We start from the raw sequence: 113532 nt of genomic DNA on the forward strand, positions 1-113532 counted from the left end.
GCCGCGATAGCGGCGCCGGATGCGAGGCGTAGGGCGTGCTTTCTCTTGGGTACTTCTCTTTGCACGAGCAAAGAGAAGTACCTCGGGCGCCGAAGGGCGCACGAAACCAAGGCCTGATCAGGATATAAATCCAAGCAACAACAGCAAAAGCCCTGGCGGCTTACGGCGCTTGCGCGCCTAACACGCCCTACGAAGCTGCGCCGCCAACCTGCGCGACGAAGCAACGAAGCTGCAACGCGCGCTCAAGCCAGCGACTGCGCCAGCTCACCAATCGCCTGCTGATACTCGCGCCGTAGGCGCGCCACCAGATCCGCCACCGCGGGCACGTCGTGAATCGTGCCGGTACCCTGGCCTGCCGACCAGACGTGCTTCCAGGCCAGGCGATGATGGCTCAGGCTCTGGCCGATATCGGCTTCGCCGGGTTCGGCGATCTCGCGCAGGTCCAGGCCGTTGGCGGCGATGCTGGCCTTGAGAAAATTGGCCGGCACGCCGGAAATCTTCGAGGTGTAGACCACATCGGCGGCGCGGCTGCTCAGCAGCATGTCCTTGTAGGCCAGGGTCGCCCGACTCTCCTGCGTGGCGATGAAGCGCGTGCCCATGCCGGCCAGGCTCGCGCCGGCGGCGCGCGCGGCGGCGATGTGGCGGCCGCTGCTCATCGCGCCGCTGAGCACGATGGGCTTGTCGCTGAGTTCGCGCAGCTCGCCGAGCAGGGCGAAGGGATTGAGCGTGCCGCCCTGGCCGCCGGCGCCGACCCCGACCGCAATCAGCATATCCACGCCCGCCGCCAGCGCCTTCTCGGCATGACGGGTGTTGATCACATCGTGCGCCACCAGTCCGCCGTAGCCGTGCACCGCCTGCACCAGCTCGGTGGAAATGCCCATGGAGCCGATCACCAGCGGCACCCGGTGGCGCACGGCGATGTCCAGATCGGCGGCGAAGCGCTGGTTGCCGGGATGCACCACCAGGCTCAAGGCATAAGGCGCGACGCGGGCGCTGCCGGGCAGCGGCCCTTGCGCAAGCGCGGCGGCTATCCGCTGCAGCCATTGCTCCAGCTCGGCACTGCTGGCGGGATTGAGCGCGGGAAAACTGCCGATGATGCCGCTGCGGCAGCAGGCGATCACCAGCTCCGGTCCGGAGATCAGGAACATCGGCGCCGCCAGCAGCGGCAAGGTCAGCTCGCGCAGGAGCGGCGGCAATGCGGCTTGAGGCGAAGCGAGGCACTCGTTCATGCGAACTCCGGAAGAAGGCGAGGCTATGGTCGGTAGCCGCCGTCCTGGCTTAGCCAAACTATGGGTTGGGTGAGCGCCTGGCCGTGCACGGGATCATCACGCTCGCACCGCGCCCAGCATGCGGCCGCCGGGGGAGAACACCATGACCGACTACTTCAAATACCTGCTGTCGCCGCTGATTCTGGCCGCGCATGGCTACGGCCTCTATCTGGGCGGCGTCTATGCCTGGACCGGCCTGGCGCTGCTGCTCGGCGTGCTGCTGTTCGACGCCTTCCTGCCGCGCGACTACACGATGCGCGATCAGCGCTATGTGCGCATCTACGATGTGATCTGCGCGGTCACGGTGCTGTGCAGCTTCGCCAACATCTTCTTCTATGCCTATCTGGTGGGCCACGGCCACTTCAGCGGCACGAGTCAGCTCGGCGCCTTCCTGAGCATGATGTTCGTGGGCTTCGTGATCGGCGCGCCGCCGGTGCACGAGCTGTTTCACCGCGAGGAGTTCGTGCTGCGCTGGCTGGGCCGCATCGGCCAGTGCCTGATCTTCGATCCCTGGCGCGAGATCACGCACGTGGTCACCCACCACATGCGCGTGGCCACGCCCGATGATCCGGATTACGCGCGGCGCGGCGACACCGTCTACGGCCACATCCTGCGCACCTTTCCGGGACAGTGGAAGGAGTCCTATCACCTGGAAAAGATGATGTGGACCAAGCGCGGTCGCCGCTGGTACGACCTGCGCAATGCCTGGGTGTACAAGGCCGCCACCCTGCTGAGCTTCACGGCGCTGCTCTGCGCACTGGGCGGCGCGTATGGCGCGCTGCTGGCCATCGCCAGCCTGCTGCTGGGGCCGCGCATGATGCTGGAGGTTTTCAACTACGTGAATCACTACGGCCTGGTCTCGGCCACGCCGGGCCGCTTCGAAAAGCGCCACACCTGGAATCACATCACCCCGCTGACGCGCATCCTGGCGCTGGAGATCACCAATCACGCCGGGCATCACGAAGACAGCTACAAGCCCTTCTACAAGCTGGAGCCGGATCGCAACGGGCCGGTGCAGCCGCAGTTCCTGCTGGTGGTGCTGCTGGCCCTGGTGCCGCCGCTGTTCTTCATGATGATCAAGCCCCTGCTCAAGCACTGGGACATGCATTACGCCTCACCGCAGGAGCGCGAGATCGCGCGCCGCGAGAACGAGCGCGCCGGCTGGCTGGAGCTCAATCGCCCGGACCCGCAGCGCGATCTGCCGGCCGGCATCTGGTCGGCGGCCTGAACAAGGAACACATTCCGTCATGCTGTCTCCCGAGATGAACGCGCCAGAGGCGCGCCACGAGCGCTGCCGCATCACCGTGCGCGGCCGTGATGGCGAAGAGCAGAGTTTCGAGATCGGCCGCAACGAGCTGCTGCTCAAGGCCGCCATCGAGCAAGGCATAGACTATCCGCACAACTGCCGCGTCGGTGTCTGCGGCGCCTGCAAGACGCGCCTGCTGTCCGGACGCGTCAGTCCCATGGTGGATCTGGCGCTGTCGCCGCTGAGCAATGCGCAGATCGAAGACGGTTTCGTGCTCGCCTGCCAGGCCAAGGTGCGCAGCGACCTGCTGGTGGAAGCGCAGCTCGGCAGGCAGGCGCTGCTGCCGGTGTGCACGGTGTCCTCGCGCGTGACGCGCTGGCGCCGGCTGCCGGGCGAGGTCATCGATCTGCGCCTGAAGCTCGACACGCCGCTTCGTTATCACGCCGGGCAGTACGCCACGCTCGCCGAATCCGGCTCCTTCACGCGGCGCAGCTTTTCCTTCTACGACCCGCCGGGCGATCAGCCGGCGCAGGAAGTGGGCTTCCTGATCAAGCGCCTGCCGGGCGGCCGGTTTTCCGAATGGCTGTTCGAGCGTGATCGCAGCGGCATCAAGATCTGGCTGGAAGGCCCCTTCGGCGTGATGGGCGTGGACGATCCGGATCGCGACGCCCTGTGCGTGGCGGGCGGCACCGGCATCGCGCCGATTCTGTCCATCATCGGCGAGCGCCTGAAACGCAGCGCCCGTGCGCGCTTCACGCTCGTGTTCGGCGTGCGCACGCAGCAGGATCTGTTTGCCGCGGAGTATCTGCAGGCGCTGCAGGCGCAGGCCGGCGAACGCCTGCGCGTGATCGACATCCTGTCGCACGAGCCGGCGCAATCCGGCTGGCGCGGCGCGCGCGGTCTGGTCACCGATGCGCTCGATGACCGCCTGGGCCTGGATTTTTCCGCGCAGGCGGCTTTCATCTGCGGCAACTACGGCATGGTCGAGGCCGTGGAGAAGAAGCTGCTGGCGCTGGGCGTGGCGCCGGAACGCATCCACGCCGACAAGTTCCTGCCTTCGGGCACGCCATAGCGTGAACAGGCCCTAAACACTTTCCTGTGCCGCGCGCCTGCGCGGCTTCATCTATCCAGCGGAGACTCCAGCCGTGGTGGCTTATATCTACGATCATGTGCGCACGCCGCGCGGGCGCGGCAAGGCCGATGGCAGTCTGCACGAGGTGCCGGCGGTCACGCTCGGCAGTACCGTGCTCAAGGCGCTCAAGACGCGCAACCAGCTCGACACCGAGCACGTCGATGATGTGATCTTCGGCATCGTCAGTCCGGTCGGCGAGCAGGGCCAGGTGCTGCCGCGCCTGGCGGCGCTGGCGGCGGGTTACTCGCAGCGCACCGCCGGCCTGCAGGTGAACCGCTTCTGCGGTTCGGGCCTGGAGGCGGTGAATCTGGCCGCCGGCAAGATTGCGGCCGGCGCGGCGGAGTTCGTGGTCGCGGGCGGTTGCGAGGCCATGTCGCGCGTGCCGATCCTTTCCGACGGCGGCGCCTGGTCCACGGACCCGGCCATCGCGCAGTGCTCGCATTTCATTCCGCAGGGCGTGAGCGCCGATCTGCTGGCCAGCAAATGGGGCTACACGCGCACGCAGCTGGACGAATTCGCCGCGCAGAGTCATCAGCGCGCCGGACGCGCCTGGGCCGAAGGCCGCTTCGCGCGCTCGGTGGTGCCGGTGCATGACGTGATCGGTGAGCTGCTGCTGGATCGCGACGAGACGGTGCGGCCCGGCTGCACGGCGGCGGATCTGGCGGCGCTCAAGCCGTCCTTCGCCGAGATGGGTGCCAAGTCCGGCTTCGATGCTTTGGCCCTGCTGCGTTATCCGGAAGTCGAGCGCATCGAGCATGTGCATCATGCCGGCAACTCCTCCGGCATCGTCGATGGTGCCAGCGCCATGCTGCTGGGCTCGCGCGAGGCCGGGCAGGCCGCCGGACTCAAGCCGCGCGCGCGGATCCTGGCCATGGCCGAGATCGGCTCGGAGCCCACCATCATGCTGACCGCGCCCTCGTACGCGGCGGAGAAGGCGCTCAAGCGCGCCGGCATGCAGGCCCGCGATATCGATCTGTATGAGATCAACGAGGCCTTCGCCGCCGTGGCCCTGCGTTTCATGCAGGCCCTGGAACTGGACCCGGCGCGCGTCAACGTCAACGGCGGCGCCATCGCCATGGGTCATCCCCTGGGCGCCACCGGCGCCATGATTCTGGGCACCGCTCTGGACGAACTGGAGCGCAGCGGCAAGTCCACCGCGCTGGCCACGCTCTGCATCGGCGCCGGCATGGGCGTCGCCACCATCATCGAACGCATCTGAGCCTCTGCCATGGTCAAGACCCAAATCCAGAACGGTATCGCGCATCTGTCGATCGACATGCCCGGCCGCTCCATGAACGTGCTGGAGCCGGCGGTGGCCGCCGCGCTCTCGGCCGCCTTCGAAAGCGTGCTGGCCGATGCCGGCGTGCAAGGCATCGTCATCAGCTCGGCCAAGGGCAGCTTCATCGCCGGCGCGGATCTGGCGCAGATGGAAGCCCTGGCCGCGCCCGGCGTGAGTCTGGCGCAGGCCGCCGCGCGCATCGCCTATCTCGGCGATTTCTTCCGGCGCATCGAAACCTGCGGCAAGCCGGTGGTCGCCGCGGCCAGCGGCACGGCGCTGGGCGGCGGCCTGGAGCTGATGCTGGCCTGCCATTACCGCATCGCCGCCGACCATCCCAAGGCGCAGTTCGGTCTGCCGGAAGTGAAGCTCGGCCTGCTGCCCGGCGCCGGCGGCACGCAGCGCGTGCCGCGTCTGATCGGCATCCAGGCCAGCATCGGCCTGCTCACCGGCGGCGCGCCCTTGTCGGCGCGCGAGGCGCAGAAGCTGGGCCTGCTCAATGAAGTGGTGCCAGCCGAACAGCTGCTCGCCGCCGCCGAAGCGGCGATCCGCGAAGGCCGCGTGCCGGCGCAGGCGCCCTGGGATGTGAAGGGCTACAAGCTGCCGGGCGGCGAGGCTTATGCACCGGCCAATGCCGCCGCGCTGATGAGCGCCACCAGCCGTCTGCACGCCGCCACGCGCGGCAACGAGCCGGCACCGCTGACCATCCTGCGTTGCATCCACGATGGCAGCAAGCTGCCCATCGCGCGCGCGCTGAAGCTGGAGCAGAAGTATTTCGCGACCCTGGTGCAGGGCCGTGTGGCCCAGAACCTGATCCGCACGCAGTTCTTCGCCAAGCAGGCCGCCGACAAGCTGTCGCGCCGTCCGGCCGCCGTGGCCAAGAGCAGCGTCAAACGCCTGGGCGTGCTCGGCGCCGGCTTCATGGGCCAGGGCATCGCGCAGGTGTCGCTGGCGGCCGGCATCGAGGTGGTGCTGGTGGATCGCGAGCTGGCCATCGCGCAGCGCGCGCGGGACGGCATCGCCGCCACCCTGCAGGCGGATGTGGACAAGGGCCGCCTGAAGCCCGAGGCGCGCGAGGCGCAGCTGGCGCGTCTGCATTGCGCCGCCGATCACGGCGGCTTTGCCGGCTGCGAGCTGGTGATCGAGGCGGTGCTGGAAGATTTCGCGGTGAAGGCGCAGGCCACCAGGCTCACGGAAGCGCAGCTGGCGGACAGCGCGATCTTCGCCTCCAACACCTCGGCCCTGCCCATCGACGAACTGGCAGCCGCCAGCGTGCGGCCGGCGAATTTCATCGGCCTGCATTTCTTCTCGCCGGTGCCGAAGATGGCGCTGGTGGAAATCATCATCGGCGCCAAGACCTCGGACGAGACCCTGGCGCGCGCCCTGGATTACTGCCAGCAGATCCGCAAGACGCCCATCGTGGTGCGCGATGGCTATGGCTTCTACACCACGCGCTGCGTGGATGCGTACGTGCGCGAAGGCATCCGCCTGCTCGCCGATGGCGTGGCGCCGGCGCTGATCGAAAACGCCGGTGTGGCCCTGGGCATGCCGGTGGGGCCGCTGGCGCTGGCCGATGAAGTGGGCATCGATGTGCTGCATCACATCGCGCACTTCTTCGCCTCGCGCGAGCACGGCGCCTGGGCCGAAGACCGTCATGCGGTGCCGAACGCGCAGATCGACGCGCTGTATGCGGCGGGCCGCTACGGCCGCAAGCGCGGCGCCGGTTTCTACGATTACCCGGCCGGCGGTGCCAAGCAGCTGGCGGTGTCGCTGCCGCGCAATGAGGTGCAGCCGGACATGGCGGCGGTGCGCGAGCGCCTGCTCTACGCGCAGCTGGTGGAAGCGGCGCGCTGCTGGGCCGAGAACGTGGTGGAGGATCTGCGCGAGGCCGATCTGGGCGCGACCCTGGGCTGGGCCTTCCCGCGCTACCTGGGCGGGCCGTTCGCGGCGATCGAGGACATCGGCCTTGCCAGCTTTGTGCAGAGCTGCGCGACGCTGAGCCGGACGCTGGGGCCGCGCTTCGAGCTGCCGGCGCGGCTGCGCGAGCGCGCCGCCGTCGCGCAGCACCTGACATGAGCCCGGATCTGGTGCGGCTGAGCGTGGATGCCGGCAGCGGCATCGCGCAGCTCTGCTTCAACCGTCCGGACAAGCTCAATGCCATCGATGTGCCGACCGCGCAGGCTTTCTGCGCGGCGGTGCGCGCCTTGCGCGACGATGCCCGCGTGCGCTGCGTGGTGCTGCGCGGTGAAGGGCGGGCGTTCGTGGCGGGCGGTGATGTCGCCGCTTTTGCCGCCAACTTCGAGGCCGCGCCGGCGCTGATCGATGCCCTGCTCGATGCGCTGAATCCGGCCATCGAGATCCTGCGCAGGATCGATGCGCCGGTGATTGCGGCGGTGCAGGGCTCGGTGGCCGGCGCGGGGCTGTCGCTGATGGCGGCCTGCGATCTGGTGGTGGCGGCCGAGGGCACCCGCTTTCTGATCGCCTATGACCGTCTGGGCGCGCCGCCGGACTGCGGCGGCACGTACTTCCTGCCGCGCCGCATGGGGGCACGGCGCGCCGCCGAGATGTTCTTTTTGAGCCAGACCCTGGACAGCGCGGCGGCGCTGGAGGCTGGACTACTCAATCGGGTAGTGCCGCCGGCGCAGCTGGGGGATACCGTCGCGGAGCTGGCGCGGCAGCTGGCGGCCGGGCCCACGCGCGCCTACGGACACTACAAGCGCCTGAGCCTGCACAGCACGCAGCGCGATCTGCAGGCCCAGCTGCAGGCCGAGGGCGAAGCCTTCAAGGACGCCACGCGCACGCAGGACTTCCGCAGCGGCGTACGCGCCTTTCTCGACAAGCAGACGCCGCACTTCGAAGGTCATTGAAACAGGTCGCCGCGGCGGCCTGCAGCAGGATCACAAAAAGAGGAGAGGGATGATGGCGCATCTGCAACGCTATGACCGTGGCTACACGCGGCGCAAATTCCTGGCCGACGCCGCACGCGGGGTGCTCGCCAGCGGCGTGCTGGCACCGCTGCACGAGGTGCTGGCGGCGACCGGCGAGATCAACAAGGCCTATCCCGAGGAACTGCTGTCCATCGAGGCCTATACCAAGGGCAAGATCAAGACCGGCGACACCATCAGCGCCGCCAACGTCGAGTACGTGAAGGATCTGCTGGAGCCGGTGCGCTACCAGCACATCCTCAAGAACGGTCGCAAGCTCAAGGTGGTGAAGACCACCACCGAGCTGATGCGCCTGGGGCCCTGGGAATACACCGAGGCCACGCTGCGCAATGCCGGCAAGGCCAGGTTCGATGACAAGGGCAATGTGGTGAACGGCGCCGACGGCCTGCCCTGGATCGGCGGCAATCCCTTTCCCAATCCCGGCAACGGCCTGGAGCTGTTCGCCGCGCAGACCCTGAGCTGGGGGCGGCACGATGCCTCGTTCTATGCGATCACCGCGCAGGCTGTGGCGCCGGCCGGCGATGTGCGCTTCCGCTACGAAGGTGGCTGGGCGGAACTCTCGCCGGTGGCGCGCGTGGTCATGGACCCCAAGCCCTACTGGCCCGCGCATCAGGACAAGCTGCGCTACCAGACCGTGTTCTTCACCGCGCCCACGCAGTTTGCCGGCACCTCGTATCTCAACATCTGGGATTACGACCACAGCAGGTTTCCGGACCTCTACGGCTATGTGCCGGAGTTCCGCCGCGTGCGGCAGTTCCCCACCGATCAGCGTTTCGAGCCGCTGCTGCCGGGGCTGTCCCTGTATCTCTCCGATGCCTGGGCGGCGGGCGATCCGCTGCACACCTGGGGCGATTACCAGATCGTCGGGCGCGGTCCGTTTCTGGCGGGGCTGTCCGACAACTGGAGCAGCGAGCATCCGAACTGGGAGCGCGGCGTGCACGGCGGGCCCAAGAACCAGACCTTCTGGGACGCCAGCGTGGAGCTGGTGCCGGAGGCGATCATCGTCGAGGCCAAGCCCTTGAAGTTCCCGCGCGCGCCGGTGTCCAAGAAGCGCGTCTGGTTCGACGCGCGCAATCAGGCGGTGATCGGCATGATCACCTATGACCGTCGCGGCGAGCCTTTCCGGTCCTTCGACGGCGCCTATTCGCTGTACGAGGCCGGCGCCAAGAAGGTGATGGACGGCCAGCATCCGTACTGGAGCTGGACGCATGTCACCGCCTCGGATATCCAGACCGGCGACGTCACCCGGCTGCAGCAGGTAAGACAGATTGCCGGTGGACACATGAGCGGCGCCAACGATCCTGGTATTTTTGAGCGTTACATGACCCAGAAGGCGCTGATCCGGCTCGGCGCCGTGTGATTTCCACATTTTGAACGAGACCATGTTGAACGAAGACCAGCAGCTGATTTTCGACACCGCCCGGCGCTTTTCCCGTGAGGTGCTGGCGCCCGGCGCCGCCGCGCGCGAGCAGCGCGCCGCCATCGAGCCCGAGGTGTTCAAGGGCCTGGCGGAAATGGGCCTGCTGGGCATGACCGTGTCGCCGGACTACGACGGTGCCGGTGCGGACTACGTCTCCTACGCCGCCGCGCTGATGGCGGTGGCCGAGGGCGATGGTGCGGTGTCCACGGTGATGAGCGTGCACAACGCGCCGTTCTGCGCGATTCTCGAACGCTTCGGCTCGGCGGCGCACAAGCAGGACGTGCTGATGCGTGCCGCGCGCGGCGAGTTCATCGGCGGCTTCGCGCTCACCGAAAGCCATGCGGGTTCGGACGCCAGCGCCCTGCGCACGCGCGCGGTGCGCAAGTCCGACCGCTATGTGCTCGACGGCAGCAAGCAGTTCATCACCAGCGGCAAGATCGCCGAGTACGTGGTGGCCTTCGCGGTCACCGATCCGCAGAACCCCAAGCGCGGCATCACGGCCTTTCTGGTGCCCACCGCCGCCAAGGGCTACACGGTGAGCAAGATCGAGCACAAGCTCGGCCAGCGCGCCTCGGACACCTGCAGCCTGAACTTCGACAGCCTGGAAGTGCCGCTCGAAAACCGCATCGGCGAGGAAGGCGAGGGTTACAAGATCGCACTGTCCAGCCTGGAAAGCGGCCGCATCGGCATCGCCGCGCAGAGCGTGGGCATGGCGCAGGCGGCGCTGGATGCCGCGATCCGCTACGCCGGCGAACGTCGCAGCTTCGGCAAGAGCCTGATGGAGCATCAGGCCGTGAACTTCCGTCTGGTGGACGCGCGCACGCGCCTGGAAGCCGCGCGTCAGCTGGTGTACTCGGCGGCGCGCATGAAGGATGCCGGCCTGCCCTGCCTGGATCAGGCCTGCATGGCCAAGCTGTTCGCCAGCGAGACCGCCGAGGCGGTGTGCTCGGCGGCGATCCAGACCTTCGGCGGCTACGGCTATGTGGAAGACTTTCCGGTGGAGCGCATCTACCGCGATGCCCGCGTCTGCCAGATTTACGAAGGCACTTCCGACATCCAGAAGATCATCATCGGTCGCAGCCTGCAGCCCAGCTGAACACCAGCGCCACAAAAAAAGCGGCAGACCCGATCAGGATCCGCCGCTTTCTTTTTGCGTGTGATTGTTAAAACGCGGCGCCGTACAGCAGATACAGACCCACGGCGCCGAGGCTGCCGTGCATCAGCGCCAGCGGCAGCGTGGCGCGGTCCTTGAACAGCACGCGAAACAGCACCAGGCCGCCGATCAGGCCGCTGAGAAACACCAGCAGCGCCCACCAGGCCTGTGCCGGCGTGGCTTCGCCGCCCCGCAGATTGGCGGCCAGCAGCAGCGCCAGGCAGGCCAGCGCCCCCAGGCCGTGCACCATGCCCAGCCAGGAAGGAAAGCGCAGGCGCAGCAGAATCAACAGTGTCAGTCCCAGACCGCCGGCGGCGATGGCGGCAAAGGCATAGAACGCAAGCTGCGTGAGTGTCATGGGCAAGGCTCCCCGATGTTGTTGGTGTGCGCATAGCATGAGGCAGGCGCGGCCCGCGAACCGCTAGCCGAAAGTTAGGGGGCAGTCGCGCAGGCGCCCGGCAAAATGCGATCATCGCCGCATCTTCAAAGCGTCGCCGTGTGTGCCGCGCGCATCCTGCGCACACGCCGGATACAGGATCAAAAAAAGGGGAGGCAGGATGCCGAGTCGTCATCATTGGCGCCATGGATATCGGGCGCTCGGGTTTTGTGTGCTGTGCGGTTTCGCCATGGCGGCGCAGGCCGCCACCCTGCGCACCCTGCGCAGCGGCACCGCGCATTCCGCGCTGTATGGTCTGTGCTTCGACGCCGGCTACGGCGTGGCCGTCGGCGCACAGGGCGCGCTGCTGGAAAGCAGCGATGGCGGCGAACACTGGCAGGCGGCCGCGGTGCTCACGCCGCTGGCGCTGCTGGCCGTGGACTGCCGTGCCAATCGCGCGCTGGCCGTCGGACAGAGCGGCAGCCTGCTGCGTCGCGAGGCCGGCGCCTGGAGTCTGGCACCCGCCATCAGCGCGCAGCGTCTGCTCGGTGTGAGTCTCAACAGTCGCGGTCAGGCGGCGGCGGTCGGCGAGTTCGGCACCGTGCTGTGGTCGGACGATGCCGGCCGCAGCTGGCGTGATGCGCGGCCCGACTGGGAACGCTTCGCGCCGGAAGCCGCCGAACCGCATCTGTATGCGGTGCAGGTGGAGGAGTCCGGACAACTCACGGTGGCCGGCGAGTTCGGCCTGATTCTGCGCAGCGCCGACGCCGGCCACAGCTGGCAGTCACTGCGCGCCGCCGATCCGGCGGCGCCGGCGGTGCACGCCCTGGCCCTCGATAGCCGCCCGGGTGTGCCCAGCTATGCCGCCGGCCAGAGCGGCCTGCTGCTGAAGTCGGGAGACGGTGGCCGCAGCTGGCAGACGCTGCCGGCATCGCGCGGCAACGCCCTGCTGGGACTGGCCGCCGCGGATGCGCAGACCGTGCTGCTCGCCGGGCTGCGCACGCTGCGCATCAGCCGCGATGGCGGCGCCAGCTTCAGCGAAGTGCCGCTGGGCAAGGATGCGCAGCCCTGGTACCAGAACCTGCGCGTGAGTCCGGTGAACGGGCGGTATTACGCGGTTGGCTATGCCGGCCGTCTGGTGGAGCTGTTGCCATGAAGGCTTACGGACTGCGTCTGCGCTTTGCCAGCTGGATGCTGGAACACCGGCGCGGCGCGCTGCTGGTGTTCGCCCTGATCACCCTGGCGTTCGCCTGCGGCCTGCCGCGCGTGCGCCTGCAGACCATCTTCTCGGACCTGCTGCCCAAGGATGATCCCTTCGTGCAGGTGTTCCGCGATCATCCCAACTTCGGCAATCCGCTGACGGTCATGCTGATGATCCGGCGCACGGACGGCGATCTGTATCAGGCCGACACCCTGGCCAAGATCTGGCAGCTGACCCGCGACATCGATCTGGTGCCCGGCGTGGACCACGATCAGATCCTGTCGGTGACCACCGAGAAGGCGCGCTACTACGAGGCCACGCCGGAAGGCATCGACATGCGGCCGCTGATGGGCGATCACGCGCCACGCGATGCGCAGGAGATCGCCGAGTTCCGCTCGCGCGTGGACAAGGCGCCCAACGTGCGGCAGTTCCTGATCTCCGCCGACGAGCGCTCCACGATTCTGATGGCGACCTTCATCGAGCAGCGCCTGGATTACGGCGTGGTCTTCGATGCCGTGCAGAAGCTGGCCGCCAAGGCGCGCGATGAACATCACGAGGTGTTTGTCACCGGCCAGCCGATCCTGATCGGCTGGGTGTATCAGTACGAATGGCAGATGATCGGCATCTTCGCCGTCACCCTGGGCGCGCTGATTCTGGCGCTGGCGCTGTACATGCGTAATCTGGTCGGCGTGCTCACGCCCATCATCACCAGCACGGTGGCGGCGATCTGGGCCTTCGGCCTGGTGGGCTGGCTGAACATCTCCATCGAGCCGCTGCTGATGGTGATTCCGCTGCTGCTGATGGCGCGCTCGTTTTCACACAGCGTGCAGTTCACCGAGCGCTATTACGAAATCTACGCCGGGCTGCGCGACCGCAAGAAAGCTGCGGCGGTGACCATGAGCGTGATGCTGGCACCTTCGGTGCTGGGCATTCTCACCGACGTGCTGGGCATCGCGGTGGTGATCGTGGCGCCGATTCCGGCCATGGTGCGCCACGCCATCTTCTGCGGCATGTGGGCCTGGTTCCTGATTCCCACCGGCTGCGTGCTGATCTCGCTGCTGCTGGCCAGCCTGCCGGCGCCGCGCAACATCGAACAGCTGGTGGCAGGCAAGGGCAGCGGTCTGGCCACGCGCCTGCTGGAGCGCACGCTGCGCGTGCCGGCACTGCTCACGCAGGGCCGCTGGGCGCTGCGTACTTCTCTGGTGGTGCTGATCGCGGCGGTCTGCGTGGTGGCCACCGCGCGGCAGATCAAGATCGGCAATCCGGTGGAAGGCAGCAATCTGCTCTGGGAAGACTCCGAGTTCAACGCTGCGGTGCGCGCCATCAATGCCAACTTCCCCGGCGTGAACACCCTGGAGATCGTGCTCGAAGCCAAGGACCCGGACAGCCCCGACTGGACCGCGCAGCAGCTCGACACGGTGATGACCGAGATGCGCCTGCAGCAGCTGCTGGAGGCCGATGCCTTCGCGCCGCGCGCGACGCTGTCCTTCGCCGATTACCTGATGGAGTCCAACCGTCTGTTCCACGGCGGCAATCCGCAGTGGCTGCAGCTGGACCCGCGCGAGCGCGCGGTGAGCGCGGCAGCGGTGGGCGCGATGATGGGCACCAGCGCCAAGAACTTCGGCCATGTGGTCAGCTTCGGCATGCAGCACTCCACGGTTTCGCTGTGGTATGCCGACAACAAGCAGGAGACCGTGGATGCGGCCCTGGCTTCGGCGCGGCGTGCGGTGGCCCTGGTCGGCGAGGACCATCCGAGCTTCCGTGTGCGCCTGGGCACCGGCACCATCGCCCTGCAGGAGGCGGTCAACCGCGTGATCGGCCGTTATCAGCATCTGTTGCTGCTGCTGCTCAATGTGCTGGTGTTCATCATGTGCGCGCTGGCCTATCGCTCCGTGCTGGCCGGCGTGCTGCTGCTGATTCCGGTGAACCTCGCCAACGAGGCGCTGCTCGCCGCCATGCATCTGCTCGGTGTGGGTCTGGATGTGAACTCGATGATCGTCGCCGCGGTGGGCGTGGGCGTGGGCATCGACTACGGCATCTATCTGCTCTCGCGCATCTGCGAGGAAGTGCAGGCCAGCGGTGACTGGGGCCTGGCCATCAGCCGCTCGCTGCAGACCACCGGCAAGGCGATTCTGTTCACCGCCAGCGTGATGACCCTCGGCATCCTGCCCTGGTATCTGATGTCGGGACTGAAGTTCGTGGCCGACATGGGCCTGCTGATCATGGCGATCATGGCCATCAACATGGTGCTGGCGCTGATCGTGCTGCCGCTGCTGGTGTGGTGGGTGAAGCCGCGCTTCGCGCTGCGCCAGAACACCATCGTCGGCGAAGGCGGCCATATCGACTGGGCGGGTTCGGCGCCCTGAGCCCATGACCCCGGCGCTCGTCGAGCTGAAAGTCGGCACCGCGCCACCGGGCGCGGTGGCGGCGCAGCCGCTGGGGCCTTCGTTTCTCGCCGCCTTGCTGCTGCATGCGCTGTTGCTGGGCCTGCTGCTGCTGGAACTGGACAGCCTGCTCAAGCCCGGCGGACGGCCCGCGCCGGCTTCGGCGATCACGGTGATGCTGCTCACCGCGCCGGTGGTGGCGCCGCCCAGCGCCAGTGCCGAGCCGCTGCCGGAGCCGCAGCAGCCCGTGCCGACACCCAAGCCCGGCAGCCTGGCGCCGAGCAAGCCGCCGCGCACGATGGCGGCCAGCCATCCGACGCCGGCGGCATCCGCCGCCAAGGTTGCCAGCGCGCCGACCGCACCGCCGACCAGCACCGAGGAGCCCGATACCGAGCTGGCCGATTTTCTGGGCAGCCTGCGCGGCCGCTGGCTGGAGCCGCGTGGTGTGCCCTCGCGTTTTCATTGTCAGGTGCAGATCCGCTATCAGGCCGGCGGCATGATCGAGGCGGTGAGCGTGCAGCCCGGCTGCGGTTCGCCGGAGCTGGTGGATTCCATCGAGCGCGCGGTGTGGAAAAGCCAGCCGCTGCCGCTGCGCGTGGCACGCAATCAGGCCGGCGCGCTCACCGTGGATTTCTCGCCGCGATGAAAAAACCTTCACTGCTGTTGTTGGCGCTGTGTCTGTGCTGGCTGCTGCCGGGTGCGGCGCGCGCCGCCTGCAGCACGCAGAGCCTGGGCGAGACCGAGGCGCATCTGCCCATCTTCCGCGACTGCGAGCAGGCGCCGGAGATGGTGTTGCTGCCGGCCGGTTCGTTTCTCATGGGCAATGACAGCGGCGCCGGCAATGGTTACGACCTGCCGCTGCACGAGGTGCGCGTGAATGCCTTTGCCATCGGCCGCCATGAGGTCACGCGCGGGCAATGGCAGGCCTGTGTACGCGACAAGGTCTGCGAGTCCTTGCCGGACGGCGCAGGCGATCCGCGTCTGCCGGCGGCGCAGCTGAGCTGGAAGCAGGCGCAGCGTTATCTGCAATGGCTGAGCGTGCGCAGCGATCATCATTACCGCCTGCCCAGCGAGGCGGAGTGGGAATACGCGGCGCGCGCCGGCACGCAGACGCAGTACAGCTGGGGCAATCTGAGCCGTTCCGCCTGCAGCTACGCCAACAGCTTCGACCGCAGCGGCCGCGCCGCGTATCCGGCCTGGAACTGGGACATCGATTGTGATGATGGCTATGCGCAGACCGCGCCGGTGGGCAGCTTCGCCGCCAACGCCTGGGGTCTGTACGACATGCTCGGCAATGTCTGGGAGTGGGTGCAGGACTGCTGGAACCCCGACTATCGCGGCGCACCGAGCGATGCCCGTGCCTGGCTTGCCGGGGATTGCGGCAAGCGTGTCAATCGCGGCGGCGGATGGGGCAATCATCCACGCAGTCTGAAGGTGTTCAACCGCGATGCCGATGGCGTCGACAGTTTCAGCGATGGCCTGGGTTTTCGTGTGGCGAGGGATGTGCCGGCGGCGAAGTGAAACCTTGCCACCGGGCATCCCGGCGCTCGGCCCGGTGTCCGTGTAACCGCGACACCCGTGGGTTGGGCGCGCTAACGCCGTAACCCACCGTGGCTTTGCTGCTTGTTGCTTGGTTTATTGCTCGATTGCGCCTTGGTTTCGTGCGCCTGTCGGCGCCCGAGGTACTTCTCTTTGCTCGTGCAAAGAGAAGTACCCAAGAGAAAGCACGCCCTACGCCTCGCATCCGTCGCCGCTGACGCGGCGGCGGCAGCCTGCGCTGCTCGCGTGCTCGGGGCCGTTGCAGACGCGCCATCCCTGGCGCGGCTGCAACTGAGCCGAACTTCCTGTTCGGCTCTCCCACTGCGCTCGCTACGCTGCTCGGTGCGAGGCAAAGGGGGTTAAAGGCAACAGCAAAGCACAGCGCAGCCGCGCTCATCGCGCGAAGCTGCTGTGGCTTTTGATGTTGGGGTCCCCGTCTCTGGCGCTGAGCTGTGCGGCGAGCGCAGGGGAGAGCCGCCCAGGAAGGGCGGCTCAGTTGCGGCCACGCCAGGGATGGCGCGTCTGCAACGGCCCCGAGCACGTTGCACAGCGAAGGCACCCGCGCAGCGGGCGCCAGAGCCGGGGTGTGCTTTCTTTTGGTTCCTTTTCTTTGCACAAGCAAAGAAAAGGGACTCCGCCGCCGGAGGGCGGCGGAAGAAGCCAGTAGATCGAGAAACACACGAAGCCGCCGCCGAAGGGCAGCGGAAGAAGCCAATAGATCAAGAACAAAACAAAGCAACAACCAGCGAAGCCCGGCGGGTCAAGGCGCTCACGCGCCTAAGCCGTCCTACGGTGGTTTGCCTGCGTTACGAGCTTCGCTTATTTCAGGCGCAAGGCTTGGCGATCACAGCAGGCTGCGGCGCAGGCTGGCCCGACATCAGGCGAAGCGCGCCGCGCGTTTGGCGCTGAACGCGGCTACGCCTTCCTGCAGATCGGGGCCTGCCGCTGCGGCCATCAGTTCGCGGCGCTCGGCTTCCAGTTGGGTGCCCAGCTCGCAATCGGCCGCGGCATAGGCCAGCGCCTTGGTGCGCGCCAGCGCGTGCGCGGCGCCGGCACGCAGACGCTGCACCAGGGCGCGGGTTTCTTCGGGCAGCCGCTCCGGCGGCACCACGAAGTTCACCAGCCCCAGACTCTGCGCACGCGCCGCGTCGAAAGGCTCCGCCAGCAGCATCAGCTCCAGCGCCCGGCGCTCGCCCAGCAGACGCGGCAGCAGGAAGGACGCGCCGACATCGGGCGTGACGCCGATGCGTGCATAAGCCAGCGAGAAACGCGTGTTGCTGGCGGCAATCACCAGATCGGCCATGTTCATCAGGCCCAGGCTGCCGCCGGCGACGATGCCGTGCACCGAGGCCACCACGATGGCCGGCGCGGCCCGCAGGCGCTGCATCAGCGGATTGAGCACACGCAGCGTGCGGTCCACGCGGCCCGGCGCGCCGCCATCCTGCGGATGCAGCCAGTTGAGATCGGCGCCGGTGCCGAAGGCCGGACCCTCGCCACGCAACAGAATCACCCGCACGCGGGTATCGAGCAGAATCTCATCCAGGTGCCGGCCGATGGCGTACACCGCTTCTTCATCCAGCGCGTTGTAGGCCTGAGGACGGTTCACCGTGACCGTGGCGATGCCGTCCTTGATCTCGCTGATGACCGATTCCGGACCGGCACTGTCGATGCTCATGGGAGTTTTCCGTAGTCGATGGCGCCGCGCTTCAGGACACGCGGCGGCTGTGTTGCTGCCAGAACGGCTCGCGCAGCTTGTTCTTCAGGACCTTGCCGGCGCCCGACAGCGGCAGCGCCTCGACGAACTGGAAGCTGCGCGGGCATTTGTAGTTGGCGATCAGCGTGTGGCAGTGCGCGCGCAGCTCATCCTCGCTGACGCTGGCGCCGGCCTTGAGCACCACCACCGCGTGCACCGCCTCGCCCCAGCGCGGATCGGGGATGCCGATCACCGCGCAGGTGGCCAGCGCCGGATGTCGGACCAGGGCGTTTTCCACTTCCACCGAATACACGTTCTCGCCGCCGGTGACGATCATGTCCTTCAGGCGGTCCACCACGAACACGAAGCCCTCGCTGTCCATGTAGCCCATGTCGCCGGTGTGCATCCAGCCGCCGCGCAGCGCCGCCGCGGTTTCCTTTTCCTTCTTCCAGTAGCCCTGCATGACGCTGGGACTGCACACGATGATCTCGCCGACCTCGCCACGCGGCAGTTCGCGGTCGTCTTCGGGATCGACGATGCGCACCTCGGTGCAGAAGGTGGCGCGACCGGCCGAACGCAGCTTGCCGGCCGGCCGGCCCTGCTCGCTGTGGTACCAGGGCGGCAGCACCGTGGCCACCGGCGCCAGCTCGGTCATGCCATAAGCCTGCACGAACTCCACGCCCGGCAGTCGTGCCATGGCGCGTTCGAGCAGCGCCTCGCTGATCGGCGAGGCGCCGTACATGAGGCTGCGCAGGCTGCTGAGCAGGTACTGATCGATCTGCGGCGAGTCGATCATCATCTGGATCATGGTCGGCACCAGCAGCGCGGCGCTGACCTGCTCGCGGTCGATGGTCTCCAGCGTCGCCTGCGGGGTGAAGGAGGGAATGAACACATGCCGCGAACCGCTGGCCAGCAGCGCGTTCATGAAGGCGCAGTCGGCGATGTGGAACATCGGTGCGGCATGCAGGCCCACGCAGCGGTCCTTGATCAGGCCTTCGCTCAGCAAGGTCAGCGCGTTCACGTAAAGGGCGCGCTGACTGAGCATCACGCCCTTGGGAAAGCCGGTGGTGCCGCCGGTGTAGAACACGCCGGCCAGGTCATCGCCATTGCGACGGGCGTCGGCCACCGGCGCCGACTGTTCGATCAGTGCCTCGTAGGACCGCATGCCGGCCGGTGTGGCCTCGTCGCCACAATAGATCAGCTCGCGCAGGCCCGGCGCCAGCCGGCGCAGTTCCGGCGCCATCGCTACGAAGGGATCGCCCAGCAGCAGCAGGCGGTTGTCGCTGTCCTCCAGCGAGTAGGCGATTTCCGCGGCACTCCAGCGGGTGTTGACCGGATTCACCACCGCGCCCGCCCAGTACACGGCGAGGAAATATTCCAGGTAGCGGTCGGAATTGGGCGAGAGAATGGCGACGCGGTCACCGGTCTTCACGCCCAGGCCCTGCAGTCCTCCGGCCAGACGCGCCACGCGCGAGGCCAGCTGCGCGAAGCTGTGGCGGCGCGTGCCGCAGACGGTGGCCAGGGCCTCGGGCTTCTGCTGCAGCGCGCGGTGCAGCCCTTGTGTCAGATACATCGCTTTCTCCTCGTTATGGTGCGACAGACGCCATTCTTATAGCGTGATGCCGCCACCGCAAACGATGGTCTGACCGCTGATGTAGTCCGCTTCCGGGGTGCACAGCAGATACACCGCGCCGGCGGCCTCGTCCGGCGTGCCGCTGCGGCCCAGGGGGATGTTGCGCTCCAGGGCCTTGGCCAGCTCCGGGTTCACGCCGACCTTGATGCTGCGGCCCTCGATGTTCACCGTGGCATTGCTGTCGGCGGTGGCCTCGGTGAGGCGGGTGCTGATGAAGCCGAAGGCCACGCAGTTGACGTTGACCTTCATGCGGCCCCATTCCTTGGCCAGGGTCATGGTCATGCCGACGATGCCGGCCTTGGCCGTGGAATAGTTGGCCTGCCCGGCATTGCCGCCCAGGCCCGCCACCGAGGAGATGTTGACCACCTTGCGGTGCACGATGCGCCCGGCCTCGCTCTCGGCCTTGTTCAGCGCGCGGATCACCGGCTGCGCGGCGCGCAGGATGCGAAACGGCGCGGTGAGATGCACATCGAGAATCGCGTACCACTGCTCGTCGGTCATTTTCTGGATCACGCTGTCCCAGGTGTAGCCGGCGTTGTTGATGATGATGTCCAGGCCGCGATAGCTGTCGGTGGCGGTCTTGACGAAGCGCTCGGCGAAGTCCGGCGCGGTGACGCTGCCGATGCAGGCCACCGCCTCGCCGCCGGCCGCGCGGATCTCTTCCACCACCGCCTGCGCCGGTTCGGCGTCCAGATCATTGATCACCAGCCGCGCGCCTTCGCTGGCGAGCTTGAGCGCGATGGCGCGACCGATGCCGCGCCCGGAACCTGAAACCAGTGCCACCTTGCCGTCCAGCTTTGCCATGTCCTGTCTCTGTCGTCTTTGCGGGGTTTAACAGCTTGTTGAAAAACGCCGTCCCTGGCGTTTTTCAGGTCGCTACGGAAAAGCGTGGTTTTCCTGCGCTCCCGGCCATCCAGCGCTGGCGCGCCGGATGGCCGTTGGCACCTCCCTGTGCCAAGCACAGCGTGCCGAACACTTCGTTTTTCAGCACGCCGTTAAATGGCGACCAGTGCGTCGCCGAGAATCTTGCTTTCGCCGTACTGATTGACGGCCTGCAACTCGATGCGCGCCAGGCGTTCGCCGTCACGTTCGAGGATTTCCGTCACCGTGCCGCCGCAGCGGATGCGGTGGCCCAGATGGGTGATGCCGGCGAAGCGCGCGTTGAAGGCGCGCAGCCGTGGTTGCGGCAGCCAGTTGCTGAGCAGCCGGCCCAGATAAGCCATCACCAGCATGCCGTGCGCGAAGACATCGGCCATGCCGGCCTTGCGCGCGAAGTCGATGTCGATGTGAATCGGGTTGTGATCGCCGGAAGCACCGGCGAACAGCGCCAGGGTGGTGCGCGTGATCGGCGGCAACTCCAGCGCCGGCAGCTGCAGGCCGATGTGAATCTCGGTAGCGGTCATGATGTTCTCTTTAGCTATTGCGCTGCACGATGACGCTGCGCAGATCGGCGATGTGGCGGCCATGCTGGTCGCTGACGCGGGTCTGCTTGACCACGAATTCCAGCAGGCCGTTTTTCTTGTCGTAGATGTCGGCGATCTGCGAATGGAAGCTCAGCACGTCGCCGGCACAGGCCGGTGCGTGATAAACGAAGGACTGTTCGCCGTGCAGGATGCGCGGCAGGCTCAGGCCCACCGTCCCGAACCAGGCGAAAGGCTCCGCCTGTTCGAGATCCAGGCTGAAAAGGAAGGTGGGCGGCACCGGCAGGGAACGATAGCCGGCCGCTTGCGCGGCCGACTCGTCGAGATAGATCGCCCGGGTTTCGCCGATGGCCTTGGCGAAGAAGCGCAGCCGGCCTTTCTCCACTTCCACCGTGTGCGCGGGCAGGCTCAGGCCGATATGGGCTTTGTCGAGCATGGCGCTGCGCTCAGGCCGACTGGTAGAGCGTGACCACGCAGGCGCCGCCCAGACCCAGGTTGTGCTGCAGTGCGGTGCGCGCGCCTTCCACCTGACGCTGCTCGGCGCTGCCGCGCAGCTGGTGGGTCAGCTCATAGCACTGCGCCAGGCCGGTGGCGCCGAGCGGATGGCCCTTGGACAGCAGGCCGCCGGAGGGATTGGTGACCACCTTGCCGCCGTAGGTGTTGCCGCCCTCGTCGACGAACTTCTGCGCGCCGCCTTCCGGGCACAGGCCCAGGGCTTCATACGTGATCAGCTCGTTGTGCGCGAAGCAGTCATGCAGTTCCACCACATCGAGGTCCTCGGGGCCGATGCCGGCTTCCTGGTAGACCTGCTGCGCGGCTGCCTTGGCCATGTCGTAACCCACCAGCTGCATCATGTCGTGGGCTTCGAAGGTGCTGCAAAAATCCGTGGTCATGGCCTGCGCGGCGATGTGGACCTTGGTGTTGAGGCCGCGGGCCTTGGCGAAGTCTTCGGAGACCAGCACCGCCGCTGCCGCGCCGCAGGTGGGCGGACAGGCCATCAGGCGCGTCATCACGCCCGGCCACATCACCGGCGCGTTCAGCACGTCCTCGGCACTGATCACATTGCGAAACAGCGCCAGGGGATTGTTGGCGGCGTGACGGCTGGCCTTGGCGCGGATCTTGGCGAAGGTTTCCAGCGGCGTGCCGTACTTCTTCATGTGGCTGAGACCCGCGCCACCGAAATAGCGCAGCGCCAGCGGCACCTCGGGCATGCCGACCAGGGCATCGGTCTCGCGGTCGAAATCATCGAAGGGGCTGGGGCGGTCCTTGAACACCGAACCCAGGGCCCCGGGATTCATCTGCTCGAAACCCAGCGCCAGCACGCAGTCGGCGACGCCGCTGGCGATGGCCTGACGCGCGAGAAACAGCGCGGTGGAGCCGGTCGAGCAGTTGTTGTTGACGTTGACGACCGGAATGCCGGTCATGCCGATCTGGTACACCGCCTTCTGGCCGGCGGTGGAATCGCCGTAGACATAACCCACATAAGCCTGCTGCAGATCGGCATAGGACAGACCGGCATCGGCCAGTGCCTGGCGTCCGGCGCTGGCGCCCATCTCGTGATAGGGGGCGCTGGCGCCGGGCTTGGTGAAGGGAATCATGCCGACACCGGAAACGTACACCTTGCGCGCCATTGCGAAGCTCCTTGGAAACGGGCGGAATTTGCGAAACGGGAATAGGTCATGCGACCTAGTTGTTAGGTTATCGGTCACTTGACCGGTTTGTCAACGCTGCCGATACTGCCGCGATGGACGCCATGCAGAAGCGGCAGGTCTCGGCGCGCACCCTGCGCCAGTCGCTAGCCAAGAAGAATTCCGAAACCACCGACAAAGGCCTGGAGCGAGCGCGCGCGATTCTCGATGCGGCGCGCGATATCTTCGCCAGCGAAGGCTTTGCGGCGCTGTCCATGCGCAGCGTCGCGGCGCGCGTCGGGGTCAGTCTCAGCACCGTGCAGCACTACTACCGCAGCAAGGAAGCGCTGCTGGAGGCGCTGCTGGTCTACACCCTGGAGTCGTATCAGGCGGCCATCGACCGCATCACCGGCGAGATGGCCGGCGCCTCGCGGCTGGAGCAGTTCGCGGCTGCTGTCGATGTGCTGATCGATGTGATCCGCGCGCCGCTGACGCGCGGGGTGTTCGTCGAAATCTGGGCGCTGGCCAACCGCCACGCCTATGCGGCGCGCATCGTCAAGGACATGCAGAACCGCGAGCGGCGCACGCTCTATCGCCTGATCCGTGGCCTGAACGAAGCGATCAGCGACAAGGAATACGAACAGCGCGCGGCCCTGATCGCGGCGCAGCTGGAAGGGGTGATGATGCGCGTGGCGCTGCGCGGTGTGCATCCGGCCGAGGCACAGCGTCTGGCGGCGGCGGCGCGCCAGAGTTTCATCCGCCTGGCCACAGAACCCTGAGGTCCGGCGCCGGTGGCGCCCATCCTTTAGTCCGGGGATTCGCTGATGAACTTGGGCAAGATGAAACCCAGCCGGCAGGCTGCAGGCGCCGGCTAGGTCAGGTGACCTATTATGGCCGGTTGACACGATGGACAGTCGCAGCGATTGCCATCGCGGTAACGGGCACTAGAAGGCGCATGCCAATAGCGCCGCCAATCTCTTCCAAATTTCAGGACCAAGTCTTGCCCATGACTCAGCTTGCTTATCGTTCGCCGTGGATGACGCAGGAACTCGAACTGCTGCGCGATTCGGCGCGGCGCTTCTTTGAAGCCGAAGCCGTACCGAATGAGGCGCGCTGGGCGCAGCAGAAGCATGTGGACCGCGAGTTCTGGCGCAAGGCCGGCGAGATGGGCCTGCTCTGCGCCGGCATTCCCGCCGAATACGGCGGCGGTGACGGCAGCTTCGCGCACGAGGCGGTGATTTTCGAGGAGCAGGGCCGCATCGCCTGCAGCAGCTTCGGCAATCATGTGCACAGCGGCATTGCCGCGCATTACATCGCCAGCTACGGCAATGAGGCGCAGAAGCGGCGCTGGCTGCCCAGGCTGGCCAGCGGCGAGATGATTTCCGGCATCGCCATGACCGAGCCGGGCGCCGGCTCCGATCTGCAGGGCATCAAGACCCGTGCGCTGCGCGAGGGTGATCATTACCGGGTGACGGGCGCCAAGACCTTCATCTCCAATGGCTATCTCGCCGATCTGCTGGTGCTGGTGGTGAAGACCGATCCGGCGCTGGGCGGCAAGGGCGTGTCGCTGCTGGTGGTGGAGACCGCGAACCTGCCGGGCTTTCGCCGTGGCCGGGTGCTCGACAAGGTGGGCATGCACGGGCAGGACACCTCCGAGCTGTTCTTCGACGACTCGCCGGTGCCGGTTGAAAACCTGCTCGGCAGCGAAGGCCAGGGCTTCGTGCAGCTCATGCAGCAGCTGCCGCGCGAGCGCCTGATCATCGCGCTGCAGGCGCAGGCCACCATCGAGCGCGCGGTGGCGCTGACGCAGGAATACGTGCGCGAGCGCAAGGCCTTCGGCAAGACCATCGGCGAATTCCAGAACACCCGCTTCTCGCTGGCCGAGTGTCACACCGAGGCGCGCATCGGCCGCGTGTTCGTGGATCACTGCATCACGCAGTTCCTCGCCGGCACGCTGGACAGCGCCACGGCCTCGATGGCCAAGTACTGGGTCACCGACAAGCAATGCGAGATCATCGATCGCTGCCTGCAGTTCTTCGGCGGCTACGGTTACATGAACGAGTATCCGATTGCGCGCATGTTCGCTGACGCCCGTGTGCAGAAGATCTACGGCGGCGCCAACGAAATCATGAAGGAACTGATCGCGCGCAGCATGTAAGCGCGGCGCCCGGGAGACAGGCGATGAATTTTGCAGGCAAGGTGGTGTTCGTTGCCGGCGGCACCAGCGGCATCAATTTCGGCGTCGCCGAAGCTTTCGCCCTCGCCGGCGCCAAGGTGGCGGTGCTGAGCCGTTCGCCGGAGAAGGTGGAAGCGGCGGTGGCAGCGCTGCGCCAGCACGGCGCCGAAGCCTGCGGCCATGCCGCCGATGTGCGTCAGTATGAGGCGGTGGCGGCGGCGATGGCGGACACCGCGGCGCGCTGGGGCGCGATCGACGTGCTGGTCTCGGGCGCCGCCGGCAATTTCGTGGCGCCGGCGCAGCAGCTCTCCGCCAATGGCTTCAAGACCGTGATCGACATCGATCTGCAGGGCTGCTTCAACGTGATGCGCGCGGCCTTCGCGCATCTGCGCAAGCCCGGCGCGGCGGTGGTCAACATCAGCGCTCCGCAATCCTGGCTGCCGACGCCGGGGCAGATTCACGTCTGCGCGGCCAAGGCCGGCATCGATCAGATCACGCGCACCGCCGCCATGGAATGGGGGCCGCTGGGCATCCGCGTCAACTCGATTGCGCCCGGCCCCATTGCCGATACCGAAGGCATGCGTCGCCTGGCGCCGACTCCGGAATCGGAACGCAGCTGGCGCGAGGCGGTGCCGCTGCGGCGCTGGGGCGCCAAGCAGGAGATCGCCAAGGCCGTGCAGTGGTTGTGCTCCGAGGACGCGGCTTACGTGACCGGCGTGCTGCTGCCCGTGGATGGCGGCTGGTCGCTGGGCGGGTCCAGCGCCATGGTGCAGGCACTGGGTGCCTGAAGCGTGCTGGCACGCGCCGATTCTGCCGCGGCACGGCGGCCTGCGAGCCGCCAGGCCGGGCCTCGGCGCCAGGATGCAGTCACCTGTCGCCGCTGGCGGCGGGCATCGATAAGCAGGAGGTTTTTCAGCATTTGGGGCCTGTTGACATTCACTTTGCCCGCTGCGACGGCGGCTGTTTTGGCGCAGGGCAAGGCGGCAGACGCGCCGCTTGGTGACTCCAAGCAAGCGGCTGCCAACGCCGCCCTGCGCCAAAACAGCCCCGTCCCTTCCGGGTTGCGCCAGAAATCGCGCCATGCGGCGTTGCGAAACTTGGCTTTGGAACCACCAAAGCCTGCGTTTCGCGCCTTGCCTGGCGCGATTTCTGGCAGCAACGCAGCGGACAAAGTGAGTGTCAACAGGCCCTAGGACGCGGACCCAAAAGACGTCCAATAAAACATGGAGGAAAAAACGTCATGCGCATCAAGGTGGATTATCGGCGTGGTGCGGAAGAGGCGGTGGGCGGCGGGCAGCAGAAGGTGAGGGTGCTGGGCGGCAACACGCTGGCGGCGCCGGCGCAGCCGCTGCCGCTGCCGTGGCTGCGACCGCCTTTGCTGGCGGTGCCGCCACAGCTGGACTTCGCGGTGGTGAAGACGCGTCTGATCACACAGGGCCCGGCGGCCGGCGGCGAGCCGCGCCGTCTGACCACGGTGATCGCCCCGGCCGGTTACGGCAAGACCGTGCTGCTGGCGCAGTGGTACGAGCAGGCGCTGGCGCGCGGCGAACAGGCCTGCTGGATCACGCCGGCGCAACAGGGTGCGCCGCTGGACAATCTGATCGAGGCGCTGGAGACCGCGCTGCAGGCCGACGCGGTGCAGGTTTCATCCTCGCGCGAGTGCCGTCATCTGGCGCAGCGCGTCGAGCGCTTGTGCATGCTCTTGCGCAATCGCCGTGCGGCTCTGAGCTTGTTCATTGACGGCTTCGAGCCTTGCTGCGGCCCGGAGGCCTCGGCCCTGCTGCAGCTGCTGCTCGCACAGTCGGCGAGCGTGCGCTGGGTGGTGGCCAGCCGCTACGAGCTGGCCATCGACTGCGTGGCGGCGCGCCTGGACGAGACCTTGCGCGAGCTTGGCGCGCAGGATCTGGCTTTCGATCCCGCCGAGATCCGCGCGCTGCTGGGCGAGGCGCTCTGCGCCGGGCTCGACGAGCAGCAGCTGCTCGACATCGCCGAGCTCAGCGAAGGCTGGCCGGCGGTGCTGCGTCTGCTGATGCGGCGTCTGGGCGAAGGGCAGTGTCCGTCCACCGTGCTCGAGCAGTTCGCCGCCGGCGATGAGGCGCTCGCGCAGCTGATGGGGCAGAAGGTGCTGGCGCCGCTGTCCGAGGCGCAGCATGCGCTGCTCATGGAGCTCTCGCTGCTGCCGCGGCTCAGCGGCAACCTGTCCGCGGCCATCGGCCTGCGCAGCGGCGCGCTGCAGAGTCTGGTGCATCTGCGTGCGCTGGGTTGCCCGATCATGTCGCTCGACGCCGGCGGACAGCAGTACCGCTTTCATCGCCTGTTCCAGGGCTTTCTGCAGCGACAGTCGGAGAGCGTGCTGGAGCCGGCGCGGCGGCGCGCGATTCTGCAGACCGCCGCAGGCTGGTTCGAGGCGCAGCGCCAGTGGCGCGAGGCGATCCGCGCCTATGTCGAGGCCGAGCAGCTGGGGCGCGCCGCGCAGCTGCTGGAGCGCTGCGCCGAACGTCTGGTGCGTGACCGCGGCGATCTCAAGACGGTCACCGACTGGGTGGATTTTTTCCGCGACAAGGGGCTGTCGGTCGGGCCGCTCACCGAGTTCTGGTATCTCTGGGCGCTGAGCTTCCGCCGTCGTCATGGCCTGTCGATCCATCAGAGCCGCGCCATCGAAGAGCGTCTGCGCGCCGCCTGTCGCAGCGAAGGAGCGTCGGGCGAGATTCAGGAGCTGTGCCGTTCGCTGCCGATCATCCGCGCCTGCTCGGAAATGTTCTCCGATCATCACCGTCTGGCGGTGGCCAGCGCCCAGCAATGGCTGCTGCACAATCCGGATGGCGATCCCTTCCACAATGCCACCGCCGCAGCGATTCAGAGTCTGGCGCTGGCCAACGATGGCTGTCTGGCCGAGGCGCGCGCGTCCATCCGCGCCGCACATGCGGCGGTGATGCAGACCAGCAGCTGCTATGGCAGTGCCTGGATCTGCATGATCGACGCCTACATCAAGATCCGCATGGGCGAATGCCGCGACGCGCGCGACGATGTGCGCGCCATGCTCACGACGCTGGAGCCGGAAATCGGCCTGGATGCTCCCATCGCCAGCACCCTGGCGCTGATCGGCGCCAAGGCCTCGCTGGATCTGGGTCTGGATTGCGAGGCGCGCCAGCTGCTGGCCCTGGGCATGCGCAACGCGCATGGCCACGGGCTGCTGGATCTGGTGGCCTGCGGGCTGGAAGTGGGCGTGCGACTGTCGATGGGCACGCCCGAGGAAGCGGCGCGCGCGCGGGTGCTGGACCGCATTGCCAGTGCGTATCCGGAGCGACTGTCGCTGATGCTCAGCTGCTATCGCATCCGCGCCCTGCTCAGCCTCAATCGCATCGAGGAAGCGATTCAGGAAGCCGACCGCGTGGTGCTGGATCACACCCGCGCGCCCACGCCGGGCGCCACCTACAGCCAGGCGTATCGCGCCCTGCACGCCGGCACGCAGCTGCAGCTGCGGGTGGCGCAGTGTGCTTTCGGCAAGGCGCTGCCGCTGTTCGAGGAGGAGCTGCGCGCGGCGCGTTCGGAGCTGCGCAGCGGCGATCTGGTGGAGCTGCTGCTGCAGATGACCTCGCTGAGTCTGATGCGCAACGATCGCGAAGGCGCACGACGTTATTTCCTGAAGGCGCTGCCGGTGGCGGCCAACTGCGGCCTGATCCGTCCGTTCCGCGATCAGGCGGTGGCGCTGGGCGGCCTGATCTCGGAGAGCCGGCCGCGCGACTGGACCTTCACCCGCGAAGAGGATCGCCGCTTCTTCATGGCGGTCTGCCGTGAGCTGCCGATCTCGCAGGACTGGCTCAAGGAAGAGATCGGCACGCCGGAAGGCTTGAGCGAGCCGCTGATCCAGCGCGAGATCGAGTTGCTGCGCCTGATCGAGACCGGGCAGTCGAATCATCAGCTGGCGGCGCGCCTGGATCTGTCGGTGCCGACCGTGAAGTGGCATCTGTACAACCTCTACCGCAAGCTCGGCGCCCGCAGCCGCTCGGCAGCGCTGGCGCGCGCACGCGTGCTCAATCTCCTGCGCTGAAGCCTCGCATTCGAAGGCCGAAGCCCCTGCCGCGAGGCAGGGGCTTTTTCTTTGCCCGTTTGGGGCCTGTGTGACGTTCACTTTGCCCGCTGCGCCAAAACCGCCCCGTCCCTTCGGGTTGCGCCAGAAATCGCGCCATGCGGCGTTGCGAAACTTGGCCTTGGCACCACCAAGGCCTGCGTTTCGCGCCTTGCCTGGCGCGATCTCTGGCAGCAACGCAGCGGGCAAAGTGAAGGTCAGCAGGCCCTATTGCGCCATCGGCGCGTACTGCGATTTGTCGGCGCCGCAGGCCGGACACAGCCAGTCGTCCGGCAGATCCTCCCAGCGCGTGCCGGGCGCGATGCCGTATTCCGGCAGGCCCAGCGCCTCATCGTAGATTTCGCCGCAGGCCAGGCACTGGTACTTTCGATAAGGCTGCGCGCGCATCAGTGCGCTCCCTGCGCGAGGCGGTAACGGATGGGCACCGACTTCGGCCCGCAGACGAATTCCGACTGCGCCATCTGCCCTTCACCGGCCATCTCCACCGCTTCCAGGCGTGGCAGCAGCTCTTCCCAGAGCACGCGCATTTCCAGACGCGCCAGATGCTGGCCCAGGCAGATGTGCGGGCCGTAGCCGAAACCGATGTGGCGGTTCGGCGAGCGCGTGGGATCGAAGGTGAAGGGGTCCTTGAAGACTTCTTCGTCGCGGTTGCCCGAGATGTAGGACAGATACAGCAGATCGCCTTTCCGGATCTGCTGGCCGCGCAGCACGTAGTCCTGTGTCGCGGAGCGCACGAACTGCTGCACCGGACTGGTCCAGCGGATGGTTTCCTCCACGAAGCCGGGAATCAGCGCGGGCTCGGCCTTGAGGCGACGCAGCAAGTCCGGATTTTCGGCCAGCACCCACATGCCGGTGGCGGTGGTCGCGGAGGTGGTGTCGTGGCCGGCGGTGGAGGCAATCACCAGATAGCTCACCATGTTGCGCTCGTTCATCGGGCAGCCGCCGACCTTGCCGTTGGCGATCACCGAGGCCAGATCCTCGCGCGGACACTTCTGGCGGTCGGCGATGATCGGCTCGTAGTAGTTCTTGAACTCCGAATACACGATGTCCCAGGTCTTGATGATCTCGGCCGGGTCGGTGAGGTTGGCGCCGGGGCGGCAGAGATCGGGATCGGCATAGGTGAACAGCCAGTGCGTCAGATCCAGCATCTTCTGGTGATCTTTCTGCGGCACGCCGATCAGGCTCAGCACCACCTCCGCCGGATACGGAAAGGCCAGTTCCGTGGCGAAGTCGGCGTTCTGGCCCTTGGCCAGGAAGGCCTCGATGTAGCGGCGCGCGGTCTCGCGCACCGGAGCCTCGTACTTGGCAATCGCCTGCGGATAGAAATGCTGCTGCGTCACCGCGCGATGCTCGGCGTGCTCCGGATCATCCATGTGCACCAGCGTCTTGAAGATCGTCGGCAGGCCGCCGGTGTACTGCCGCATCAGCTGCTCGGCCAGCTGTGAAGCCAGGGTCTTGGAGCGGTCGGCGCTGTGGAAGAGATGATCCTGGCGCGTGATCTCGCGGATGTCCTCGTACCGGGTGACGATCCAGTGCGGGTCATAGCCCGGCACCTCGGCGATCGCCAGCGGGTAGTCGCGGCGCAGGCGCGTGAAGATTTCATGCGCCGCGCCGCGCACGCCGAACGTGGCGGGATTGAAAACCGGCGCGACCAGCTCGGTGGGAATTCGTGGGGCACTCATTTGACTCTCCTCGGTATGAACGGCTGGGACTTGCCAGGGACGCGCCGCCCGGGGGGGCGGCGGCGTGCCGGTCCTGGGCTGCATCCCAATAATGCGTGTACTGTACACGCATTATTACGTGGATTGTCAACGTGAAAACGAGTGTCCCCGTCCCTGGCTTGCGCCGGGCTGGGAATCGGGTTGTGATTGCGCCCCCGAACGGGGGTGGCGACAGCAATCCGGAGATGCGGCAACGATGAAGATGCGGGACCTAGAGCAGCGCACGGGCGTGAATCGCGAGACCATCCGCATCTATCTCAAGCATGGCCTGATGCCGGAACCGCAGCGGCCCAAGCGCAATGTCGCCGACTACGGCGAGGAGCACGTCCGCGCCATCGAGGCGATCCGCGGCCTGCAGAAAAAAACCCGTCTGCCCCTGCATCTGATCAAGCGGGCGATGGAGGGCGACACCACGGTGATGCCGGCGGACGCCAGCGCCTTCCCGCATCTGGACAGCCTCATCGCCGCGCGCGCCGGTGTGGACGAAGCCCTGCTGCCCTTGTCCAGCCTCAGCGGGCGCTATCCGCGGGCCGAGACCGATGCGCGGGCGCTGGAGAAGGTGGGGGCGATCCGCCTCTTCCGCCGTGGCGGCAAGCTGCATCTGAGCCGCATCGATGCGCAGCTGGTCAGTCTCTGGGGTGATATGCGCAGCGCCGGCTTCACCGAGGAGCTGGGCTTTTATCCCGAGGTCTGCGAGCTGCATGTGAAGGCGGCCGAACAGCTGGCGCATGCCGAGCTGAAAATCTTTCTCCAGAACCTGCGCGGTCGCGGCTCCGAAGGCCAGGCCGCCGACATGGCGCAGGCGGCGCTGACCCTGCTGCTGAGTTTCTTCGGTCTCATCCGTACCAAGACCGTGATCGCCGATCTGCGCGGCCCGGCCGGCTGAAGAAACCCCCGCCGGCCTGCGCCGGCGCCTGCATTCCTGTCCGCGTGTTCAGCTGCGGCTCAGCCGGCGGATCGCGCCGCTCTTGATAATAGACAACACTGTTGATTACTATTGACTCAGGTCAAGGCCGGCGGGTGAATCCCCCGGCAAGCTTTCACCCAAGGCAGGCGCGAACGGCGCGCCGCCGGTGAACACCGCTACAGGAGTACATGTGCATGAACGCCTTCAATCTTCCCTATCAGGACATCCTGCTCGGCGCGCAGTTTCTGGGCGCTGTGGGTCTGATCGTGCTGGCGCTGTTCGCCGAAGCCCGCCTTGCGGCGCACGGCCGCACGCCCTGAAGGCCCCGCCCGCCGCGCGGCGCGGCGGGCCACGGCGGCTTCAGATGCCTTTGAACTGCGGCGGACGTTTTTCGGCGAAGGCCTGCGCCCCTTCCTTGAAGTCGCCGCTGAGCATGGCCACGGTCTGTACGTGGTTCTCCAGTTCCAGGGCCGCTTCCAGGCTGGGCGCGTCGAGGTTGCGCCACATCAGCTGCTTGGTGTGCTTTACCGAATAGGGGCTGTTGGCAGCAATCGCCAGCGCCGTCTGCAGGGCACTGTCCAACAGCGCGTCTTCGGCCACGCAGCGGCTGACCAGGCCGATGCTCAGCGCTTCCTCGGCCGCGACGGCGCGGCCGCTGAGCATGATTTCAAAGGCGCGACCGGCGCCGATCAGACGCGGCAGGTGATAGCTGATGCCGCATTCACCGGCCGACAGCCCGATCTTCACCGCGCCCACCAGAAAGTTCGCCGAGGCTGCGGCGATGCGCACGTCCGCCGCCAGCGCCAGACCAAAGCCGGCGCCCACTGCGGCGCCTTGCACGGCCGCGACGATGGGCTGCGGCAGACGGCGCAGTTGCGCGACGGTGCCGGCGAACAGTTCCTGCAGCGCCATCGCCTCTGTGGCATTGCGCGCGGCTTCCGCGCCGAACACCGAAGTCTTCAGGTCCAGGCCGGCGCAGAAACCGCGCCCTTGCCCGGCGAGCAGCAGCACACGGCAGTCGCGATCCTGTTCGAGCGCTTGCAGCTGCGCGCGCAGCTCGCGCACCGCCGCCAGGGTCAGGGCATTGCGCGCCTCGGGGCGATTGAGCTTGAGCAGCGCGATGCCGCTGGCGGGGCGTTCGAGTAGCACGCTGGGGTTCATGTCCTGATTCCTCGATGATCTGCAGTGCGCCAGACTGTAACCCAGGGCCGCGCGGCGGTTTGTTTCGCGTGTGGTTTCCAGATCTGCAAGAAAGCCAAGCCTGATCACCGCGACAGGCAAGCGCGGATCACGGCGCCTGCGTCCTGCCCTGCTAGAGTGCCGCGCAGATCAAAAGTGCGGAGCCCGCATGCAACTGGATGACTACCGCCTGCTGGGCCGTTCGGGTCTGCGCGTCTCGCCGCTGGCCCTGGGCACCATGAACTTCGCCGCTGCCGGCAGCTGGGCCGTGGATGAGGCGCCGGCGCGCGAGCTGCTGGCGGCGTACACCGAGGCCGGCGGCAACGCCCTGGACACCGCGAATTTCTACGGCGCCGGTGAATCCGAACGCCTGCTCGGCCGCTTGCTGGGCGCGCAGCGGCAGCGCTACGTGCTGGCCAGCAAGTATTCGCTGAGCATGAGTCCCGGCGACGCCAACGCCAGCGGCAATCAGCGCAAGAACATGCTGCGCTCGGTGGAAGACAGCCTGCGGCGCCTGAACACCGATTATCTCGATCTGTTCTATCTGCACATGTGGGATGGCTGCACGCCGGTGGAGGAAATCCTGCGTGCCTTCGATGATCTGGTGCGCGCCGGCAAGGTGCTCTACATCGGCCTGTCCGATACGCCGGCCTGGCAGGCCTCGCGCATGCAGGCCATCGCCGAGCTGCGCGGCTGGTCCAGCTTTGCGGCGCTGCAGATTCCCTACAACCTCACCGAGCGCACGGTGGAGCGCGAGCTGCTGCCGATGGCGCAGGAAATGGGGCTGGGCGTGCTGCCCTGGTCGCCGCTGGCCGGCGGCGTGCTGTCCGGCAAGTACGGCGCAAGGGATCTGAACCGTGCCAGTGCCGAATCCGGTTCACGACAGGCGATCAATCTCGCCACCGGACGGCTGAGCGAACGCAATCTGCGCATCGCCGCCGTGGTGCAGGCACGCGCCGCTGCGCTGGGCTGCACGGCCTCGCAGCTGGCGCTGGCCTGGACCCTGCACCATCCCGCCGTGGTCTCGCCGATCCTGGGTGTGCGCACTCTGGCGCAGTTGCAGGACAATCTCGCCGCGCTGCGCGTATCGCTGGACGCCGAAACCCTGAGCGCCCTGCAGGAGGTCAGCCGCATCGAGCCGGGCTTTCCGCATGAGCTGCTGGACACGGCCAGGCGCGGGCCGCTGTTCGGCAACATCAAGCTGCAGCCGCGGCGCGTGCCCTGAAGTCCGCTCAGAGCCGCCAGCCGCGCATGCGGTTGCCGGCGTCGCAGCTGATCAGCTCATTGGTGATGAAGCGCGCTTCCTCGCTGAGCAGGAACGCGGCCAGAGCCGCGATGTCGCTGGCTTCACCGTGCAGGGGCAGCAGTTGCTGGGCCTGCACGCGTGCATAGGTTTCCGCGGGCAGGCTGCCCTTTGAAGCCGGCGTGGCCATGATGCCGGGCGCGATGGCATTGACGCGGATGCCCTCGGCGGCGAATGCATTGGCCATGCCGTAATTGAGCGCGTTGAGTGTGGCCTTGCTGACGCCATAAGCCGTGGCCGGCGCATAACTGGCCATGGAGCTGATGTTGACGATCGCGCCGCGTGCACGCGCCAGTGCCGGGCGCAGCGCCTCGGCCAGCAGCAGGGGCGCGAGGCTGTTGACGGTGAGGAAGTGCTGCCACTTGGCCAGGCCCAGACCGGTGAAGCGATGCGCCACCTCCCCATAAGCCAGGCCGGCGTTGTTGATCAGGCCGTGCAGCGGCGCTGCGTCGGCGCAGACGCTGTCCGCCAAGGCGGCGATGCCGCTCTCCTGCGCCAGGTCCGCCACCACCGTGCGGCAGCAGACCTGCTGCTCCAGCAGGGTTTGCGCGCTGGCCTGCAGCCGCTCGCCGTTCACATCGCTGAGAATCAGCTCGGCGCCTTCCGAGGCCAGACGCTGCGCCATTGCCAGACCCAGCCCGCCGCCGGCGCCGGTGATGAGAATGATCTTGCCGGTGAAGCCTTGTCTCACGCTGCGGTCTCCGGATCAGAACCTGATGGCAGGGTTTCAAGAATCACGCAAAGGCGCAAGCAACGCAAAGACGCAGCCCGCCTGCCTGCCGCGAGGGCCGCGTCCCGCTTCTGGCGCGGCGATCAGCCTTCGCTTTCCACCGCGTAGCGCGACAGGTAACGCTCGAAACGTCCACGCAGGCCGTCCGGCGTCAGGCCATATTGCGCGAGCTTGTATTCGTGACGGCCGAACTTGTCCTGCGGATTGTCGTCGAGCCAGGCCTTCATGCTGGCCTCGGCCTGCGGCGTGAAGGCATCGCCCAGCGCCTGGTAGAGCTGGCGCATGGTCTCCAGCGGTCTGCGCATCAGATCTGCGTAGTGCACGTCGATGACGCGGTCCTCGCCCAGCCGCTCGCGTGCATCCATGATGCGTTCGGCGTGCAGCACGGCCTGGTACGAGCAGTTCTCGCCCAGCCACTGCGTATCGACGCGACCCATGAAGGCCTGATGCGAAAGCGAGATGAGGCTGCAGAAAGAGCCGGTGGCAGTGAGCGGATCACGATGCGTCCAGACCAGGCGCGCGTCCGGATACACCTTGAGCAGGGTTTCCAGCCACAGCGCATGCGAAGGCTGCTTCAGGTTCCACACGCCCGGCGCCTCGGCCTGCAGCAGCTGCAGGAAGCGCTTGTGGTACTGGTAGGTGGAAGTGAGATCGGCCTGGAACAGCCAGTCGCGATACTCGCGCAGCTTGCCGCGCGACTCCCAGATCAGAGCCTTGAAGTCGCTGTTGATGAAGAACATGCACTCGTTGGGATAGATCGCCGAGTTGCGGTAGTACTTGCCCATCTCCGGCCGCGCCGCGAGCATCTTGCGTTCCATCTCCAGACGCGCCAGCGCGCGCGGATCGCTGTACAGCTTGGCGCTGGTGGGCGGCGGTACCGGATCGTCGATCTCCCAGCTCAGCGGCGAGCGGCGCGCCGGATCGGCGGCCAGCAGATTGGACAGCAGCGTGGTGCCGGTGCGTGGCACACCGAACACGAACACCGGACGCGGCACCGGCCGCTGCAGCAGCTGCGGATGCTGGTCGAGATAGGCAGTGCTCTTCAGGCGGCTGGCCAGCGCCGCGACGATGCCGGACTTGATGCGCTCGGTGGCCGGCTCGGGACGTTCGTTGCGGTTGAGGTCGCGGATCAGCACCTCGAGACCTTCGCGGAAGCTGTCGCTGTCGAAGCGTGACAAACCGGTGTCGCGCTGCGCCTGTTCGATGAGTTGCGCGGCAATCAGGGGCTGGCTGCTCATGGCCTTGGATCTTGGTCTGGTCAATGCGGCGCTCATCTTCGACCGCCGTTCGCAGCCTTGGCAACGCGAATTGACGACGAGCGCCGGCCAGAGTGTTGCGGGCCGGCCCTGCGACGCTGCCTATTGCAGCGTCACGCGCAGACTCCGCTCGCGATACTGGCGCGGCGTCTGGCCGGTGGCGCGACGAAACGCATAGCAGAAGGCCGAAGGCGAGGCGAAGCCGAGTGTATAGGCGATGGCCTTGATGCTCTGCCGGCCGCTGAGCATCTGCTTGGCCTGCGCCACGCGGCTGACGGCCACGTGTTCGCCAATCGAGCAGCCCTGGCTGACGCGAAAGCCACGCGTGAGCTGGCGCACCGAGAGACCGCACAGCGCGGCCAGCTCGCCCAGGCTGGGCGCCTCGCGCGGTTCACGCAGGCGCTCCTCGATCAGGCGCAGGCGCCAGGCCGCCAGGCCGCCGCTGTCGCGATTCTCGTGGACATTGCGGCAGTAACGGCTCAGCTCGATGGCCAGTTGTGCGGTGATCAGCTCCACCATGGTGGTGCCGGCGAATCCGGGATGGCGCAGCTCCTCGGCCAGACGCAGCAGCAGCGCGCGCACATTGCTGTCGGCGATGTCGAGGCTGGCATCCAGACGCTGGCCGCGCCATTGCAGATCGCCATCGAACCACTGGCGAATCGGTTCGGGCCGCAGATGGCAGAGCAGCGAGGCCTGCGAGATGCCGCCGTCGCTGCGCGCCTGCAGCACTTCGCCGGCCGGCAGCATGAACACCTTGCCGAGCCGCTGAAAACGGTTCGGGCTCCAGTGATCGCGATAGCGTGCGCGGGCATTGTCCGGACGTGGCGTGAGGCACATGTCCAGCCAGTAGGTTTCGTCCGCACGCAGCTCGTTGTCCGCCGGCCCCACCATGTGGAACCGGACCAGTTCGACATCGGCGATGGGCACGCGCACTGCGGCGTCCACCGTCATGCTTTGTGTCGAGGGCTGATTCATCCTGCCCTTCTCCTCTCCTGCGGCGATGCGCCAATCTAAGCATCGGCTGGCGGGCCGCATACAGTGGGTATGTCCCGAAATCGTCAGTCTGGGCCGACATTCGACACTCTACAGCAGCGTCCCGGCAATCCGCGTCGGCACTGCGTCCAGAGGCAAGCCGGCTGTCGCTAGCGGCATCAGATCGACGGAGCATGTCCGCGTCCCGGCATTGCGGCCTGCCTTCGACATCCTTGGTGGTTGAGACGCATGGCGGCGCTGGCCGACACTGCCGCATCGGTTCGCCGGGACGCGTCCGGCGGCAGGCAAGGAGCGCTTCATGACACGAGGTTTGTTCGATCTGCACGGCAAGGTCACGGTGATCACCGGTGGCAACAGCGGGCTGGGGCTCGGTTTTGCGCGTGGCATCGCCAGGCAGGGCGGCGATCTGGAAATCTGGGCCCGCAATGCCGAGAGGAACGCTGCCGCGAAGAAAGAGCTGGAGGCTTACGGCGTGCGCGTGATCACGCGACAGGTGGATGTGGCGTCCGAGCCGCAGATCATCGCCGCCTATGCCGCGCTGCTGCAGGAATCCGGTCGTGTGGACTGCGTGATTGCCAATGCCGGTCTGCCGCCGCCGCGCACGCGCTCGATGCTGGAGCTGTCCACGCGGGAATATCTGGACTTCATCGACGTCAGCCTGCATGGCGCCTTCTACACCTTGCGCGAAGGCGCGCGGCTGATGGTGCAGCGTGCCGAAGCCGGCGAGCGCGGCGGTTCGCTGGTGTTCTGCGGCAGCCTGTCGATGTTCAAGGGCCTGCCGGGCAAGCCCTCGTATGCCGGCTCCAAGGGTGCGATGGGCGCCATCGTGCGCTCGATGGCCGCCGAGTTCGGCAAGTACGGCATCCGCGCCAACACCGTGGCGCCGGGCTACATCAAGACCGGCATGACCGGCGCGGGTGAGCTCAGCGATCTGGACAGGTTCATGATGGCCAAGAACGCCATTCCACGCCCCGGCTACATGGCCGACTTCGAAGGCATCGCCGCCTATCTGGCCAGCGATGCGTCCGCCTTCCATAGCGGCGACACCCTCACCATCGATGGCGGCAGCATGGTGATGATGTAGGCCGCGCGCAGCGCAAGGAGCGGAACGATGGGACATGTACTGAACATTCACGGCGTCAACGATGTGCGTCTGGACCCGTACGAGGCCCCCAAGCCCGGTGCCCGCGACGTGCTGGTGAAGGTGCGCGCCTGCGGCATCTGCGGCAGTGATCTGAGTTACATCAAGCTCGGCGGCATCCATCGCAAGCCCGATGGCGTGACGCCCATCGGCCACGAGGCCGCCGGTGAAATCGTGCAGCTGGGCGAGCAGGTGCAGGGTGTGAGCCTGGGCCAGCATGTGGTGATCAATCCGATGATGACGCCCAGCTACATCGGCAGCGGCGGCCCGGAAGGCGCGTTCACCGAAAACCTGCTGGTGCGGGACGCGCGCGTCGGCGACAGCCTGCTGCCGATTCCCGCCGATCTGCCGTTTGAGATCGGCGCGCTCACCGAGCCGCTGGCGGTGGCCCTGCACGGCGTCAATCGCGCGCAGGTGAAGGCCGGCGACAAGGTGGTGGTGTTCGGCTGCGGCCCCATCGGTCTGGGGATGGTGCTGTGGCTGGTGGATCGCGGCATCCGCGATGTGGTGGCGCTGGATCTCGCGCCCGAGCGTCTGGCGCGCGCCAAGGCCCTGGGCGCACGCGAGGCCCTGGACCCGACGAAGATCGATCTGCCCGCCAGGCTGCGCGAGCTGCACGGCAGCGCGCGCGTGTTCAGCCGCGAGGCGGTGGGCACCGATGCCTTCATCGATGCCGCCGGTGCGCCCAGCATCCTCTCCGACGTGGTGCGCATGGCCAAGTACCAGTCGCGCATGGTGGTGACCGCCGCTTACATGAAGCCGGTGCAGCTCGATCTGGGTGCGATGCTCACCACGGAGATGAGCATCACCACGGCCGTGGGCTATCCCACGGAAATGCCGGAGGTGATCGCCGCACTGCCGCGTCTGCGTGACCAGCTGGCGACGCTGATCAGTCATCGCTACGCCTTCGGCGATGTCATCGAAGCCTTGGGCGTGGCGGCCACGCCGGCTTCGGCCAAGGTGATGATCCACTTCGACGGCGCCGGCTCGTGAGCAAAAAGCCGGAAGCCGGCCAGCCGCTGCTCGCCTCGCTGGTGCAGGCCGGCAACAGCCAGACCCGGGCCGAGGCGATCAACGACTTCATCTACATGGTGAAGGACATCTCCAATGCCTATCTGCTGCAGACCGGCGATGGCGATCTGCTGGTCAACACCGGCTTCATGGACAACGCCGAGCGCAACAAGGCGCTGCTGGCAGCGCATCGCAGCGGGCCGCTGCGGCGCATCGTGCTCACGCAGGCGCATGCCGATCACTATGGTGGCGTGCCGGCCTTGCGCGAGCCAGACACACAGCTGCTGGCCGAGCGGCGCTTCGTCGAGACCTGGAACCACTTCGATCAGCTGGGGCCCTATCTGGGCCGGCGTTCGCGCAAGCTCTGGGCGGGCACCATCCAGCGCAGCGGCAATCCGCCGCCGCCACCGCGCGTGATACCGGATGTGACGGTCGACGGCCGTCTCGAATTCACGCAAGGGCAAAGGCGCTTCACGCTGATCTCCACGCCCGGCGGTGAATCGCTGTGCTCGCTGGTGGTCTGGCTGCCGGATGAGCGCATCGTGTTCACCGGCAACCTGTTCGGCCCGGTGTTTCTGGCCATGCCCAATCTGGTCACCCTGCGCGGCGACAAGCCGCGCCTGGTGGAAAACTATCTGCGCTCGCTGGACACGGTGCGGGCGCTGGGCGCCGAACTGCTGATCACCGGACACGGCGAGCCCATCCGCGGCGCCGACACCATCCGCGCTGCGCTCGACAAGATGCACGCCGCCGTGAGCCATGTGCGCGATGCGGTGATCGCCGCGATGAATGCCGGCCATGATGTGCACCGTCTCATGCGCGAGCTGCAACTGCCGCCGGAACTGCAGATCGGCGAATTCCACGGCAAGGTCTCCTGGGCGGCGCGCAGCATCTGGGAAGAACTCTCCGGCTGGTTTCATTACGACAGCACCACCTCGCTCTACGGCGAGCCGCGCAGCAGCGTGCATGCCGATCTGCTGGAGCTGGCCGGCGCCGAGGCGCTGGTGCAGCGCGCGCGGCAGAAGCTCGATGCGCGCCAGCCACTGCAGGCCCTGCATCTCACCGACATCGTGCTGGGCGTGCAGCCGGCGCAAGCGGCCGCGCTGAGCGTAAAGCGCGATGCACTGCAGGCGCTGCTCGAAGCCGGCGGCGGCACCAATCTCAGCGAGACCATGTGGCTCAAGTCGGAGATCGCCGCCAGCGAAGCGGCATTGGCAGCAGCCCGCAGCTAGCGGGGTGAGGCCAAAGCGCGGCCACGACCTTTGGCCGCTCGCTTCGAAACGACGCGGCTTTTTTTGCGCCCCCCGTCCGTGGCTGCGGAGCAGGCAAATGCCGCTACCGTCGCAGTCAATCGGCGCGGGTATGCGGGCATGCACAATCCAAGCGCTCATCAGTACAGGAGTCGGGCGGCCGCGCCAGCGCAGGCCGCTCGCCCTGATTAAAACGTCTTCTAAGGAGAGAGCGCATGAAAAAGAGAGTGCTCGCCGCGGCGATGACCTCGGTGGCGGGTTTTGGCCTGGGCGTATCGTCCGCGGCCCTGGCGCAGATCGAGCCGCAGGCGCCGGCCGCCGAGCCGGCAGCGGCCACGGACAGCGCCGCAGCCGATGAAATTCCCACGGTCGTGGTGACCGCCAACCGCCGCGCGGAAAATCTGGAAAAAGTCTCCGCCTCGATCACGGCGCTGGATGCCACGCGTCTGGCCGAGCAGGGCATCGTCTCGCAGTCGGATCTGCAGGCGGCGGTGCCGGGACTGACCGTGCGTCAGACGCAGGGCTCCAACTCGCTGACGCTGTCGATCCGTGGTCAGACCATCGATGCCTTCACCGGCTCCAAGACCGCCGTGGTGCCGTACTTCAACGAAGTGCAGCTCAACACCGGCGGCGCCTCCACGTTCTACGATCTCGAATCGGTGCAGGTGCTGAAAGGTCCGCAGGGCACGCTGTTCGGCCGCAACGCCACCGGCGGCGCCGTGCTCTATACCGCCGCCAAGCCCAAGGATGAAGTGGGCGGCTATCTCAAGATGCGCGGCGGCAGCTACAACCTGACGGAAGCGCAGGGCGCTGTGAACCTGCCGCTGTCCGGCAACACGCTCTTGATGCGTATCGCCGGCGATGTGATTCATCAGGACGGCTTCCAGGAAAACATTCACGACGGCCGCGATCTGGGCGAAGTGGCACGCCAGAGCGGCCGCATCAGCCTGCTGTGGCGTCCCAGCGAGGCGCTGGAAAACTCCACGCTGATCTCCGCCGATCACGTCGGCGGCAACAGCACGGCGACGCGGCTGAAGACGGTGAATCGTGTCAATCACACCACGTTCGCCTGCGTGAATCCGAATGTGGTGAACTGTGCCTCGGACCTGCTGTTCAGCCCCAGCGTCGATACGGTTTACGCCTATCCCACCATGTGGGCGCAGTACACCGCCGCACATCCGGAGCTCAATGCCAACGGCATCGCAGACTACCTGGACAACGATTCGCCCAGGATCGGTTTCTGGAAGGCCAACGAAGCGGCGCCGGTCACGCACAACGAGCAGGACTACTTCTTCGCCAACACCACCAGCTATCAGCTGGGCGAGGACCTGCTGCTCAAGAACATCGTCGGCGCCTCGCTGGCCAACACGCATGATCTGGGCAGTTCGGTCGGCGCGCCGTATCCGGTGTTCTACTCGGCCAACCTGGACGATCAGGAGTTCGGCAATCACGTCCGCAATCTGAGCTACTCCGAAGAACTGCAGCTGCAGGGCAAGGCGCTGAACAAGGCCCTGACCTACATCCTCGGCGCCTACTACCAGAAGGAAGACTCCAAGACCCTGTTCCCGCAGGTGTACTTCGACTTCTCGCCGGTGGTGCCGGGCACCAGCGTGGACAACCATTTCCAGATCAAGGATGAGACGCCGGCGGCGTTCGCGCAGGGCACTTACGATTTCAGTGCCATCGGCTTGAAGGGACTGAGCTTCACCGCCGGCTTCCGCTACACCTGGGAGTCGGTGGACATCTCGCAGCTGTCCAGGAGCGTGTACGCCGGTGCGCCCGATCAGAGCACGCGCTACAGCAACCCGAGCTGGAACCTGGGGCTGTCGTATCAAGTCATGGATGATCTGCTGCTGTACGTGCAGGGCCGTCGCAGCTGGCGCGCGGGTGGTTTCAACGGCACGGCGCCGCCGTCCCTGGACACCGGCAGCGGCATTCTCGAAGACGTGAACATCTTCAAGCCCGAGTTCGTGCACGATGTCGAAGTCGGCGCCAAGTTTGCGGGCAGCCTGTTCGGTCGTCCGCTGCGCGCCAACCTCGCGCTCTACAACCAGTGGATCAAGAACGTGCAGCGTGCCGAGTTCCCCGATCCGCCGGGGCCGGTCACGTCCATCGCCTACACGGTCAATGTTCCCGAGGCGCAGGTTACCGGCGCCGAGCTGGATTTCGCCTTCAAGCCCGTGAACTGGATCGAAACCGGTTTTGCCGGTGCGCTCACGCGCGCGCGTTTCACGAAAGGCAAGGACACCGCCGACGTGTTCGGTGTGACCTACACCTTCGGCCCCTACGCCGACGTGCCGCGCGCCTCCGGCTCGCTGTATGGCACGGTGTTCCTGCCGACGCCGTCCGACTGGGGCCCGATGAATGTGCGCGCCGATCTCTACGCGCAGACCGGCATGTACTTCTCCAACAACAACAACACCATCACGCCGGACACCCGCATTCCCGGCTATGGCCTGGTGAACCTGCGTTATGACTGGAGCGAGATCCGCGGCTCGAAGTATTCCTTCGCCGCCTATGTGCGCAACCTCGCCGACAAGGAGTACTACACCGGCGGCTTCGCGCTGACGGCCTCGCTGGGCGTGAACTCGGTGGCGGTGGGCACGCCGCGCATGTTCGGTGCCGAGATCCGCTACGAGTTCTGAGCGCTGAGGAAACTCAGCACGGTGCAAGGAGCGTCCTGTCATTCCCGCGCAAGCGGGAATGACAGACTGTGCAGCGCCTCGCCAGCGCCTCGCGTACTGAACCGGCCCGTGAACGCATTCTGAGAAGAATGTCGTTCACGGGCCTTTTTGCTTTTGCGTGGTGGCGCATCGGTTCTATGCTGTCGCGTGGTGCCATCAGGCCCATCACCAGGAGCGGCAATGATCGGCAATGACCCTTTGGATCTCGGCGGACAGATCGCCTTCGTCACTGGCGCGGGCCAGGGTGCGGGACGGGCCATCGCGCTGGCGCTGGCGCGGCACAACGCCGGCGGTGTCGCGGTCAACGATTTTGTCGCGGAACGTGCGGAGGCCGTGGTTGCGGAAATCCGTGCGCTGGGCGTGCCGGCGCTGGCGGTGGCGGCGGATGTGGGTGATCTGAACGCCGTGCGCGCCGCGTTCACGCAGGCCAGTGAAAACCTGGGGCCGGTGACGCTGCTGGTGAACAATGCCGGCAACGCCGGGCCCGGTGTCACCATGCGGCCCACGCCGCTGTTCTGGGAGACCGCGCCGGAGGATTGGGGACGCTATTTCCACACCAATCTGTTCGGCGTGATGAACTGCTGCCACACCGCGCTGCCGGGCATGGTGGCGCAGAACCGTGGCCGCATCGTCACCGTGGTCTCCGATGCCGGACGGGTGGGCGAGGCGCGGCTCGCGGCTTATGCCGCCGCCAAGGCCGCCGCCGCCGGTTTCGTGCGCTCGCTGGCGCGCGAGACCGGCCGCCACAACATCACCTGCAATGCCATCTCGCTGTCGACGCTGGAGCCGGCGATGGCGGAGCCGGCGCGCACACAGTTCCTGGCCAGCGAACAGGCCAAGGCGCATGTCGCGCGCTATGCGATCCGGCGTTTTGGCCAGCCCGAGGACGTGGCGGGCATGAGCTTGTTCCTGTGCTCTGAAGCCGCGTCCTGGATCACCGGCCAGACCTATCCGGTCAACGGCGGCTACAGCTTTGCGGTCTGAGCGCAACGGCGGCGCGTGGCCGCCGGTGCCGGGTCTGCCTACTTCGCGTCGAGACTGAGAATCCAGGCCACCAGCTTGCGCGTGTTGGCCTCGTTGATCGCCACCGCATTGGGCGGCATGGCCAGGCCCGTGACCTTGTTCTTCCAGTGGCTCTGATACGGATTCGAGCCCTGCAGCACGGTCTGCGTGAGTTTGTCGAGCGCGTCCTTCTGGCCGTGATACTTGCGCGCGACCTCGGCCCAGGGCGGACCGATGGGTTCCTCGCCGCCGGCCTTGGCTTCGATGCTGTGGCAGGTGAGACAGCCGGCGTGCGCGGCCAGCTGCTTCATGTCCTCGCTCTTGGCCGGTGCGGCGATGACGCCGGCGCTGCCCAGGCTGAGCAGCAGCAGGGTGAGAAGGCGGGGGATACGCATGGTCATTTCTCCGGCGGTGGCAAGGGCCGCATGGCGCGGATGCGGCGGGCGGCATGCGCAACATATCGGCGCGCCGTGCGCTTCCCTTTGACGCGCATCAAACGCCGCGGCGCCGGCTGTGTCATGGCCGCGACAGTGGTGCTCAGCTGGCCTTCCGGCGCGAGCGTCTGCCTTGCGCCTGAATTTTCTGCGCCTGCGCGCGCAGTCCCGGGCCGATCAGCGGGGTGACCTCCCGCGGTTTGACCGCCTCGCCGCAATGCGAGCAGCTCAGCACCGCATGAAACTCGTGATTGCAGCGCTGGTGCTTGAACAGCAGCGGTGGACCGTCGCCTTCATCGGCCCATTTGTCGCCCCAGGCCACCAGGGCCATCAGCACCGGATACAGCTCCATGCCTTTTTCAGTGAGACGGTATTCGTAACGCGGCGGGCGATCCTGATAGGCCTGCTTCTCCAGCACGCCCTGCGCCACCAGACGGCTGAGGCGGTCCGCGAGGCGGTGCCGGGTGAGGCCGATCTGCTTCTGAAAGTCCTCGAAGCGGCGCACGCGCAAGAACGCGCTGCGCAGGATCAGCATGGTCCAGCGATCGCCGACCACGGCCTGGGCGCGCGCCACCGAGCAGGGCAGCCGATCGACCTCGTTCCATTTCATCCGGTCACTTCCGAAAAAAAGCCAGTGGCAATGCGCCTAGTTTGACATAGTTCCAAAATGGAACTTAATCTGGCCACCACATCTTTTCGGGGGGCACGGCCATGGCCGACGCAGAGCAGTGGCACAAGACCGCCTGCATTCTGTGCAGCATCAACTGCGGTCTGGAGGTGCAGACCGGCGGCGAGGACGGCCGGCGCATCGTCAAGATCCGCGGCGACGCCGAGCATCCCGCGTCCCGGGGCTATGTCTGCGAAAAATCGCAGCGCATGGACTACTACCAGAACGGTGCGGATCGTCTGCGCTCGCCGATGCGCCGTCGTGCCGACGGCAGCTACGAGGCGATCAGCTGGGAAGTCGCCATCCGCGAGATCGCCGCCAAATTCGGCGCCATCAAGACGCAGTACGGCAAGGAGGCGGTGCTGTTCTACGGCGGTGGCGGGCAGGGCAATCATGTCGGTGGCATGTATGCCGACAGCTTTCTCAAGGCCCTGGGCAATCCTTATCGCTCCAACGCGCTGGCGCAGGAGAAGACCGGCGAGTTCTGGGTGCAGGGCAAGATGCTGGGCACCGGCGTGCATCCCGACTTCGAGCATTGCGAGGTGGCGCTGTTCGTGGGCAAGAACCCCTGGCAGTCGCATGGCTTTGCGCGTGCGCGCGTGCTGCTCAAGGAGATCGCCAAGGATCCGGCGCGCTGCCTGATCGTGATCGATCCGCGCCGCAGCGAAACCGCGGAAATGGCCGACATCCATCTCGCCATCAAGCCCGGCACCGACGCCTGGTGTCTGGCAGCGCTGATGGCGGTGCTGGTGCAGGAGGATCTGGTGGCCAGGGACTGGCTGGCTGAACACACACGCGGCTATGAGGCGGTGGCGCCCTATTTCAGCGGCATCGACATCGCCAGCTACGCGCAGGCTTGCGGGCTGGCGGAGCAGCAGATCCGCGACACCGCGCGGCGCATCGCTGGCGCGCGCAGCGTGGCGATGATGGAAGACCTGGGTCTGCAGATGAACCGCCATTCCACGCTGGGCAGTTATCTGCAGCGTCTGATCTGGCTGTCCACCGGTCATTACGCGCGGCCCGGCACCAACAACGCGCCGGTGCCCTTCCTGTCGCTGGCCAAGGCCAGCAAGGGCGAGACCAGCGCCAGGCGCGGCCCGCGCGTGGAGCGGCGCAGCCCGGTGGCCAATGCCAAGATCATCATCGGTCTGGTGCCCTGCAATGTGATTCCCGAGGAGATCCTCAGCGATCATCCCAAGCGTTATCGCGCGATGCTGATCCACAGCGGCAATCCGGTGCATTCCCTGGCCGACAGCCAGCGCATGCGTGAGGCGCTGCGCGCGCTGGAGCTGTCGGTGGTGGTGGATGTGGCGATGACCGAGACCGCACGCGAGGCGGACTACGTGCTGCCGGCAGCGAGCCAGTTCGAGAAGGCCGAGGCCACCTTCTTCAATCTCGAATTTCCCGACAATGTCTTTCACCTGCGTCAGCCGCTGTTCGAGCCGCTGCCCGGCACGCTGCCGGAAGCGGAGATCTACGCGCGTCTGGTGGAAGCCATGGGCGAGCTGGGCGAGGCCGACTACGCGCCGCTGCGTCGCGCCCTGCGTTTCGGGCGCCTGGCCTTTGCGCTGCGCTTCATGATCGGCACGCTGCGCAATCCCAAGCTCGTGAAATACGCGCCGGTGATTCTGTATCGCACCCTGGGCGAGCGGCTGCCGCAAGGCATGGCTTCGGCCGCCGCGCTCTGGGGCGCGGCCTTGCTCTATGTGCAGGCCAGTCCGGCGACGGCGCGTGCGGCCGGCTTCGGCGGTCTGCTGCCGCTGGCGGCGGACAGGCTGTTCCAGGCCATCATCAGCCAGCCCTCGGGTGTGGTGTATGCACGTGCCACGCATGCGATGAGCTGGCAGGCGGTGGGTCATCCCGAACACCGGATCAATCTCAAGCTCGATGAGCTGCTCGCCGAGCTGCCCAAGCTCGACGCCATGCCGCCGCCGGTCGATGCCGACTATCCCTTCGTGCTCTCCGCCGGCGAGCGCCGCAGCGAAACCGCCAACACCGCCGTGCGCGACAGCAGCTGGCACAAGCGCGGCGTCTACGGCAGCCTGCGCATCAATCCGCAGGATGCGCGGCGGCTGGGTTGTGCCGACGGCGAACGCCTCTTGCTGCGCACGCGGCGCGGCAGTGCCGAAGTGATTGCCGAACTCTCCGACAGCCTGCAGCCCGGGCATGTGTCGCTGCCCAACGGCCTGGGCCTGGACTATCGCGACGCCAGCGGCGCGCTGCTGCGCAAGGGCGTGGCGCCCAATGAACTCACCGATGCGCAGGCGCGCGATCCCTTCGCCGGCACGCCCTGGCACAAGCATGTGCCGGCGCGGCTGGAGCGTGTCGCGCAGGCGCTGAGTGCCTGAAGCATCGGGCCAGGGTGATGATGGCAGGCGCCGCTGCTTACCAGATCACCTGAAAATCGCCGGAGAACTGCTGCAGGAAGTGCTCGGCCTGCTCGCCCTGCAGCATCGCCAGCGTCGACAGCACGCCGGCCTCGGTGCAGCTGCTGCCGGCGACGGTCACGCTGCGCGGTCCGCCCGGTACCGGCCAGCCGGTCCTGGGATTGAGGATGTGCGGATAGCGTTGGCCGTCCTTGAGCAGGAAGCGATGCGCATCACCGCTGGTGGCCACGCCGCCCTGGCGCAGGCGGATCAGGCTGCTGCTGGCGCCCAGGCCGCTGTCGATGCCCACCCGCCAGTCCTGGCCTTGTGCGCGCGGGCCGCTGGCGGCCAGATCGCCGCCGCAGTTGACCAGCACCGCGTGTGAAGTCTGCGCCGCCAGCAGCGCGCAGGCGCGATCCACCGCGTACTCCTTGCCGATGCCGCCGAAGTCGATCTCCATGCCGGCCGGCATCTGCAGCTGCGGCGACTGCCAGTGCAGTTTCTGCCAGCCCACCAGCGGCAGCAGCGCCTCGATCTGCGATGGCGTGGGCACGCGATCCGAGCCGTCGAAGCGCCAGGCGCGGCGCAGCACGCCGGAGGTCACGTCGAACAGACCTTCGCTCAGCTCATGCAGCTGCTGCGCGTAATCGAGAAAGCGCGCCGTCTCCGCATCCACCGTGATCGCCGCGCCCTGCGCGCGATTGATGCGATCGACGATATTGCCCGGCAGATAGCGGCTCCAGTGCTGCTCGATGCGCCAGACTTCTGCAGCCGCCAGCTCGCCCAGCCGGCGCAGCTCGGTGCGATCCGCACCATCGACCAGGACCTCGCAGGGCGAGGCCATGGCCGTGAAGCGCGCGACGAAGCCATCGCCGCCGGGCTCGATGCGGACGCTGCGGGTTTCGTTCACCAGTTGAAGCGGTACCCCATGCTGAGAATCACGGCGGACATGTCCGGTGCGGTCGGCAGACCCGAGTATGCCGCAGCGGCCTGCGCGGGAATATCACTGCTCTGGCCGCGCTGCTTGTAGTACTCCAGGCGCACGTTCCAGCTGTCGCCGTTGCGCAGCTGCTGGCCGAACTGCAGGCCGCCGGTCAGGCCGGTGAAGGCGCCCAGACGCGGATCGCCGCTGGCGTAGCGCAGGCCGGCATCCTCGCCACTGAACAGGGCGAAGTGGTAGAAGTCTGCGGCGTTCTGCCGGTAGAAGCGCAGGCTCGGCTGCAGATGGAAGGCTTCGGAGAAATTCCAGCGATAGCTCAGGCTCAGGGTGTGGGCATTGATGCCCCAGCTGTCGGTGAAGAAGCGGTAGGAGAAATCCAGCACATCGCGATCAAAGGCAAAGCGCTTGTACTCGGCATAGAGCGCGTGCTTGGTGCGCTTGTCGGGGCGGCTTTCGTAGAGGTAGTAGAGCGGATTGGCATTGGCATCCACCACCGAGACCACCTTGTAGGGATCGGTCTGGTAGCCGCTGGACAGGCCCAGCGAGTAGTTCAGCTGCAGCAGGCTCTTGCTGTCCAGCACCTGCGTGACGCCCAGCAGCAGATCGACGAGGTTCTTGTTCTTGCTGCTGCCGCCCTCCTCATCGTCGCCGCCACCACCACCTGCGCCCATGTGCGACAGCGGCTGCGGCGCACCCCCCACCGGACGCACCTGATCGTATTCGAAGGACACACCGGCGCCGAGCGTGGTGTTCTTCTGGTTCAGGTCCAGGCTGTAATGCGCATTGGCACCGAAGGAGGTGAAGTCATACTCGCTGGAGCCGCGCAGGCCCAGGCCCAGCTTGCTGTCATGCGAGAGCGGAAACTGATAGCCCAGATTCGCCGCGACGCGCTGATCGTGGAAGGTATCGTCCAGCGGCGTCTTGCCGGCGGCCGTGGTGTAGGTCTGGCCGCCGCCGGAAGGCGAGGAGAAGGTCTGCGCCGTATGCGCCGGGGCGGCGCCATTGGGGCTGGCGCCGCTGAGGCTGTCGAACACCAGACCCGCCGACAGCAGACGCTCGCCGCCGAGATTGAAGCTGGCATTGAGCACCGGCTCGATGGCCTGCACGCGGCCATTGCCTTCCTTGTACAGCAGCAGCCCGGTATCGAAAGTCCAGGGCTTTTCCGGTGCGGCCGGTTCCTGCGCGGCAGCGGGTTTGACGCCGGCCACGCCGAGCAGGCTCAGCGTGGCGGCGGCCAGACGCAGGCGCTGTTGTTCGTTCAGTTGCATCCGCAGCCTCCGCCGCCAAAGCCGCGGCCGCCGCTGGCGGCTTCCTTGCTGAAGTAGATGTGATCATCCAGCTGCGCCTGCACCGGATCGGCTTCCAGCTGCATGTCGGGACGGGCCAGCGTGCCGCGCTGCCAGGGCTTCACGTTCGCGCAGGCGCTCAAGCCGGCCAGCAGCGCAAGGCTCCACAACAATCGGATCATGGCGTCTTTCCCAGCGCGGCGGTGATGGCGCTTTCGTATTGCGGAATCTCTTCTTCGCGAAAACCGGAGTGCTGATGCAGCACGCGGCCGTCGGCGCCCAGAATCAGCGCGCTGGGCATGCCGGCGATCTGGTAGTGATCGGCGAGTGCGCCCTTGGGGTCATAGGCCAGCGCGAACTGCGCCGGATGCTTTTCCAGAAAGCGCTGTGCGTCGGCCTGATGCTCATCGACATTGACCGCCAGCACCGTGAGCCGGTCACCGAAGCGCGACTTCAGGGCGTTGAGCCAGGGAAAGGACTGCGCGCAGGGCGCACACCAGGACGCCCAGAAATCCAGATAGATGATCTTGCCCTTGTAAGCGCTCAGCGCGGTGGGCAACTCGGCGGCCTGCGCCGGCAGTATCGCGCTGATCGCCAGCAGCAAAGCGGCAATCAGACCATGGGGGGCTGGCCTGCGCATGAAGTCTCCAATCCTGTTGGTACTGGAGCGCTTTGTAGCAGGGCCTGCTTAAGATTTTCTTAGAGCAGCTTTCAGCGCTTGAAAGCTGCGGCTTTTAGTCGCGCAGCCAGCGCGCCGCCAGCGGCGGCACCAGCAGCAGGCTCACCAGTGTCGAAGACACCAGGCCGCCGAGAATCACCACCGCCATCGGGCCTTCGATCTCGTGGCCGCTCTGATGCAGCTGCGCGGCCACCGGTGCCAGCGCCAGTGCGGTGAGCAGCGCGGTGAGCAGCACCGGCGTCAGACGTTCTTCGGCGCCGCGCAGCGCGGTGTCCAGATTCCACGCGCAGCCTTCCACGCGCAGCAGATGCTGGTAGTGCGAAACCAGCAGGATGGTGTTGCGCGCGGCCATGCCGAACAAGGCCACGAAGCCCACCATCGAACCCAGACTCAGCGTGCCGCCGCTGAGCGCCACTGCCACCACGCCGCCAATCAGGGTGCTGGGCAGCGCCAACAAGACCAGCAACACCTGGCGGCTGTTGCCGAAGGCCAGGGCCAGCAGCAGCACGATCAGCAGCAGCGCCGCGCCGCTGTGCAGCAGCAACTCGCGCGCCGCCGCCTGCTCGGCCTGCGCCGAGCCGCCGTAACGCAGATACACGCCGGGCGGCAGCGCGATCTGCTGCGCAATCGCCGTCTGTGCGCGCTGCGCCCAGCCGCGCTGATCGCTCACGGCGGGACTCGCGGTGACGATCTGCCGGCGCAGGCCGTCCTCATGGCTGATCAGGCTGCGCGCCGACACGGTCTGCAGCTCGGCCAGCTGCGAGAGCCGCAGCAGGCTGCCGTCGCCACCGTGAATCAGCAGCGTCTCCAGGGCCTGCGGTGAAGGCAGGAGACCGGATACCCGCAGGGTCAGCGGCAGGCTGCGGTCGGCTTCGCTGAGCTGCGTCACCACATGACCATGAAACGCGGCCTGCAGGGTCTCCAGCACCTCGGCGGCCTGCACCCCATGCAGGGACAGCTGCTCGGACTTCAGGCGCACGCTCAGCTCGCTCTGACGCGGCGGCAGCTTCACGCGCACATTGCCGGCATCCGGCAGGCTTTCCAGCAAGGCGGCGATCTGCGCCGCGACGCGATCATTGGCATCGAGATCCTGGCCGAACACGCTGACGAAGAACGGCGAGGACTCGCCGGCCAGGGTTTCGCCGATGCGCTCGGCCAGCACCGAGTAGATCTCCACCAGCTGGTTGGGAAAGTCCTCGAACACCTCGCGCACGCCTGACTCGATCTCGTGCGTGGACAGCCCCGTGCTGCGGTCGATCTGGATCTCGAACTCGCTCTTGTTGGGCAGGTCGGGGTCCTGGCCGTTTTCGGCGCGGCCGATCTGCTCGGCCACGCTCTTCACGCCGGGCAGCGCGGCCAGACGTTCGGAGATGCGCTGGCCCACGCGCGCGGTTTCGGCAATCGCCACGCCGGGCCGCAGCGAGGCGTGCGCAATCAGATAGTCCTCGCGGAATTCCGGCAGCAGACGCGCGCCCAGCAGCGGCAGCAGCACCAGGCCCAGCGCGCTGGCGCCCAGCATCAGCAGCAGCACCAGCCGCGGCCGCGCATGCAGCGCGGTGATGATGCGCCGCTGCACCCGCTTGCAGCGTTTGAGAATGGGCGCTTCCTCGCGCGGCAGATGTTCGCGCATGGCCAGCGCGCACAGCGCCGGCGTGGCACTCATGGCCACCAGCAGCGAGATGCCCACCGCCAGCAGGAAGGCCACCGACAGCGGCCGGAAGAACGCGCCCTGCAGGCCGGAGAGCATGAGAATGGGCAGGAAGGCCACGGCCACGGCCGCCGTGGCGTAGAACACCGGCTGACGCACTTCCAGCGAGGCGGCGGTGAACAGCGCGCGGATGTCGAAGTCGCCGCTGATGGCGCGGCGCCGGCGCGTGATGTTCTCGACATCGATCACCGCATCGTCCACCACCACGCCCAGCGCCACCACCAGCCCGCCCAGGCTCATGGTGTTGAGGCTGAAGCCGAAGTTGTGAAGGATCCAGATGGTGGCCAGCAGCGACAGCGGAATGGCGCTGAAGGAGATCAGTGCGCCGCGCCAGTCGCGCAGCGTCAGCAGCAGCAGAATCACCACCAGCAGCGCGCCGATCAGCAGCGAGTTGCGCAGCTTGCCGATGGCGCTTTCGATGAAGCTCGCCGGACGCAGCAGCGCCGGATGGTAGTCCACGCCCTGGCGCTTGAGCTGCGGTGCGATGGCGTTCAGGCGCTGCTCCAGCTCGCGCGTCACGTCCAGGGTGTTGGCGCCGAACTGCGTGGAAGTCTCCACCAGGATGCCGGGCTTGCCGCCGATCATGGCATCGCCGAAGCGGGGCTCGGCGCCATCGCGGATATCCGCGATCTCGCCGAGCAGGATCGGCCCGCTGTCGCGCATCGCCACCACCGCCTGCGCCAGCTGCTGCGTGGTGGCGCCGGGCCGCTGTGCCTGCAGCACCAGACGCTGCGTGGGCGTTTCCAGATAGCCGCCGCCGATCAGCGCGGTGGCGCGACGCACGGACTCGGACACTTCACTCAGGCTCAGGCCGGCGGCGGCGAGCTTGAGTGGATCGAGGTGAATCTGCCGTTCGCGCGACAGGCCGCCGAAGATCTGCGCCTGTGCCACGCCGGGCACCGCCATGATCTGCGGCTTGAGCGTCCAGCGCACCAGATCGCGCAGTTCCAGCGGCGAGAGCTTTTCGCTGGTGAAGCCGAAGTGCAGCAGATACTCCATCGAGGAACTCAGCGGCGAGAGCTGCGGCGGACTCACGCCTTCCGGCAGCAGGCCGGCGGCCTCGGCCAGGCGTTCGGTCACCACCTGCCGCTGCCGGTACGGATCGCCGCCGCGTTCGAACACCACCTGGATCGCCGACAGGCCCTGCGCGGAGTTGGAGCGCAGCGCGGCCAGGTTCTCGGTGCCGGCCAGCAGGTTCTCCAGCGGCCGCGTCACCAGCGCCTCCACCTGCTGCGCGTCCAGGCCCGGGGCCTCGGCCTGCACCAGCACATGCGGCGGCGCGAAGTCGGGAAACACATCGAAGCGCGCCTGCAGCAGCGCGCCGGCGCCGAGCAGCGCAATCAGCAGCGACAGCGCGGTGATGATGCGCGGATGCGCCAGCGAGGCGCGGACGATGGCGGCGAGCATGGGATCGGAAATTTTTAGTCGTCGTCGTCTTCGGCCTGCACGCCGGACAGGCCCTGCAGCGACCACAGCACGCCGGCGCCGCGCACCACGATGCGGTCCGTCGCCTTGAGGCCTTGCACGCGCCAGAGGCCGTCCTCGGCGCCCAGCACCCGCACCGGCACTGCGGCGTACTGTGCGCGCTGCTGCGCATCGCGCTGCGGCAGCTGCCGGTACACATAGCTGCCGCCGGCTTCAAAGATCAGCGCCTCCCCCGGCACCAGCAGCGCGGCCTCGTCCGCTTGCTGCAGCTGTACCGCGACGCGCGAGCCGGCCGCCAGGGGCAGCGGGGCGTGCTCCAGCATCAGCAGCAGGCCGGCGCCGCGCAGTGCGCTCTGTGCCTGCGGCAGATGGCCCAGCACCTGCGCCGGCAGGTTCAGGCCGTCGAGCTGCACCGAGGCGCCGCGCGGCAGGCCGCCGGGCAGGCCGCTGCCGGGCAGCTCGGCGCGGATCAGCACGCTGCGCGCGCCGAGCAGCTCCACAGCAAGCTGCGCACGCTGGGCGCTGCTGCGCGCGGCCAGCGGTCCCCAGCGCTGCGTGAAGCCCGCCAGCTGCGTCTGCGCTTCGCCGCGCGCCTGCGCCGCGGCGGCCTCGGCCTGCTGCACGGCGCGCAGGGAAGCGTCGCCTTCACTGTCATGCAGCGCGCGCAGACGGCTCAGCTCGGTCTGCGCCAGCTGCGCGCTGTTCTGCGCGGCGCTGAGCTGATTGCTGTCGGCGACGAAGGCGGCGGCGTCCAGCACCAGGCCATAGGCGGCCTGGCTGCGCCGTGACTGCGCCGCATGCGGCGTGGCCAGGTGCAGATCCACGGCCTGCTGCTGGCGCGCGCTCAGCGCGGCCGGAGGCTGCGGGCTCGGCGGGCCTGCGGCCAGCGCCGCTCTCAGGCCGCACAGACCCAGCAGCAGAAACGCGATGCGCGTCGCCATCATGTGGCGGTCTCCGGCCAGGGCACGAGCGTCTGCTCGGGACCCTGCAAGGGGCGGCGGTAAGCGGACTCCAGCTGCGCATAGGCCTGCTGCGCGGCGCGCGCGGCGGCCAGCGCCTGCAGCGTGGCCTCGTGCAGTGCCTGCTGCGCGTGCAGCAGCAGGCCGCGCTCGCTGGCACCCAGTTCCAGCGCACGCTGCGCGCGCTGTTGCTGGCGCTGCGCCAGCGCTGCGCCTTGCTCGGCGCGCTGCCATTGCTCGCGCGTCTGCTGCCAGCGGGTTTCGGCCTGCGCCATCTCGTCGAGCACGCGCGCCTGTGTGGCGAGCAGGGCCTGCGCGGCGGCCTCGCGCTCGGCCTGGGCCTGCGCGATGGCGCCTTCGTTGCGGTTCATCAGCGGCAGCGGTAGGCCCAGGCCCAGTGCGTATTCCTGTGAATCCCGGTCCCAGCCCAGCGCCGGACTCAAGCGCAGATCGGGCCAGCGCCGCGCCAGCTCATCCTGCAGCTGCAATTCGCGCAGCTCGCATTGCAGCAGGGCCTGCAGCACATCGGCGCGCGTGAGCAGGGCCTGCTGGCGCTGCGTCGACAGATTCTCGGCGGGCAGGTCCGTGATGCGCTGCCAGTCATCCCAGCGCGGCGCGATGCCCTCGAGCGCGGCCGGGGGCACGCCCAGCAGCGCCGCCAGATTCAGACGCGCCTGCTGCGCCTGCAGCTGCAGGTCCGCATGCTGCTGCTCGCGCTGCCGCAGCGCCTGTTCGGTGGCGGGCACTTCGCTGGGGGCGAGATCGCCGGCCCTCACGCGTCGCTGCGTGGCGCGCAGCAGGGTCTGCTCCGACTCCAGCAGCGCCGCCGATTCGCGCAGCGCGTCCTCGCTGTAGCGCAGCGCCAGCAGCGCCTCGCGCAGGCTGCTGCGCAGCTGCCAGACCGCGTCCATCAGCGCGCTCTGCGCGATGCGCGTGCGCAGCTGCGCCTGGGCGATGGCGCGCTGCCGCTCGCCGCGCCGTGGCAGCAGCAGGTCCAGCGCCACGCCGTACAGCCAGCCGCTGGCCTGGCCGGCCAGCTCCAGCGCGCTGCCGTGGATGTAGCCGGCGCTGAGATTGAGTTCGGGATTGGCGCGCTGCGCGGCGCTGCGTTCACCGGCGAGCGCGATGTTCACCTGGGCGCGCGTCTGCGCGATGCCGGGATTGAGGCGCAGCGCGGCCTGCAGCCACTGCGCGCGATCCCAGTCCTGCGGGGCTTCCGGCAGGCCGGGCAGATGATCGAGACGACGCTGCTGATAATCCTGCGCCAGCTGCGCGGGATCGGGCGGCGGCGTGCGCGGCGGCGCGTGGCCGCAGGACGCCAGCAGCATCGGGACCAGCACGATGATGGGCAGTCCGCGCATGGGCGGAAGATTCTCTCCTCTGGCGATGTGTGCCGCCTGGCTCTGCGTATGAATCGCCGATGCCGGGGCGCAGTTTCTTTTGCGGGCGCGTGCTGGCGAACATGCCAGGGGCCGAGGCGCTTTGTAAAGGCGCGCGGCCGGATGTCGCGCCACACATGAGGCGCGGCGTGCTTGAGGATGAGAGCGGGGGAAGGGGTGCTTGCGCTGCGTGCGGCGCGTGGGCCGGCAAAGCGCGGGTTGCTGCAGAAGCCCGGCGCAGACGCCGCGAAGGCGCCTGCGCCGGCGGTGCATCAGCTGATGTGCTTGGCAACCAGCTTGGTCATCTCGAACATGTTCACGCTGGCCTTGCCGCCGAAGATCTTCTTCAGCTTGTCGTCGGCATTGATCTGGCGCTTGTTGGTCTTGTCCTGCAGACCGTTCTTCTTGATGTAGGCCCAGAGGTTCTTGGTGATCTGACCGCGGGGCTGCGGCTTGGCGCCGACCACTTCCGCCAGCGTGGCGCTGGGCGTCATCGCCTTCATCAGAGCCGCGCTGGGCTTGCGCTTGGCCTTCACTACCTTCTTGGCAGCGGCCTTCTTCGCCGGAGCTGCCTTCTTCGGAGCCGCCTTCTTGGCGGCAGCCTTCTTCGCCGGAGCCTTCTTCGCAGCAGACTTCTTCTTCGTGGCCTTGGCCATGAATCCTTCTCCTTTACGAAATTGAAACCCAACTGGGTCGGCGTATCCTAGGGGAAGACGAAGCGTCTGTGTGGGTTTTTCGCAGTGCGCACGCAAAAAAATCGCATCGAAGCCGCCCCTAGGGGCGCCCTAGGAGGAAAAAAGTGACGCCGAGCCTCATCGAGTACGTGGCATCAGCCCTGTTTGCGGTGGCGCTGCTGCACACCTTCTCGACCAAATTCTTCGAGCGTCTGGCCCATGCCCAGCCTGCGCATGCGGGCTTCTGGCATCTGCTCGGCGAGGTGGAAGTGGTGTTCGGGCTCTGGGCCATGGTGCTGGTGGCGCTGATGTTCGTGCTGCTGGGTTCGGGCGAGGCCATCGCCTACATGGAAAGCCGCAACTTCACCGAGCCGCTGTTCGTGTTCGCGATCATGGTGGTGGCCGGCAGCCGGCCGGTGCTGGAAGCCGCCAATTCCCTGGTGACACTGATCACGCGTCTGCTGCCACTGCCGGCGGCGCTCTCGGGATATTTCTGCGCGCTGGCGGTGGTGCCCTTGCTGGGCTCCTTCATCACCGAGCCCGGTGCGATGACGCTGGCGGCACTGATGCTGCGCGAGCGTTTCCTGCGTGAAGAGCTGCCGGCCCGCGTCAAATACCTCACCGTGGGTGTGCTGTTCGTGAATGTCTCCATCGGCGGCGTGCTCACGCCCTACGCCGCGCCGCCGGTGCTGATGGTGGCCAGCACCTGGGGCTGGGACCTCGGCTTCATGCTGCAGCACTTCGGCTGGAAGGCTGCGATTGCGGTGGCCGTGAATGCCTTCGGCGCCACGCTTTTCGCACGCACGGCGCTGTTGCAGCTGCCACTGCAGGACAAGCCCAGGCGTGAAGCACCGCCCTGGCCGGTGACCCTGGTGACGCTGGGCCTGCTCAGCGGCATCGTGGTGTTTGCGCATCACCCGGCGCTGTTTCTCGGCCTGTTGCTGTTCTTCATGGGCTTCGCACAGGCCTACCGACGGCATCAGGGCCATCTGATCCTGCGTGAGTCCCTGCTGGTGGCCTTCTTCCTGGCCGGCCTGGTGGTGCTGGGCGGTTTGCAGCAATGGTGGCTGCAACCGCTGCTCACCTCGCTGAGCGAGACCGCCGTGTACTACGCCGCCACTGCGCTCACCGCCATCACCGACAATGCCGCGCTGACTTATCTGGGCTCACTGGTGCCGGGCCTGAGCCCGGAATACCAGTACGCCCTGGTGGCGGGCGCGGTGACCGGCGGCGGTCTCACGGTGATTGCCAACGCGCCCAATCCCGCCGGCTACGCGATTCTGCGCAGCCGCTTCGAGGACGAGGTGATCCATCCGGGCAAGCTGCTGCTGGCGGCGCTGGCGCCGACGCTGGTGGCGATCGTGGCGTTCCGCTTCCTGTAGGCCTGCCCGGGCTGCGGGCCCTCTTGAGCCCCCGCCTCTGCGCGCTGCAAGAGGAGAAGCAGCGGGCCCTTCAACGCGGGCGCGCGAGTATCTGTTCCACCTGCCGCCAGCCGGCTTCGGCAATCGGCCTGGTGCGGCGTCCGTTCTCCAGGCCCTGTGCGCTCGCGGCATTGCCGGACAGCGCGCGCTTGAGCACGCCCTGCAGAATCGCGGCGAGGCGGAACATGTTGAAGGCCAGATAGAAGTCCCACTCGTTCTGCGCAATCGGCGCCAGGCCGCGACGCTCGCAGTAGCGCGCCAGAAACGCTTGCTCCGAGGGAATGCCCAGGGGCGCGAGGTCTTCACCGCCGAAGCCGCGGAACTCCTGGCGGTTCAGACGCCAGGCCATCATGTAATACGCCAGATCCGCCAGCGGATGGCCGATGGTGGACAGTTCCCAGTCCAGCACCGCCAGCACGCGCGGCTCGCTGGGATGGAAGATGAGATTGTCCAGGCGCAGATCGCCGTGGGCGATGGCGCTCATCTCGCCGGCCGGAATGTTGGCCGGCAGCCAGGCGATGAGCTGCTCCATGGCTTCGATGCGCTCGGTTTCCGAGGCGCGGTACTGCTTGGTCCAGCGTCCGATCTGGCGTTCGATGTAGTGCTCGGCGCGACCGTAATCGCCCAGGCCGCAGGCCGCGTAGTCCACGCTGTGCAGGGCCGCGATCACGCGGTTGATCTGCTCGTACATCGCGGCGCGTTCGGCGGCGCTGCCCACTTCCGGCAGGCGCGGGTCCCAGAGGATGCGGCCCTCCACGAAGTCCATCACGTAGAAGGCGGTGCCGATCACCGAGTCGTCTTCGCAGTACACGCGCATGCGCGGCACCGGCACCTGACTGCCGGCCAGCGCCGACATCACCCGGTATTCACGATCCACCGCATGCGCCGAAGGCAGCAGCGCACCCGCCGGCTTCTTGCGCAGCACATAGCGCTGGCTGCCGGCGCTGAGCAGGTAAGTGGGATTGGACTGTCCGCCCTCGAAAGCCTGGATGCTCAGCGGCGACTGCAGATCGGGAATGTGCTCGCGCAGAAAGCGCGCCAGCGGCGGCAGTTCGAAAGCTGCGGTACTCATGGCGATGGTGTCCAAGGCGAAATTTTGAAGCGGCGAGCATAGACAAAGCCCGCGCGGCAGGGCAAAGCCGCTGGCGGCCTGCGCGGCGCCGGGTGTGAGGCGGCACAAACAAAAATCCCGGCGCAGCGGCGCCGGGATGCTGGGGTCGGCGCGGTGAGCGCTTCAGTCCGCTTCCTGACTCAGGTCGCCGCTCTGGCTCAGCGGCTGCAGATCGAGCAGTGCTGCGCTGAGCTGGCCGTCGGCATAGCTGCCCAGGGCCATGACACTGGCGCTGGCGTTCTGGCTGTCGGCCAGGGCCGCGAAGTACTGCGCCTGTGTGCGCTGCTGGCCGTGCACGAAATACAGCGTGCAGCTGGCATCCAGGGTCACGCGGCCCAGGGCATCGCCGCCGTGATGGCGGCTGCGGCCCTGCACCGAAGTGCATTCGCTCTGCGCCCGCACCGGCACGCTGGACACCGTGAGCGTGTAGGCGCTGCTGTTCACGGCCGCAAACGGGCCGCCCACCGCGCTGTAATCCGGTGTGTAGCGCGGCAGCGCCACCTTCAGCGCGCTGAGCGTGCCGTTCTGCACGCTCACCGCCACCTGCACCAGCGAGCCCGCCGCCAGATCGGCGAGGCTGAACATCTGATTGGCGCGGTTGGAGCGGTCCACGAACACCGTGCTGCTGTCGATCAGCACCGTGGTTCCCAGCAGGCTGATGCTGCCGGCGCCGGTATCGGGATCGGCGCTGAGCGTGCCCAGCAGATAGCCCAGCTGGCCATCGAGCGTCGTGATCTGCCGCTGCACCTGGATGCGCGTGGCCTGCAGGCTGCCGTCGCTGTTCAGCGTGCCATGCGCTTCCACGCGCGTGCCGGCGATCAGCTCGGCAGTGCTGGCCGTGCCGCGGAATTTCTCGATCACGGTGCTGGCGTCGTAATAGACCACGGTGCCGTCGATGGTGAAGGAACCGGAATTGGCGTCGGTGGCACTGGCGCTGGTGATGATGCCTTCCACCTCGCCACGGCTGCCGCCCTGTGCGCCATCCAGCACCTTGCGCACGCGGACCTTGCTGGCCAGCAGCGTGGCGCCGCTGCTGTCGCTGCTGTCCAGCGTGCCGGTCACCGCTACGCGCAGGCCGTTGGCCAGCGTGGTATCGCTGGGCTGCAGCGTCGCGGTGCTGGCGTCGATGGTTTCGCCGCCGATGCTGAAGCGGCTGCCGCTCAGGTTCGCGATGCTGCCGCTGAGACGGTAGCTGGCCGGCGTGCTGGCCAGCAGCTGCACATAACCGGCGACGATATTGCCGCTGGCGTCGCGGTCGCCGCTGACGCGCACCGAGGCGCCGCTGCTGATATCGCCCAGGCCCGTGGCGTTCACGTAAATCGTGCTGGTGTTCACCAGCACCGTCTGGCCCAGGGCCACGAAGCTGTTGGCATTGCCGTCCACCGCGGTGACCGGACCGACCACCGCCGAGTCGTAGATCACGCTGAGTGCGTGATGCCGGCCGCTGTCGTCGGTGCGGCCGGAGAGGGTCACCACCTGGCCGGCGCTCAGGCCGCTCACCGAGGTGGTGCCGTCGTCATAGCGCACGCTGGCCTCGTCGGTTTCGTAATGCACGCCGTTGATGACGATGCTGCCGAAGCCGCTGATGGTGCCGGTGGTGGTGGTGGCCGTGCCGCTGCTGCCGGATGTGCTGTCACCACCGCCGCCGCAGGCCGTCAGGGTGGCGATCAGGGACAGGGACAGCAGCATCTTGTAGCGGTGCATGGCGGGGGCTGGTCTGCGTGCGTGTCGACGAGTGTAGAAGCGCACCCGTCCTGGCCGCGCACCGCCCGGCGGTGGCTGGCCGCCGTCCATCCGCCGCCTGCGCGGGCGCCCGCCTTGCCGCTGCTTCAGCCGCCCGCGGACTCGCCTTGCATGATCAGCAGCGTGGAGCTGGCCGAGGCCAGCAGCCGGCCGCGCGCATCGTGCAGCTTGGCCTCCACGAAGGCCGCGCGCCGGCCCATGCTCAGCACCCGGCCTTCCGCCGTGACCGGCCCGGTGTCCTTGTTCATGCCGCGGTGATAAGCGACCTTGAGCTCCAGCGTGGTGTAAGCCTGTCCGGCCGACAGCCGCGAATGCACGGCGCAGCCGCAGGCCGAATCCAGCAGGGTCGCGGCATAGCCGCCGTGGACGGAACCGATGGGGTTATAGGTGGCCGGGCCGGGCACGCCGCGAAACACGGCGCGGCCTTCCTCGATCTCCACCAGATCGAAATCCAGCGTCTCGGAGATGGGCACCCGGCGCCCGGACGCGATCATCGCGCGCAGCTGCTCCAGACCGCTGAGATGTGCGTGGCTGGCGGAAATGTTCATGCTTGGCTCCAGAGGGAAAGACGGTCTTTGATCTGTTCGCGCGAGCTGCGCAGGATGCGTTTGCGACGTCTGGCGTCGGTGCTGCTGCGGGCCAGCGACAGCGCGCCCACCAGCTCCGCGAGCAGCGAGCGCGCCATGGCTTCGGCGCCGGCGCTGCGCGCGCGGCGCAGCAGCTGCGTGATGGCGGCCACCAGCTGCTCGGAGCCGGCATCGAACTGCGCGCGCGCGGCGGCGGGCAGGCGCGGCAGCTCGCTGACCAGCGCCGCCAGCGGGCAGCCCTGCGCGGGCGCCTCGCAATGCGCGGGCGCGAGATAGCCGTCCACAAACAGGCCCATGGCCTGCAGCGGCGGATGCCCCGCCGTGCGCCGCTGGAAGCGCTGCAGTGACTGCACGAACATCTGCTCGATGGCCGCGGCCACCAGCTCATCCTTGGACTTGAAGTGCGCGTAGAAGCCGCCGTGCGTGAGCCCCGCGAGCTGCATCACCTCCGCCACGCCCACGCGCGCCGCGCCCTTGCCACGGATGGCATCGGCGGCCTGCGCCAGAATCGCCTGGCGGGTCTGCGACTTGTGTTCGGCCTGATAGCGCATGGCGGATGACGGAGCCTGCTGTTTATATGACAAGCATCATATTACGGCGGGCGCATCGCGGCAAAGCCTCGGCGGCGGTCACACCGGCGTCTTCGGCGGAGTGATAATCTGCCGCATATGTCCACCATTCTTTCAATCAAGAACCTGAGCAAGACCTACGCCTCGGGTCTCACCGCGCTCAAGCCCATCAACCTCGACATCCGCCAGGGTGAGATCTTTGCGCTGCTCGGTCCCAACGGCGCCGGCAAGACCACGCTGATCAGCATCGTCTGCGGCATCGTCACGCCTTCGGGCGGCAGTGTGCTCGCCGACGGCCACGACATCGTGCGCGACTACCGCGCGGCGCGCATGAAGATCGGCCTGGTGCCGCAGGAGCTGGCCACCGACAGCTTCGAGTCGGTGCTGGCCACGGTGCGTTTCAGTCGCGGTCTGTTCGGGCGCAAGCCGGACGAGGCGCACATCGAGCGCGTGCTGCGCGATCTCTCGCTGTGGGAAAAGCGCAACGACCGCATCATGACCCTGTCGGGCGGCATGAAGCGGCGCGTGATGATCGCCAAGGCCCTGGCGCATGAACCGCGCATCCTGTTTCTGGATGAACCCACGGCCGGCGTGGACGTGGAGCTGCGCCGCGATATGTGGGCACTGGTGCGGCGCCTGCGCGAGCAGGGCGTGACCGTGATTCTCACCACGCACTACATCGAAGAGGCCGAGGAAATGGCCGACCGCGTGGGCGTGATCCGCAAGGGCGAGCTGATTGTCGTGGAGGAAAAGGACGCGCTGATGCGCAAGCTGGGCAAGAAGCAGCTCACCATCCAGCTCAAGGACGCCTTGACCGAGATTCCCGCCACGCTCGGCGCCTGGCCGCTGGAGCTGGCCAGCGCCGGCAGCGAACTGATCTACCGCTTCGACGCCAAGGCCGAGGACACCGGCATTCCGCCGCTGCTGCGCCAGCTGCATGAGCTGGGCATCGCCTACAAGGATCTCAACACCCAGGAAAGCTCGCTGGAGGACATCTTCGTGAGTCTGGTCAGCACCCGCACGGAGGCCGCCGCATGAGCGCGCTCATCGCCAACCCTTACGGACTCTGGGCCATCTACCGTTTCGAGATGGCGCGCTTCCTGCGCACCGTCTGGCAGAGCCTGCTCACGCCGGTGATCAGCACCTCGCTGTACTTCGTGGTGTTCGGCGCCGCCATCGGCTCGCGCATGAGCGAGATGCACGGCGTGCCCTACGGCGCCTTCATCGTGCCGGGCCTGATCATGCTCACCCTGTTCACCGAGAGCCTGTCCAACGCATCCTTCGGCATCTACTTCCCCAAGTTCACCGGCACCATCTACGAACTGCTCTCCGCGCCGGTCTCGCCGCTGGAAGCGGTGCTGGCCTATGTGGGCGCCGCCGCCACCAAGTCCGTGGTGCTGGGTCTGGTGATTCTGGCCACCGCCAGCGTCTTCGTGCCGCTGCACATCGCGCATCCTTTCGCGATGCTGGGCCTGCTGATCTTCACCGCCGCCACCTTCAGCCTGTTCGGCTTCATCGTCGGGGTCTGGGCCAAGGGCTTCGAACAGCTGCAGGTGATTCCGATGCTGATCATGACGCCGCTGACCTTCCTGGGCGGCGTGTTCTATTCCATCGACATGCTCTCGCCCGCGTGGCGAACCTTCAGCTTGTTCAATCCCGTGGTCTACCTGATCAGCGCCTTCCGCTGGAGCTTCTACGATCATGCCGATGTGAATCTGGCGGTGTCGCTGGGCTTTCTGCTCGGCTTCTTTGCCGTATGTGCGGCGGTGGTGACGCTGATTTTCCGCACCGGGTATCGCTTGAAGAACTGAGCGCGCAGCGGCGCAAGGCCGGCCGTCTTTCGCTGGCAACAAACGGATGTGAGACTCGGCCGGCCCGGCCCTGGCTTGCGCCGGATGCGCGCGGCACCGATGATCAGGTCCGGCACCCGCCGGCACGACGACACCGAGGAGACCCACCATGCCCAAGCTCGTTCTGACTTACTTCGATTTCGACGCCGGCCGTGGCGAGCCTGCCCGTCTTGCCTTCTACATCGGCGGCGTGAGCTTCGAGGACCGGCGCATTTCACCCAAGGACTGGGCGCAGCATCGCGATCAGATGCCGCTGCAGGCCATGCCGGTGCTGGAAGTGGACGGGATGCCCGTCACCCAGTCCAATGCCATCGTCCGCTATGCCGGCAAGCTCGCCGGCCTGTATCCCCAGGATGCGCTGCAGGCCCTGCTCTGTGATGAGCTGCTGGACGCCAGCGAGGATCTCGGCAGCCGCATCGGCGCGACGATCCAGATGAGTGATGAGGCGCAGAAGAAGAACGCGCGTCTGGCTCTGGCCGAAGGCGCGATTCCGCGTCATCTGCGCTACTTCGCGCAGCGCCTGGAAGCGGCCGGCGGAAACTGGTTCAGCGATCAGCGGCTGACCGTGGCGGACATCAAGATCTTCGGCCTGGTGAACTGGCTGCGCTCCGGCGCGCTGGATCACATCCCCAAGGATCTGGTGGACCGCGTCGCGCCGACGCTGGTGCAGCATGCCGAGCGCGTGAGGCGCGAGCCGAAGATCGCGGCCTATTATCAGGCGCGCAAGAAACCCGCCTGATCGCGGCGCGCAGGATCGGCGGGCGGGCCCGCGACCTTCCGGAATTTCCGAGCGGCTCGGGCGGCCGCTCCGGCCTGTGGTCTTCAGCGCCGCAGCCGCCGCTGTTTGCGACGAAGCCCTACACTGTGCGCCCTCAAGAGTCGGAAGAAGCACTTTGAAAGTTCGATGCGGGCGGCAGGTCTTGATCGATGATGTCGTCGGCGATGCGGTGCTGGTTCAGATCGCGGCGCTGCGGCGGCAGGCCGGGGCGCGCGAGCGCGGCCGCCTCAGGTCGGAATCCGGGTGCGCACCATGAACGACGCCACCCCCGGACTCGCATTCTCGACGCTGCCGCTGAACCCGGCGCTGCTGCAGGCCCTGGAATCCCTGCACTACGAGCGCATGACGCCGATCCAGGCGCTGAGCCTGCCGCCGATGCTCGAAGGCCGCGACGTGATCGGCCAGGCGCGCACCGGCACCGGCAAGACCGCCGCCTACGGGCTCGCGCTGCTGTCGCGCATCGACCCGACGCTGGCGCAGGTGCAGGCCCTGGTGCTGTGCCCCACGCGCGAACTGGCCGATCAGGTGGCCAAGGAAATCCGCCGGCTCGCGCGCTGCCTGCCCAACGTCAAGCTCACCGTGCTCAGCGGCGGCATCGACACGCGGCCGCAGCTGGCTTCGCTGGTGCATCCGCCGCAGGTGGTGGTGGGCATGGCCGGACGCGTGCAGGAACTGATCGAGGCCGGCGCGCTGCAGCTGGATCAGCTGCGGGTGCTGGTGCTGGACGAGGCGGATCGCATGCTCGGCGCGGACTTCGAGGCGGCCACGCGCACCATCCTCAAGCAGGCGCCCGCCACGCGGCAGACCCTGTTCTTCTCCGCGACCTTTCCCGATGCGGTACGCGCGCTCAGCCGCCAGCTGCAGAAGCAGCCGGTCGAGGCCACCGCCGATGCCACGCTCGCACCGCCGCAGATCGAGCAGACCTTCTTCGAAATCCGCGAGGAGCAGCGCATCGACGCGCTGGTGCATCTGCTCAGCGTGCATCGCCCGGCCTCCGCGCTGGTGTTCTGCCACACGCGCGGTGATGTGCAGGACGTGGAGCGGGCGCTGGCCGAACGCGGCTTCTCGGTGATCGCCCTGCATGGGCACATCGACCAGCGTGAACGCGACGAGGTCATCGTGCGCTTCGCCAACGGCAGCCGCCGCGTGCTGGTGGCCACCGACATCGCGGCGCGCGGCCTGGACATCAAGAACCTGGCGGCCGTGCTCAGCTACGAGTTGCCCAAGGAGCCCGAGGCCCATCTGCACCGCATCGGGCGCACGGGGCGCGCCGGCAGTGCCGGTGTGGCCTGGCATCTGTTCACCGAGCGGGAGCGCGAGCGCGTGAAGGCCATCGAAACGCAGATGGGCACGGCGCTCAAGCTGGAGCGCCTGCCCTCGGCACTGAGCGCCGCGCGTCCCTTGCCGGCCGAGGTCGTGACGCTGTGCGTGGACGGCGGCCGCGCCGACAAGCTGCGCCCCGGCGATCTGCTCGGCGCGCTGACCGGCGCCGGCGGGCTGGCCAAGGAGGCCATCGGCAAGATCAACACCTACGACACGCGCACCTACTTCGCGGTGGAGAAGAAGCAGGCGCAGCAGGCGCTGAAGCTGCTGCAGAACGGCAAGATCAAGGGCCGCAAATTCCGCGTGCGGCCGATCGAGTAGCGCTGCCTGCGCTCAGCCGGCGGGCTGCTGTGTGATGGTGGCGCTCAGGTTGTGGCCGTCGATGTCCAGGTACAGCTGGCCTTCGGTGCGCGACACCGCCAGTCTGGAGCGGCGCTGCAGGCGCCTGGCGGCCTCGCCGAGAAATTCGCGGCCGAAGGCATGGACCGGAATCTCCGCGGCGCGATGGATCTTCTGCCCGGCGTACTGCGCGAGCAGCTGCTGCGGATCGCGATGCGTGTACACCGCAGCGCGCCCCGCGAGCTTGCTGCCGCGATGCACGCGCGCTGCATCCGGCGCGCCCACCTCGATCCAGGCGGTGACGCGGCCGGTCAGATCGCGGACCAGCACCGCCGGCTCGTCCACCGCCGCCACGCCCTCGGTCAGCACGATGCCCTCGGTGTATTCCAGGCAGTAGGCCAGCACGCGCAGCAGCATGAACTCGGCAGTCTCCGAAGGCTGCTGGGCCACGCGCAGCTCGAAGTCCGCGTAGACCTGGCGGTCCATGTCGGCGAGCTGGATGGGAAAGGTGTACAGCGTTGCGGTCAGGGCCATGCGCGGCTTCGGTGGGGACGGGAGCAGCGGCCTTGCGCCGCCGCAGCGCCCGATTGTAAGCCGACTGCGCTACTGCGCCCTGCTCATTACGCTGCGCTCGCGACCGGCTTTGCCTGCGCGCGCGAGCCTGGCCTCAGTGCAGCTGCAACACCGCCTGCAGCAGCTGCGCGCGATCCGCACAAGGTCCGGCCAGGATCTCCACCTCGCCCGGCTCATGCACGGGCTTCAAATCCGCGCCCAGGAAGCGTAGCTCCGTCATTGGCAGGCGCAGGGTCACGCTGCCGCGCTCGCCGGGCTGCAGCGCAAGCTTTGCGTAGCCCTTCAGCTCCAGCAGCGGGCGCGCGACGCTGGCAACGCGGTCGCGCACGAACAGCAGCACGGTCTCTTCGCCCGCCTGCGCGCCGCTGTTGCGCAGGGTCACTTCCACTTCCAGCGTGTCGGTCTCGCGCAGCTCGCTCGCGCTCAAGCGCATCGACTCGTATTCGAAGCGCGCATAGCTCAGCCCATGGCCGAAGACGTAGAGCGGATCATTGGGCACGTCCCAGTACTTGCTGGTGAAGTAATCGTTCGGATCCATGGGCCTGCCGGTGGGACGCTGGCCGTAGAACACCGGCACCTGTCCCAGCGCGCGCGGCCAGCTCATCGGCGTCTTGCCGCTGGGGTTCACCGCGCCGCTGAGCACATCGGCCAGCGCGTTGCCGGCCTCGCTGCCGAGGAACCAGGCGGCGAGCACGGCGTCGGCCTGTGCGCAGAGCCAGGGCACGATCAGCGGCCTGCCGGAGAACAGCACGACGATCACCGGAATCTGCAGCGCGCGTGCCTTGTGAAAGACCGCTTCGGCAAACACACGCTGCTTGCCCGGCAGCTCGGGACAGGCGCGGCTGGCGGCTTCGCCGCTCATGCGCGCGGCCTCGCCCAGACAGAGAATCACCGCCTCGCGGTTTTCCATGCAGGCCAGCGCATCGGCGATGCCGCTTTCATCGTCCTCGCTGATGCCCACGCCCGGCGCGTGGGCCAGGGCCGGCCCGCCATAGCGCGCGCGCAGGCCCGCGAGCACGCTGATGTGCTGCCCGGGTTCATGCGCGGCCCACCAGGTGCCGCACATCTCGGGGCCGTTGTCGGCCAGCGGGCCGAGCACCGCCAGACGCGGCGTGTGGCGCAGGGGCAGGACGTCGCGCTCGTTCTTGAGCAGCACGATGGCGCGTGCGCCGACCTCGCGCGCCAGCTGTCGGCGCTGCGCGACGGTCTGCGCGCTTTCGCGCTGGCTGCCGCGCCGGTAAGGATCATCGAACAGGCCCAGCTGCTGCTTGAGCTTGAGCACGCGGCGCACGCTGGCGTCGATCTGTTCCATCTTCACCAGGCCGCGCTCCAGGGCGACGGGCAGGCCGTGGCGGTAGGCATTGGCCATCATGTCGATGTCCATGCCGGCGTTCAGGGCCAGGGCCGCGGCCTCGGGCAGATCGGCGGCCACGCCATGACGCAGCAGCTCGGCGATGGCGTTGTAGTCGCTGATCAGCACGCCCTCGAAACCCTGCTCGCGGCGCAGCCAGTCGCGCAGCAGCGGGCCGTGCGCGCTCATGGGAATGCCGTTCAGATCATGAAAGGCCGGCATGATGGACACCACGCCTTCCTGCACGGCGGCGGCGAAGGCCGGCAGATGCACCTCGTGCACGGTGCGTTCGGAAATGTCCACGCTGGCGTATTCGCGCCCGGCGTTGACGCCGCCATAGGCGCAGAAGTGCTTGGCGCAGGCGGCAAGGCTGTCGGCGCGCGACAGATCAGCGGTCTGATAACCACGCACCTTGGCGCGGGCGATGCGCGTGGCCAGACAGGCATCCTCGCCCGGACCTTCCGCCGTGCGGCCCCAGCGCGGCTCGCGCGAGACATCCAGCATCGGCGAAAAGGTCATGGCCAGACCATCGGCCGCGGCCTCGAGTGCGGCCTCGCGCGCCGTGCGCTCCCAGGCCGCGTCATCGAAGAGCCCGGCCTCGGCCAGGGGAATGGGAAACAGCGTACGATGACCGTGGATGATGTCGAAGCCGATCAGCAGCGGAATCTTCAGTCGCGACTCCTCCACCGCGAGGCGCTGCATCTCGTGCACCGGGCCGGCGCCGACCATGTTGAGCAGATTGCCGATCTCGCCGCGCTTGATCGCGGCCGTGGAGTCGCCTGCAATCACCGGACCCGTGACGGCGTAGCTGGAGGCGGTCATGGTCAGCTGCCCCAGCTTCTCCGTGAGCGTCATGCGCGCCAGCAGATCCTCGATTCCATTCATCGGTGTTTTCCTCTCGGCAGTCAGGACGCATCATAGGCACGCTGTCAAAGCCTTCAAAGCGGTTCACAATCCCCACGACGCCAGAAGGACCCGAAAGCGATATGAAGAAGAATGAATTCAGTCCCGCGCAGCTCGTCGAATTGCCCGATGAAGCGTTGATCGAGGCCGTGCAGCGGCAGACCTTCCGCTTTTTCTGGGAAGGCTCGCATCCGCAGACCGGCCTCGCGCCCGACCGCTGCAAGCGTGACAAGCGGGCTTTTCACAATCCCGGCGCCATCGGCGGCACCGGCTTTGGCGTGATGGCGCTGATCATCGCCGCCGAGCGTGGCTGGGTGGCGCGCGGCGCGGCGCTGGAACGCCTGCGCGCGATTCTGGAAGTGCTCACCCGCGCGCGTTGCTATCACGGCGCCTTTCCGCATTTCATGGACGGTGACAACGGCGCCACCGTGCCGTTCAGCCGCAAGGACGACGGCGGCGATCTGGTGGAGACCGCGCTGCTGTTACAGGGCCTGCTCTGCGCGCGCGAGTACTTCGACCGCGAGGACCGCGCCGAGCGTGGCCTGCGCGAGTGGATCACCACGCTCTGGGAAGAGGTGGAGTGGAACTGGTACACGCAGAACCGCAAGCTGCTGTACTGGCACTGGAGCCCGAACAATGGCTGGGTGCTGGATCACGAGATCCACGGCTGGAACGAATGCCTGATCACCTATGTGCTGGCAGCCGCCGCGCCGCGCTATGCGGTGGAGCCCGACGTCTATCACCGCGGTTACGCCAATGGCCGCGACTTCGTCAACGGCAAGAGCTATTACGGCATCGAGCTGCCGCTGGGCATGCCCTTCGGCGGGCCGCTGTTCTTCACGCATTACTCCTTCTGCGGTCTGGACCCGCGCGGGCTGAGCGACCGCTACGCCGACTATGGCAAGCAGAATCTCGCCCACGTCTACATCAACCATGCGCACTGCCAGGCCAATCCGCATGGTCATCCCGGTTATGGTCCCGGCTGCTGGGGACTGACCGCCAGCGATGATCCGGAAGGCTACGCCGCGCATGCGCCGGACAATGACAACGGCACCATCTCGCCCACCGCCGCGCTGTCCAGCCTGCCGTATGCGCCGGAGGAGGTGCTGCGCTGCGCGCGTCATCTGCTGCGTCATTACGGCGAGCGCGTCTGGGGCGAGTACGGTTTCGTGGACGCCTTCTGCGAGGCGCGCGACTGGTATGCGGACACCTACCTTGCCATCGATCAAGGCCCGATCATCGCGATGATGGAAAATCACCGCAGCGGCCTGCTCTGGAAACTGTTCATGCGCATCCCGGACATCCAGCGTGGTCTGCGCCGTCTGGGCTTTGCCAGCCCTTACCTCGGGGACACGGTTTGAGCCAAAGCCTGGAGGCCTGGTTGCGGCGCCAGCACGAATGCGCGGCGCGTTACCTGCGGCTGTCCATTTCACCCACGCAGCTGAGCAAGGTCCGGCCGGGCTTCGGCAGCGTGGTGCGCGGCGCACGCGGCGCGGTGGTGGCCTCGCCGGTGCTGGCCGACTACGACCCGGAGCCGGATTACTTCTACCACTGGTTTCGCGACTCGGCGCTGGTGATGGCGGCGCTGCACACCCTGCCTTCGCCGGAGTCCACGCGCGACTTCGCCGACTTCGTGGACTTCAGTCTCGCGCTGCGGCGCCTCGATGGCCGCGCGCTGTGCGCGGATGCGCGCTGGCGCGAGGCGGTGCGCGACACGCATCGCCCGTATCTGCGTGATGACGCCGAGCTGGCGCGGGTGCATGGCGAGGCGGTGGCGGCGGAGGCGCGCGTGCAGGCCGACGGCAGCCTGGATTTCTCGCGCTGGGCGCGGCCGCAGCACGACGGTCCGCCGCTGCGCCTGCTCGCGGCGCTGCGCTGGTGGCCGGATGTGGAGGCCGAGCTGCGCGGGCCGCTGGCGGAACTGATGCACGCGGATCTGGCCTTCACCCGCGCGCACGCCGCGCAGCCTTCCTACGACATCTGGGAGGAAGAACTCGGCGAGCACTATTACAACCTGCGCCTCAGCGCGGCCGCGCTGCGGCAGGCGGCGCTGTGGCTGGCGCAGCAGAACCAGGCCGGCACCGCCTCGGCCTGCGCCGCGCAGGCTGCGCAGCTGCTGCGCCGGCTCGATGATTTCTATCTGGCCGAGGCCGATGGCAGCGGCTATTGCCGATCGCGCCTGCAGGCCGACGGCAGCCTCTCCGCCAAGGCGCTGGACGTGTCGGTGATCCTCGCCGCGATTCATGCCGGTGAGTGGCGCGGCGCGCACACGCCGGCCGATCCGCGCCTGCAGCAGACCCTCGCGCGTCTGGAGCGGGTGTTTGCGCAGCTGCTGCCCATCAACCGCCATCGCGGCGCCGGCCTGCGCCCGGCGCTGGGACGTTATCCGGGCGATGTCTATTACGACGGTGGCGCCTGGTACATCGCCACGCTGGCCGCCGCCGAGTTCTGCTACCGCGCCGCGCAAGGCGAGGCGCGCGCGCTGTGGCGCGCGCAGGGCGATGAGTATCTGCAGACCGTGCGCGCCTACACGCCGGAGAGCGGCGAGCTGTCCGAGCAGATCGACCGCGACAGCGGCGCGCCGCGTTCGGCGCGGCATCTGGCCTGGAGCTACGCGGCCTTTCTCTCCTGCGTGAACGCGCGCGAAGCGCTGTGGCGCGCCGCGCCATGAATCCGCCGCCCGTGCCGGATCAGGACTTGCCGGGCCTGCACGAGCAGCTGCGGCATTTCCTGCAGGCGCTGCGCCGGCCGCCGGTGCTGCGCCGCATTCTGCTGCTGATCGGCGGTGTGCTGCTGGTGATTGCCGGCACCGCGTATTGCCAGCTGCGCCTGAATCTCTGGAACAAGCCGTTCTACGACGCGCTGTCGCGGCGCGACTTCCAGGACTTCCTGCTGCAGCTCGGGGTGTTCTTCGCCATCGCCGCCTCGCTGCTGGTGCTCAATGTCGCGCAGCGCTTTCTGGTGGAGACGCTGAAGCTCCGCCTGCGCGAAAACCTGATGCAGGATCTGGTCGGCCTCTGGCTCAGGCCGCTGCGTGCGTTCTGGCTGGCGCATGCCGGGGCCATGGGCGTGAATCCCGATCAGCGCATGCACGAGGACGCGCGCAAGCTCTGCGAGCTGTCCGCCGATCTGGGCGCCGGCCTGCTGCAGGCCACCATCCTGTTTCTCACCTTCGCCGATGTGCTCTGGCAGATGTCGGCGGGTTTCAGCTTCTACTTCGGCGGGCGCGAGCACACGGTGCCGGGCTTCATGCTGTGGGCGGCAGTGATTTACGCCGCCATCGGCTCCCTGCTCAGTTACTTCGTCGGTCGCAGCCTGATCAACCGCAATGCCGAACGCTATGCGCGCGAGGCCGATCTGCGCTTTTCGCTGGTGCGCATCAACGAGCATCTCGACGGCATCTCGCTGGCGGCGGGCGAGGGCGACGAGCAGCGCCGCGTGCAGCTGGATCTCGCGGAAGTGCTGCGCGCCACCTCGCGCGTGGTGCTGAGCCTCACCCATCTCACCTGGGTCACCGCCGGCTTCGGCTGGATCACCAATATCGCGCCGGTGCTGGTGGCGGCGCCGCTGTATTTCTCCGGCAAGATTTCCTTCGGCGGCCTGATGATGTCGGCGGCGGCGTTTACGCAGGCACAGGGTTCGCTGCGCTGGTTCGTGGACAACTTCAGCCAGATCGCCGACTGGCGCGCCACGCTCTTGCGCGTGATGGTGTTCCGCAAGGCGCTGGTGGAGCAGGAAGCGCCCAAGGACTTCGACAGCCAGATCGAGTACGTGAAGGGCGAGGCCGGCGAGCTGCGCATCGAACACCTGAGCATCGAGACCGCGCGTGGTCCGGAGGCGCTGAGCGAGACGCAGCTGCTGCTGCGGCGTGGCGAGCGGGTGCTGATCGACGGCGCGCCCGGCGCCAGCAAGACCCTGCTGTTCCATGCCCTGGCCGGACTCTGGCCCTGGGGCAGCGGCCGCGTCAGCCGGCCCCGGGACGAGGTCATCAGCTATCTGCCGCGCGGCACGCCGTATCTGCCGCATGGCAGCCTGCGTGAAATCCTCGCCTATCCGCAGGACGTCTCCGCACATACGGCCGAGGAATACGCCAACGCCCTGCAGCGCCTGGGCCTGCCCCGGCTGCTGAGCCTGCTCGATGCGCGGCGCCGCTGGGATCGCGAGCTGAGTCAGGAAGAGCAGCTCAATCTCGCCTTCGCGCGTCTGCTGCTGCAGCGTCCGCCCTGGCTGCTGATCGACGATGTGCTCGGTGGCCTCGAAGAGGATTCGCTGCAGCGGGTGCTCAGCGTGCTGGACGAGGAACTGCGCGGCACCGGGCTGATCTACATCGGCCGGCCGCTGGCCGGTTATGCGCAGCTGTTTGCGCGCAGCGTGGATCTGCTGCGCAAGACGCCGGAGGCCGCGCCATGAGCCGCTGGCGAGGCCTGCTGCTGGCGCTGGCGGTGGCTCTGCCCACGGTGCTGCCGGCGGCGCAGCAGAGTTTCGAGTTCCGGACGCCGGCCAGCGCCGAGGACCCGCGCCTGATGCAGGACATGCACGATCTGGCGCTGCGCATGCTGCCGGTCTACGAGGAGCGCGAGCCGCAGCGTTTCCTGGCCAATCTCTCCGCCCTGCAGCTGCTCGCCGGCAATGTGCCGGCGGCCTTCGACACGCGTCTGCTGCTTCTGCAGCGGCGTCTGGACGGCGTGCCGCTGCAGAACGAGGCGATGGTGGCCTTGCTCGATCTCTACACGCAGGCGCGCTCGGCGGCGAGCCATGCGCCGTTCGCGCTGGCCTTCGCGCAGGCCTGGCGCCAGCGTCTGCCCAAGCTCGGCGATGCGCAGGCGGCGCTGCTGGCGCGCTGGCTGCAGACTCCGCAAAGCTGTTTCGCCGCCTCGCTGCAGCAGCGCCTGGACGCGGCGCGCGCGCAGCCGGAGCTGGATATTGCCGGTGCCCTGGATCTGAGCTGGGCCTACCTGTCCTGGCAGATGCATCGCGAGCTGGGCGTGCAGGGCGCGCAACTGCTCGCCGAGGATGCGGCGCAGCGTTATGTGTCCGAGGAGCGGCTGCGCATCCGCAGCGCGGACGGCGCCGAGCTGTGGTTGCGGCTGGTGCGGCCCAAGGCCGCGGAAGGCGCCTTGCCGGCGGTGCTGGAACTGCGCCTGGACGATGCGCCGGGCGAGGCGCAGCTGGCAGCGGCGCATGGTTATGTCGGTGTGGTGCTGTACGCGCGCGGTCAGCGTGGTCCCGGTGCGCCGACGCCGCGCTCGCGCCTGAGGCTGTTTGCGCACGAGGGCGAGGACGCGCGCGCCGCCATCGCCTGGATCCGCCAGCAGCCCTGGAGCGACGGGCGCGTGGCGATGGTGGGCAGCGGCTACAGCGCTTACGCGGCCTGGGCGGCGGCGCGCCTGCATCCGCCGGCGCTCAAGGCCATCGCGGTGGCCAATGCCATGGCGCCGGGCATCGACTTTCCCGCGCCGGGCCGCGTCTACGACAGCGCCGCCTACCGCTATCTGGCCGAACATGCCTACTCGGGCGCGCCGCGCGAACTCGGCGGCGTGGCCTGGCAGCAGCTGGAAGCGCAGTGGGCGCGCAGCCAGCAGCCTTATTACCAGTTCGGTCTGCCCGGCGAGGCGGCCAATGCGCTGTTCCGGCTCTGGCTCGGGCATCCCACGTTTGATTCCTACTGGCGCCGGCTCACGCCGTATCGCGAAGCCTTTGCCGATATCGACATCCCGGTGCTGAGCCTGTCCGGCAGCCAGGCGCGGCATCGCGCCGCTGCGCTGTATTACTTCCAGCAGCATCTGCGCGCGCGGCCGCAGGCCGAGCATCGCCTGCTGTTCGGGCCTTACGACGACGAAGACCTGCGCGAGGCGCCGTGCGCGCGGCGCGGCGCCGAGCCGCTGGATGCGGTGGCGCGTATCGATCTGCATGAGCTGCGCTATCAATGGCTGGATCAGCAGCTGCACGAGGACGCTGCGCCGGACGTGCTGCGCGGGCGCGTCAATCTGCAGCTGGCCGGTGCCAATCGCTGGCTGCATGGTGAAGACCTGCAGGGTCTGGCGCCGCGGCGGCAGCGTTTTTATCTGACGCCCTCGGCGCGGCTCGGTGCCGCCGCCGCGCCGGCGGCCTACAGCGAGCAGAGCCTGGATTTCCAGCATCCCGGCACCAAGGGCCGGCACGGTCGCACGCTGACGTTTCGCAGCGAACCGCTGGCGCAGCCGCTGGCGGTGGCCGGAGTGCTCGATGGCGAGCTGAGCCTGATGCTCAACAAGCTGGACTTCGACTGGCAGCTGGCGCTCTACGAGCAGAAGCCCGATGGCCGCCTGCTGGCGCTGGCGCCGGCCTTCGTGCAGCGCGCCAGCTATGCGCGCGACATCACGCAGCGGCAGCTGCTGCGCGGCGCACGCCGCGAGCGTCTGCCCATCCAGGGTCCCGTGATGGCGCGCCAGCTCGCCGCCGGCAGCCGACTGCTGCTCACGCTGGAACTCGCGCCGCGTCTCGGCCGCCAGATCAATCATGGCAGCGGCAAGGATGTCAGCGAGGAAACCGCCGCCGATGCGCTGATGCCGCTGCTGGTGCGCTGGTATGGCGACAGCTACATCGAACTGCCGCTGGCGCCATGATCCGCGTGATGAGCTTCAATCTGCGCACCGCCAGCATCGATGATGGCGCCTATGCCTGGGCGCAGCGCAGGACGCGCGTGGTGCAGACGGTCAGGAACTACCGGCCCGATCTGCTGGGCCTGCAGGAATGCCGCGACGATGCGCAGGCCGCGTACCTGCGTGCGCAGCTGCCGGGCTATGTCTGGCACGGCCGGCCGCGCGGCGGCGAGGGCGACAGCGCGCTGGAGATGGCGCCGCTGCTGTGGCGCGAGTCGGCTTTCGAACTGCTCGCCAGCGCCCATTTCGCCCTGAGCCAGACGCCGGAGCGGATCGGCGGCAAGGGCTGGGATGCGGACTTCGCGCGCATCGCGAGCTGGGCGCAGCTGCGCGAGCGGCGCAGCGGCCGCGAGCTGCTGGTGCTCAACACCCACTTCGATTACCAGCCGCAGGCCCTGCTCGGCAGCGCGCAGCTGCTGCATGAGTTCCTGCGCGCGCAGGCGCTGCCGCTGATCGTCTGCGGCGATTTCAACGCGCCGCCGGACTCGGCGGTGCAGCAAGCGCTGCTGGGCGAGAACCTGCTGCGCGATGTGCAGGCCGGCGCGCCGCGCGCGCCCAGTTATCACGGCTATGGTCTGGCGCAGGATGCCGCCGCCATCGACTGGATACTGGTCTCGCCGCAATTCCACGTGACCGAGGCGCGGCTGCTGCAACCGCGCCCTTATGCCTCCGATCACGATCCGCTGCTGGCGATCCTCGACTGGCGTTAAAGCATCATGGCGCGCGTCACCGCCCAGTACGCGGCGGTCGACAAGGCGGCCAGCGCGATGGCGCGACGCAGCCAGCCCGACCAGACCCAGTGCCGGGTGTGGATGAAGAAGGGCACCAGCACCAGCACCAACCCCAGCTGCACCAGCTCGATGCCGAGATTGAAGCTCAGGGTCGCGGCCACCACTTGTCCCGCAGACAGCGAGAGCTCGCGGATCGCGGTGGAGAAGGCCAGGCCGTGAATCAGGCCGAAGCCGCCGGCGACGAAGGCTTCGCGGCGCGGATACAGCGGCCGCAGCGCATGGGCGGCGGACACGCCCACCGAAACCGCAATCAGCACTTCCACCGCCTGCCCCGAGGGCGGCAGCCAGCCCAGCGAGGCCGCGAGCAGCGAGAGCGAATGGCCCAGCGTGAATGCGCTCACCCACCACAGCGTGGCCAGCACCGCCGGCCGCAGCTGCGCGCGCGCCTGCCAGCGTCCGGCCACCGCCTGCAGCGGCACGGTGAGGATCAGCGTCACTAGAAAGGCGAGGTGATCCAGGCCTTCGAGAATGTGTCGCGCGCCCAGCAGCACCATGCTCAGCCAGGCCCGCCAGGGCTGCGCGGCGCGGCGCTCGATCAGCAGCTCGTGGTGTTCGCCGCCCAGTGAGCCGAGCAGCTGCGGCTGGCTGGGCAGCACGCCGCCGCGCCAGTCCTGCAGCAGCGAGATCACCGCATCGTGCGTGGCGATTTCACGGATCAGCACCTCATCGCGGAGCACGACCTGATCCGGCGTGGCGCCGGCCGGCGGCAGTGCTTCGAGCGTCACGCGCCACTCATCGAGCTGGCCCTGCGGCGCCTGCACAGCGGTGACGTGCTGTTCCCAGGCTGGGCCAGCGACGCTGCGCAGGCCGATGCGCGCGTTCACGTAATCGCGCACCGCCGCCGCCTGCAGCTGCGGCCGGGCATCGCTGCCGGGACCGGGATCGGGCACCAGCTGCGCCTGCACGAAGGCGGCTTCGAGACGGTCCGCCGGCAGAATCAGATGCAGCTGCCAGCGATCCGGCAGCACGCGCACCTCGACGAAGGACTTCGGCATGGGGTGCGCCGGCGCCGCCGGCGCCAGCAGGGCCAGCCACAGGGCCAAAAAAAGCAGCCTTCCCCAGCTGGGAAGGCTGCCGGCCCGGGGATGAAGCTCAGAAGGAGAAATTGCCGCCATAGTCCAGGCTCTTGTCGCGCCAGATGCTGTGGTAGTGGTTGTCGCTGAGCACGATGCCGCTCTGCACGCTGAATTCGATCCAGACGCCCGGCCCGTCGATGCGCACATAAGAGCCCTTGGTGGAGAGGTCCGAGTACGAGGCCCAGGCGATGTAGGTGCCGTTGATCGCCGAGTCGGTGGTGTAGGCATCGTACTGGCCGGTGCCGTTGGCATCGCTGGCGTAGCTGGCGATGGCCGCTTTCACCAGCGCCTTCTGACTGTCGGAGAGAGCGGACACCGCGAGACCCTGCTGCGTGCTTGGATAGTTGCCGTCCTTCTGCGGACCGACCAGCACATCATCATAGGCCTGCGAGAGCTTGGCGGAGGACAGCTGCGTGCTGCTCAGGCCATTGAGCATGGCCAGCAGGGTGTCGTGGCGGCTCAGCATGGGCTGATACGCAGTGCCGTTGTAGGTGAACTGGGCGCGCGGCTCGACACCGACGAAGTTCGGCGTCAGGCCGATGATGTCGCCATCCACCGAGGCCAGGAAGGTGTAGTGATGGCCGGTGAATTCCAGAATCCAGGGCGAGGCGCTGGGCATGGTCGAGGTGGAGCTCGACGAGGTGGAGCTGAGGAAGGAGATGTAATAGAGGTCCTGGCCGTAGCCGGAGGACTGGTATTGCGCCAGATAGCCGTCGGCGGCGCGCTCGCCGGTCATGGTGGTTTGACCCTGCGAGCTGAGCGCCGCAGCAATCAGGGCCTCGGCGGCGGTCTTGGCGGTGGCGGACAGATCCTTCAGCGCGATGCCGTGACGGGTGACCAGCGTGGTCGGCAGATTGGACCAGTAATTGGTGGCGTTCGAAGAGGTGAGCGCGTAGACCACCGAGGACTGCTGGCTGCTGCTGAGCGTGGCCAGAAAGGCATTGGCCAGGCAGGTGAGCTTGGCGCCTTCGGTGGTTTGCGAGCTGCAGTCCGAGGACGAGGAACTGTCCGAGCCGCTGCTCGAACTGCTGTCCGAGCCCGAGCTGCTGGAGCCGGAGCCGCTGCTGGAAGCACTGCTGCTGTCGCCGCCACCGCCGCCGCAGGCGGCGAGGCCGGCGAGGGCCAGGATGCAGAGCGCGGCCTTGAGCCGCAGGCTGAGTGGCGAGGTGGAGCGGGTCGTGGTCATGGTCTCGTTCCAGATGCGTGGGGGTCGGAGGATTCGCCCGGCGCAGGGGCGCAGCGGCGAGGCCACATTCTGGGTCGCAAACTTGTCCCGGGAATGGCTGCGGCATTGCAGCGGCTTGCCGCTTTGTTGCGACGCTGAAACATCTGCGCCGGCGCTTTGCGGTGCTGAAATCGCCCGCTCGCGAACGCTTGCCAAGATACGGCCATGGCCGACATCCTCCCCGTCATGAATCTCTCTACCGCCATCCTGGTCGTGGATGACGACCCCGGTATCCGGGAGACGATTGGCGACTATCTGCGCAGCCACGGTTTCGTGGTGGGCCTGGCCGGCCGTGCCCAGCAGATGCGCGAGCAGCTGGCGCAGCGCGACTGGGATCTGATCGTGCTGGACGTGATGCTGCCCGACGAGGATGGCCTGTCCCTGCTGCGCCAGCTGCAGCGCGACAACGGCCCGCCGGTGATCATGCTCTCGGCAATGGGCTCGGACACCGACCGCATCGTCGGCCTGGAGATCGGCGCCGAGGACTATCTGGCCAAGCCCTGCAATCCGCGCGAGCTGGTGGCGCGCATCCGTACCGTGCTGCGCCGTCAGGAGAAAGCGCGCTTGCGGCAGGAAGCCGCGCCGGCGCCGGGCGGCGCGCCGCTGCTGTGCTTCGCGGGCTGGACGCTCAACCGCTGGTCACGCGCGCTGCGCGATCCCGAAGACACCGTGGTGGCGCTGTCCGATGGCGAATACCGGCTGCTGCTGGCCTTTCTCGAACACCCGGGCCGCGTGCTGACGCGCGATCAGCTGCTTGAATACTCGCGCGGCGGTGACAGCGACAGCTACGACCGCGCCATCGACGTGCAGATCAGCCGGCTGCGCAAGAAGCTGCGCGGTGCCGCCGGCGAGGAGTTCGTGCGCACGGTGCGCAACGAGGGCTACATGTTCATGCCGGCCGTCGGCGTGCGTGGCGGCTGATGCGAGTGTTGCGGCCGGGTGGCGCGAGCCTGCGCTGGCAGCTGATCATGCTGGTGGTGATTTCGGTGCTGCTCAGCACCCTGGCTTTCATCGCGCTCACCCGCCTCGGGCCGCCGCCCAAGCCTGCGCCGCTGCCGCTGGGCGCCATCGCCGAGATGCTGCGCAGCGGCCGCACGGATATCACCAGCGAGTTGCGCGTCACGCTGCATCAGAGCGCCGCCGCGCCCACCGCGCCGCCAGGCCTGCACGCCGAGCCGGCGCAGCTGCAGGTGCTGGCGCGGCTGCTGCAATGCCCGCCGCAGGCGCTGCGCTTCTATCGTGACCGCGACACCGTGCCGGCGCTGGCCCCGCCGCCCGGTGCGCCGCCCGGCGCCTCGCCGGTGCCGGACGTGGTGGTAGGCCAATGGCTGGCGGCCCTGCAGCAGGGTGATCACTGGCGCATCGTGCACCGTCAGCCGCAAGCCTTCTGGACGCCCTGGCTGCGCAGCCTCTTGCTGCTGTCGGCGGTTTCGCTGTGTCTGGTGCTGCTGCCGACCATCGCCCTGGCCAGCCGCATCGCGCAGCCCTTGCAGCGGCTGGCGGAACACGCGCGCGGGCCCTGGCGCGCCGATCTGTTCACGGATGCCGCGAGCCTGCCGCGCGAGATCAAGATTCTGGCCGAAGCCCTGTCCGCCATGCAGCGGCGCCTGGAACAGAATGTGGAAGAGCGCACGCGCATGCTGGTGGCCATCGCGCACGATCTGCGCACACCGCTGACGCGCCTGGCGTTCCGTCTGGAGAGCCTCGGCCCTGCGTCGCGCGACAAGGCCGCCGCCGATCTGGCCGAAATGCGCGCGATGATCGAAAGCCTGCTGGAGTTCGTGCGCGGCAACGGCCGGCAGCTGGCGCTGGAGCGGCTGGATCTGTCGGCGCTGCTCAGCACGGTCTGCGATGGCTATCTCGATACCGGCGCCAGCCTCGCCCTGCAGATGCCGGAGCGCATCATCGTGCAGGCCGATGCCACGGCGCTGCGCCGCCTGTTTCTCAACCTCATCGACAACGCGCTGCGCTACGCCGGGCAGATCGAGATCGAAGCCTGGCAGAGCGGGGAGGCGGTGCGCATCGAATTCCGCGATCGCGGTCCCGGCGTGCCGGAAGCGGCGCTGGAACGCATCTTCGATCCCTTCTTCCGCGTCGATGAAGCGCGCGGCCGCTCCGAGGGCAATCTCGGCCTGGGCTTGGCCAATGCCCGGCTGATCGCGCGCAAGCACGGCGGCGAGCTCAGCGCGCGCAACCGGCCGGACGGCGGCCTGTGTCTGACGCTGAGCCTGCCCCGGCAGGCGCTGCCCCTGCCCGGCTTCGGGCAATAAATCAACAATAGTGTTGACTGCTTGATCCGGATCAATGCCCGGATGCGGGCCCGGTGCGAGTCTGCGCGCACCTTGTGAGCCGCTCAGGGAGGAGACCCTCATGCTCCATCAATCTTTTGCATCCTTGCTGGAGCTGGCCTTCGGCGTGCAGTTCCTGGCCGTCGCCGCCGTGCTGTTCACGCTGTTGCTGGCGGACCGTTACAAGGACCGCCTGCCGCTGCGTCAGCTGCTGGAGGCGCACTTCCGCCGCTCGCTGCTGTACGTGATGCTGGGCCGGCGCGGGCGCAACACCCAGGCGTATCTGGAACAGGTGTCCACCCGCGAACTGGAACAGCATCTGCAGACCTGCAACGGCTGTCCGCAGCGCACGCAGTGCATCGAAGTGCTGCGTGAAGGCCTGGAACCCAACTGTTACAACTTCTGCCCCAACAACGGCATGATCAAGCGCCTGGGCTCCACGCCCGGCTGAGCGCGCGAGGTTCCGGCGCCGCCTGAGGCGGCCGGCGCCGGAGACGCCCGGGCATCAGACGATGCTCAGCCGCACGTCGATGTTGTTGCGCGTGGCATTGGAATACGGGCAGACGATGTGCGCGCGTTCCACCAGGGTCTTGGCCTGCTCGCGATCCATGCCGGGCAGGCTGATCGCCAGATCCACCTCGATGCCGAAACCGGTGGGGATGGCGCCGATGCCCACCGTACCCTTCACACTGACATCCGCCGGAATCGGCAGCTTGTCGCGCGCGGCGACGAACTTCAGCGCGCCCAGAAAGCAGGCGCTGTAGCCGCTGGCGAACAGCTGCTCGGGGTTGGTGCCTTCACCGCCGGCGCCGCCCAGCTCGCGCGGTGTGGTGAGGCGCAGGTCCAGACGGCCGTCCTCGCTGAGGGCACGGCCGTCACGGCCGCCGGTGGCGGTGGCGGTGGCGCGGTACAGCACTTTTTCAATCGACATGAGCAATCTCCTGGTGAGTGGGTGTCTCTCGCGGCTTGCGGCCCCGCACGGCTTGCGAGACCGTGAAGGCGTATGCGATTTAGTCGCACACGATATATTCAGGACAAAAATCAGGCGGCGTGCTGCAGCAGCGAATCACGCAGCTGCACGATCTGTTCCCGCAACTGCCTGAGCTCGGCCGGATGCTGGTTCATGGCCTGCAGCATGCAGGCGGGAATGTCGCGGGCCTTGGCGCGCAGCCTGCGTCCGGCGGCGCTGAGCGTGACCAGCACCTGCCGCTCGTCCTCGGCGGCGCGCGTGCGCGTCAGCAGGCCGGCGGCCTCCAGGCGCTTGAGCAGGGGCGTGAGTGTGGAGGATTCCAGGAACAGCCGTGCGCCGATCTCGTTGACGGTGAGCGAATCGGCCTCCCAGAGCGTGAGCATCACCAGGTACTGCGGATAGGTCAGCTCCAGCGCCTGCAGCAGCTCGCGGTAGACCTTGTTGAGCGCGTGCATCGCCGAGTAGATGGCAAAGCACAGCTGCTCGTCCAGGGTCAGGGCGCGGTCCTGTGCGTCGCTGGCGGCGGTCTTGGGCATGGCCGGCAATTTATATCGCACGCGATTTAATTGCAAGTGACGCCGCCTGTAAAACCATCCTTTGGTTAGGGGGAAAAAACGCTCCGGCCTTTTAAGATGCAAGGATCGCGACCCTTGTGTCGCGAATCGACCGATCGAAAAAACTCAGGGGAGCTTCATGTTGCGTATCGACAAGTACCGCATCGCGGTGGCGATGCTGTTTACCGTGCCTGCGGCTCAGGCCAGTATCGGCCTGTTCGAGCACGGCTCCGGCATCAAGTCGATGGGCATGGGCGGACTCAGCTATGCAGTGGGCGAGGAAACCACCGTGCTGCCGACCAACCCGGCCTTGCTGCAGGGCATGGGCAAGCGCCTGGATCTGGGCGTGGATGTGCTGCATCCCGACGCCAATGCCACGATCCACGACAACCCGGCGGCGCCGGATCAGCGCAGCCGCACGTCCGGGCGCCACTGGTATCCGGTGCCGCAGGGAGGCTTTGCCCTGCCGCTGAGCCCGAGCCTGAGCTACGGGCTTTCCGTGTACGCCGCCGGCCTGGGACCGGACTACCGCCAGAATCCGTTTGCGCGCTTCGGCGGTGATCCGCGCGGCAGCGTCAGCTTCGCCTACATGGGCGTTGCCAATGCCCTGGCCTGGCAGCTCAGCGAGCATCACAGCCTGGGCGCCAGCATCAACCTGGGTTATCAGTCGATCAACATCAAGGGCCTGGGCTTTCTGGGCAGTCTGTCGCAGACGCCGGACAAGGTCAGCGATCAGGGCCGCGACCAGGCTTTCGGCCTGGGCTTCTCCCTGGGCTGGCGCGGGCAGCTGCTGCCGACACTGACGGCCGGCGTCGGCTATCGCAGCAAGGTGTGGACACAGAAATTCAATGACTACCGCGGCCTGATCCCCAACGGCGGAGAGTTCGATCTGCCGGCGATCTGGGGCGCGGGCCTGGCCTGGACGCCGGTGGCGCCGCTGATGCTGGGCGCGGAATTCCAGCGCTTCGAGTTCGCCCGTGAGAGCACTTTCCACAACCGCATCGATCAGCTCACGCCGAGCAAGCCGCTGGGCGCCAAGGGCAGCGCCGGCTTCGGCATGAACAGCATCAATGCCTACAAGCTGGGTGTCGCCTGGCAGGCCAGCCCCAGCGTACAGCTGCGCGGCGGCTATCTGTATTCCACGCAGGGCAATGCGCAGACGCAGACGCTGTTCGGCATTCTCGCACCCATCACCACCACCAGCGTGTACTCCGCCGGCGGCAGCTACACGCATGGCGACTGGGAGTTCAGTGGCAATGGCTATTACGGGCCGCAGACCACGGTGACCGGCCGCAATTCCATTCCCGCCGCCTTCGGCGGGGGTGAAGCGGATCTGCGTTTCCGCAACTGGGGTCTGGGCGCGTCCATCGGCCGTCGCTTCGGGCGCTGAAGAGCCGGGCGGCGCGCGGATGCCGCCCTTGATTAAAAACTGCCAAGAGAGGAGAGAGTTTCATGAGCGCTTACGCTGCCGTGCTGCTGTACATGCTTTGGATGGTGCTGCTGGTGCTGGTCTATGCCGGCCCGCGCATTCCGCAGGCGCTGATGGGCATCAAGGCCATCGACAGCTGGGAACGCAACAAGACGCCCAGTGATCCGATGTTCTTCCAGCGTGCCAAGGGCGCGCATCTGAACTGCATCGAGAATCTGCCGCTGTTCATCGGCGTGGTGGCCATCGCCGGCCTGATGAACCGCATCGAAGTCGCCAACGGCGTTGCCGCCTATGTGCTCTACGCGCGCGTCGCGCAGGGCCTGGTGCACATGCTCGGCACCTCCTTCATGCTGATCATGGCGCGCGCCACGTTCTTCCTGATTCAGATGGCGCTGATCGCCTACATCGCCGTCATGCTGCTGCTGGCTTAAAGCTTGCCCCTACGGGCCTGCGCGCCGGGGCGCCAGGCTCGTTTTTTTGTGACGACAAAAAACCGCGTCGGGAAGCTGCGCCTGATTTTGTTGACACTGTTAAGTTAATGGTGTCAACTTAACATCCATGGCCAGAAAGAAATTCCCGGACGAGGTGCGTGCGCGCAAGCGCGACGACATCCTGGATGTCGCCATGAGCGTGTTCGAGGCCGACGGCCTGGAGGCCTTGAGCTTTCGTCGTCTGGCCGACGGCATGGACCTGAGTCACTCCGCGCCGTATCGCTACTTCGCCAGCAAGGAAGAGCTGGTCAACGCGCTGCGCGCCCGCGCCTATCGCTGGATCGAGCGCGAGATGCTCGATGCCATCGACGGCATCAGCGGCCCCGAACAGCAGCTGGAAGCCGTGGCAGCCGCCTACATCCGCTCCGGCCTGGAGCGTCCGCACCGCTACGCGCTGATGTTCTTCAATCTCAATGACGTCGACACGCTGCGCGATTTTCCCGAGCTGGCGGCCGCCAAGCGCGATGCGCTGGACGTGTGCACGCGGGTGATCGCGGCCGGCCAGCAGAGCGGCGATTTCCCCAGGACCCTGGACCCGCTGACGGTCGCGCATCTGTTCTGGATCGGCGCGCACGGCGTGGTGTCGCTGCAGGTGGCCGGGCAGTTCGTGATGGGGCGCACGGTGCAGCAACTGGTGCCCACGCTGATCCACACCTTGCGCATGGGCATGGAACATTTCAAACAAACCGCAAGGCCGAAGGCGCGAGCCAAGGCCGCGGGGGCAAAGGAGAAACGTCGTGGCTGAATCCCCAACAAGCAGCGTCCGCAGCAGCCAGGTCATGCCGCTGCCCCGGCGCATTCCCTTCCAGTTTCCGGATGATCTGCAGCCCTGCTGGAAGCCGGCCGATCCGGAGTTCTGCGCCATGGTCAACGGCGCGTCGCTGAGCATGCCGTATCTGGAGCCGTTTCTGATCCGCACCGTGCGCGAGGCCATCGCCGACATCGACGACGCCTTCGTGCAGGAGTCCGGCCGCGCCTTCAACATGCAGGAGCAGCAGCACTACCAGACGCATCGCCGCTTCAACGAGCTGCTCAAGGCCAAGCGCTATCCGGAACTGGCGGTGATCGAGCAGGACATGCAGGCCTATTACGCGCGGCTGTCGCAAAAGAGCCTGCGCACGCGCATGGCCTACACCGCCGGCTTCGAGGCCATGACCCTGGGCGTGACGCGCTGGCTGGTGGAAAACCGCGTGCGCCTGTTCGGCGGCGGCGACACCCGCGTGGCGTCCTTCATCCTCTGGCATTTCGTCGAGGAGTCGGAACACAAGTGCGTGGCGCACGACGTCTATGCGGCAGCGTTCGGCGGCGGGCCGGGCGCTTACTTCGCGCGCATGCTGGGCGTGTTTCACGGCTCGCTGAGCGTGATGTGGTTTTCCATGCGCGGGTACAAGGCGATCCTGAAGAAGGACGGCCTGTGGTACAGCCTGCGTTCGCGTCTGCGTCTGGCCGCGCGCCTGGGCTCCTTCGTGCGCACCGTGGCGCCGTATCTGCTGCGCGCCACCTTGCCGGGCCACGATCCGCGCCGTGAGCCCGATCCGCAATGGGTGCAGGACTGGATCGCCGCCTATCCCTCGGCCCCGCCCGAGACGGTGCCGCTGCTCGACACCGCACATCCGGCAATGCCGGTGCCGTTCTAGGTTTTTGCCAGGCATTCCGGCGCCGGCGGGAATCCAGATGCTGCGTTTCGCTGTGCGGGGCGCAATGGATTCCCGCTGGCGCGGCACGGACAAAGAATTTCACAACAGCAACTTTCGGGGAGTATCCAGATGAGCAACCACGACGAACTCAAACCTTATCGCCAGCAGCTGGTCGGTCATGGCGCGCTGATGATTTTCTGCGCCGGCGTAATCGGTTTCGGCTTTCTGTTTTTCCTGATCGGCGAGATCAAGCTCTGGCCGATTCCCGGTACGCTGAACATCAAGCTGCCCGGCAGCTACGACGACTGGCGCATGGCGCACATGGAAGCGGTGGTCAACGGCGCAATCATGTGGATCCTGGCCGCGATTCTGCCGCTACTGCCGTTCTCGCTCGCCGGTCTGCGCCGCGCCGCCTACGGCATGATCATCGTCGCCTGGACCTTCGTGATCGCCTCGGCCATGAAGCCGCTGTTCCCCAACAGCCGCGGTCTGGCCGCCAGCGATCTGCTCAGCAACAACATCGTGTTCGGCCTGTTCTACGTGGGCGTGGTGCTGGTGATGGTGATCATGGCGCTGATCGCGTACCGCTCGCTGCGCGGCGGCAAGGCGGCCTGATGCCATGAGCCTGTCCGCGCCGCTGGCGCCGGACCCGCAGACGCGCGCCGCGGAGCGCGCGCGTCTGCGGCTGCTGATGCACGGCGCGCTGGTTGCCGTCATCGGCCTGCTCTCGGGTTTCGGCTTCGTGTTCGTGATTCTGCAGGCCCTGACGGTATGGCCCGTCAGCCTGCCGCTGGACGCGCCGTTTCCCGGCAGCGAGCGCGGCTGGCGTGTGGCGCACGTGGCCGGCGTGATGAACGGCATGCTGATCATGCTCGCCGGCTTCGCCCTGCCGCATCTGCGCGCCAGCCTGCGCGCGCAGCGCTGGATCGTGGGCGGCATGATCTACACCGGCTGGGGCAACACGGTGTTCTTCCACTGCGCCAACTTCTCCAGCAACCGCGGCCTCACGGCCGGCCCCAGCCGCTTCGGTGAAGCGGATTGGCCCGGCATCATCGGCTATCTGGTCGGCGGCAGCACCATTCCGTTCACCATCACCGCGCTGCTGCTGATCGCGCTGGCGGCGGCGCGGCGGCTGCGTGAGGTCTGATGCGCGGCGCGGCCCTGGTGGCCTGATGCCTCAGAACATGTAGAACGCGTAGGGTGGGTTAGCGCGCAGCGCGTAACCCACCATTTGTCCCGCGAGCGGTGGGTTACGCGGCTGCCGCCGCTAACCCACCCTACGAAAGCTGCGAAGACCGTGCTGCAGAAACTGCAGCGCTCACTTCACGCCGCCGCCCATCAGGCGCACCAGCGCCGGCACCTTCACCGCCTGCATGCGCTGCGCGATGTCCTGGCTCAAGCGCTGCGCCTGGCGAGCCTGCTCCGGGTCCAGGCCCTTGAGGCAGTAGTCATCGCCCACCGTCTGCACACCCTTGTCATTGGTGTTGAGCGCGCGGCACTGCGCCAGGGCCTGATAACTCTCGCGCTCGCGCGAACCGGCCTGGGCCACCGCCTCCTCGCGCACCGTCTGCAATTGCTGGGTGTAGTGCTTCAGCTGCCAGGCCATGAGGGCATAGACAGCCACGCCGGCCAGCGTCAGCACCAGCGTGGCGATACGAATCTGTGAAAGTCCTTTTTGCGGGACGAGTGACATGGCGCTCCTGCGGATTTCCTCGTTGTTGTGGGACGCATGATAAGGGCAGTGCAACCGTATCGCGGACAGCAGCGGATGCCAGCCGGCAGCCCCGGGCGTCATGTCGCCGATGCAAGGCCTTGATTCGGGGAGAGGCTGAAGGACTAGCGAATGGTGGTGGCCCCCTTACGGAAATCGAACGGACATCTACAACCCGGTAGGGATGTAGCGGAAGTCGGCGGAAGTGCAGCCGCCCCGCCAAGCCAAACCGTTGTTCCAATGTTGTTCAGATTATGCTTGACCGCCAGCATCGGCGTGCTTATGATTTGTCGTGGAACAACAACTGAACAACGAGGTGCGGCATGGAAAAACGTTTTGTGGCGACCCTGAGTCGGTCGCAGGGTCGCCGCGCATGGGCGGTGATCTTCAGCCATCCGATCCGGGTTGACCCGAACACTGGCAAGCCGGGCTTACGAGTCCGCCAGGGACTCGGAACCTCCGACGACGCGGAGGCCAATGATCTGAAGGATCAACTCAACCAGTTACTGGAAGAGGAGAGCTTTTGGAGCTTGCCGGCCAGGGCGGAGGCTGAAAAGCGGTTCCGTCGCCGGGTCGTCGAGATCTTCTATCACGGCATGGAACCTGAGCAGAGCGACTTTGGTGCGATCCGCGAGTCGATCATTCCGCTGCCGACATCGAAGGATTCCGACTATCGGCGGGCGCTGCTCCTCGGGACGACCGGTGCCGGCAAGACAACGCTGCTTCGGCAGTTGATCGGCATGGACCCGGAGATCGAGCGCTTTCCGTCGACATCGACGGCTAAGACCACGGTGCATGAGACCGAGGTCGTGCTTGCACCAAGCCCGTACACGGCTGCGGTCACCTTCTTCCCCATCGACGAAGTCCGCGAGCATTTGAACGAGTGCATCTCCGAGGCTGTGCTGTCCGCCTATCGTGGCGACGGCGACGGTGAAGTGCTGCGCAAGCTGTTGATGCATGTGAATCAACGGTTCCGCTTTAACTACGTACTTGGCAATGGGCCGCAGGCGGCAAGCACCGACGACGATGAGGATGACGAGGACGACGCTGTAGAGCCGACTGCGGAGACGGCCGCCGACGGCGCTATCGATCTCGACGCCACCAACGCGCTGCTGACGAAGACGCTGACGGCGTTGCGCACAATTGCCGCTCGCCACGGCGACCAGCTGAAGACCGAGTTGGGCGCCACCGACGAAAAGGACCAGCGGGTCGTCGATGAGCTTTTCGAGGAGGAGTTGGATCGCCGTCTTCGCGAAGACGACGAGTTCCACCGCATCAGTGACGAGCTGATAGACGAGATCGAACTTCGCTTCTCGCTTCTTACTGATGGCACGGTGCGTCGCAACAAGCAAGGCTGGCCGCAATCATGGTCGTGGGAGACCGACGACCGTGCGACCTTCATCAAGACGATCACGCGTTTCTCCAGCAACCACTCGTCACGCTTCGGGCACCTGCTGACGCCGCTGGTGAACGGAGTCCGCGTGTCCGGCGCGTTCCTGCCGACGTGGAACGGCGGCCGGCAGCCCAAGCTCGTGCTCCTCGACGGTGAAGGACTGGGCCACACGCCCAAGTCGATGGCGGCCATGTCGACCTCGCTGACACGGCGCATAGAGTCGACGGATGCCATCGTGCTCGTCGACAATGCTGTTCAACCGATGCAGGCCGCACCGGTTGCAGCCATGAAGGAGATGATCACGTCGGGCAGCGCCAGTAAGCTGCTGCTCGTGTTCACGCACTTCGACGAGGTGAAAGGCGACAACCTGCCCAACGCGGCAGCCAAGGAGCAGCACGTCCTGGCTTCCGCCGAAAACGTCCTCGCCTCCATTGGTGAGGAACTGGGTCCGTTCGCGGAACGAGCGCTTCGCGGCCGCCTGAAGGACGCCTGCTTCTTCGTCGGAGGGATCGACGGGGACCTGGACGCCACGAAGAAGACCCACAAGCGGACCATCGGACAACTGCAGGCGCTGCTCGCGGCAATCGATGCCATCGTCGAGAAGCCCGAGCCCGTGCTAGCGAAGCCGGTGTACGACCGGATGAATCTCGTCCTGGCCGTGAAGAACGCGGCCGAGAGCTTCCACGATGCGTGGTGGCCGCGCTTGGGCCTCGACTACAAGCCAGGCGTCAGCAAGGAACACTGGAAGCGCATCTGGGCATTGAGCCGACGACTCAGCACACCTGGCCTCGGCGACGAGTACGACAACCTCAAGCCGGTCGCGGATCTACGCAAGCAGCTGCAGGATCGGCTGTACGTGTTGCTGCAGAACCCGCTCCGGTGGGTCCCCGCCGAGCCGACCGACGACGAGCGCAAGCAGCAGGTCTTTGACGGGCTCGCCAACGCTCTTTCCGTCAAGACCCTGGATCTCGCCACCCGCCGCGTTCGAGCCGAGCGGATGCCGGAATGGCAGTCCGCGTTCAACCAGTCGGGCCGCGGCTCCAGCTATGCACGCGCTTCGATCATCGGCGAACGCATCTACGAGCGCGCGGCGCCGATCCCTGACGTGACCCCGTCGCCAGATCGCAATTCCTTCCTTCACGAAGTGGCGGCGGTAGTGGAGTCCGTCTGCGACGAGGTCGGGGCCAAGTTGGCGTAGTGAACGTCAATAAAACAGTCCGAGGAATAACTGTGCCCCGCGTGGTGTTGCGGAGCCCGAAAAAATAAACGTTCAGCCAATAGGGGGATAAGCGAATGGTGGCCGGGGACGGAATCGAACCGCCGACACGGGGATTTTCAAGCGGGTCCGCACAGTAATAGGGCTGTTTCGCCAGCGCCTTGCAAGCTAGTGGAATCAGCCGAAATCCTTTAGTTCCGCGCCCTCGGCGGCGTTGATTCTACAGCCTCTACAATCGAAGACACCACCGCGATGTGAAAAACCTCCACGCCAAGGGGCCGTCGCGGAACCGGCATCGGCGCCGGTCGTGTCGCCGCCTAGTTCCCGGGGCTTAAGACCTAAGGGGCCTGGGGTGTTGGCGTGATTGACGAGTTCGGTTCGGCGGCAAAGTCGGCAAAGAAACGGCTGACGGGTTAGTCCGGCTCTTGGCCTTTGACGGCTTGGACAATGTCGACCGGGACAAGGATGTCCGGGAGTGCGCGCAGAGGTTCAATTAGTGGCTTAAGCAGCGCGGAATCAGGGGCCGTCCCTGAGTAATTGCAAGCCCGCAGATAGCCCAGGAAAAGCCGTAGCACGGACATTCCATGCGCCTCGGGCAACTGCAAAAATAGCGAGCTCAACTTATCCAGCGCTTCGCGCAAGCAGTCACGCGCCGAATTGAAATCACTCAGGCAGGCATAAATCGCTGCAGTAGTGCCCAAGGAGTTCGCCAGGCTTGGCATGTAGACGTCGGCGTTCTGCTCTGCCAGTGCGCGGCGCAAGTCCGTCGCCTCCCGAGACAGCGCCAGCGCTTCGCTGCGCTGCTCAGATTCGTTTAATCGATTGGCGAGAGTGTTCAGCGAGCCTGCCAAGACCGGCGTGTACGCGTCGGCGTTTTGCTCCGCCAGCACGCGCGACTCATCCACTGCCTCCCTCGCCAACGCTAGCGCTTCACACCACTGACCCGCTTCACTCAATAGAATGGCGAGAGTGTTCAGTGTGCTTATCAGGATCGGCCTGTACACGTCGGCGTTTTGCGCCACCAACGCACGGCACAATTCCGTCGCTTCCCGCGCCGGCTCCTGCGCTTCGTCCTCCCGGTTCGCCGCACGCAATTGATTGGCGAATGTGTTCAGCGACATCGCCAGAGCTGGCGTGTAAGCATCGGCATTTTTCCCCACCAGCACGCGGCGCAACATCACCGCCTCCTGCGCCGAAGCCAGCGCTTTGAGCGGCTGGCCCACCGCACTCAAAAAGCTGGAGAGATTGTTTAGCGAGCTCGCCAGAGCCGGTCTGTAGGCGTCGGCGTTCTGCTCCGCGAGTGCACGGTGCAAGTTCGTCGCCTCCAGCGCCAGCGCCAGCGCTTCGCGCCGCTGACCCACTCCACTCAATCGATTGGCGAGATTGCTCAGCGAGCTCGCCAGTGCCGGCGCGTACGCGTCGGCGTTCTGCGTCGCGAGTGCGCGGTGCAAGCTCGTCGCCTCCCGCGCCAACGCCAGCGCTTCGCACCGTTGACCCGCCTCACTCAATCGATTGGCGAGATTGCTCAGCGAGCTCGCCAGTGCCGGCGTGTACGCGTCGGCGTTCTGCTCCGCGAGTGCACGGTGTAAGTTCGTCGCCTCCCGCGCCAGCGCCAGCGCTTCTTTCCACCGGCCAGCCTCGCTCAAAAAGCTGGCGAGATTGTCGAGCGAGCTCGCCAGTGCCGGCGTGTACGCGTCGGCGTTCTGCTCCGCCAGCGTACGATACAAGTCCGTCGCCTCTTGTGCCGGTATCAGTGCCTCGCTCTGCTGGCCCGTCTCACTCAAAAAGCCGGCGAGATTGTTCAGCGAGCTCGCCAGAGCAGGTTTGTAAGCATCCGCATTCTGCGCCACCAACGCACGGCGCAAAGTTACCGCCTCCTGCGCCGAAGCCAGCGCTTCGCGTCGTCGGCCCACCTCGCTCAGTCGGTTAGCGAGATTGTGCAGCGACATCGCTAGGGCCGGCGTGTAGGCTTCGGCATTCTGCGCCACCAAGGCACGGGACAAGTCCGTTGCCTCCTGTGCCGGTGCCAGCGCCTCGCGCCGCTGGCCCACCTCACTCAAAAAGCTGGCGAGATTGTTCAGCGAGCTCGCCAGGGTAGGTCGGTACGCATGCGCGTCCCGCGCCACCAGCTCGCGGTTCAAGATCACCGCCTTCTGCGCCGAAGCCAGCGCTTCACGCCGTAGGCCCGCTTCACTCAAAAAGCTGGCGAGATTGTTCAGCGAGCTCGCCAGGGCAGGGGTGTACGCGTTGGCGTTCTGCTCGGCCAGCGCGCGGCACAAGTCCGTAGCCTCCTGCGCGGGTGCCAGCGCTTCGCGCCGCTGGCCCAATGCATTTAAATGGACGGCGAGCCAGAACAGCTGTCCAGCCAGTTCGTAGAGCTCCGTTTCGCTACGCTCCAACGACATTTCGACACGGAGACGTTGAATATCTACGCACAGCACGGCTACTGTCTTGGCAACTGCGGAAAATTCGAGGCTGCGCTTGGGTAGCTCATACGCCAGCGTGCTCAGCAGCTGCGCATCGCCTTGCTGACAGGCGGCTTCGGCGATCTCTTTGACCCAGGCGCTAAGCGCCTTGAACGCCATGGGCACCTCAGGAAAGCTTTGAAAATTTTGGCAGGCCAGCAGAATTAGGTGCACAGCGCTGTGTTCGCGGTCGTGTACGCGCGCTAGCAGCCGGGTCGCGGTATCACCGGCTTGTTGCGGGTTGCCCAGGAACAGGACAACGAAGGCTTCGGCAACAATGTCCGGCTGCAGGGCGGCGATCTGGTTGGGGCCGCCAGTCCAGGCTTTCAGCAATGCGTCGATCAACACGCCATTGCCGCCCGGGAAATTCAGCGCGCGCGCTTCGGATTCGGCGTTGGCGATCGCCAACGCGGTATCACGATCGGCGCCGCCGCGCAGTACGACCCAGGCGGCAATAACGCTGAGCAGCGTGGAAAATGCATCGGCCTGTGCGGGATGCGCCTGGTCGATGTGCGCGAAGCGCAGCAGCCGCTCGCGCTCGCCGCGCGCCAGCGCAGCACCGAGATCGGAGCGATGCAAGCCGTGTGACGCCAGCAGGTGCCCGCGTTGCTGCGTCACTAGGGCCGCCATCATTGGTAGCAGCGGGGCGCTCCAGTCGCGATGGTTCAACAGGGCGTCGAAGTCGGGGCGCTCACCTGCCTCCGGCGTTCGCACCGAACTGTGGATCGCCGCCAGGGTGCCACTGAATAGGCGGCGGCGCAGCTCCAGATCGGTAAAAAGTGGCAGCGGCAGTGGCTCTGGCGGATCAAACAGGCTACGCGCGGCGTGGCCGCCGCGATGTACGACGCTGCCCAGTTCGTCTAGCCAGTCTTTGGTTCCTGTAAGGCGGCGTTCCAGTAGTAACAAGCGGAATTTCGGGGTGGAGCCGTTGACGGCGCGAAAGCTCAGTTCGCGAAGCAGACTGCGCAGGGCCGCATCGGAGGCGCGTGCGTAGTCCACCAGCACCAGCGTGGGTCGCTGCCACTGCCACTGGCTACCTGATTGCAGGGTGGCGAGGCGCTGCAGATCGTCATGCAGCAGTACCCCGGCTTGCCAGCGCTCGCCGTATTCACGCGCCAAGCGCCAGATCAGCTCGTAGCCAAGTCGGGTTTTGCCGGCGCCCGCATCGCCCACTAGCAGGCGCACGGCGATACTTCTATCGCTGTGCAGCCACCCCCACAGGCTGCGCATTTCTGCTTCGCGTCCGAGCAGAGGTAGCGAGCGGTATTTCGCCTGAATGATCCACAAGTCACCCTGCTCAGCACTGGCCGGCGGTGGCGGCAGAGCGGCGAAGCGATACAGCGGTAGGCCGAACAACTGTTGTTGCAGCGCGCCGAAAGCTTGGGTGACCGCGCGTACTGCGGCACTCAAGTCATCGCCCAACTGCGGCAGCGCGATCACCGCCGCAAGCAGAGTCGCCATCTGCTGCTTGAGCTCGTCCTGGCCATAGCGAATGTCGCGCAGCGTCTGCGCCTGCTGCTCTAGACGCACGAGCAGCTCGCTGTGTTGCGTGCCGATGCGTTCGAGCAGTTGATCCGCATCGGCCTGCAGGTTGCCTAGCATGTCCGCGACGAAGCTGCGAAATACCTCCGGCCGCTCCTTCAAATATTCACGCAGGCACAAGCAATAGGCCTGCTCCAGGGTGATGGTCTGGTTGCAGGCAGGGCTGGGCAGCCAGCCGCCGCGTAGCGGCTCCGCGATGAAATCGGGCAGCGTGCCGCCGCCGAGTTGCCGCGCTATCCACTGTTCCAGCGCAGGGAGAAGCACAGGGGTGAGTGAGCAACGCGCGCCAGCGATGCAGGCGATCAGATCCCGCGCCTCGTAACGGAGGTCATCGAACCACTGCTCCCACTGCGGCGATTTGACTGCCCGCTCCAGATCGCGCAGTTGATTGAGATCGGGCCGCTCCATGGCGGCGATTAATGGCTCGCGCCACAGGCGCCCTTCGCGTACGAACTGGCCGATCGCCGAAAACAGGGGCAGGCGCGGGTCGCGTTGCTGCGCGATGCGATATAGCATCGCCAGCAACGCAGTGCGTAGCGCATCGCGGCTCGCGCTGAGCAGGGGGTGATTGCGCGGCAGCTGGGTCTGGGGATCAAGTGTATCGCCAACCGTCGAGCCGATCCGCCGTGCAGCGTTCTTTACGCCATCAGTGAGAAGATTTCCGAGCGCGTTGGCGACGACGTCTTCTGCGCTAGGCATCGCATCGCCCACGGCTTTCACAACGGCACCACCCAGCAAGGTAAACGCGACAGAAACGGGGTCGATCATGGCGGGGTGAGCGGACGTCGATACGTTTTTTCAGTGGTCGTGTAAGGCTAGCGGAGGCCCGTGGCGGGCGCCACCGGAGATAATCTATTCGGGCGCTGGCGAAGAAGCTTGAGCTCGATTGGAATGAGTGCAGCGCGGGTGTCTGCTGTGGTGGTGGGCTTCGCCGCACCCCGCTTACCCATGAAAGATTGCGGAGTTACATATTTGAGGGCACAAAGCAGATAAACTTTCCTTCTGACGGTTATTTGTCTGAAGAGGAAGTATGCCAAAGCCGCCGCATTCTGAACGCGGGAAAAACAGGAAGGCCGCCAATCTTGGCGTTGATCGTGATACTTCAATGTCAGCCGTTTCACTCGGCGTCACAGGGAGCACCATTAGTTCTGATATTTCCTGCAAAACGGATTTTAGAAAATTCGACCATCCTTTGTGGGGCATCGCAGCGGTGCCATGTATGTTCTTGTGTTTTTCAACATACTCGCCGCAAGCAACACGGGAATATGCGCTTGCAGCGTGGGCAATATCGTCTGTCATCGCGTTGAAACGCAGCGAATGGGGGCGAACCACTCCAAAGCCATACCGAAAAATCTTCTTTGTGTGCTTTGTATTTTTCGGGTTTCTACTTGCGGTGATGAAGGGCTATGACTATTGGAATAGGCCCCTGCTTTTGGTGCATGCCTATGATTTTAAGCGGTGGGACATACCCATGATAGAAAACGATGATGATGATCAGCAGTTAAAAGACTATTTAAAGCAAGTATACGTGAAAGAGAACATACATCAGATTATTGCCAATCAGCATAATGAACGGATTATCAATTTAGCATTCGATAATGCAGGGCAATCGACTCTTAATCACGTATCCATTGATACCATAGCATTCGATGCGAATAGTAAGCCATTCGCCATCGTCCCGGTTACGACGGGCTGTGCCTTGGACACTTATAAAGAGATTAATGTGCAAGTTGACTGCTACCGAGAGCGAATCGAACCCTACAAAAAAACTGCCTCTGAAATGCTCATTTCAATTCGGGTGAACACAGCCGAAAAAATACAACTCATGTTGGTGACGACAGTCAACGCTGACAACGGTTTTCACAAAAGATTTGATTCATTTTGGGTTATTAACCCGTGACAAATTCAATTCTATTCACCAGATTTCCGTTTCGGAATTTTTGGACGCGATTCAGCATGCAACGGGTTTCGCACTATCTCATATTTTGATCTGCCGGTAGATAAAGTGCTTGCCATCAGCTCCACGTAGGGCTTTATCCGTGTGCCACACATCGTTGACGCCGAGTTTGATGCGGTTATCCCAGCGGAAATCAAAATCATTGGTGTAGCGCTGCAAGTGCACCTCGCCCCCTTCCTCGTAGGTGCCGTCAAAAAAGTTAGGCGGGATGGCCGTCAGGCCATCCCGCCACAACAGCGCCACGCTACCGCGCCCACTGCCCGGTCATCAAGCCGCCGCCTGCTCCGCCGCGCCAATCGCTGCACTGACCTGATCTGCTACCAGCTGCGAGGCCTTGCGCAGGGTCTCATCGGCCAGATGTGCGTAGCGCTGGGTCATCTGCGCGCTGGAGTGCCCGAGCAGGTTCTGGACTGTGAACAGCGGCACACCGGCGTTGACGGCGAGGCTGGCGAAGCTGTGCCGCAGGTCATGGATGCGCACATGCTCGGAAATCCCCGCCGCCGCCAGAACGCGCGTGAAGGCCTTGCGTGGATTGTTCAGCGGCTTGGCCGGATCGCGGCCCGGGAACACCCACACCGACGTACCGCGGCTCGCCTGCGCGCTCAGGAGCGCCTTGGCAGAGTCGTTGAGCGCTACCATGCGCACGCGGCCGTTCTTGGTGCGGGGCAGGCGCCAGCTGCTGTTGTCCAGGTCGACGTCCTCCCACTTCGCCTGCAAGGCCTCCTCGCGACGCACGCCGGTGAGCAGCAGCAGCTTCAATGCCGCCACCGCGGTGCGATTGGGCTCGCTGGCCATCGCCGCGAACAGGCGGCTGACCTCCTCCTGGCTCAGGAAGCGCGTGCGGCCCGCGTTCTCCTTGAACTGCTTGATGCCCAGGCAGGGATTGCGATCCACCACCTCCCAGTGCAGCGCCTGGCGGAAGATCGCCGAGAGCAGGGCCAGATGCCGGTTCGCCGTGGAGGGGCTGCGCAGGGTCCGGATCTCCGCGCGGTAGAGTTCGATCTCGTGGCGCGTGATGCTGTCCAGGCGACGCGACTTGAACCGCGGCAACACGTGCAAGTCGAGCTTGGAGCGATCACTGCCCACGCTCCGCTTTTCGGTGGTGGCCCAGGGCAGGTACTGCTCCTCCACGAACTCCCCGAAGGTCGGCGTGGCGCGGATGCGCTCGCGCTCGGCCTGCGGATCGATGCCGCGATCCACGTCGGCGCGCAGCGCCAGCGCCCGCTGCCGGGCCTCGGCCACCTCGATGCCGGGGAAGGTGCCAATGCGCACGTAACCAGCGCGACCGTCCCGCTTGTAGCGAAAGCCGAAGGTCTTGGTGCCGGTCTTGCCGACGACCATCTTCAGCCCGGTTACGACGGTGTCGGAATACTCGTCCGAGCGCGCCGCCGAGCTCTCCAGGCAGTTCGGCAGCGCTTTGATCGTCCGGTTGTTGAAGTTGAGTTTCTTGTTGTCACGCATGACGCCGCCTCCATCTTGTGGCGCAGAAATGGAAAGCCGCGCACCGGTGCAGCACCGGGCGCGGCCATGAGGTGGGCACGAATGCGACCCGATGAGCTGTTTCGAGGGGAGCCGCTTTTGCGAGAAAAGCCCGCCGAGGCGCAGGGACGTGAGGGGGAGGGGATCAGCGGGAAGCGGCAAAGGTCCAGGCGGCTGATGCCACCGGCGAGGTCAGCGCGGTTCTGCACAATCCCTTGAACTCGCCGGCCGGCGAGGGCGGGGCAGGCCGCGCATCACCAGCACCCACAAGCACCATGCGAAACCGGCGGCGCCGTGCGCACAAAACCGTCCGAAAGCACCGGCGTGATGCCGGCACTTTCCAGCCCGCGGTTTCGCGCCTCAGCCTGTTATGGACGGTCCCCGTCGCCGCGCCAGCCAGGCCCGCGTCAGCGCCAGCGCCCGGCGCTCGGCATCGATGCGTTGCACGCCGCCGTCGAACTCGATGATGGCGGCGCGCTCCTCGAAGTACTCCCGCGCGTCGGCGTCCAGGGCGGCGACCGCTGCCGCCACGTCCGGATCGAGGGCGGAGTTGAGCCGATAGTTCGGCATGGCTCAGTACTCCTCGGGCAGGAGCAGGGTCGTCACCGAGCGGTCCGCCTCGGTGATGATCCAGACGCGGCCAGTGCCGACCGGATAGGCGGACAGCAGGCGCGCACCGGTGTGCAGGGCGTCCTCGTTGAGGCAGGCGTCCTCGGCGCCGATCACGCCCCAGTCCCCGCGCGCGTGACGGCGGAGGAGCTGCTGCGGGGTAATGCCAGCACGGGCCAGGGCGTCCAGGGCGGCCGGCGTGCCGACCACGGCACCCAGCGCAAACCGCTCGTTATCGACCAAACGGGTCATAGGGAATCTCCAAATGAAAATGCCGCCGGGCACAGGCCCGGCGGCATCGATGGAACGGCGGTAGGGATTCGGAAGCGGCTCAGCTCTCGGCTTCAGCCTCGTCCGCTTGCTTCTTGCTGCGGCGCTTCTTGCCGGGTGCGGCGGCCGGCTCGGGCGGGGGCGTAGGCGGCTCCTCCTCGCCGCCCTCCTCTTCCTCGGGCGGCGGCAGCGGCTCGCCGGGCAGCTCCAGCATCTGCTTCATCCAGGCTGCGGGGTCGGCAGCTAGCCGATGCAGGTGCACGCGCTCCGGCTCCGCCTGCAGCACGCCTTCCGTCCGCAGGATCGCGGCCAGAAAGCCGGCGTTGTTGGTGGATCGTCCGGTGAACACGGGCCGGAACACCGGCGAGCCGAACGGCTCTTCGGTGTCGATGCCCTTGAGCAGCTTCACGACCGAGGCGAACTCAACGTCTTCCCGGCTGAAACAGCCGCCGCCGTCATTGGCGGTGACGGTGACGTAGAGGCGCTTCCGGTCCGCGTCGGTGCTCAGCTGGTAGTGGATACCGCCGGTGCCGCGCGGGCCGATCTTGCTGGCGATGCCGGTCTTGAGTCTCAGGGTGGGATGGTTGCTCATACGCCCGGCCTCCGCTGGGTGCGAAAGCGCAGCTCGATGTCGCGGCTCAGCAGGAGGTAGCCGACGATGGGCACGATCACGGCAACCGGCGATGCCACGCCGGCCGGGATCGTGGCCAGCAGCCGCCCGCCCTGCGACAGCAGGTGATTCAACATGGTGGACTCCTCGAATGGGTGAAAAGAGAAGGCCCCGTCAGCCGCTAGGGCTGACGGGGCCGAATGACCCGGGTGGATCGGAGCAATGAAATGGGCGTGAGGTGCCCGGTTGTTACGCGGCGAGGCCGGCGTGGCCGCGGCCGATCAGCGTCACGCGCGGAGCGCGGCGCTGGCAGCGCTGGGCGCTGACCAGGCCACTGCGCACGAGGATCGTCAGGGCGCGGTGCGCCTGCTTGGGCTGCAGGCCGAAGCGCGCCAGCGACTGCGGGCTCAGGTCGATGGTGTGGGTCTTGTATGTCGCGGCCAGGCTGGCGATCGCCACCGCCGTTTGCAGCGCCTTGCCCGGCAGCGTGGCGGCGCGCTGCATCCAGTCGCCGGGGATCGAGACGACGTCCGCCAGCGGCTGGCGGCGGCGCAGGCGGATTAAAGCGGCGGGATCAATGACGTGGGTCTGCATGGCAAGCGGCTCGGCGGGGAGGACGATGAGATGTTTTAGCGATGGGGGCTCAATCGCTGCCGGGCCGGGGGAAGTTGGAGGTCTGGGTTGTGCCAATAGCTGACCTTCGATGATGCGGCGCAACTGAGCGAGCATCTGGGATGCGTTTCGATTTGGCGTTTAGCTTCAAACAATCTTCATCGGCCCAAACACTGCCCGGCGGTGTTTCGACCTACCCGGCGCCGACAATACATTTACGCCTTGACGGCGGTGCTTACCGCCGGATTTTGACACTCGTCCTCCATTCTCCGCTGGCGTACTCGCCGAAGGTGATCTAGTAATTCCTCTCTTGAACACTTACTCACTTCGAAGTGGCGGCGCGCTTCCTCAAGCAGAGCGCCGATTTCAGGCCCGCGAGCGACTCCAAGATCGTCGACGATGTCTCTACCCGTGATCGGTAGAACGACGCTGTCCTCGTGCAGGAGTGTCTTCTCGATCAGGCGCAAAGCCTCGAAACTGAAATCGAAGCCATCCTCGAGCAGGTCGAGGTGCTTTCGCCATTGGTCGACGTGTCTGTTCCGGAAGGCGACAGTATTCAATGCCTCCCGAGCGAGTCGATACTTCGCGTCGTCGATCAGTGAGTCGAAGGCCGCCGCTGGCCGGTCACGGCTTAGGCGTCGGAGCCATTCGTCAACGTGTTGTTGGGCGGCGGCACCATCGGACTCGATCCGGCGGACAACCTCATCTAGGCCGCCGAGGAAGACCCGTGCGTTGCCAACGAGGCCCTGATAGCAGTCCAGCCACTGCTGATCGGTGCGAGGAAGTGCTGTCCCACACGACTTGCGTCGCCAAGACTCTGCCGCCGTTCGCGCGGCCTGATCAGAGTCGGCAAACCCTAGGTTGTGGTGGAGCTCAGTTCTCAGACATCGAACGATCTCAACGTGCTGGTCTGACTCCTCTCGATTCACAAGCGCGTAGGCTTCGCCGAGGCGTCGCAGGAAGGTGATGCTGACTCGCCCTGCCTCAAAGTAGAGGCAGTAGAGCCACGATGTCGCTCGAATGAAGGCCGGCTCAGCCCTCCCTGGATCGGGAAGTAGAACGTGCAGTTCATCAAACGCGGGCCGCCCGATGAGGCTCCGTGCCAGGGCGTTTGTACCCTGATAACTGCGGAGGACGTCCTCGAAGCTCATAGGCCAGCTCGCGCTCGCCCAGGGGGCTCAGCCACCGGTCCAATGAAGTTGAACGCGACGTAGAAGCCGCCGGTCACCCCGGCACCTCGCCGCAGGTTGACGCCTGGGAAGTCACGCTGAAGCAGCTCCACTTCTTGGCGGAGCTCATCGACCTGAACGCGCGCCCGGCCGCGTCCCCCATCGTCTGTCGTGACGCGTCCGTGGAACATTCGGGGACGGCCTCCCTCTGTCCAGACGTGATGGCGCACGACTCGCCGGGGGTCGCTAAAGGCGGTCTCCTGGCTCAGGGAACGCCAGAGGTCGCGGGCCGCATTCTCACGCTGAAGTCTCCACATGATCACCGCGCGAAGGTACTGCGTCCGCGGATCTCTGAGGGCGCCCTCGAGCCCACCAAGGGTGTCAAGAACATCAAGGATCTCCTGAAGGTCTGTCTCTCGTTCCGGAAGAGGACATCGCTCACCTCCGAACAGGAATCCGTTCGTCGCGAGCAGCCACAGCCCTCGCAGGAGATAGCGCAGGCAGCGCGCATCGTCCTTGATCTGCGCCCGATGATCCCGGAGGAACGAGATCATGCGCTCAGCTTTGGATGTGTCCTCTGAGGTCGCCTTGCCGAGACCTAACAGTGGGCCGCCTATCGCGCGGGCTCGAAGAAACACGCCTGCGGCCGATCCCATTCGGTCGAGGGACTCCAACGCTTCCTGTTCGAGGCGGTTGTCGTCAAGGGTCCGAGCGACCTTGACGCGGCGCTCTTCGAATCTCTCTTGCTGCTCGAGGTCTAGCTGGCTCGGGTCAACCCTTTCCAAGCCATCCCAGATGTCCGCGACCAACTCGGCGCGTTTCTCCGGATCCCAGTTGCCGTCGCGTAGCAAGTCGCTCGGGACCCAAACGCTCACATCGATCGCGTAGTAGGAATCCGCAGCGAATACCGCAGCGCGAAAGGAGGTCCGCGCCGCTTGGTAGAACTGCCACACCTCGTCGGGGTTTGCCCCTGACTTGAGGCGCTGCACCGCCCTGAATCCGTAGATCGCCGCGCGCTCTACTTTGAGATTAGCGCACGCGCGACGTAGGCCCTGGCCCGTTTGGACCCCGAACTCATCCAGCGCTAGGTCCACCACCTGCCGCGCTTCCTCGAGTACTGCTGCGGGATCGAGGCCTGGTATCGCAGGCGCATCCCGGAAAACACGCCGGCGAAGGGTTGCCTCTTGCAACATCAGGCTCGGGTCTGCAACGCCTCGCCTCGTCCGAATCTCCGTTAGAGCCCGCGCGATGTCGAGGTAGCTGCTTGCGTATCGCTGCCCGAATGGGCCATCCGGTCCAAGCCTGTGTACAAGATCTAGGACAAACCTGCGCTCGCAACTTCCGTATTCACTCGGGCTCGCGCTCGTGAGCAGCCGAAGTGCGACGGCCGCTTCTGCCTGAGATGTTCCGAGACGCCTCGCCGAGATCATTTCAGCTTCTACCCTGAGCCTCGGGTGCACGAATACGTCATCCTCCTCGTTTGAGCTCCATCGGAAGAGGTCGATGCCCGAGAAGAGAGCGGCGATGTCGACCATGCTCTCGCTTCCGCCAACAGCACGCATGAGGAGATTCACCGGCACGGGACAGTCGAGCTTGCCGGGGACCATCACAAGGTCGATCGCCTTCGACGCCGCGTCACTCATGCTGCCGAGGAATTCCTCGAGCTTCTGGTCCAGAAGTGCTTTCGGATCGATAAGTCCAGCGTTGACCAGGGCCTGCCCTAGCGCACCCGCTGGTCTGGCGGAGCCCTTGCTCGTTGTCGCCCCCCGGATGCGCAGATCGCCCTCGGCTACGCGCGCCTCTTGCGCCAGACCGGCTGCGAGGCGCGGACGCACGTCCGGGAGCATGCGATAGATAGCAGGGAGGAGATAAACGGACCCCGCAGCGTTCAGCACAGTCCCCGTTCGGGTTCGCACCAGCTCTGCCAGCGCTCGGACCTCGGCGATGTCGAGTTTGGCCGGCACCTCGAGGAGGTGACTAGGTGCAGACAGGCCGTCAACCGTGTTCTGGTCGACAATGCGATAAGCGCTGCCCACGACAACAACGCGACGGCCGCGACTTACGAATCCGCGCAGAAGCTCGCTGTAGCGGGACGAGGGTGCGTTGGCATCACAGACGATCAGCGTTGCGGTTGCCCCAGCCTCCTCGGCGCGTTGGCAGAACTCGTCCAGTTCCTCGATAGCGGGCATGCGCGTTGTTCGGCTCGCCAAGAGAACAGCGCACTTGTTCTCTTCGCGGATCGTGTAGGCCAGGCGCGCAAGGGCAAGGCTCTTGCCTGAACCAGACTGCCCGTGGATCAGTATGGGTTCGTGCTTTCGACCGGCATCAAGGAGCGCCTTGCGCACGCGCTCGCCGAGTTCTCGTTCGAAGGTCCTCTCGATTGCGAAGCCCCGACGTATCCCCTCGACCAGGCGGCGAGCATCCTCGACTTGGCCATGGAATCGGCGAAACTCGGCATATTCCGCGTCAGGCCCGAGCTGTGACAATGGCGCCACCCACGCGTCCTCAACGATCGCGGCGGCAGTCGAGATCTTGAGGCGGGTAGCTGGCTCAATTTCCAGAACCCGATCGTGAATGGTAACCGAGCCCTCGGTGGCAAAAGGACGGGCAGAAGAGGTGTCGATCTTGTGCGCAAGCTCGAGGGAGCGAACCGCCGCTGAGAGACGCTCTCGGACGAAGACGATTGGCCCCTTTGGACTCGCAAGGTCACGCAGAGCTGGTGAGTCGTCGGACGATTCTGGCGGCCAGCCGAACCAGTAGACTTGGCCCGGTCCGAAGGCGCTCAGGATCCCCGACAGGACGTCGGTGCCAAGCCAATCGCGCCCGCACGACAGCCCATCGATGAGCAGTACGCCAAGCGACGTCGTCGTCTCAACGATGCGCGAGAGGAGAGGCGTAGCGTGCAGCGCTGTCCGCCGTCGGAGTTCTTGCGTGCTTCTTGGTGGGGCCTCGTTTGGGTTGCGCTCGCCTGCGCGCCCGAAGAGAAACGTGAGGTGGAGGTTTCGTCGATGGCGAGGAGCGGACGGATTGTCGAGGTTGCTGAGGACCGACTCGACATCTCGTCCGTTGACACGAAGAGCCCGGGCCAGTGCTGGATCGATAGCCGAAGTAAATACAGCATTTAGAGGAAGAAGTGAGATCGTCTCCAACCAAGGCTGTTCGGGTTGGTGGATATACGAGTCCGCGAGCCAATCATAGAAGTCATCTGGCACGGACTCCGCTTTGAGGAGCGAGGAGAGGTTGGCAGAATCTGCGTCTGCAGAGAGACGCCCCAACCTCTTGAAAGCGGCCTCAAGCACTGGGTCCTGACGGTTGCCGCTCCGCCAAGCATCCTGGCCGAGCAAGAGCACCAAGGGGCGACCTTCACTAAGCGCCAGGCGAAGGCCCTCAAGATGTTCAGTCGCGCTCAACGGAGCCAGCCCTCATGGGAGGGCGTTAGGCGCCTCATGGCAATCTCGATCATTGGTCATCCCGTCGTTGGAGAGTTATGCATTCGGCAACACCCTGTGATCGCCGTCCCAAGTCAGCTCTTAGTATTTGCAGTCATCCGACATTACCGATAAAGATCGCGCCATTTGACGAGCATTTCATTATTGGTCTCGGAGCAGTACCTGAGTTAGTCACTTCCGCCACTCCAAGAACTTTGCCCCAAGGGGTTCCACTGGCGAGACTGACCTAACCCTGTCTCGCACAAGTCTAGCGACCACCGCCAGAAACATCAGCAAAGAAGGGGGACTTTCCTTCCGACCGTCCGCTTCGGGCTGACAGCAGACACCCATCGCCAGCCCTCACGCTACCAACCACCATTGACCGACTGAGACGTCAGTCAAATTTCGACGCGCCAGCGCGTACAAAAGGAAGCCCCGGCAGCTCGTGAGAGCTGCCGGGGCCTATCTGCAGCAAGGGCCGTGGCCTAGAGACTCATCGCGAGCAATGGCCTGACTATTCCTTGACTCTCTTCAAAATCTTGTAAACGCCGTAACCAACAGCGGCGGCAGCCGCTGCGGGTGCGGCCGCGGTGATCGCAGCGCCGGCAGCCATTCCACCTCCCACCGTGCCACCGATGGCAGCAAGCCCGGAGGCAATGCCCGCGGCGGACAGACCGGCCACCGAGCCTGCAGCACTCACCGCACTGCCGGCGGTTCTGGCGGCGGCGCTGACATACGTAGACTTGCGCCCAGCCAACCAGTCCTCACCTTCGTTACCTGCCAGCGCAGGAGGATCGGCGAACACCGTCTTCCCGATCAGCGAGGCCATGTCGACGCCCGAGGACGCGCCCGACTCGCCGGTGATACACCACTCGCAGAATTGCTCGCCGTTGTTGTTGAGCAGGTCGAAGTTATCCTCGCCCAATCTCGATCGCGCCCGCGACACAATTTCCTCGGGCGAAAAGCGCGCGTCGTCGTGCGCTTTCACCCAGTAGCCCGCGCCCGCTCGAAACGCATCCAGGGACGTTTCTTCCATCGACCCGGATACCACGCCATCTTCATTTCCAGAATAGTGCACGACGCGATCGTCGCCCACGTAAATGCCATGGTGCGTGTACAGCAACCGCCATGACAGAAGATGCGACCCCACCGCTATGTGCTCGCCCATGTCAGTCTCCGTGTAAAAAACTACGCCTAACCGTTCCTGTATTCCCAAATGAAGCGCAGCCCCCACTTGGCGAGGATGAAGATCACCGCCAGGATGCTGCCGAAGAAGGCGAGGCCCGGGCCGAAGCGGTAGCGCAGCAGGGCCAGGTCCGTGAGGTCGTGCGGCAGACCGTCCTTGGCGTGCTGGCCATGCAGCGTCTTCTCGATCTGCTCCAGGTCGCCTTTGTTCTTGAGCAGGGTCATCCAGTAGGCCGCCAGCCCGATCAGGGCCAGGATGCCCCAGCCCGCGCCCGAGACGGCAAAGGTCATGAGCGTGGCCAGCGGCGCGACCAGCTTGCCGATCTTCACGATCTGCGGCTGCGCATCAAACGCCCGATCCAGGCGAGGCGCGTGGTAGACGCGCGGGTGGTTGTCGGTGCCTGTCGCCAAGCTGGCGCCGGGCATGGCGCTTGACGCGGACCAGCCGGCATCCGCCGGCGTGGCGGCGACCGCCACGGGCGGGGGTGCCACCGGCAGCGGCGGCGGCTGTCCTGCAGCACGCACCTCCTTCTTGGGCGGTACCAGGCCCTCGACCGTGGCAGCCGGCACCCAGTCCGTCATGCCCTCTGCCCAGACCAGATCGGACGCGCTGACCTGACCGTCTGCCAGCTTCTGCCGCAGCTCTTCTTCCGTGTGCGGTCCGAACCGCTCACTGCCCTTGGCATGCCACCATGCGTGCTCTCCCGCCATCATCTACCCCCGTTGTGCTGGATTGACTGCCATGACTGAGCTTCACCTGACCTTGCGGTAGCGGCCTTCCGGGAAGCATTTGTTGCTGCCCTCGACATCAATGTGGGCGTGGCCGGGCCCGAAGCTGATCGCGTAGCTGCCATCCGGTGCCGAGAGCGATCCCGAAGCACCGTCGTACTTCGGCTTGAAGGTCTGGTTCGCGCACAGGCTCGAACGCAGTTCGTCGCCACCATGGGGGCCTTCGTCGTCGGTGATGGTCGTCTTGTCGTTGCTGTAGGTGCCGTACGAAGAACCCTCGTCCGCCGGCGCGGCCGGTGCCGCAGGCGGGGGCGTCGCCTTGGCGACCTTCGCATTGGACTGTGCGTAGTAGACGACGTAGTCGATGATCGGGTTGGCGGCCTGCAGGTTGACGATCACATCCTTGCCGTCGGAGGTGCGCTGCGCGTCGTACTCGATGTTCCAGGCGACGGTACTCGGCCCCGCGATCGTGGGCATGCTCTCGCGCAGCGCGGCCAGCCGCTCGGCGCGCCCGTTGCCCGTGCCGTAGATTGCGTCCAACCGACGTTCCAGCTCGATGAGCATGCCGCTGGACGCGATGTTCTTGGCGACGGTTTCCGGCTTCATCGTGGCGCCGGTGACGTTCGCGGTCAGCAGCCCCGAGCACTGCAGGGCGCCCGATTCATTGCGGCTGCGCTCCGTCGTCTGGCTCAGCGCAATGTGCCCGCCGCCGGCAAACAGCGCCAACACGGCCTCTGGCGTGGCCTGTTTGGCGGCGTTGTCCGCCACGAGCCCCTCCAGCGTTTCCGCCACGACCTTGTCGTGGCACTGGAGCTTGGAGCCGCAGCCGGCCACCGCCAGGGCGGCAGCGGCCGCTGCCAATGTTTTTAGCGTTTTCATGGGTACCTCCGAGGTGAGGAGCGATCAGGCCCGCGCCCGCTTCCAGGCCGCGTACTTCGCCAGGTCCTCACCCACCAGCCTCAGGCAGAGGCCGACCACCATCGCGTCGTCCATGTAGCCGACGACCGGGATGAAGTCGGGGATCAGGTCCACCGGGCTGAGCACGTAGGCCAAGGCACCGACGATGGCCGCGATGCTCGCCCAAGGGACCTCGCGGTAGCTGCCGTTGGCGTAGTCGCGGATCAGCGAAAACATCAGCTTCACGTCATTCAGCAGCTTGCCCAAGGGCCCGCTGCCCGACACGATCTTTTCGATCTTCGCCTGCTTGCCGAGGATCTTCTCCATGTCCTCGGGCTTCACCTTGCCCGCAGACCGCTTCAGGTGTTCCCGTGCATCGTCTTCGGTGACTTCCGTCATTGCCTTTTCCCCTTTGTGAGTTGCCGGTGGTGGCCGATCGCAGCCGGCGTCTCGCCGCTGCGCGCGCGAATTTTTTCCCCGTGCGCGGTGCCGCGCTTATCTCCCATCAGACAAGCAGGCCTACCAGACTATACCTATTAATTCACAATATATTGTGAAGACAGTCAAGCACCTCGCACCTACGGTTCCCCCTCGACCGGGAGGGCGTCAGTGCAGGGAGTGGCGGACAAGGCGTTTGGCGAGGTACTGCGCGAATTACGCCTGGAGAAAGGGCTGTCGCAGGAGCAGCTGGCCCTCGATGCCGATCTCCAGCGCAACTACGTGTCCCTGCTGGAGCGGGGCCTCAATTCCGCGACGCTGAAGACGGTCTTCAAGATTGCTCCCGTGCTCGGGATCAAAGCGTCGGCAATGCTGCAGCTCGTCGAGGAAAAGGCCGGCAAGAGCAGCAGGGGACCCGCCAAACGCCCCCGTCGCGTCACACGCAAGCCATCAACGGCTAAAGCCTGATGGCCACGCCTGGCTTTGAGGAAGTGTGCGGGCCGGCTGGCGCCGGCCCGCACACTCTGTGAGAGAGCCCCCAAGCGCGCTGCGCTTGGGGGCTCGGATAGCGTCGTCGTCGCTCACCCGTCGACGACGATGCGGCGGACATCGAAGTCGGGAAACTGCGCGCTCACCACCTGCAGGAAGCGGTGCACGTCGGCGGTGTTCGGCGCGGAGTGTTCGACGATCGATGCGCGCGAGGCATTCTTCAGCTCTACGAGCGTCGTCGGGTAGCCGGCCGCCGTCAGCCACGCCGCCACGGCGGAGTAGGGCATTGCGCGTTCGGGGTCGACCTGCTTCTGTGCGTACAGGCGCAGAAAGGTCCGGCGCGCCACGCCCACCGCGCCCTCCCGCGTCAGGTTGATGCTCGTGCTGCCGCTGCGGCGATGTCTGGACGCGACCCTGCGAAACTGCAGTACACCGGACCAGTGCGCGTAGTCGTCGAGCGTCTTGAGGCAGCGTTCCCGGCGCCAGCCATCGAACTGCGCGCGCGCCTGCTCCATCTCCTCGCGGGTGCCCCAGGGCCCGGTGTCGAACGCCAGGTGCTCGACGCCCCGGACGGCCTGCACGCCCGGTGACAGGGGCCGACGCTTCATGTCGTACTCAAGGTTGAGTCGGACCTGCAGCGTTCGGCGCACGAGGTCGAAGTCGTGCACCCACTGGTCGCGCAGCGACGCGAACGAGCTCTGCTGCGTCAGGCTATCGGGCGTGCGTCCCAGGAAGAGATCGACCATGTAGTCGTTCCGTTCGGGCTTGGGCACGGGCGGCGACACGGACGTCATGGCCAGCACGATCGGGTGCCCTTCCAAGGGTATCGACGTGGCTTGGCCGCGCGTTTTCATGGAAATGATCTGTCGGGCGCCGTGCTTGCGCTCCAGCATGGGCAGGCCCGGCGCCACCCGCTCGGACAATTCGCGGAAGCGCGACGTCGCCGCGCCGCTCGTGTCCAGCGCCTCGATCGGCGCGTCGGTGATGAAGCCGTCTGTGGTAACGCTGATCGCTTGGCGGTCCGGCCCCAGCCCGGCCAGCAGTTCGCCCATCACGGCACGCACGAAGCCGGTGGCATGCGCCGCGAAGGCGGCGTGCGTGACCGCGCTGCGGGGAACGGCGTCCGATCCCATCCGGCGCGTGTTGAAGGCCCGCTTCTCGCGCAGGCCCTGCGCCGTCTTGCCGTACAGGCTGTTGCCGACGAGCTTGAAGTAGGCCTCGCGCAGCGAGCCCTTCACCTCCGCGCGCCGCAGCCGGGCGATCCGGGAGACGAACGGCTCGAAGAACCGCCGGTCGTCGTCGGCGATCCAAGGAAAGATCACGCCATCGCGCACCTTGACCTCACAGCCCATGCTCAGCGCCAGCGCGATCTCCGGCGCGGAGCAGGCGGTCTCGCCGACGAGCGTGAAGACGAGACCGCGCTCGGTCCGGATCGGCAGGCACGGAAAGCGGGTGCCGGGCGGGAAGGCGAATGTCACCCAGGCGAAGCCCATGATGCGCCCGACGAAGTCGGACGGGTCGGTGGTCCGCCGGACCCGCGCGTAGTCGATGGGGCTCAGATCAAGCAGCGCGGTGGTGTACGCGCCGCGCAGGTCGTAGTCAAACCACTCGCGGACCGGCGTCGGGCCGAAGCAGAAGGACTCATTGCGCCCGCCGTGGTAGGCATCGACGATCAGGTTTTCGGCGTAGCGGAGTTCCTGGCGAGGCAGCGCCACGCGCTGGGTCCTCACTTTGCCTTTGCGATCGTCCCAGTACGCCCTCTTGGCGACGCCAAGCCCCCAGAGCTCCTGGAAGTCGAAGCCGGCGTCGTGGAGGGCCGACTTGAGCGTCGCAACTGCCAGCGCGCTCACGGTGGCCGGCACTTCCGATCGCTTGGTCAGCAGCTCGGCGGTCGGCTTCAGGCCCAGGTAATACTTGGCCGCGATCTCCGCGTCGCGCAGACCGTAGGCTTCGAAGGCGCCCGGATCACGATCGCGAAGCTCATGCATTCGCTCGATGCTGAAGCCTTCTGGAATTTTCAGTTTTGGCAACTGCAGCCACTCGCCGACCTGCGCCAGCGACGTGCCCGGCGCGGTGTGGCGCGCGAGATCGACCAGGCGGATGGACAGCAACCTCGACAGCTCGTTCTCCATGCCGGTGACCGCGGACACGGAGCTCTTGTAGTGCGCGACGCCGGCCTCCATCGCCACCTCGAAGTCGGCATTCCTGCCGGTGGTCGCGACGCTCCCGCCGACGCCATCGAACTTGCGTTTGAACTCGTCGATATCGCCGAAGCTGGTCAAGTCGGCGCGCGTGAAGTAGCCGCACAGCACCACCTCCCGCGGCCATTCGAGGACCACCTTGCTCTTGATCGCATCCCCGATCAGCAGGGTCAGCTCGTCGACGAGCCCGGGCCGTTGCGAGCGCTTCTCTCCGGTCGGATAGACAACACGCGATGCCTCACCACACTCACCGATCAGGTAAAACTGCACGCTCAGCACCACGTTGCGGGTCGCGTCCTTGGGGTCCGGGCGCCACTCCGAGTCGACGCCCACCACGATGCTCGGCCCCAGGCCGGGCAGCGGCCCACCGCATTCAGCATCGAGGGCCTTGATCTCGTTATCGAGGATGCGGAGCTCTCGGTCGCACTCCACCTCGACCTCGATGATGTCGTCCAAGCTGAAGTCCCACGTGCGCTTCATGGCGCCCATGCGGAAGATTCCTCTGAAATTGGTGCCAGAAAGAAAAAGGGGTGACCGACGAAGTCGGTCACTCCCAATCAAACGCTTACCTCGTAAGCCTTTGGGGGCTTACTCTGGGTCGGTCATGTCATCGAGGTCCGACCAGTCCGGCTGCTGGGCATTGTCGTAATCGAGCAGCATGTCTCGGATGCGGTCACGGACCGCAGTCGCCTGAGCTTCGTTGGAAAGCTTGATGAAGCGCTTGTTGCCTTCCAGATCGCGAAGCAACACGATCGCCCTGCCGTCGACCTTCTCGCTCGACGTGTCCGGTTTGATCGCATACAGGTTCCCGTGTGGATCGACGATTTTGAGTAATTCGCCGGGACGCCGACGCTTCGGCTTGGGGCGCTCCACGCGTTGGGCCTTGGCGCCCCCATCGCCGTTGTCGCCGCCAGCCGCGAGCAGCAAGGGCCGTTCGGAAGCGACATGCGGCGCGCTCGCGGCGGTGGTCTGCGCAATCGCAGAGGTGGCCTGTTCGTTCGCCGCAGCGGTCTGGGCGACCGCTGCGGGGGGCTGTTCGCTCGCAGCAATGCCCCGCGTAAGCGCAGCGGCGATCGCGGTCGCTTTGAAACTCTCATCCTGCATCTCAACTCCTTCACTCTTGTCGCAGCCGAAACTGACTGCGGTGCAATAATCTGCGAAGAGCTCAGGCGGAATTAGTCTTTTGTGTGGTCCTTTTTGGGGGGCTTAAATTTCGAACGCAAGTAATGTTTTCTCGCCTCAGGAAGCCAGGCCCATGACGAGAGCGAATCGTTCAGTCGCTCGCTTCTTGTGGGCATCAACGGCAACCGAAGGTCGACCACACCATTGGCTCGATCTCGCGCCATTAAAGCCGCAAGCGGCCGGTTCCACGTGAGATCACGAAACCTCGACGGTGATAGGACATGAGAGTTTGGGGGGAACAGGGGTGCTGTCAGATACAGGATGGTCTTGCGATCGCAGTGGCCAAAAATCCTTAGGCACAACTCAGCGATCTTAAAATATTGCGCATGCTCGACCTCCCATTTTGATTTTCGATCTCCATGCGTCACGACCTTTAGCAATGGATCTCCCGAGCTTTGCATTCGAAGCGCTACGCCTTCTGCCAACGCCTCAGAAGCGTCGGCCGTTTGTTCTATTCCGATTATCTCTTGATCGTTAAGGTGAAACTCGATATTGAAAAGGTCTCGAGAATGAGTCAGAAAGGTTGTGAACTTACGCAGGGTTTCTTCCACCAGCCTAAAAGAGTTTTCCAACACTGTTGAGTTGAGAGAGGCAGTCTTTGCGTGGATGTGAATACTCAATAAACCACGGAAAAACCTGATGCGCCGCTCTACCCTGCGATACTGAGCGGCCTCGTCTCCGGCTTCGTTGTCCGCCAACTTTCTTTCAAGATGGTCGATTACTGATTCGATCCCAGTTTTCCCACCTCTAGCTAGAGCCTTGGAGAGGTAGCGGTGCCTTATCGAAGGAGGTGCGGGAGTTTCAAAGTACGGTTGCAGGGATGTCACAATGTTGGGCGGGTAGGCGACGCCCGGGTGTTTAAGTCGCTCCCGTGTGATCGAGCTGATAATCTCCCGATACTTGTCGAAATCCTTGACTAAATTCGGATCAGACTCGACCTGACGCGAAGGGCTTGTCCGAGCATTTGGAGTCCGTTTCTCGGTCGCATGCTGAGCCCCCTCCGTCAGTTTCTCGGCGGTAGATCTGTCTGACCCTTCACCCTTACCCTCGGTCGGTGTAATTTTCCGCATACATTTCCCCCTGCCAACAAAGGTACACCAATCGCGAGGGTCTACATTCAATCAACCGCAAACCCGCGGGATTGGGCTTAGGGGTGGCTGTGGCGGTTTCATTTAGCCGGACGAGCACGCCCGCAGCTAAAAGCACCCGGCATTGTTACGGCGCGGGGACTAGAAACCTTCGGGCACGAAGAAAGCCCAACCTCTCGGTTGGGCTTTCTTCGTTGTCTGACAACTGCTTACTCGACTTCGAGGATGGTGGCCGGGGACGGAATCGAACCGCCGACACGGGGATTTTCAATCCCCTGCTCTACCGACTGAGCTACCCGGCCATCGCTGGAAAGTGGGCCTGTTGAACCGCTGCAAGGCCGCGCGAGGCCGCGTATTAAAGCGGCGAGGCGCGGGTGCGTCAAGCGAAAGGGCAGAACTTGCTCAACCGGGCTCTTTCGGCGGCACGTAACCGGTCTGCGCCAGCTCGCCGCCACCGAAGAAGAATTTCTCCATTTCCTCCGTCAGCTGCTTGCGCGCGGCGGCGTCGGCGAGGTTCAGGCGGTATTCGTTGATCAGGCGGGTCTGGTGCTGGATCCACTGCTGCCAGGCCTGCTTGGAGACTTGCTCGAAAACGCGCTGGCCCATGGCGCCGGGCAGCGGCGGACGGTCCAGACCTTCCGCGTCGATGCCGAGTTTCACGCAATGCACGGTGCGGCTCATGGGAGGCTCTGCTGAGGTAGGGAGTCGAGCATTTTACGGATTGGCGCGGGCAGGCCCAAGCTGCGCAGCTGCTCGGCATCCAGCCATTGCCAGCGCGATTCGCGCAGCAGCGTGCCGCGCGCCTGCGCCGCGAAGCGCAGCGGCTGCAGCTGCAGCTCGAAATGGGTGAAGCCGTGGCGCAGCGCCGGCAGCGCTTGCGCCGCGCCGACGCGCAAGTCCTGCGCGGCGAGCCAGTCTTCGGCGCTGCCTTCCCCTT

At 66.4% G+C, this 113532-nt stretch carries 100 protein-coding genes and 1 tRNA gene (1 of these 101 only partly in view); 46 read left to right on the plus strand and 55 right to left on the minus strand.

The genetic code is table 11. The annotated features are described in order from the left end of the window. Positions 1-242: 242 nt before the first annotated feature. Complete coding sequence (locus BMY12_RS09545) at positions 243-1229, minus strand: NAD(P)H-dependent flavin oxidoreductase (protein WP_093285149.1); 987 nt, start codon at positions 1227-1229, stop codon at positions 243-245. Positions 1230-1371: 142 nt separating this feature from the next. On the opposite strand from BMY12_RS09545, the gene BMY12_RS09550 reads away from it, so the two are divergent. From BMY12_RS09550 to BMY12_RS09580, 7 genes are all read left to right on the plus strand, one after another. Next, positions 1372-2496, plus strand: coding sequence for a fatty acid desaturase (locus BMY12_RS09550; RefSeq protein ID WP_177188925.1), 1125 nt, complete (start codon positions 1372-1374; stop codon positions 2494-2496). 19 nt (positions 2497-2515) lie between these two features. Next, on the plus strand, positions 2516-3586 hold the full coding sequence (locus BMY12_RS09555; protein ID WP_093285154.1) for a 2Fe-2S iron-sulfur cluster-binding protein: 1071 nt from the start codon (positions 2516-2518) through the stop codon (positions 3584-3586). A gap of 73 nt (positions 3587-3659) precedes the next feature. Beyond that, complete coding sequence (locus tag BMY12_RS09560; protein WP_093285156.1) at positions 3660-4865, plus strand: acetyl-CoA C-acetyltransferase; 1206 nt, start codon at positions 3660-3662, stop codon at positions 4863-4865. A 9-nt stretch (positions 4866-4874) separates the two neighbouring features. Then, a complete protein-coding gene (locus BMY12_RS09565) occupies positions 4875-6998 on the plus strand; it encodes a 3-hydroxyacyl-CoA dehydrogenase NAD-binding domain-containing protein (protein WP_093285158.1) in 2124 nt (707 codons plus the stop codon). Next, on the plus strand, positions 6995-7789 hold the full coding sequence (locus BMY12_RS09570) for an enoyl-CoA hydratase/isomerase family protein (protein WP_093285161.1): 795 nt from the start codon (positions 6995-6997) through the stop codon (positions 7787-7789). Before BMY12_RS09565 ends, BMY12_RS09570 begins: the two co-directional genes overlap by 4 nt. A 52-nt stretch (positions 7790-7841) precedes the next feature. Next, positions 7842-9227: a DUF1329 domain-containing protein gene (locus tag BMY12_RS09575; protein ID WP_177188926.1), complete on the plus strand. Its 1386-nt coding sequence runs from the start codon at positions 7842-7844 to the stop codon at positions 9225-9227. A gap of 22 nt (positions 9228-9249) precedes the next feature. Continuing rightward, positions 9250-10383, plus strand: a complete 1134-nt coding sequence (locus tag BMY12_RS09580) for an acyl-CoA dehydrogenase family protein (RefSeq protein ID WP_093285166.1) — start codon at positions 9250-9252, stop codon at positions 10381-10383. 67 nt (positions 10384-10450) lie between these two features. Here the strand turns inward: BMY12_RS09580 and BMY12_RS09585 are convergent, their stop codons facing one another. Further along, the gene (locus BMY12_RS09585) at positions 10451-10798 is read right to left on the minus strand and encodes a hypothetical protein (RefSeq protein ID WP_093285168.1); all 348 of its coding nucleotides are present in this window, start codon (positions 10796-10798) and stop codon (positions 10451-10453) included. A gap of 268 nt (positions 10799-11066) precedes the next feature. Here BMY12_RS09585 and BMY12_RS09590 point away from each other — a divergent pair, with 268 nt between their 5' ends. The 4 genes from BMY12_RS09590 to BMY12_RS09605 are packed head-to-tail and all read left to right on the plus strand — an operon-like array spanning position 11067 to position 15922. Beyond that, entirely contained in the window at positions 11067-11972 is a 906-nt protein-coding gene (locus tag BMY12_RS09590; protein ID WP_143068908.1) for a WD40/YVTN/BNR-like repeat-containing protein, read from the plus strand. Beyond that, entirely contained in the window at positions 11969-14383 is a 2415-nt protein-coding gene (locus BMY12_RS09595) for an efflux RND transporter permease subunit (RefSeq protein ID WP_093285173.1), read from the plus strand. The genes BMY12_RS09590 and BMY12_RS09595 overlap by 4 nt, the downstream gene beginning before the upstream one ends. 4 nt (positions 14384-14387) lie before the next feature. Continuing rightward, the gene (locus BMY12_RS09600) at positions 14388-15047 is read left to right on the plus strand and encodes a TonB C-terminal domain-containing protein (protein WP_093285176.1); all 660 of its coding nucleotides are present in this window, start codon (positions 14388-14390) and stop codon (positions 15045-15047) included. Next, positions 15044-15922: a formylglycine-generating enzyme family protein gene (locus BMY12_RS09605; protein WP_093285178.1), complete on the plus strand. Its 879-nt coding sequence runs from the start codon at positions 15044-15046 to the stop codon at positions 15920-15922. Before BMY12_RS09600 ends, BMY12_RS09605 begins: the two co-directional genes overlap by 4 nt. An 895-nt stretch (positions 15923-16817) precedes the next feature. On the opposite strand, the gene BMY12_RS09610 is transcribed toward BMY12_RS09605, so the two are convergent. The 6 genes from BMY12_RS09610 to BMY12_RS09635 form a co-directional block, all read right to left on the minus strand. Then, positions 16818-17615, minus strand: coding sequence for an enoyl-CoA hydratase/isomerase family protein (locus BMY12_RS09610; RefSeq protein ID WP_093285181.1), 798 nt, complete (start codon positions 17613-17615; stop codon positions 16818-16820). Between the two features lie 31 nt (positions 17616-17646). Further along, positions 17647-19206, minus strand: coding sequence for an acyl-CoA synthetase (locus BMY12_RS09615; RefSeq protein ID WP_093285184.1), 1560 nt, complete (start codon positions 19204-19206; stop codon positions 17647-17649). 36 nt (positions 19207-19242) lie between these two features. Continuing rightward, a complete protein-coding gene (locus BMY12_RS09620; RefSeq protein ID WP_093285186.1) occupies positions 19243-20070 on the minus strand; it encodes an SDR family NAD(P)-dependent oxidoreductase in 828 nt (275 codons plus the stop codon). A gap of 191 nt (positions 20071-20261) precedes the next feature. After that, a complete protein-coding gene (locus tag BMY12_RS09625) occupies positions 20262-20669 on the minus strand; it encodes a MaoC family dehydratase (protein WP_093285189.1) in 408 nt (135 codons plus the stop codon). A gap of 10 nt (positions 20670-20679) precedes the next feature. Next, complete coding sequence (locus BMY12_RS09630) at positions 20680-21123, minus strand: MaoC family dehydratase N-terminal domain-containing protein (RefSeq protein ID WP_093285192.1); 444 nt, start codon at positions 21121-21123, stop codon at positions 20680-20682. Between the two features lie 10 nt (positions 21124-21133). Continuing rightward, on the minus strand, positions 21134-22318 hold the full coding sequence (locus BMY12_RS09635; protein WP_093285195.1) for a lipid-transfer protein: 1185 nt from the start codon (positions 22316-22318) through the stop codon (positions 21134-21136). 113 nt (positions 22319-22431) lie between these two features. On the opposite strand from BMY12_RS09635, the gene BMY12_RS09640 reads away from it, so the two are divergent. From BMY12_RS09640 to BMY12_RS09655, 4 genes are all read left to right on the plus strand, one after another. Continuing rightward, positions 22432-23094, plus strand: coding sequence for a TetR/AcrR family transcriptional regulator (locus tag BMY12_RS09640; protein WP_218140151.1), 663 nt, complete (start codon positions 22432-22434; stop codon positions 23092-23094). 227 nt (positions 23095-23321) lie between these two features. Then, complete coding sequence (locus BMY12_RS09645; protein WP_093285198.1) at positions 23322-24473, plus strand: acyl-CoA dehydrogenase family protein; 1152 nt, start codon at positions 23322-23324, stop codon at positions 24471-24473. 23 nt (positions 24474-24496) lie between these two features. Then, complete coding sequence (locus BMY12_RS09650; RefSeq protein WP_093285200.1) at positions 24497-25279, plus strand: SDR family oxidoreductase; 783 nt, start codon at positions 24497-24499, stop codon at positions 25277-25279. A 452-nt stretch (positions 25280-25731) separates the two neighbouring features. Next, positions 25732-28542, plus strand: a complete 2811-nt coding sequence (locus BMY12_RS09655) for a LuxR C-terminal-related transcriptional regulator (protein ID WP_093285203.1) — start codon at positions 25732-25734, stop codon at positions 28540-28542. Between the two features lie 246 nt (positions 28543-28788). Here BMY12_RS09655 and BMY12_RS09660 read toward each other — a convergent pair whose 3' ends face one another. After that, positions 28789-28968: a rubredoxin gene (locus BMY12_RS09660; protein ID WP_093285206.1), complete on the minus strand. Its 180-nt coding sequence runs from the start codon at positions 28966-28968 to the stop codon at positions 28789-28791. After that, positions 28968-30263: a cytochrome P450 gene (locus BMY12_RS09665; RefSeq protein ID WP_177188927.1), complete on the minus strand. Its 1296-nt coding sequence runs from the start codon at positions 30261-30263 to the stop codon at positions 28968-28970. The genes BMY12_RS09660 and BMY12_RS09665 overlap by 1 nt, the downstream gene beginning before the upstream one ends. A gap of 235 nt (positions 30264-30498) precedes the next feature. On the opposite strand from BMY12_RS09665, the gene BMY12_RS09670 reads away from it, so the two are divergent. Further along, entirely contained in the window at positions 30499-31188 is a 690-nt protein-coding gene (locus tag BMY12_RS09670) for a MerR family transcriptional regulator (protein WP_177188928.1), read from the plus strand. A 215-nt stretch (positions 31189-31403) separates the two neighbouring features. Next, positions 31404-31529 carry a hypothetical protein gene (locus BMY12_RS20820; RefSeq protein WP_281242414.1) on the plus strand — a complete coding sequence of 42 codons (126 nt, stop codon included), beginning with the start codon at positions 31404-31406 and terminating at the stop codon, positions 31527-31529. Positions 31530-31569: 40 nt separating this feature from the next. On the opposite strand, the gene BMY12_RS09675 is transcribed toward BMY12_RS20820, so the two are convergent. Continuing rightward, positions 31570-32370: an enoyl-CoA hydratase/isomerase family protein gene (locus BMY12_RS09675; protein WP_093285215.1), complete on the minus strand. Its 801-nt coding sequence runs from the start codon at positions 32368-32370 to the stop codon at positions 31570-31572. A 187-nt stretch (positions 32371-32557) separates the two neighbouring features. Here BMY12_RS09675 and BMY12_RS09680 point away from each other — a divergent pair, with 187 nt between their 5' ends. Then, complete coding sequence (locus tag BMY12_RS09680) at positions 32558-33613, plus strand: aldo/keto reductase (protein WP_093285217.1); 1056 nt, start codon at positions 32558-32560, stop codon at positions 33611-33613. A 7-nt stretch (positions 33614-33620) separates the two neighbouring features. On the opposite strand, the gene BMY12_RS09685 is transcribed toward BMY12_RS09680, so the two are convergent. The 3 genes from BMY12_RS09685 to BMY12_RS09695 all read right to left on the minus strand — a co-directional run bounded on the left by BMY12_RS09685 (position 33621) and on the right by BMY12_RS09695 (position 36652). Continuing rightward, positions 33621-34382, minus strand: a complete 762-nt coding sequence (locus tag BMY12_RS09685) for an SDR family NAD(P)-dependent oxidoreductase (RefSeq protein WP_093285220.1) — start codon at positions 34380-34382, stop codon at positions 33621-33623. A 122-nt stretch (positions 34383-34504) separates the two neighbouring features. Then, the gene (locus tag BMY12_RS09690) at positions 34505-35659 is read right to left on the minus strand and encodes a sulfotransferase family protein (protein WP_093285223.1); all 1155 of its coding nucleotides are present in this window, start codon (positions 35657-35659) and stop codon (positions 34505-34507) included. Between the two features lie 120 nt (positions 35660-35779). Further along, a complete protein-coding gene (locus BMY12_RS09695) occupies positions 35780-36652 on the minus strand; it encodes a helix-turn-helix transcriptional regulator (protein WP_093285225.1) in 873 nt (290 codons plus the stop codon). A 316-nt stretch (positions 36653-36968) separates the two neighbouring features. Here BMY12_RS09695 and BMY12_RS09700 point away from each other — a divergent pair, with 316 nt between their 5' ends. From BMY12_RS09700 to BMY12_RS09720, 5 genes are all read left to right on the plus strand, one after another. Next, on the plus strand, positions 36969-37754 hold the full coding sequence (locus tag BMY12_RS09700; RefSeq protein WP_093285228.1) for an SDR family NAD(P)-dependent oxidoreductase: 786 nt from the start codon (positions 36969-36971) through the stop codon (positions 37752-37754). 27 nt (positions 37755-37781) lie between these two features. After that, the gene (locus BMY12_RS09705; RefSeq protein ID WP_093285231.1) at positions 37782-38804 is read left to right on the plus strand and encodes a zinc-dependent alcohol dehydrogenase; all 1023 of its coding nucleotides are present in this window, start codon (positions 37782-37784) and stop codon (positions 38802-38804) included. After that, positions 38801-40054, plus strand: a complete 1254-nt coding sequence (locus tag BMY12_RS09710) for an MBL fold metallo-hydrolase (protein WP_093285233.1) — start codon at positions 38801-38803, stop codon at positions 40052-40054. Before BMY12_RS09705 ends, BMY12_RS09710 begins: the two co-directional genes overlap by 4 nt. Before the next feature lie 233 nt (positions 40055-40287). Then, positions 40288-42717 carry a TonB-dependent receptor gene (locus tag BMY12_RS09715; protein WP_093285236.1) on the plus strand — a complete coding sequence of 810 codons (2430 nt, stop codon included), beginning with the start codon at positions 40288-40290 and terminating at the stop codon, positions 42715-42717. 219 nt (positions 42718-42936) lie between these two features. Beyond that, the gene (locus BMY12_RS09720) at positions 42937-43740 is read left to right on the plus strand and encodes an SDR family NAD(P)-dependent oxidoreductase (protein ID WP_093285238.1); all 804 of its coding nucleotides are present in this window, start codon (positions 42937-42939) and stop codon (positions 43738-43740) included. Between the two features lie 38 nt (positions 43741-43778). Here BMY12_RS09720 and BMY12_RS09725 read toward each other — a convergent pair whose 3' ends face one another. Together BMY12_RS09725 and BMY12_RS09730 are read right to left on the minus strand one after the other, a co-directional pair. Continuing rightward, entirely contained in the window at positions 43779-44153 is a 375-nt protein-coding gene (locus tag BMY12_RS09725; protein WP_218140152.1) for a c-type cytochrome, read from the minus strand. A gap of 142 nt (positions 44154-44295) precedes the next feature. Next, complete coding sequence (locus BMY12_RS09730) at positions 44296-44802, minus strand: winged helix-turn-helix transcriptional regulator (RefSeq protein ID WP_093285245.1); 507 nt, start codon at positions 44800-44802, stop codon at positions 44296-44298. A 101-nt stretch (positions 44803-44903) separates the two neighbouring features. Here BMY12_RS09730 and BMY12_RS09735 point away from each other — a divergent pair, with 101 nt between their 5' ends. After that, a complete protein-coding gene (locus tag BMY12_RS09735) occupies positions 44904-47207 on the plus strand; it encodes a molybdopterin-dependent oxidoreductase (RefSeq protein WP_093285248.1) in 2304 nt (767 codons plus the stop codon). Between the two features lie 37 nt (positions 47208-47244). Here the strand turns inward: BMY12_RS09735 and BMY12_RS09740 are convergent, their stop codons facing one another. The 8 genes from BMY12_RS09740 to BMY12_RS09775 form a co-directional block, all read right to left on the minus strand. After that, entirely contained in the window at positions 47245-48135 is an 891-nt protein-coding gene (locus BMY12_RS09740) for an FAD:protein FMN transferase (RefSeq protein ID WP_218140153.1), read from the minus strand. After that, positions 48132-49433: a DUF3570 domain-containing protein gene (locus BMY12_RS09745; protein WP_093285251.1), complete on the minus strand. Its 1302-nt coding sequence runs from the start codon at positions 49431-49433 to the stop codon at positions 48132-48134. The genes BMY12_RS09740 and BMY12_RS09745 overlap by 4 nt, the downstream gene beginning before the upstream one ends. Beyond that, complete coding sequence (locus tag BMY12_RS09750) at positions 49424-49633, minus strand: DUF4266 domain-containing protein (RefSeq protein WP_093285253.1); 210 nt, start codon at positions 49631-49633, stop codon at positions 49424-49426. Before BMY12_RS09750 ends, BMY12_RS09745 begins: the two co-directional genes overlap by 10 nt. Next, positions 49630-50091: a TlpA family protein disulfide reductase gene (locus tag BMY12_RS09755; RefSeq protein ID WP_093285256.1), complete on the minus strand. Its 462-nt coding sequence runs from the start codon at positions 50089-50091 to the stop codon at positions 49630-49632. Before BMY12_RS09755 ends, BMY12_RS09750 begins: the two co-directional genes overlap by 4 nt. 94 nt (positions 50092-50185) lie before the next feature. Continuing rightward, positions 50186-53245 carry an efflux RND transporter permease subunit gene (locus BMY12_RS09760; RefSeq protein WP_093285258.1) on the minus strand — a complete coding sequence of 1020 codons (3060 nt, stop codon included), beginning with the start codon at positions 53243-53245 and terminating at the stop codon, positions 50186-50188. Between the two features lie 14 nt (positions 53246-53259). Continuing rightward, entirely contained in the window at positions 53260-54207 is a 948-nt protein-coding gene (locus tag BMY12_RS09765) for an efflux RND transporter periplasmic adaptor subunit (protein ID WP_143068909.1), read from the minus strand. Next, positions 54204-55583, minus strand: coding sequence for a TolC family protein (locus BMY12_RS09770; protein WP_177188929.1), 1380 nt, complete (start codon positions 55581-55583; stop codon positions 54204-54206). The genes BMY12_RS09765 and BMY12_RS09770 overlap by 4 nt, the downstream gene beginning before the upstream one ends. 290 nt (positions 55584-55873) lie before the next feature. Next, positions 55874-56257, minus strand: a complete 384-nt coding sequence (locus BMY12_RS09775; RefSeq protein ID WP_093285266.1) for an SWIB/MDM2 domain-containing protein — start codon at positions 56255-56257, stop codon at positions 55874-55876. 143 nt (positions 56258-56400) lie between these two features. Here BMY12_RS09775 and BMY12_RS09780 point away from each other — a divergent pair, with 143 nt between their 5' ends. Beyond that, the gene (locus BMY12_RS09780) at positions 56401-57657 is read left to right on the plus strand and encodes a putative Na+/H+ antiporter (RefSeq protein ID WP_093285270.1); all 1257 of its coding nucleotides are present in this window, start codon (positions 56401-56403) and stop codon (positions 57655-57657) included. A 70-nt stretch (positions 57658-57727) separates the two neighbouring features. On the opposite strand, the gene BMY12_RS09785 is transcribed toward BMY12_RS09780, so the two are convergent. The 4 genes from BMY12_RS09785 to BMY12_RS09800 form a co-directional block, all read right to left on the minus strand. After that, a complete protein-coding gene (locus BMY12_RS09785) occupies positions 57728-58768 on the minus strand; it encodes a phosphotransferase (protein WP_093285671.1) in 1041 nt (346 codons plus the stop codon). Positions 58769-58930: 162 nt separating this feature from the next. Beyond that, entirely contained in the window at positions 58931-60511 is a 1581-nt protein-coding gene (locus BMY12_RS09790) for a DUF5666 domain-containing protein (RefSeq protein WP_093285273.1), read from the minus strand. A 125-nt stretch (positions 60512-60636) separates the two neighbouring features. Then, positions 60637-61098: a PaaI family thioesterase gene (locus tag BMY12_RS09795; protein ID WP_093285277.1), complete on the minus strand. Its 462-nt coding sequence runs from the start codon at positions 61096-61098 to the stop codon at positions 60637-60639. Further along, the gene (locus tag BMY12_RS09800) at positions 61095-61688 is read right to left on the minus strand and encodes a TetR/AcrR family transcriptional regulator (RefSeq protein WP_093285280.1); all 594 of its coding nucleotides are present in this window, start codon (positions 61686-61688) and stop codon (positions 61095-61097) included. The genes BMY12_RS09795 and BMY12_RS09800 overlap by 4 nt, the downstream gene beginning before the upstream one ends. Positions 61689-61805: 117 nt before the next feature. Here BMY12_RS09800 and BMY12_RS09805 point away from each other — a divergent pair, with 117 nt between their 5' ends. From BMY12_RS09805 to dbpA, 4 genes are all read left to right on the plus strand, one after another. Further along, on the plus strand, positions 61806-62744 hold the full coding sequence (locus tag BMY12_RS09805; protein ID WP_093285283.1) for an ABC transporter ATP-binding protein: 939 nt from the start codon (positions 61806-61808) through the stop codon (positions 62742-62744). Then, positions 62741-63517, plus strand: coding sequence for an ABC transporter permease (locus BMY12_RS09810; RefSeq protein WP_093285285.1), 777 nt, complete (start codon positions 62741-62743; stop codon positions 63515-63517). The genes BMY12_RS09805 and BMY12_RS09810 overlap by 4 nt, the downstream gene beginning before the upstream one ends. Before the next feature lie 148 nt (positions 63518-63665). Then, on the plus strand, positions 63666-64295 hold the full coding sequence (locus BMY12_RS09815; protein ID WP_093285288.1) for a glutathione S-transferase: 630 nt from the start codon (positions 63666-63668) through the stop codon (positions 64293-64295). A 291-nt stretch (positions 64296-64586) separates the two neighbouring features. Beyond that, on the plus strand, positions 64587-65978 hold the full coding sequence (gene dbpA / locus BMY12_RS09820; protein ID WP_093285291.1) for an ATP-dependent RNA helicase DbpA: 1392 nt from the start codon (positions 64587-64589) through the stop codon (positions 65976-65978). A 12-nt stretch (positions 65979-65990) separates the two neighbouring features. Here the strand turns inward: dbpA and BMY12_RS09825 are convergent, their stop codons facing one another. Together BMY12_RS09825 and BMY12_RS09830 are read right to left on the minus strand one after the other, a co-directional pair. Next, positions 65991-66530, minus strand: coding sequence for a YaeQ family protein (locus BMY12_RS09825; protein ID WP_093285294.1), 540 nt, complete (start codon positions 66528-66530; stop codon positions 65991-65993). Positions 66531-66663: 133 nt separating this feature from the next. Next, positions 66664-68805 (minus strand): glycoside hydrolase family 3 N-terminal domain-containing protein, encoded by a 2142-nt coding sequence (locus BMY12_RS09830; RefSeq protein WP_093285297.1) that lies wholly within the window; start codon positions 68803-68805, stop codon positions 66664-66666. A 101-nt stretch (positions 68806-68906) separates the two neighbouring features. Between BMY12_RS09830 and BMY12_RS09835 the strand changes: the two genes are divergently transcribed. The 5 genes from BMY12_RS09835 to BMY12_RS09855 are packed head-to-tail and all read left to right on the plus strand — an operon-like array spanning position 68907 to position 76174. Continuing rightward, positions 68907-70184: a glucoamylase family protein gene (locus tag BMY12_RS09835; RefSeq protein ID WP_093285300.1), complete on the plus strand. Its 1278-nt coding sequence runs from the start codon at positions 68907-68909 to the stop codon at positions 70182-70184. Beyond that, positions 70181-71494, plus strand: coding sequence for a glycoside hydrolase family 15 protein (locus BMY12_RS09840; protein ID WP_093285303.1), 1314 nt, complete (start codon positions 70181-70183; stop codon positions 71492-71494). The genes BMY12_RS09835 and BMY12_RS09840 overlap by 4 nt, the downstream gene beginning before the upstream one ends. Next, entirely contained in the window at positions 71491-73233 is a 1743-nt protein-coding gene (locus tag BMY12_RS09845; RefSeq protein WP_093285673.1) for an ABC transporter ATP-binding protein/permease, read from the plus strand. Before BMY12_RS09840 ends, BMY12_RS09845 begins: the two co-directional genes overlap by 4 nt. Further along, complete coding sequence (locus tag BMY12_RS09850; RefSeq protein WP_093285306.1) at positions 73230-75428, plus strand: CocE/NonD family hydrolase; 2199 nt, start codon at positions 73230-73232, stop codon at positions 75426-75428. The genes BMY12_RS09845 and BMY12_RS09850 overlap by 4 nt, the downstream gene beginning before the upstream one ends. An 8-nt stretch (positions 75429-75436) precedes the next feature. Further along, positions 75437-76174, plus strand: a complete 738-nt coding sequence (locus tag BMY12_RS09855) for an endonuclease/exonuclease/phosphatase family protein (RefSeq protein WP_177188930.1) — start codon at positions 75437-75439, stop codon at positions 76172-76174. Here the strand turns inward: BMY12_RS09855 and BMY12_RS09860 are convergent. Together BMY12_RS09860 and BMY12_RS09865 are read right to left on the minus strand one after the other, a co-directional pair. Beyond that, positions 76171-77298 carry a HupE/UreJ family protein gene (locus BMY12_RS09860; RefSeq protein ID WP_177188931.1) on the minus strand — a complete coding sequence of 376 codons (1128 nt, stop codon included), beginning with the start codon at positions 77296-77298 and terminating at the stop codon, positions 76171-76173. The two genes, BMY12_RS09855 and BMY12_RS09860, sit on opposite strands and share 4 nt — an antisense overlap. A gap of 49 nt (positions 77299-77347) precedes the next feature. Next, the gene (locus BMY12_RS09865) at positions 77348-78517 is read right to left on the minus strand and encodes a DUF3500 domain-containing protein (protein ID WP_093285315.1); all 1170 of its coding nucleotides are present in this window, start codon (positions 78515-78517) and stop codon (positions 77348-77350) included. Positions 78518-78721: 204 nt separating this feature from the next. Here BMY12_RS09865 and BMY12_RS09870 point away from each other — a divergent pair, with 204 nt between their 5' ends. From BMY12_RS09870 to BMY12_RS09880, 3 genes are all read left to right on the plus strand, one after another. After that, a complete protein-coding gene (locus BMY12_RS09870) occupies positions 78722-79477 on the plus strand; it encodes a response regulator (RefSeq protein WP_218140154.1) in 756 nt (251 codons plus the stop codon). Further along, complete coding sequence (locus tag BMY12_RS09875) at positions 79477-80826, plus strand: sensor histidine kinase (protein WP_093285318.1); 1350 nt, start codon at positions 79477-79479, stop codon at positions 80824-80826. Before BMY12_RS09870 ends, BMY12_RS09875 begins: the two co-directional genes overlap by 1 nt. A gap of 100 nt (positions 80827-80926) precedes the next feature. Further along, positions 80927-81295: a DUF6455 family protein gene (locus BMY12_RS09880; RefSeq protein WP_143068911.1), complete on the plus strand. Its 369-nt coding sequence runs from the start codon at positions 80927-80929 to the stop codon at positions 81293-81295. Positions 81296-81349: 54 nt separating this feature from the next. On the opposite strand, the gene BMY12_RS09885 is transcribed toward BMY12_RS09880, so the two are convergent. Together BMY12_RS09885 and BMY12_RS09890 are read right to left on the minus strand one after the other, a co-directional pair. Beyond that, entirely contained in the window at positions 81350-81775 is a 426-nt protein-coding gene (locus BMY12_RS09885; RefSeq protein ID WP_093285324.1) for an organic hydroperoxide resistance protein, read from the minus strand. 110 nt (positions 81776-81885) lie between these two features. Then, positions 81886-82350 (minus strand): MarR family winged helix-turn-helix transcriptional regulator, encoded by a 465-nt coding sequence (locus BMY12_RS09890; RefSeq protein ID WP_093285327.1) that lies wholly within the window; start codon positions 82348-82350, stop codon positions 81886-81888. 157 nt (positions 82351-82507) lie between these two features. Between BMY12_RS09890 and BMY12_RS09895 the strand changes: the two genes are divergently transcribed. The 6 genes from BMY12_RS09895 to BMY12_RS09920 all read left to right on the plus strand — a co-directional run bounded on the left by BMY12_RS09895 (position 82508) and on the right by BMY12_RS09920 (position 87072). Further along, complete coding sequence (locus BMY12_RS09895; RefSeq protein ID WP_093285330.1) at positions 82508-83758, plus strand: OmpP1/FadL family transporter; 1251 nt, start codon at positions 82508-82510, stop codon at positions 83756-83758. Between the two features lie 62 nt (positions 83759-83820). Next, positions 83821-84228 carry an MAPEG family protein gene (locus tag BMY12_RS09900; protein ID WP_093285333.1) on the plus strand — a complete coding sequence of 136 codons (408 nt, stop codon included), beginning with the start codon at positions 83821-83823 and terminating at the stop codon, positions 84226-84228. Positions 84229-84355: 127 nt separating this feature from the next. After that, positions 84356-85033, plus strand: coding sequence for a TetR/AcrR family transcriptional regulator (locus BMY12_RS09905; RefSeq protein ID WP_093285336.1), 678 nt, complete (start codon positions 84356-84358; stop codon positions 85031-85033). 34 nt (positions 85034-85067) lie between these two features. Continuing rightward, positions 85068-85925: a metal-dependent hydrolase gene (locus tag BMY12_RS09910; protein WP_093285338.1), complete on the plus strand. Its 858-nt coding sequence runs from the start codon at positions 85068-85070 to the stop codon at positions 85923-85925. Positions 85926-86054: 129 nt separating this feature from the next. Continuing rightward, on the plus strand, positions 86055-86540 hold the full coding sequence (locus BMY12_RS09915) for a styrene oxide isomerase (RefSeq protein WP_093285341.1): 486 nt from the start codon (positions 86055-86057) through the stop codon (positions 86538-86540). A gap of 4 nt (positions 86541-86544) precedes the next feature. Further along, positions 86545-87072 carry a styrene oxide isomerase gene (locus tag BMY12_RS09920; RefSeq protein ID WP_093285343.1) on the plus strand — a complete coding sequence of 176 codons (528 nt, stop codon included), beginning with the start codon at positions 86545-86547 and terminating at the stop codon, positions 87070-87072. Positions 87073-87243: 171 nt separating this feature from the next. Here BMY12_RS09920 and BMY12_RS09925 read toward each other — a convergent pair whose 3' ends face one another. Beyond that, on the minus strand, positions 87244-87618 hold the full coding sequence (locus tag BMY12_RS09925; RefSeq protein WP_143068912.1) for a hypothetical protein: 375 nt from the start codon (positions 87616-87618) through the stop codon (positions 87244-87246). Between the two features lie 341 nt (positions 87619-87959). Here BMY12_RS09925 and BMY12_RS09930 point away from each other — a divergent pair, with 341 nt between their 5' ends. Then, complete coding sequence (locus BMY12_RS09930; protein ID WP_093285348.1) at positions 87960-90227, plus strand: P-loop NTPase family protein; 2268 nt, start codon at positions 87960-87962, stop codon at positions 90225-90227. A 431-nt stretch (positions 90228-90658) separates the two neighbouring features. Here the strand turns inward: BMY12_RS09930 and BMY12_RS09935 are convergent, their stop codons facing one another. After that, entirely contained in the window at positions 90659-95020 is a 4362-nt protein-coding gene (locus BMY12_RS09935; RefSeq protein WP_093285351.1) for a tetratricopeptide repeat protein, read from the minus strand. Between the two features lie 262 nt (positions 95021-95282). Here BMY12_RS09935 and BMY12_RS19965 point away from each other — a divergent pair, with 262 nt between their 5' ends. Next, complete coding sequence (locus BMY12_RS19965; RefSeq protein WP_143068913.1) at positions 95283-96152, plus strand: hypothetical protein; 870 nt, start codon at positions 95283-95285, stop codon at positions 96150-96152. A gap of 78 nt (positions 96153-96230) precedes the next feature. Here the strand turns inward: BMY12_RS19965 and BMY12_RS20965 are convergent, their stop codons facing one another. The 13 genes from BMY12_RS20965 to BMY12_RS20680 all read right to left on the minus strand — a co-directional run bounded on the left by BMY12_RS20965 (position 96231) and on the right by BMY12_RS20680 (position 107596). After that, positions 96231-96452, minus strand: coding sequence for a hypothetical protein (locus tag BMY12_RS20965; RefSeq protein ID WP_093285356.1), 222 nt, complete (start codon positions 96450-96452; stop codon positions 96231-96233). 24 nt (positions 96453-96476) lie between these two features. Further along, entirely contained in the window at positions 96477-97670 is a 1194-nt protein-coding gene (locus tag BMY12_RS09950; protein WP_093285359.1) for a site-specific integrase, read from the minus strand. Between the two features lie 378 nt (positions 97671-98048). Further along, on the minus strand, positions 98049-98258 hold the full coding sequence (locus BMY12_RS09955; RefSeq protein ID WP_093285362.1) for a hypothetical protein: 210 nt from the start codon (positions 98256-98258) through the stop codon (positions 98049-98051). A 3-nt stretch (positions 98259-98261) separates the two neighbouring features. After that, positions 98262-98549: a hypothetical protein gene (locus BMY12_RS09960; RefSeq protein ID WP_093285365.1), complete on the minus strand. Its 288-nt coding sequence runs from the start codon at positions 98547-98549 to the stop codon at positions 98262-98264. Between the two features lie 79 nt (positions 98550-98628). After that, positions 98629-99159, minus strand: coding sequence for a hypothetical protein (locus BMY12_RS09965; RefSeq protein ID WP_093285367.1), 531 nt, complete (start codon positions 99157-99159; stop codon positions 98629-98631). Further along, positions 99156-99314, minus strand: coding sequence for a hypothetical protein (locus BMY12_RS20320; protein ID WP_177188932.1), 159 nt, complete (start codon positions 99312-99314; stop codon positions 99156-99158). Before BMY12_RS20320 ends, BMY12_RS09965 begins: the two co-directional genes overlap by 4 nt. Before the next feature lie 112 nt (positions 99315-99426). Further along, complete coding sequence (locus BMY12_RS09970) at positions 99427-99771, minus strand: hypothetical protein (RefSeq protein ID WP_093285370.1); 345 nt, start codon at positions 99769-99771, stop codon at positions 99427-99429. Between the two features lie 233 nt (positions 99772-100004). Then, complete coding sequence (locus BMY12_RS09975; protein ID WP_093285373.1) at positions 100005-100940, minus strand: hypothetical protein; 936 nt, start codon at positions 100938-100940, stop codon at positions 100005-100007. Continuing rightward, positions 100937-104170 carry a P-loop NTPase gene (locus tag BMY12_RS09980; RefSeq protein ID WP_218140155.1) on the minus strand — a complete coding sequence of 1078 codons (3234 nt, stop codon included), beginning with the start codon at positions 104168-104170 and terminating at the stop codon, positions 100937-100939. The genes BMY12_RS09975 and BMY12_RS09980 overlap by 4 nt, the downstream gene beginning before the upstream one ends. Positions 104171-104900: 730 nt before the next feature. Beyond that, a complete protein-coding gene (locus tag BMY12_RS09985) occupies positions 104901-105554 on the minus strand; it encodes a lecithin retinol acyltransferase family protein (RefSeq protein ID WP_093285378.1) in 654 nt (217 codons plus the stop codon). 26 nt (positions 105555-105580) lie between these two features. Then, complete coding sequence (locus tag BMY12_RS09990) at positions 105581-106282, minus strand: DUF4339 domain-containing protein (RefSeq protein ID WP_177188934.1); 702 nt, start codon at positions 106280-106282, stop codon at positions 105581-105583. A gap of 42 nt (positions 106283-106324) precedes the next feature. Continuing rightward, complete coding sequence (locus BMY12_RS09995) at positions 106325-107179, minus strand: hypothetical protein (RefSeq protein WP_143068914.1); 855 nt, start codon at positions 107177-107179, stop codon at positions 106325-106327. Between the two features lie 24 nt (positions 107180-107203). Then, complete coding sequence (locus BMY12_RS20680; RefSeq protein ID WP_093285386.1) at positions 107204-107596, minus strand: YkvA family protein; 393 nt, start codon at positions 107594-107596, stop codon at positions 107204-107206. A 219-nt stretch (positions 107597-107815) separates the two neighbouring features. Between BMY12_RS20680 and BMY12_RS10005 the strand changes: the two genes are divergently transcribed. After that, a complete protein-coding gene (locus BMY12_RS10005; protein WP_093285388.1) occupies positions 107816-108103 on the plus strand; it encodes a helix-turn-helix domain-containing protein in 288 nt (95 codons plus the stop codon). Positions 108104-108216: 113 nt separating this feature from the next. On the opposite strand, the gene BMY12_RS10010 is transcribed toward BMY12_RS10005, so the two are convergent. From BMY12_RS10010 to mutY, 6 genes are all read right to left on the minus strand, one after another. Beyond that, entirely contained in the window at positions 108217-110814 is a 2598-nt protein-coding gene (locus BMY12_RS10010) for a DNA polymerase (RefSeq protein WP_093285391.1), read from the minus strand. A 99-nt stretch (positions 110815-110913) separates the two neighbouring features. Beyond that, a complete protein-coding gene (locus tag BMY12_RS10015) occupies positions 110914-111429 on the minus strand; it encodes a hypothetical protein (RefSeq protein WP_093285393.1) in 516 nt (171 codons plus the stop codon). Positions 111430-111500: 71 nt separating this feature from the next. After that, positions 111501-112577 (minus strand): hypothetical protein, encoded by a 1077-nt coding sequence (locus BMY12_RS19970; RefSeq protein ID WP_143068915.1) that lies wholly within the window; start codon positions 112575-112577, stop codon positions 111501-111503. Positions 112578-112821: 244 nt separating this feature from the next. Further along, positions 112822-112897, minus strand: a tRNA-Phe gene (locus tag BMY12_RS10020). Positions 112898-112997: 100 nt separating this feature from the next. Beyond that, positions 112998-113276, minus strand: a complete 279-nt coding sequence (locus BMY12_RS10025; RefSeq protein WP_093285396.1) for an oxidative damage protection protein — start codon at positions 113274-113276, stop codon at positions 112998-113000. Continuing rightward, positions 113273-113532 carry the end of an A/G-specific adenine glycosylase gene (gene mutY / locus BMY12_RS10030; protein ID WP_093285398.1) on the minus strand. The gene runs 832 nt beyond the window's last position, so 260 of the gene's 1092 nt are visible here — the last part of the coding sequence; its start codon lies beyond the right edge, outside the window; the stop codon is at positions 113273-113275. The genes BMY12_RS10025 and mutY overlap by 4 nt, the downstream gene beginning before the upstream one ends.

The organism is Solimonas aquatica (assembly GCF_900111015.1).
GTDB lineage: Bacteria > Pseudomonadota > Gammaproteobacteria > Nevskiales > Nevskiaceae > Solimonas > Solimonas aquatica.

What these genes read in the sequence shown, in the direction of transcription:
- BMY12_RS09545 (WP_093285149.1), bottom strand. Translation starts at nt 1,229, where the DNA reads ATGAACGAGTGCCTCGCTTCGCCTCAAGCCGCATTGCCGCCGCTCCTG.
- BMY12_RS09550 (WP_177188925.1), top strand. Translation starts at nt 1,372, where the DNA reads ATGACCGACTACTTCAAATACCTGCTGTCGCCGCTGATTCTGGCCGCG.
- BMY12_RS09555 (WP_093285154.1), top strand. Translation starts at nt 2,516, where the DNA reads ATGCTGTCTCCCGAGATGAACGCGCCAGAGGCGCGCCACGAGCGCTGC.
- BMY12_RS09565 (WP_093285158.1), top strand. Translation starts at nt 4,875, where the DNA reads ATGGTCAAGACCCAAATCCAGAACGGTATCGCGCATCTGTCGATCGAC.
- BMY12_RS09570 (WP_093285161.1), top strand. Translation starts at nt 6,995, where the DNA reads ATGAGCCCGGATCTGGTGCGGCTGAGCGTGGATGCCGGCAGCGGCATC.
- BMY12_RS09575 (WP_177188926.1), top strand. Translation starts at nt 7,842, where the DNA reads ATGGCGCATCTGCAACGCTATGACCGTGGCTACACGCGGCGCAAATTC.
- BMY12_RS09580 (WP_093285166.1), top strand. Translation starts at nt 9,250, where the DNA reads ATGTTGAACGAAGACCAGCAGCTGATTTTCGACACCGCCCGGCGCTTT.
- BMY12_RS09585 (WP_093285168.1), bottom strand. Translation starts at nt 10,798, where the DNA reads ATGACACTCACGCAGCTTGCGTTCTATGCCTTTGCCGCCATCGCCGCC.
- BMY12_RS09590 (WP_143068908.1), top strand. Translation starts at nt 11,067, where the DNA reads ATGGCGGCGCAGGCCGCCACCCTGCGCACCCTGCGCAGCGGCACCGCG.
- BMY12_RS09595 (WP_093285173.1), top strand. Translation starts at nt 11,969, where the DNA reads ATGAAGGCTTACGGACTGCGTCTGCGCTTTGCCAGCTGGATGCTGGAA.
- BMY12_RS09600 (WP_093285176.1), top strand. Translation starts at nt 14,388, where the DNA reads ATGACCCCGGCGCTCGTCGAGCTGAAAGTCGGCACCGCGCCACCGGGC.
- BMY12_RS09605 (WP_093285178.1), top strand. Translation starts at nt 15,044, where the DNA reads ATGAAAAAACCTTCACTGCTGTTGTTGGCGCTGTGTCTGTGCTGGCTG.
- BMY12_RS09610 (WP_093285181.1), bottom strand. Translation starts at nt 17,615, where the DNA reads ATGAGCATCGACAGTGCCGGTCCGGAATCGGTCATCAGCGAGATCAAG.
- BMY12_RS09615 (WP_093285184.1), bottom strand. Translation starts at nt 19,206, where the DNA reads ATGTATCTGACACAAGGGCTGCACCGCGCGCTGCAGCAGAAGCCCGAG.
- BMY12_RS09620 (WP_093285186.1), bottom strand. Translation starts at nt 20,070, where the DNA reads ATGGCAAAGCTGGACGGCAAGGTGGCACTGGTTTCAGGTTCCGGGCGC.
- BMY12_RS09625 (WP_093285189.1), bottom strand. Translation starts at nt 20,669, where the DNA reads ATGACCGCTACCGAGATTCACATCGGCCTGCAGCTGCCGGCGCTGGAG.
- BMY12_RS09630 (WP_093285192.1), bottom strand. Translation starts at nt 21,123, where the DNA reads ATGCTCGACAAAGCCCATATCGGCCTGAGCCTGCCCGCGCACACGGTG.
- BMY12_RS09635 (WP_093285195.1), bottom strand. Translation starts at nt 22,318, where the DNA reads ATGGCGCGCAAGGTGTACGTTTCCGGTGTCGGCATGATTCCCTTCACC.
- BMY12_RS09640 (WP_218140151.1), top strand. Translation starts at nt 22,432, where the DNA reads ATGGACGCCATGCAGAAGCGGCAGGTCTCGGCGCGCACCCTGCGCCAG.
- BMY12_RS09645 (WP_093285198.1), top strand. Translation starts at nt 23,322, where the DNA reads ATGACTCAGCTTGCTTATCGTTCGCCGTGGATGACGCAGGAACTCGAA.
- BMY12_RS09650 (WP_093285200.1), top strand. Translation starts at nt 24,497, where the DNA reads ATGAATTTTGCAGGCAAGGTGGTGTTCGTTGCCGGCGGCACCAGCGGC.
- BMY12_RS09655 (WP_093285203.1), top strand. Translation starts at nt 25,732, where the DNA reads ATGCGCATCAAGGTGGATTATCGGCGTGGTGCGGAAGAGGCGGTGGGC.
- BMY12_RS09660 (WP_093285206.1), bottom strand. Translation starts at nt 28,968, where the DNA reads ATGCGCGCGCAGCCTTATCGAAAGTACCAGTGCCTGGCCTGCGGCGAA.
- BMY12_RS09665 (WP_177188927.1), bottom strand. Translation starts at nt 30,263, where the DNA reads ATGAGTGCCCCACGAATTCCCACCGAGCTGGTCGCGCCGGTTTTCAAT.
- BMY12_RS09670 (WP_177188928.1), top strand. Translation starts at nt 30,499, where the DNA reads ATGAAGATGCGGGACCTAGAGCAGCGCACGGGCGTGAATCGCGAGACC.
- BMY12_RS20820 (WP_281242414.1), top strand. Translation starts at nt 31,404, where the DNA reads ATGAACGCCTTCAATCTTCCCTATCAGGACATCCTGCTCGGCGCGCAG.
- BMY12_RS09675 (WP_093285215.1), bottom strand. Translation starts at nt 32,370, where the DNA reads ATGAACCCCAGCGTGCTACTCGAACGCCCCGCCAGCGGCATCGCGCTG.
- BMY12_RS09680 (WP_093285217.1), top strand. Translation starts at nt 32,558, where the DNA reads ATGCAACTGGATGACTACCGCCTGCTGGGCCGTTCGGGTCTGCGCGTC.
- BMY12_RS09690 (WP_093285223.1), bottom strand. Translation starts at nt 35,659, where the DNA reads ATGAGCAGCCAGCCCCTGATTGCCGCGCAACTCATCGAACAGGCGCAG.
- BMY12_RS09695 (WP_093285225.1), bottom strand. Translation starts at nt 36,652, where the DNA reads ATGAATCAGCCCTCGACACAAAGCATGACGGTGGACGCCGCAGTGCGC.
- BMY12_RS09700 (WP_093285228.1), top strand. Translation starts at nt 36,969, where the DNA reads ATGACACGAGGTTTGTTCGATCTGCACGGCAAGGTCACGGTGATCACC.
- BMY12_RS09705 (WP_093285231.1), top strand. Translation starts at nt 37,782, where the DNA reads ATGGGACATGTACTGAACATTCACGGCGTCAACGATGTGCGTCTGGAC.
- BMY12_RS09715 (WP_093285236.1), top strand. Translation starts at nt 40,288, where the DNA reads ATGAAAAAGAGAGTGCTCGCCGCGGCGATGACCTCGGTGGCGGGTTTT.
- BMY12_RS09720 (WP_093285238.1), top strand. Translation starts at nt 42,937, where the DNA reads ATGATCGGCAATGACCCTTTGGATCTCGGCGGACAGATCGCCTTCGTC.
- BMY12_RS09725 (WP_218140152.1), bottom strand. Translation starts at nt 44,153, where the DNA reads ATGCGTATCCCCCGCCTTCTCACCCTGCTGCTGCTCAGCCTGGGCAGC.
- BMY12_RS09730 (WP_093285245.1), bottom strand. Translation starts at nt 44,802, where the DNA reads ATGAAATGGAACGAGGTCGATCGGCTGCCCTGCTCGGTGGCGCGCGCC.
- BMY12_RS09735 (WP_093285248.1), top strand. Translation starts at nt 44,904, where the DNA reads ATGGCCGACGCAGAGCAGTGGCACAAGACCGCCTGCATTCTGTGCAGC.
- BMY12_RS09745 (WP_093285251.1), bottom strand. Translation starts at nt 49,433, where the DNA reads ATGCAACTGAACGAACAACAGCGCCTGCGTCTGGCCGCCGCCACGCTG.
- BMY12_RS09750 (WP_093285253.1), bottom strand. Translation starts at nt 49,633, where the DNA reads ATGATCCGATTGTTGTGGAGCCTTGCGCTGCTGGCCGGCTTGAGCGCC.
- BMY12_RS09755 (WP_093285256.1), bottom strand. Translation starts at nt 50,091, where the DNA reads ATGCGCAGGCCAGCCCCCCATGGTCTGATTGCCGCTTTGCTGCTGGCG.
- BMY12_RS09760 (WP_093285258.1), bottom strand. Translation starts at nt 53,245, where the DNA reads ATGCTCGCCGCCATCGTCCGCGCCTCGCTGGCGCATCCGCGCATCATC.
- BMY12_RS09765 (WP_143068909.1), bottom strand. Translation starts at nt 54,207, where the DNA reads ATGATGGCGACGCGCATCGCGTTTCTGCTGCTGGGTCTGTGCGGCCTG.
- BMY12_RS09770 (WP_177188929.1), bottom strand. Translation starts at nt 55,583, where the DNA reads ATGCGCGGACTGCCCATCATCGTGCTGGTCCCGATGCTGCTGGCGTCC.
- BMY12_RS09775 (WP_093285266.1), bottom strand. Translation starts at nt 56,257, where the DNA reads ATGGCCAAGGCCACGAAGAAGAAGTCTGCTGCGAAGAAGGCTCCGGCG.
- BMY12_RS09785 (WP_093285671.1), bottom strand. Translation starts at nt 58,768, where the DNA reads ATGAGTACCGCAGCTTTCGAACTGCCGCCGCTGGCGCGCTTTCTGCGC.
- BMY12_RS09790 (WP_093285273.1), bottom strand. Translation starts at nt 60,511, where the DNA reads ATGCACCGCTACAAGATGCTGCTGTCCCTGTCCCTGATCGCCACCCTG.
- BMY12_RS09795 (WP_093285277.1), bottom strand. Translation starts at nt 61,098, where the DNA reads ATGAACATTTCCGCCAGCCACGCACATCTCAGCGGTCTGGAGCAGCTG.
- BMY12_RS09800 (WP_093285280.1), bottom strand. Translation starts at nt 61,688, where the DNA reads ATGCGCTATCAGGCCGAACACAAGTCGCAGACCCGCCAGGCGATTCTG.
- BMY12_RS09805 (WP_093285283.1), top strand. Translation starts at nt 61,806, where the DNA reads ATGTCCACCATTCTTTCAATCAAGAACCTGAGCAAGACCTACGCCTCG.
- BMY12_RS09810 (WP_093285285.1), top strand. Translation starts at nt 62,741, where the DNA reads ATGAGCGCGCTCATCGCCAACCCTTACGGACTCTGGGCCATCTACCGT.
- BMY12_RS09815 (WP_093285288.1), top strand. Translation starts at nt 63,666, where the DNA reads ATGCCCAAGCTCGTTCTGACTTACTTCGATTTCGACGCCGGCCGTGGC.
- dbpA (WP_093285291.1), top strand. Translation starts at nt 64,587, where the DNA reads ATGAACGACGCCACCCCCGGACTCGCATTCTCGACGCTGCCGCTGAAC.
- BMY12_RS09825 (WP_093285294.1), bottom strand. Translation starts at nt 66,530, where the DNA reads ATGGCCCTGACCGCAACGCTGTACACCTTTCCCATCCAGCTCGCCGAC.
- BMY12_RS09830 (WP_093285297.1), bottom strand. Translation starts at nt 68,805, where the DNA reads ATGAATGGAATCGAGGATCTGCTGGCGCGCATGACGCTCACGGAGAAG.
- BMY12_RS09835 (WP_093285300.1), top strand. Translation starts at nt 68,907, where the DNA reads ATGAAGAAGAATGAATTCAGTCCCGCGCAGCTCGTCGAATTGCCCGAT.
- BMY12_RS09845 (WP_093285673.1), top strand. Translation starts at nt 71,491, where the DNA reads ATGAATCCGCCGCCCGTGCCGGATCAGGACTTGCCGGGCCTGCACGAG.
- BMY12_RS09850 (WP_093285306.1), top strand. Translation starts at nt 73,230, where the DNA reads ATGAGCCGCTGGCGAGGCCTGCTGCTGGCGCTGGCGGTGGCTCTGCCC.
- BMY12_RS09855 (WP_177188930.1), top strand. Translation starts at nt 75,437, where the DNA reads ATGAGCTTCAATCTGCGCACCGCCAGCATCGATGATGGCGCCTATGCC.
- BMY12_RS09865 (WP_093285315.1), bottom strand. Translation starts at nt 78,517, where the DNA reads ATGACCACGACCCGCTCCACCTCGCCACTCAGCCTGCGGCTCAAGGCC.
- BMY12_RS09870 (WP_218140154.1), top strand. Translation starts at nt 78,722, where the DNA reads ATGGCCGACATCCTCCCCGTCATGAATCTCTCTACCGCCATCCTGGTC.
- BMY12_RS09875 (WP_093285318.1), top strand. Translation starts at nt 79,477, where the DNA reads ATGCGAGTGTTGCGGCCGGGTGGCGCGAGCCTGCGCTGGCAGCTGATC.
- BMY12_RS09880 (WP_143068911.1), top strand. Translation starts at nt 80,927, where the DNA reads ATGCTCCATCAATCTTTTGCATCCTTGCTGGAGCTGGCCTTCGGCGTG.
- BMY12_RS09885 (WP_093285324.1), bottom strand. Translation starts at nt 81,775, where the DNA reads ATGTCGATTGAAAAAGTGCTGTACCGCGCCACCGCCACCGCCACCGGC.
- BMY12_RS09890 (WP_093285327.1), bottom strand. Translation starts at nt 82,350, where the DNA reads ATGCCCAAGACCGCCGCCAGCGACGCACAGGACCGCGCCCTGACCCTG.
- BMY12_RS09895 (WP_093285330.1), top strand. Translation starts at nt 82,508, where the DNA reads ATGTTGCGTATCGACAAGTACCGCATCGCGGTGGCGATGCTGTTTACC.
- BMY12_RS09900 (WP_093285333.1), top strand. Translation starts at nt 83,821, where the DNA reads ATGAGCGCTTACGCTGCCGTGCTGCTGTACATGCTTTGGATGGTGCTG.
- BMY12_RS09905 (WP_093285336.1), top strand. Translation starts at nt 84,356, where the DNA reads ATGGCCAGAAAGAAATTCCCGGACGAGGTGCGTGCGCGCAAGCGCGAC.
- BMY12_RS09910 (WP_093285338.1), top strand. Translation starts at nt 85,068, where the DNA reads ATGCCGCTGCCCCGGCGCATTCCCTTCCAGTTTCCGGATGATCTGCAG.
- BMY12_RS09915 (WP_093285341.1), top strand. Translation starts at nt 86,055, where the DNA reads ATGAGCAACCACGACGAACTCAAACCTTATCGCCAGCAGCTGGTCGGT.
- BMY12_RS09920 (WP_093285343.1), top strand. Translation starts at nt 86,545, where the DNA reads ATGAGCCTGTCCGCGCCGCTGGCGCCGGACCCGCAGACGCGCGCCGCG.
- BMY12_RS09925 (WP_143068912.1), bottom strand. Translation starts at nt 87,618, where the DNA reads ATGTCACTCGTCCCGCAAAAAGGACTTTCACAGATTCGTATCGCCACG.
- BMY12_RS09930 (WP_093285348.1), top strand. Translation starts at nt 87,960, where the DNA reads ATGGAAAAACGTTTTGTGGCGACCCTGAGTCGGTCGCAGGGTCGCCGC.
- BMY12_RS09935 (WP_093285351.1), bottom strand. Translation starts at nt 95,020, where the DNA reads ATGATCGACCCCGTTTCTGTCGCGTTTACCTTGCTGGGTGGTGCCGTT.
- BMY12_RS19965 (WP_143068913.1), top strand. Translation starts at nt 95,283, where the DNA reads ATGCCAAAGCCGCCGCATTCTGAACGCGGGAAAAACAGGAAGGCCGCC.
- BMY12_RS09950 (WP_093285359.1), bottom strand. Translation starts at nt 97,670, where the DNA reads ATGCGTGACAACAAGAAACTCAACTTCAACAACCGGACGATCAAAGCG.
- BMY12_RS09955 (WP_093285362.1), bottom strand. Translation starts at nt 98,258, where the DNA reads ATGCCGAACTATCGGCTCAACTCCGCCCTCGATCCGGACGTGGCGGCA.
- BMY12_RS09960 (WP_093285365.1), bottom strand. Translation starts at nt 98,549, where the DNA reads ATGACCCGTTTGGTCGATAACGAGCGGTTTGCGCTGGGTGCCGTGGTC.
- BMY12_RS09965 (WP_093285367.1), bottom strand. Translation starts at nt 99,159, where the DNA reads ATGAGCAACCATCCCACCCTGAGACTCAAGACCGGCATCGCCAGCAAG.
- BMY12_RS20320 (WP_177188932.1), bottom strand. Translation starts at nt 99,314, where the DNA reads ATGTTGAATCACCTGCTGTCGCAGGGCGGGCGGCTGCTGGCCACGATC.
- BMY12_RS09970 (WP_093285370.1), bottom strand. Translation starts at nt 99,771, where the DNA reads ATGCAGACCCACGTCATTGATCCCGCCGCTTTAATCCGCCTGCGCCGC.
- BMY12_RS09975 (WP_093285373.1), bottom strand. Translation starts at nt 100,940, where the DNA reads ATGAGCTTCGAGGACGTCCTCCGCAGTTATCAGGGTACAAACGCCCTG.
- BMY12_RS09985 (WP_093285378.1), bottom strand. Translation starts at nt 105,554, where the DNA reads ATGGGCGAGCACATAGCGGTGGGGTCGCATCTTCTGTCATGGCGGTTG.
- BMY12_RS09990 (WP_177188934.1), bottom strand. Translation starts at nt 106,282, where the DNA reads ATGGCGGGAGAGCACGCATGGTGGCATGCCAAGGGCAGTGAGCGGTTC.
- BMY12_RS09995 (WP_143068914.1), bottom strand. Translation starts at nt 107,179, where the DNA reads ATGAAAACGCTAAAAACATTGGCAGCGGCCGCTGCCGCCCTGGCGGTG.
- BMY12_RS20680 (WP_093285386.1), bottom strand. Translation starts at nt 107,596, where the DNA reads ATGACGGAAGTCACCGAAGACGATGCACGGGAACACCTGAAGCGGTCT.
- BMY12_RS10010 (WP_093285391.1), bottom strand. Translation starts at nt 110,814, where the DNA reads ATGGGCGCCATGAAGCGCACGTGGGACTTCAGCTTGGACGACATCATC.
- BMY12_RS10015 (WP_093285393.1), bottom strand. Translation starts at nt 111,429, where the DNA reads ATGCAGGATGAGAGTTTCAAAGCGACCGCGATCGCCGCTGCGCTTACG.
- BMY12_RS19970 (WP_143068915.1), bottom strand. Translation starts at nt 112,577, where the DNA reads ATGCGGAAAATTACACCGACCGAGGGTAAGGGTGAAGGGTCAGACAGA.
- BMY12_RS10025 (WP_093285396.1), bottom strand. Translation starts at nt 113,276, where the DNA reads ATGAGCCGCACCGTGCATTGCGTGAAACTCGGCATCGACGCGGAAGGT.